Here is a 111,321-nt window from a genome sequence, read left to right on the forward strand (position 1 = left end):
GGACACGCCTTCGATTTCTTCCAGGGCGACACCGGCGTCCTGGGCCAGTCGCGCACCGCGCACCACTTCGGTGGTGGTCTGCTCCATGGAAATCACCGCCTCGTTGGTATCGGCCTGGATCGCCCGCACCAGGGTCTCGATTTGCCGGGTCGCCGCCGAAGAGCGCTCGGCCAGGCGCTGCACTTCATCGGCCACCACCGCGAACCCGCGCCCGGCATCACCGGCCATGGACGCCTGGATGGCGGCGTTGAGGGCCAGGATGTTGGTCTGGTCGGCGATGTCGTCGATCAGGCTGACAATATCGCCGATTTCCTGGGATGACTCACCCAGGCGCTTGATGCGTTTGGCGGTGTCCTGGATCTGCTCGCGAATATTGTCCATGCCATGAATGGTGTTGTGCACCACCTCATTACCCTTGTTGGCAATCTCCACCGACCGCTCGGCTACCGCCGACGACTCGGCGGCATTGGCCGAGACCTGGTCGATGGACTGGGCCATTTCATTAATTGAAGTCGAAGCTTCGGAGATTTGCTGGGCCTGGTGCTCGGAAGCCTGGGCCAGGTGCATCGCCGTGGCCTGGGTTTCCTGCACAGCGGCGGCGACCTGGCCGGCGGTGAGGTTGATGGTCGCCACCAGATCGCGCAACTGGTCCACCGAGTAGTTGATGGAGTCGGCGATGGTGCCGGTGAAGTCTTCGGTGACCGAAGCGGTGACGGTCAGGTCGCCATCGGCCAGGTCTTCGATTTCATCCAGCAACCGCATGATCGCGTTCTGGTTGCGTTCGTTCTTTTGTGCGGTTTCGTGCAACTGGCGATTGGTTTCGCGGACCATCACCAGGCCAATCAGGATGATCGACATCAGCGCCAGCAAACCCAGCACATAGCCGCCAATGGTGTTGATGGAACGCCCGCCGGCGAGGTTTTCGAAGGCCGTGGCCAGGTGCGAAGCCTCGTCGAGCAGGGTCTGCGACAGGTTGAAGATGTTGCCGGCCGATTCGCGGACCTTGAACAGTTCCGGGGAGGTCTCGAGGATTTCGTCCACCGAGCCGGAGACGAACTCGAAGAGCTCGCTGATTTCGCTCAGGCGTGCCCGGGCATCGCGGTCCTGGACCTGGGATATCTTCAGGGCCGGGTCACCTTGCAACATGCCATTGAGCACCTGGCCAAAACGCGCGGCGTCGCGACCGAAGGTGTCGGCGGCCTGGCTGGCGTTTTCGTCCCCCGCCAGCACGGTATTCACCGCGCCGAGAATCCGCTCGGCCAGCAACGACTGGCGCTGGGCCATGGCCACCTGGGCGGCCGGCGCGCCGCGTTGCAGCAGGATCTCGACGACTTTTTCGTACTCGACCTGCAACTGCGGCACGGTTTCGGCCAGGGTCGCCGCCACCTGGTGCAGCGACAGCACGGTCTGTTCGCTGGAGAGGATGGCATCGGTGTTCTTGAGCAGGCGCTCCCAATCCAGCTGCACGGCGCGCATCTGCGGGCGCAGGGTGGCCGGCGCAGGTGGCAGGCCGGTTACCGGGTCGCCCTGTTTCAGGGAGCCCCAGCGCTGGGCGAAGTCATTGCGCGCATCGCTCAGCAGCTTGAACGCCGCGGGCTTGCCGGCGGCGGCCTCGGTGGCGTTCTTGGCGATGCGCTGGGACAGCACCCGCAGCTCACCGGCGTGGCCGATGTACTGTTTGTCGTAGGTGGATTGGGTGTTGAGGTAAGCGAAGTTGGCGAACAGCAGCATGATGAAGATGATCAGCGCGACGAACAGCACGATGATCTGCGAACGACTGCGCGACGCTTCCAGTGGCTTGCCTGTTTTTGCTTTGATCATCGGTTCTCGCCTGTACTGCCCAATCCAACTTACAGCTATTAACTGTAAGCAAGCCTTTGTCGTGCAGCCTGCTCAACCAGTGCGGCTCTGTGGGAGCAAGGCTTGCCCGCGATGAGAACGACAGAGTTTTCTCGCCAACCGAGGCACCGCCATCGCGAGCAAGCTTTGCTCCCACCGGCTCGCTCCCATAAGGGGCCTGCGCTGCATCTCGTTAAATCGCCACATCCATGAACCCCGGCGACCGCGCCAGGGCAAACGGGCTGAACACTTGCCACTCGCGCTCGCCGCCAAACCGGCCCTTGACGAAGGCCGCTTCCGGGCCGTCGAGGTCGTCCACCAGCGTCGGTTCCAGGCTGTCCTGGGCAAAATGCTGCAGCCCGAGGACCTCGTCCACCAACAACCCGGCGAACACCTCGTCGTGATCCACCACCAACACGCGCCGCTGCTTGCGAACGCTCGACAGCTCGTGGCCAAAGAACCCGCACAAGTCCATCAACGGCAACAAGCGCCCGCGCAGGTTAGCCACTCCACGCACCCACGGCTTGACCCCGGGCAAATGCGTGTGACGTGGTTCGTGCAGCACTTCGCTGACTTCGCCCATCGGCGCCACGTACCAGTGCTCGCCCAAGCGAAAGCCGATGCCGCTCCAACCGGCGCGATGGGTCGGCTGGGAGGGCAGGTCCGCCCCCAGCAACCGGCAGCGCCGGTCGATCTGCAGCAGCAGTTCGAATGCGGTCAGGGATTGGCTCATGGCCGCGCCGTCAGCCCGCCAATACTTTGTTCAGGGTCGCGATCAGGGTTTCTTCGTCCACCGGTTTGGTCAGGTAGTCCTTCGCCCCTTGGCGCGTCCCCCAGACCTTGTCGGTGTCCTGGTCCTTGGTGGTGATGATGATCACGGGGATGTGGCCGGTGTCCGGGTCCTTGGTCAACTGGCGCGTGGCCTGGAAACCGTTGAGGCCGGGCATGACGATGTCCATCAGCACCGCATCGGGTTTTTCCTGGCGGGCCAGGGCCACGCCATCGGCGCCATTCTCGGCCTTCAGGACCTGATGGCCGTGCTTTTCCAGCATGCCGGTCAGTTTGTACATTTCAGTCGGCGAATCATCGACGATCAGAACTCGTGCCATGGTGTTCCCCATTTTCTTGTTGACCCCAGGCCCGTTGGCCAAGTGTCATTAATGTGCCTGGTGCGGCTGGACAGCGGCAAAGCCCGGGACATGGGCCTGTATCGCCCCCAGCAGTTCTTCCTTGCTGAACGGCTTGGTCAAAAACTGATCGGAACCGACGATGCGTCCCTTGGCCTTGTCGAACAACCCGTCGCGGGACGACAGCATGATCACCGGCGTGGCCTTGAACGCGCTGTTGTTCTTGATCAGGGCACAGGTCTGGTAGCCATCCAGGCGCGGCATCATGATGTCGACAAAAATGATGCCCGGATGATGGTCGGCGATCTTGGCCAGGGCATCGAAGCCATCGACGGCCGTGATCACCTCGCAGCCCACGTTGCGCAGCAAGGTTTCGGCGGTGCGGCGGATGGTCTTCGAGTCGTCGATGACCATGACTTTCAAGGCGCTGGGTTGCTGCTGCGTGAGATGCTCTGCCATTGCCACTGCGAACCGGTTTTTAACGCGTAAGTGTGATCGACAGCGCAAACCCTTGATGTTCAAGGCCCGCACGTCACATGGCAGCCTTTTTAGCACAGTCTCCATCGCCGATCTATCGGCCGCTCGGCGCGGTGGTTTTTCCTTGACCGCCAATCTTCCGGGCGCCACTCTGACGCCACTTTTTCGCACCAATATGTGCCCATCACATTTCGAGGAACCAAGCCATGAGCGTACGCGTCGGCATTGTCATGGACCCTATCGCCAGCATTTCCTATAAAAAGGATAGCTCGCTGGCCATGCTGCTGGCCGCTCAGAAGCGCGGCTGGGAGCTGTTCTACATGGAGCAGCGCGACCTCTACCAGGCCGAAGGCCAGGCTCGGGCGCGGATGAAACCGCTGAAAGTCTTCGCCAACCCCGAGAAGTGGTTTGAGCTGGGCACCGAGAGCGACGCGCTGCTCAGCGACCTGGACGTGATCCTGATGCGCAAGGATCCGCCATTCGACATGGAGTTCGTGTACTCCACCTACCTGCTGGAACAGGCTGAAAACGCCGGTGTGCTGGTGGTCAACAAGCCCCAGAGCCTGCGCGACTGCAACGAAAAGCTGTTCGCCACGCTGTTCCCGCAGTGCACGCCGCCGACCATCGTCAGCCGTCGCCCGGACGTGTTGCGCGAGTTTGCCGACCATCACGGCGACGTGATCCTCAAGCCCCTGGACGGCATGGGCGGCTCCTCGATCTTCCGGCACACCGCCGGCCACCCGAACCTGTCGGTGATCCTGGAAACCCTGACCTTGCACGGCAAGCAGCAGATCATGATCCAGGGTTACCTGCCGGCCATCGTCGATGGCGACAAACGCATCCTGATGATCGACGGCGAACCAGTGGACTATTGCCTGGCACGCATCCCGGCAGCCGGCGAAACCCGCGGCAACCTGGCGGCTGGCGGGCGTGGCGAGGCGCGTCCGTTGACCGACAAGGATCGCTGGATCGCCGCCCAGGTCGGCCCGACCCTGCGCGAAAAAGGCCTGCTGTTCGTAGGCCTGGACGTAATCGGCGAGCACCTGACGGAAATCAACGTCACCAGCCCGACCTGCATCCGCGAGATCGACAATGCCTTTGGCACCGACATCGGTGGCATGCTGATGGATGCCATCGATCAGAAGCTCAAGGCTCGTTGATCCAGATCTGCTGAAGGAAACCCACATTGCGTTATCATGCCCGGCCTGAAAAAAACGCGATGTTGGTTTCCTTGTCATGACACTCCCGTCCGATCTGCCCCAAGAGCTCGCCCATCGTGGCGTGCGCCCGGCTGATCGCCTCGGTTTTACCCTGTTCCTGGCGGCGTTGATCCACCTGGCCCTGCTGCTGGGCGTCGGTTTTGCCACGGTCGAGCCCAAGCAGATCAGCCAGACCCTGGAAATCACCCTGGCCACCTTCAAGAGCGAGACCAAGCCCAAGAAGGCCGACTTCCTCGCCCAGGAAAACCAGCAAGGCAGCGGCACCCTGGAAAAAAAGGCGATCCCCAAGACCACCGAGATCGCGCCGTTCCAGGATACCAAGGTACAAAAAGTCACCCCGCCGCCAGCCGCCAAGCCCGAAGTGCAGGAGACGGCGCCCAAGGCAGCCGTGACCACCGTGGCGCCGAAGCCGAAAAAGGCCCCGGTCAAGGAGGAGGTCAAGCCTGATCCCAAACCCAAGGCCCCCGAACCCACCTTCGACAGCTCGCAGTTGTCCAGCGACATCGCCAGCCTGGAAGCCGAACTGGCCCAGGAGCAACAGCTCTATGCCAAGCGCCCGCGTATCCACCGCCTGAGCGCCGCCTCGACCATGCGCGACAAGGGTGCCTGGTACAAGGATGAATGGCGCAAGAAGGTCGAGCGCATCGGCAATCTCAACTATCCCGACGAAGCGCGGCGCAAACAGATCTACGGCAACCTGCGGCTAATGGTCTCGATCAACCGTGACGGCTCGCTGTATGAAGTGCTGGTGCTCGAATCCTCCGGCCAGCCGCTTTTGGACCAGGCCGCCCAACGGATCGTGCGCCTGGCCGCACCGTTCGCGCCGTTTACCGGGGACTTGTCGGACATCGACCGGCTGGAGATCATCCGCACCTGGAAGTTCGCCCGGGGTGATCGGCTTTCCAGTAACTGAGCCGCATCAATGATGGCAGGGACTTGTGGGAGCGGGCTGTGTGGGAGCAAGGCTTGCCCGCGATGAAAACGCCGCGGTCTCTTGAGGACCGCAGCGCCTGGATCGCGAGCAAGCTTTGCTCCCACAAAGCTCGCTCCCACAGGGGATTGGTGACAGTCTCAGGTATTTCCTGGCTTGTCAGTTCGGCCCTGCGCCGCCACACTAGCGCCTATGAAAAACGTCAGCCCCACCTACCTCAAGCATCACTTCCTGATTGCCATGCCGCACATGGCCGATCCGAACTTTGCCCATACCTTGACCTACATCGTCGAGCACACGGCCAATGGGGCCATGGGGCTGGTGATCAATCGCCCGCAGGAGCTGAACCTGGCGGACATCCTGGAGCAGTTGCGCCCCGATGTAGAACCGCCACTCTTGTGCCAGCACGTGCCGATTTTCATTGGCGGCCCGGTGCAGACCGACCGCGGCTTCGTGCTCCACCCGTCGGGCCCTAAATACCAGGCCACCGTGGATCTGGAGGGTGTGTCGCTGTCCACCTCCCAAGACGTGCTGTTCGCCATCGCCGACGGCGTCGGCCCGCAAAAGAGCCTGATCGCCCTCGGCTATGCCGGTTGGGAACCCGGGCAACTGGAAGCCGAACTGGCCGACAACGCCTGGCTGACCTGCCCGTTCGACGCCGACATCCTGTTCAACACCAGCAGCGAATTGCGCCTGGAAGCAGCGGCCAGCCGGTTGGGGGTCAACCTCAGCCTGCTCACCAGCCAGGCAGGACACGCCTGATGGCCCTGCGCTTGCTGCTGGGCTTCGATTACGGCACCAAACAGATCGGCGTAGCGGTCGGCCAGGTCATTACCGGCCAGGCCCGCGAGTTGTGCACCCTGAAGGCGCAGAATGGCGTTCCGGACTGGAACCAGGTCGAAGCGCTGATCAAGGAGTGGAAACCCGATGCCGTGGTGGTCGGCCTGCCGCTGAACATGGACGGCACGCCCAGTGACATGTGCCTGCGCGCCGAAAAATTCGCCCGCCGGCTCAATGGCCGCTACAACCTGCCCTTCTATACCCATGACGAGCGCCTGACCACCTTCGAGGCCAAGGGCGAGCGCCTGGTGCGCGGCGGGCAGAAAGGCAGTTACCGCGACAACCCGGTGGACGCCATCGCTGCCGCCCTGCTGCTGCAAGGCTGGCTCGACGCCAACGCCGCCCTGTTCGAAACCTGATTTTTTGAAAGCGCCGCCAAGGCGCTTTCTCTTAGCGATAGACCGCGCCATTCACCACCGGCCCGGGAACCTGAAGGAGCCAGCATGAGCCTGCCCAATCCTGCCGAACTGATCAGCCAGATGGCGATTCGTCTCAAGGCACACCTGGAACACCGCGGCATCAGCGAGCCGCGCTACATCGGTATTCGCACCGGTGGCGTCTGGGTCGCCCAGGCCTTGCTCGAAGCACTGGGCAGCCAATCGCCACTGGGCACCCTGGACGTGTCCTTCTACCGCGACGACTTCAGCCAGAACGGCCTGCACCCGCAAGTGCGCCCCTCGGCCCTGCCATTCGAGATCGAAGGCCAGCACCTGGTGCTGATCGACGACGTGCTGATGAGTGGCCGGACCATCCGCGCCGCCATGAACGAACTGTTCGACTACGGCCGCCCGGCCAGCGTGACGCTGGTGTGCCTGCTGGACCTGGACGCCGCCGAGCTGCCGATCCGGCCGAACGTGGTCGGTGCGACGCTGACGCTGGCTGCCCACGAGCGGGTCAAGCTCTCCGGCCCGTCGCCGCTGCAACTCGAACTGCAAGACCTTGCCCTTTAACTGCCCTTGTAAGAGTCCATCGCGATGACGCCTCTCGAAACCAAGCGCCCGCTGCAGCTCAACGATCAGGGCCAGCTGCGGCACTTCCTGTCCCTCGACGGCCTGCGCCGCGAGCTGCTGACGGAAATCCTCGACACTGCCGACTCGTTCCTCGAAGTCGGTGCCCGGGCGGTGAAGAAAGTCCCGTTGCTGCGCGGCAAGACCGTGTGCAACGTGTTCTTCGAAAACTCCACTCGCACCCGCACCACCTTCGAACTCGCGGCCCAGCGGCTGTCGGCGGACGTGATCACCCTCAACGTGTCCACGTCCTCGGCGAGCAAGGGTGAAACCCTGCTCGACACCCTGCGCAACCTCGAAGCCATGGCCGCCGACATGTTCGTCGTGCGCCACGGCGACTCCGGCGCGGCGCACTTCATTGCCGAACACGTCTGCCCGCAAGTGGCGATCATCAACGGCGGCGACGGCCGTCACGCCCACCCGACCCAGGGCATGCTGGACATGCTGACCATCCGTCGGCACAAGGGCAGCTTCGAAAACCTGTCGGTGGCCATCGTCGGCGACATCCTGCACTCGCGGGTGGCGCGCTCCAACATGCTGGCCCTCAAGACCCTCGGCTGCCCGGACATTCGCGTGATCGCACCGAAAACCCTGCTGCCCATCGGCGTCGAGCAATACGGCGTGAAGGTCTACACCGACATGACCGAAGGCCTCAAGGATGTGGACGTGGTGATCATGCTGCGCCTGCAACGCGAGCGCATGACCGGCGGCCTGCTGCCCAGCGAGGGCGAGTTCTACCGACTGTTCGGCCTGACCACCGCACGCCTGGCCGGGGCCAAGCCGGACGCCATCGTCATGCACCCGGGGCCGATCAACCGCGGCGTGGAGATCGAGTCGGCGGTGGCCGACGGGCCGCACTCGGTGATTCTCAACCAGGTGACCTACGGCATCGCCATCCGCATGGCCGTGCTGTCCATGGCCATGAGCGGGCAAACGGCCCAGCGCCAATTCGACCAGGAGAACGCCCAGTGAAGCTCAGCATTCTCGGCGCACGCGTTATCGATCCAGCCAGTGGCCTGGATCAAGTGACTGATATCCATATCGATGCCTGCAAGATCGTCGCCCTTGGCGCGGCACCAGCGGGTTTCGTCGCGGTCGAGACCCTCGACGCCCAAGGCCTGGTGGCCGCTCCCGGCCTGGTGGACCTGAACGTCGCCCTGCGCGAACCGGGCTACAGCCGCAAAGGCAGCATCGTCAGCGAAACCCGGGCCGCCGCTGCCGGTGGCGTGACCAGCCTGTGCTGCCCGCCGCAGACCAAACCGGTGCTGGACACCTCGGCCGTGGCCGAACTGATCCTCGACCGCGCCCGCGAGGCCGGCAATACCAAGGTCTTCCCGATTGGCGCACTGAGCAAGGGCCTGGACGGCGAGCAACTGGCCGAACTCATCGCCCTGCGTGACGCCGGTTGCGTGGCGTTCGGCAACGGCCTGAACAGTTTCCGCAACACCCGCACCCTGTGCCGTGCCCTGGAATACGCGGCGACCTTCGGCCTGACGGTGATCTTCAACTCCCAGGACCACGACCTGGCCGAAGGTGGCCTGGCCCACGAAGGCCCGACCGCCAGTTTCCTCGGTCTGCCGGGCATCCCGGAAACCGCCGAGACCGTGGCCCTGGCCCGGGACCTGCTGTTGGTGGAACAAAGCGGCGTACGCGCCCACTTCAGCCAGTTGACCAGTGCTCGCGGTGCGGCACTGATCGCCCAGGCCCAGGCCCGCGGCTTGCCGGTGACCGCCGATGTGGCGCTGTACCAGTTGATCCTCACCGACGAAGCCCTGATCGATTTCAACAGCGTCTATCACGTCCAGCCGCCGCTGCGCACCCGCGCCGACCGCGATGGCCTGCGTGAGGCGGTGAGGTCCGGGGTGATCTCGGCCATCTCCAGCCATCACCAACCCCATGAGCGCGATGCCAAGCTGGCACCGTTCGGCGCCACCGAGCCGGGCATCAGCAGCGTCGAACTGCTGCTGCCGCTGGCCTTGACGCTGGTGGAAGACAGCTTGCTGGACCTGCCAACCCTGCTGGCGCGCCTGAGCGCCGGCCCGGCCCAGGCGCTGCAACTGCCGGCGGGAAAACTCTCGGTTGGCGCCGCGGCGGACCTGGTGCTGTTCGACCCTGCCGCCTCCACCGTGGCCGGTGAAGCCTGGCGTTCCAAGGGTGACAACTGCCCGTTCCTCGGCCATAGCCTGCCGGGGGTGGTGCGCTACACCTTGATGGATGGGCGGATTACCCACCAGGCCTGAAAAACTGCGTCGCCTGCTTCGCGAGCAGGCTCGCTCCCACATTGGATTGGAGGTGTTCACAAAATAATGTGTTCACTGAAGATCCCTGTGGGAGCGAGCCTGCTCGCGAATGCAGGCAACTCGGTCTGACTGATTAATGAAAAGCCCCACGCTTCTGCGCATTACGAATCGAGACCTGATCATTCAGCGTCCAGAAGTCATACAGCACCCCCAGGAAAAACAACCCGCCGGTCAGCAGGTAGAGAATCCCGCTGAGCCATTTGCCCTGGTACATGCGGTGTACGCCCAGCACCCCGAGAAACGTCAGCAGAATCCACGCCACGCTGTATTCGATAGGCCCCGGAGTGAAACGCAGGTCCGCTTCACGATCCATGGCCGGAATCAGGAACAGGTCGATCAGCCAACCAATGCCCAGCAGGCCGAAGGTGAAGAACCAGATCGTGCCCGTGACCGGCTTGCCGTAATAGAAACGATGGGCACCGGTGAAACCGAAAATCCACAGCAGATACCCAATGACCTTGCTGTGGGTATCGCGGATTGCATCCTGCTGATAGCTGTTCATGAATGGCCTCTTTTGCCTCGATAGATAAATTTTTTCTGAGTTTTTGTGACTTTTTCGTGTCTGCCCGACAAGCGGTCCTTGGCGCCACGAACCGGCGAAAGCCCCGTGGTATAGGGGTTCTGTCGGACAATCAGGTCAATTTGTCGCATTTTGCAGGGTTTTGCGCTGCGTTTCGAATCGACAAACGGCCTCTGGAACGCAAAAAAAGCTGTTATAAAGTTGCGCGCTAACCTTTAAGAGCCTTGCCTAATGCGTCCATTTTTCAAGACATGGCTAACCATCTGCCTATTATTGCCACTGGCCGCCCACGCCACCAATCGTGAGCAACGTCTTCCCAACGTCAACGGCTATACCCCGAAATCCCATGTTTCTGCTCCCTTGAGCAAGAACAAGCCAAGTGCCCAGCGCGTGAGCACCGCCAACAGCAAGCTGGTCCCGCCGATGGCGACCAAAGCGAGCAGCAATGTGTTGAGTCGCGCCGTGAATGTACTTGGCACACCTTATCGTTGGGGCGGCAGTAGCCCAAGTAAAGGTTTCGATTGCAGCGGGTTGGTGAAATACGCCTTCAACGACGCCACCTTCGACCTGCCGCGCACCTCCAACGCCATGGCCGCCGGTCATGGCGAGAAAGTCGAGCGCAAGGACCTCAAGCCCGGCGACCTGATCTTCTTCAAGCTCAAGAGCCGCCGGGTCAACCACGTGGCCATCTACCTGGGCAACGACCGCTTCATCCACGCCCCGCGCCGTGGCAAGTCGGTGAGCATCGACACCTTGAACAAACCGTACTGGAACAGTCACTACGTGGTCGCCAAGCGCGTGCTGCCGAAAGAGCCGGGCACGATGCGCGTGGTTCAGCGCTGATTCCGGCACTTTTGCTGTAGCTGATGACCTCATCGCGAGCAAGCTCGCTCCCACACTGGATTTCCATTCGCTGAAAGTCCTGTGGGAGCGAGCTTGCTCGCGATGAGGCCTGCAAAAGCACCACCCCTCTAGAAGTTATCCGGCGTACGCGCCCGCTCCCGCGCATGCTCGCGGCTGATCAGCCCCTTGCTCACCAAGTCCTTCAGGCACATGTCCAGCGTCTGCATCCCCAGCGAACCGCCGGTCTGGATCGCCGAGTACATCTGCGCCACCTTGTCTTCACGGATCAGGTTCCGAATAGCCGAGGTGCCCAGCATGATTTCATGCGCCGCGATCCGGCCGCCGCCGATTTTCTTGACCAGCGTCTGGGAAATCACCGCCTGCAACGACTCCGACAACATCGAGCGAACCATGGACTTCTCATCCCCGGGGAACACGTCCACCACCCGGTCAATGGTCTTGGCCGCCGACGTGGTGTGCAGGGTGCCGAACACCAGGTGCCCGGTTTCCGCAGCGGTCAGCGCCAGGCGAATGGTTTCCAGGTCGCGCATCTCCCCCACCAGGATCACGTCCGGGTCTTCCCGCAGGGCCGAACGCAGGGCCGTGGAGAAACCCTGGGTGTCGCGGTGCACCTCACGCTGGTTGATCAGGCATTTGCGCGGTTCGTGAACGAATTCGATAGGGTCTTCGATGGTGAGGATGTGATGGTGCTTGTGGCTGTTCAAGTAGTCGATCATGGCCGCCAGGGTGGTGGACTTGCCTGAACCGGTCGGCCCGGTCACCAACACCAGCCCGCGCGGCGATTCGGTCACCTTGCGAAACACCTCGCCCATCCCCAGGTCTTCCATGGTCAGGACTTTCGACGGAATGGTGCGGAACACCGCCCCTGCGCCGCGATTCTGGTTGAAGGCGTTGACCCGGAACCGCGCCACGCCCGGCACGTCGAAGGAAAAATCGGTCTCCAGAAACTTTTCGTAATCTACTCGTTGCCGGTCGTTCATGATGTCGTAGATCAGTTCATGAACCTGCTTGTGGTCCAGTGCCGGCAGGTTGATGCGCCTGACATCGCCATCGACGCGGATCATCGGTGGCAGCCCGGCGGACAGGTGCAGGTCCGACGCGCCCTGCTTGGCGCTGAACGCCAGTAACTCAGTGATATCCATAGCGCTCCTCAATTCCAGTAGAATGCCGCGAACCTCACCGCTGGCGCTTCTTTATGTCCACGATAGCAGACAACATCGCTCAGGTTAGTTCGCGCATCCGCGCTGCGGAGCAGGCCGCCCAGCGTGCCGAACACAGTGTCAAACTGCTGGCCGTGAGCAAGACCAAACCCGTCCAGGCCCTGCGCGAAGCCTATGCCGCCGGCCTGCGGGACTTCGGCGAGAACTACCTGCAAGAAGCCTTGGGCAAACAGCTCGAACTGACCGACCTGCCCTTGATCTGGCACTTCATCGGCCCCATTCAATCGAACAAGACGCGCGCTATCGCCGAACATTTCGACTGGGTGCATTCCGTGGATCGCTTGAAAATTGCACAGCGCCTGTCCGAGCAGCGTCCGGCCGAGTTACCGCCGCTGAACATCTGCATCCAGGTCAACGTCAGCGGTGAAGCCAGCAAATCCGGCTGCACCCCGGCGGACCTGCCCGCCCTGGCCAACGCCATCAGCGCGCTACCCCGCCTGAAACTGCGCGGGTTGATGGCGATTCCCGAACCCACCGAAGACCGCGCCGCCCAGGACGCTGCCTTCGCCGCGGTCCAACGCTTGCAAGCCAGCCTCGCACTACCGTTGGACACCCTTTCCATGGGCATGAGCCACGACCTTGAGTCAGCCATCGCCCAAGGCGCCACTTGGGTGCGCATCGGTACGGCCCTGTTTGGCGCCCGCGACTACGGTCAATCCTGAAACATGGCCGACTCATCTCTTTATAAGGACCTGTCATGAGCAACACGCGTATTGCCTTCATCGGCGCCGGCAACATGGCCGCCAGCCTGATCGGCGGCCTGCGGGCCAAGGGCCTGGACGCTTCTTTGATCCGCGCCAGCGATCCGGGTGAAGAGACCCGCACCCGGGTGAGCAGCGAACACGGCATCGAAACCTTCGCCGATAACGCCCAGGCCATCGACGGCGCGGACGTCATCGTGCTGGCAGTCAAGCCGCAGGCGATGAAAACCGTCTGCGAAGCCCTGCGCCCAAGTCTCAAGCCTCATCAACTGGTGGTGTCGATTGCCGCCGGCATCACGTGCGCCAGCATGAACAACTGGCTCGGCGAGCAGCCGATCGTACGCTGCATGCCCAATACCCCGGCACTGCTGCGCCAGGGCGTCAGCGGCCTGTTCGCCACTTCCCAAGTGTCCGCCCCACAACGCCAGCAGGCCGAGGAGCTGCTGTCGGCTGTCGGGCTGGCACTGTGGCTGGACACCGAACAGCAACTGGACGCCGTCACCGCCGTCTCCGGCTCGGGCCCGGCGTACTTCTTCCTGCTGATCGAAGCCATGACCGCCGCCGGCGAGAAACTCGGCCTGCCCCGGGAAACCGCCGCCAGGCTGACCTTGCAGACCGCCCTCGGTGCCGCGCACATGGCGGTGTCCAGCGATGTCGATGCGGCCGAGCTGCGTCGCCGCGTCACCTCGCCGGCCGGCACCACCGAAGCGGCCATCAAATCGTTCCAGGCCGGGGGCTTCGAAGCCCTGGTGGAAAAAGCACTCGGCGCCGCCGCGCACCGCTCGGCCGAAATGGCCGAACAACTGGGCCAATAAGGAGCCATTCATGATTGGATTGAACACTGCAGCGGTCTACGTGCTGCAAACCCTCGGCAGCCTGTACCTGCTGATCGTGCTGCTGCGCTTCGTGCTGCAACTGGTGCGTGCCAACTTCTACAACCCACTGTGCCAGTTCATCGTCAAGGCCACCCAGCCGCTGCTCAAGCCGCTGCGCCGGATCATCCCGAGCCTGTTCGGCCTGGACATGTCGTCGCTGGTCCTGGCGATCCTCGTGCAACTGGCGCTGATGGCCCTGACCCTGCTGCTGACCTACGGCACCACCGGCAACCCGCTGCAACTGCTGATCTGGTCGCTCATTGGCGTGACCGCGCTGTTCCTGAAGATTTTCTTCTTCGCCATGATCATCAGCGTGATCCTGTCGTGGGTCGCGCCGGGCAGCCATAACCCGGGCGCCGAGCTGGTGAACCAGATCTGCGAGCCGGCCCTGGCGCCGTTCCGCCGCATCCTGCCGAACCTTGGCGGCCTGGATATTTCGCCGATCCTGGCGTTCATGGTGCTCAAGCTGATCGACATGCTGGTGATCAACAACCTGGCGGCGATGACCATGATGCCGGAAATCCTGCGTCTGCTGATCTGACCCAGTGAGCTACTTTCGCTGGGATGGCGACGACCTGATCCTGGAGTGTCACCTGCAACCGGCAGCCCGCAGCGATGATTTCGCCGGGCTGCACGGTGACCGCCTGAAGATCCGCCTCACCGCCCCGCCGGTCGAGGGCAAGGCCAACGCGTACCTGTTGGCGTTCCTGGCCAAGGCGTTTGGCGTGTCCAAGAGCCAGGTCAGCCTGGTCAGCGGCGAATTGAACCGGCAGAAACGGGTGCGCATCCATTCGCCGAAGAAACTGCCGGAGCTGCCGGGCCTCGTCAGGCCAACCTGATCCGGCTTGGATCGGGGCATGGTTTTCCCTGTGGCGAGGGAGCTTGCTCCCGCTGGGCTGCAGCCCCAAAACAGGCAACGCACAATGGCTGGCAGGCCCGCCCCCCGCTTTCAGGGCCGCTTCGCGCCCCAGCGGGAGCAAGCTCCCTCGCCACAAAAACAATGGCGGACAATCAACGGCGCCTTTGCTTGCCGCCTGCCACAGCGGTCTTTAGACTTACGCCTCATTTCAACGCGAGCAGGGTCGATGCCAGCTGCCTTTCCCCCCGATTCCGTTGGTCTGGTGACGCCGCAAACGGCGCATTTCAGCGAGCCCCTGGCCCTGGCCTGCGGCCGTTCGTTGCCAGCCTATGACCTGATCTACGAAACCTACGGCACCCTCAATGCCACGGCGAGCAACGCCGTGCTGATTTGCCACGCCTTGTCGGGGCATCACCACGCCGCCGGCTACCACAGCGTCGACGACCGCAAGCCCGGCTGGTGGGACAGCTGCATCGGCCCGGGCAAGCCCATCGACACCAGCAAGTTCTTCGTGGTCAGCCTGAACAACCTGGGCGGCTGCAACGGCTCCACCGGCCCCAGCAGCCTCAACCCGGACACCGGCAAACCTTTCGGCGCCGATTTCCCGGTGCTGACCGTGGAGGACTGGGTCCACAGCCAGGCGCGCCTGGCCGACCGCCTCGGTATCGGCCAGTGGGCCGCCGTGATCGGCGGCAGCCTGGGCGGCATGCAGGCCCTGCAATGGACCATCACCTACCCGGACCGCGTGCGCCACTGCCTGGCAATCGCCTCGGCCCCCAAGCTGTCGGCGCAGAACATCGCCTTCAACGAAGTGGCGCGCCAGGCGATCCTCACCGACCCGGAGTTCCACGGCGGCTCGTTCCAGGAACACGGCGTGATCCCCAAACGCGGGCTGATGCTGGCGCGGATGGTCGGGCACATCACCTACCTGTCCGACGACTCCATGGGCGAGAAATTCGGCCGTGGCCTCAAGAGCGAAAAGCTCAACTACGACTTCCACAGCGTCGAGTTCCAGGTCGAGAGCTACCTGCGTTATCAGGGTGAAGAGTTCTCCGGGCGTTTCGACGCCAACACGTACCTGCTGATGACCAAGGCACTGGACTACTTCGATCCGGCAGCGAACTTCGACGATAACCTGGCGAAAACCTTCGCCAACGCCACCGCCAAGTTCTGCGTGATGTCGTTCACCACCGACTGGCGCTTCTCCCCGGCGCGCTCGCGGGAGCTGGTGGACGCGCTGATGGCCGCGCGCAAGGACGTCTGCTACCTGGAAATCGACGCGCCCCAGGGCCACGACGCCTTTTTGATCCCGATCCCGCGCTACCTGCAGGCGTTCGGCAACTACATGAACCGTATAACGCTGTGAGGACGCCATGAGAGCCGATCTGGACATCATCCAGGAATGGATCCCCGCCGGCAGCCGCGTGCTCGACCTGGGCTGCGGCAACGGCGAACTGCTGACCTGGCTGCGGGACAACAAGCAAGTCAGCGGCTACGGCCTGGAAAACGACCCGGACAACATCGCCGAGTGCGTCGCCAAGGGCATCAACGTCATCGAGCAGGACCTGGACAAGGGCCTGGGCAACTTCGCCAGCAACAGCTTCGACGTCGTGGTCATGACCCAGGCCCTGCAAGCGGTGCACTACCCGGACAAGATCCTCGACGAAATGCTGCGGGTCGGTCGCCAGTGCATCATCACCTTCCCCAACTTCGGCCACTGGCGTTGCCGCTGGTACCTGGCGAGCAAGGGCCGCATGCCGGTCTCGGATTTCCTGCCCTACACCTGGTACAACACGCCGAACATCCACTTCTGCACCTTCGAGGATTTCGAAGCGCTGTGCCGCGAACGCGAAGCCAAGGTCATCGATCGCCTGGCCGTCGACCAGCAGCACCGCCACGGGTGGGCCAGCAAGCTATGGCCTAATCTGTTAGGTGAGATAGGCATCTATCGGGTCAGCAGCCCAGGCCTTACCGATCATCAGGTCGCGGTGTGAGCCCCGACCTCACCAGGAGCACGACATGAACCGTCTAGCGTTGTTTCTCATCACCGCTTGCCTGAGCGTTGGCGCCATGGCCGCCGACGCTATCAAGGGCGAGCGCAAGGAAGTGTTCGGTGATATCACCGTGCACTACAACACCTTCAACTCCACCTTCCTGACACCGGACATCGCCAAGGGCGCCGAGCTGATTCGCAGCAAGCAACAAGGTGTGATCAACGTCTCGGTGCTCAAGGATGGCAAACCCTTGATGGCCCAGGTCAGCGGCACGGTGAAAGACCTCACCAGCCAGAGCGTCCCGCTGCAATTCAAGCAGGTGACCGAGCAAGGCGCGATCTACTACATCGCCCAGTACCCGGTACCCCAGCAGGAAACCCGCACCTTCGAGATCAAGGTGCAGACCGGCGACAAGATCAACACCATCAACTTCAACCAAGAACTGTTCCCGGGCCAATGATCAATTTCACCCAACTCGTACTGGCCAGCCACAACGCCGGCAAACTCAAGGAACTGCAAGCCATGCTCGGCGGGTCGGTGCAGTTGCGCTCGATTGGCGAGTTCAGCCAGGTGGAACCGGAAGAGACCGGCCTGTCGTTCGTCGAGAACGCCATCCTCAAGGCCCGCAATGCCGCACGCATCTCGGGCCTGCCAGCGCTGGCCGACGATTCCGGGCTGGCCGTGGACTTCCTGGGCGGCGCGCCGGGCATTTACTCGGCCCGCTACGCCGACGGCAAAGGTGACGCAGCGAACAACGCCAAGCTGCTCGACGCCCTCAAGGACGTGCCCGAAGCCGAGCGCGGCGCGCAGTTCGTGTGTGTGCTGGCCCTGGTCCGCCATGCCGATGACCCATTGCCGATCCTCTGCGAAGGCCTGTGGCACGGGCGCATCCTCACCGAAGCCAGCGGCGAGCACGGTTTCGGCTATGACCCGTTGTTCTGGGTGCCGGAGCGCAATTGCTCCAGCGCCGAACTGGGGCCGGTGGAAAAGAACCAACTGAGCCACCGCGCCCGCGCCATGGCCCTGCTGCGTCAACGCCTGGGCCTGCAATGATCGATGACGCTCCCACACCGCTGATTCATGGCGGTGTACAAACGCCTCGGGCACCGCTGCCGGTGCTGCCGCCCCTGGCGTTGTACGTCCACATCCCGTGGTGCGTGCGCAAATGCCCGTATTGCGACTTCAACTCCCACACCGCCAGCCCGCAGTTGCCGGAAGAGGAATATGTCGACGCCTTGCTGGCCGACCTCGACCAGGACTTGCACGCGGTTTATGGTCGCCCGTTGAGCTCGATCTTTTTCGGCGGCGGCACCCCGAGCCTGTTCAGCGCCCAAGCCCTGGGGCGATTGCTCGAGGGTGTGGAAGCGCGGATACCGTTCGCCCAGGACATTGAAATCACCCTGGAAGCCAACCCCGGCACCTTCGAGCAAGAAAAGTTCGTCGCTTACCGGGCCTTGGGCATCAATCGCCTGTCCATCGGTATCCAGAGTTTCCAGCAGGCCAAGCTCGAAGCCCTGGGCCGGATCCACAACGGCGACGAGGCGGTGCGCGCCGCTGGCATGGCCCGTCAGGCCGGTTTCGACAATTTCAACCTGGACCTGATGCATGGGCTGCCCGACCAGTCCCTGGAAGACGCCTTGAGCGACCTGCGCCAGGCCATCGCCTTGAAGCCGACCCATTTGTCCTGGTACCAGCTGACGCTGGAGCCGAACACGGTGTTCTGGAACCAGCCGCCGACATTGCCCGAAGACGACACGCTGTGGGACATCCAGGAAGCCGGGCAAGCCTTGCTGGCCGAACACGGCTACGCCCAATACGAGGTTTCGGCCTACGCCCAACCCGGTCGGGCGGCGCGGCATAACCTCAATTACTGGAGCTTCGGCGATTTCATCGGCATCGGCGCCGGCGCCCACGGCAAGCTCAGCCATCCGGACGGGCGCATCGTGCGCACCTGGAAGACCCGCCTGCCCAAGGACTACCTCAACCCGGCCAAAAGCTTCCAGGCTGGCGAGAAAACCCTGGCCAACGAAGAGCTGCCGTTCGAGTTCCTGATGAACGCCCTGCGCCTGACCGCGGGCGTGGAAGCGCGGCTGTACCCGGAGCGCACCGGGCTGTCCTTGCAAAGCCTGGCCGAAGGCAGGCGCGAGGCCGAACAAAGCGGGTTGTTGCAGGTCGAACCGACACGTCTGGCGGCCACCGAGCGCGGACAGCTGTTTCTCAACGACTTGCTGCAGACATTTCTGAGCTGATCAAAACAAGGAAATCGAATGGATCTGGTACTCGACCTGCTGGCCACCGTGTCCCGCTGGAGCCGCAGCAACCTGTCGGAAATCTCCCTGGCATTGGTAGGCTGCCTGCTGGTGCTGTTTGGTGCCGATATCAAGGGCTGGGTCGAACAACGCCTGGGCAGCATCGCCGGCGCCTTGCGCGTCCCGCTGATCGCCCTGCTGTGCATGATCGGCAGCGGTGCGGCACTGATTTACGCCACGCCGTGGATCGTCAGGGGCTTGAGCCAGTTCAACAACTACAGCCTGGCGCCGGTGTTGTTGGTGGTGCTGGTGTTGATAGGTGTGGTCGCGGATCGACGCTGACCCGGTCACCTAAAACAACTGTGGGAGCGAGCTTGCTCGCGATGAGGCCATAACATCCAACATCAAGGTTGACTGTTATGCCGCTATCGCGAGCAAGCTCGCTCCCACAGGGGATCCCCTTTCAGCAGGGACTTCTGGTGTTTAAGCCACCTTCTCGAATTTCAAATCCCAAACCCCATGCCCAAGCCGTTCGCCTCGGCGTTCGAACTTGGTGATCGGCCGTTCAGCCGGGCGTGGCACGCACTTGCCGTCTTCGGCCAGGTTGCGATAGCCCGGGGCGACGTTCATCACTTCCAGCATGTATTCAGCGTAGGGTTCCCAGTCGGTGGCCATGTGCAGCACACCGCCGACCTTCAACTTGCTGCGCACCAGTTCAGCGAACGACGCCTGGACGATACGGCGCTTGTGGTGCCGGCTTTTGTGCCAAGGGTCCGGGAAGAACAGCATCAGCCGGTCGAGGCTGTTGTCGGCCACGCAGCGGTTGAGCACTTCGATGGCGTCGCAATCGTAGACCCGCAAGTTGGTCAGCCCTTGGGTCAGCACGCCGTTGAGCAGCGCACCGACGCCGGGACGATGGACTTCCACACCGATGAAATCCTGCTCCGGCGAAGCGGCGGCCATTTCCAGCAACGAATGGCCCATGCCGAAGCCGATTTCCAGCGAGCGCGGGGCCGAGCGGCCGAAGACCTGGTCAAAATCCACCGGCGCATCGGCCAGCGGCAGGACAAACAGCGGCGCGCCCTGCTCCAGGCCGCGCTGCTGGCCTTCAGTCATGCGCCCGGCGCGCATCACGAAACTCTTGATGCGGCGGTGCTGGCGCTCTTCGCCTTCTTCCGGCAGGACCGGCGTGTCGTTCGATTCAGTCATCAATGGCTCTTACTTGATCAGACCATCCAGCGGCGAGGAGGCGCTGGCGTAAAGTTTTTTCGGCATGCGGCCAGCCAGATACGCCAGGCGACCAGCGACGATGGCGTGCTTCATGGCTTCGGCCATCAGGATCGGTTGCTGGGCGTGGGCGATGGCCGAGTTCATCAGCACCGCTTCGCAACCCAGTTCCATGGCGATGGTGGCGTCGGAAGCGGTACCGACACCGGCATCCACCAACACCGGGATCTTGGCTTCTTCCAGGATGATCTGCAGGTTGTACGGGTTGCAGATCCCCAGGCCTGTGCCGATCAGGCCGGCCAGCGGCATGACCGCGATGCAGCCGATTTCCGCCAATTGACGGGCGATGATCGGGTCATCGCTGGTGTAGACCATCACGTCGAAGCCTTCCTTGACCAAGGTTTCAGCGGCCTTGAGGGTTTCGATCACGTTGGGGAACAGGGTTTTCTGGTCCGCCAGCACTTCCAGCTTCACCAGGTTGTGGCCGTCGAGCAGCTCACGGGCCAGGCGGCAGGTGCGCACGGCCTCAATAGCGTCGAAGCAACCGGCGGTGTTCGGCAGGATGGTGTAGCGGTCCGGCGGCAGGATATCCAGCAGGTTCGGTTCGCCCGGGTTCTGGCCGATGTTGGTCCGGCGCACGGCGACGGTCACGATTTCGGCGCCCGAGGCCTCGATGGCCAGGCGGGTTTCTTCCATGTCGCGATATTTGCCGGTGCCTACCAGCAAACGCGACTGGTAGGTACGACCGGCCAGGACGAAGGGCTTGTCGCTACGAACGATGCTCATGGGAAATCCTCTGTTGGGGTGAGGTTCTTGCGAAATGCTGCGAAACCGAGGCGACTAGCCGCCGCCGATGGCGTGGACCACTTCAACGCTGTCGCCATCGTTCAACGTGGTTTCGGCGTGCTGGCTGCGCGGGACGATATCCAGATTGAGCTCCACCGCGACGCGGCGTCCGGTGAGTTCCAGACGGGTCAACAGGGCCGCAACGGTTTCACCGTCGGGCAGATCAAGGGGTTCGCCGTTCAACTGAATGCGCATGCCGGATGCCGCCATCATTTTTAGGGGCTGGCATTCTAGCCCGATCAGTCTGGGTGACCCAAGCCATTCGTCATGAAATGGACCGCCCGGTCAGCCCAGCCGCCAGGCGGCAAGCCCCAGGCACACCCAACCGATCAGGAACGCCACGCCGCCCACCGGTGTGATGATGCCCAGCTTGCTGATGCCCGTGAGGGTCAGCAGGTACAGGCTGCCGGAGAACAACAGGATGCCAACCACAAATGAAACCCCGGCCCAGGTGACGATGCGACCGGGAATGTGCGTGGCCAGCAGCGCAACGCCCAGCAACGCCAGGGTGTGCACCAGTTGGTAGGTGACGCCGGTGTGGAAAATCGCCAGGTATTCGGCGCTCAGGCGGCCTTTCAGGCCATGGGCGGCAAACGCCCCCAGTGCCACGCCCGTGAAGCCGAAAAAAGCAGCCAGCATCAGAAAGCTACGCAGCATGAGAACTCCAGTCAGACTCGGTGGACAGGGTCTGTATAATGGCCCGCTCGACGGGTTCGGCCAAGCCATCTCTATGCTGCGTTTATTATTTCGACGATTCCTTAAAGCCCTGCTCTGGTTCGCCGTTGGCAGCGTTGTGCTCGTGCTGTTGTTTCGGGTGGTACCGCCGCCGTTCACGGCGCTGATGATCGAGCGCAAGGTTGAATCCTGGTTCGGCGGCGAACCCATCGACCTGCAACGCACCTGGCAGCCTTGGGACCAGATCTCCGACAGCCTGAAAGTCGCGGTGATTGCTGGCGAAGACCAGAAATTCCCCGAGCACTGGGGCTTCGACATCGGCGCGATCCAGGCCGCGTTCGCCCACAATGGGCGTGGCGGTTCGATTCGCGGCGCCAGCACCCTCAGCCAGCAAGTGTCCAAGAACCTGTTCCTGTGGTCGGGCCGCAGTTGGCTGCGCAAGGGGCTGGAGGCCTGGTTCACGGCACTGATCGAGGTGTTCTGGCCCAAACAGCGGATCCTCGAGGTGTACCTCAACAGTGTCGAGTGGGATGACGGTGTATTCGGGGCCGAAGCCGCCGCGCGACATCATTTCCGCGTCAGCGCCGACGCCTTGTCCCGGCAACAGGCAAGCCTGCTGGCGGCGGTATTGCCCAACCCGCGCAAATGGAGCGCCAGCCGGCCGAGCCCCTATGTGCTAAGGCGGGCGGGCTGGATTCGCCAGCAGATGAGCCAGTTGGGGGGCGACAGCTATTTGCTGGAACTCAATAATTCGCGGCGAGCGCCTTGGGCCCAGTAGCAGCAACACCGAAGCCCCCCCTGTGGGAGCGAGCTTGCTCGCGATGGCGGTGTATCAGTCAACATCAATGTGGCTGACCTGCCGCTATCGCGAGCAAGCTCGCTCCCACAGGGGATTGCATCGCACAAACAAAAACGCCCCGATCATCTCTGATCGGAGCGTTTTTTATGGTCGTTACCGCAGTCAGGCGGCGATCGACACCTTGAGCTTGTTCATCGCGCTCTTCTCAAGCTGGCGAATCCGCTCGGCCGACACGTTGTACTTCTGCGCCAGGTCGTGCAGCGTGGCTTTTTCCTCGGCCAGCCAGCGCTGGTAGAGGATGTCGCGGCTGCGCTCGTCCAGAACTTCCAGGGCTTCGTGCAGGTTGGTGTTGGAGTTGTCGCTCCAGTCGGCGTCTTCCAGTTGACGCGCCGGGTCGTACCGGTGGTCTTCAAGGTAGTTGGCCGGCGATTGGAAAGCGCTGTCGTCGTCCGCTTCGGCGGCCGGGTCGAAGGCCATGTCATGGCCGGTCAGGCGGCTTTCCATCTCGCGCACTTCCCGAGGCTCTACGCCCAGGCTTTCGGCGACACGATGGACTTCTTCGTTGTTCAGCCAGGCCAGGCGTTTCTTCTGGCTGCGCAGGTTGAAGAACAACTTGCGCTGGGCCTTGGTGGTCGCGACTTTCACGATGCGCCAGTTGCGCAGGATGAACTCGTGGATTTCCGCCTTGATCCAGTGCACCGCAAACGACACCAGGCGCACGCCCATTTCCGGGTTGAAACGCTTGACCGCCTTCATCAGGCCGACGTTGCCTTCCTGGATCAGGTCGGCCTGGGCCAGCCCGTAGCCGGAATAGCTGCGGGCGATATGTACGACAAAACGCAGGTGGGCGAGCACCATCTGCCGAGCCGCCTCAAGATCCTGCTCATAATAGAGACTCTCGGCCAGTTCACGCTCCTGCTCGGGGGTCAGCAATGGAATGCTGTTCACCGTGTGCACATAGGCCTCCAGGTTCGCACCCGGGACCAGAGCATAAGCAGGTTGCAAAGAAGTGGTCATACGAAAAAACCTCCGACTCACATAACTCGTGCAGTTCAGCACTGCGAAAATTGACCGGGAACCCTAGGACAAGTTCCCACAAAAATTGAAAGGTCAATACACGCAAAAAAACACTTATTTTGGCGCAAGCTCACGCAAGTGGCGTGCGACCGCAATCCATGCACCGATATAACCCAACAGCACCGCGCCAAGCAAGAGCGACAGACCGTCGGCGGCTGGCACACCGGCCAGCGAGAAATCACTGCCGTACAAACCGGCCAGCGCTGTTACCGCATCGTTCAGCCAATCCAGGCCGAACGCCAATACACCCCAGGACAGAATCCCGGCACCGAAGCCATACAGCGCGCCCATATAAAGGAAGGGCCTGCGTACATAACTGTCCGTACCGCCGACGAGTTTAATCACTTCTATCTCGGTGCGGCGGTTTTCAATATGAAGACGAATGGTATTGCCTATCACCAAAAGTAATGCAGAAACCAGCAGCACCGTCAGACCGAAGACAAAACGGTCGCCGAGCTTGAGGATGGCCGCAAGACGCTCGACCCAGACTAGATCAAGTTGCGCCTGTTGTACCTTCGGCAACTCGGAAAGTCTTTGTCTTAATGCTTCAAGGGTCGGCTTGTCGACCTCGTTCGGCGTCACCAGCACCACCCCGGGCAGCGGGTTCTCCGGCAGCTCCTTGAGGGCTTCGCCCAGGCCGGACTGCTGCTGGAATTCTTCAAGCGCCTGCTCGCGCCCGATGTATTCGGCATCGGCCACGCCCGGCATGGCTTTGATCTGCTCGCGCAACGCCTGGCCTTCGCCGGGGCTCGCGTCCATCTGCAAGTACAGGGAAATCTGCGCCGCGCGCTGCCAGGAACCGCCCAGGCGCTCCACATTACTTAACAATAATGACAGGCCCATGGGCAGACTCAGGGCAACCGCCATCACCATGCAGGTAAAGAAGCTGCCGATGGGTTGCTTGCCCAGGCGCCGCAGGCTGTCCAGCAGGCTGGCGCGATGGCTTTCGATCCATGCGCGCAGCAGCGTGGAGAAGTCCGGGCCGTCGTCATCGTCGCGTTTTTTCTTTTGCGGCTGCGGATCGGAGGCCTTCGGGGCCACGCGTTCGGCCACTTTCGGGCTGCGAGTAGCACTCATACGCCAGCCTCCCCGTCACCAATCAGGCGTCCGCGCTGCAACGTGAGCATGCGGTGACGCATGCGCGCGATCAACGCCAGGTCGTGACTGGCAATCAGCACGCTGGTGCCCAGGCGGTTGATGTCTTCGAATACGCCCATGATCTCCGCCGCCAGGCGCGGGTCGAGGTTACCGGTGGGTTCGTCCGCCAGCAGCAAGGCCGGGCGATGGACGATGGCGCGGGCGATGCCGACGCGCTGCTGTTGGCCGGTGGACAGGTCGCCCGGGTACAGGTCGGTCTTGTCCGACAGGGCCACACGCTCCAGGGCCGAGTCCACGCGCTTGATGATCTCGGCCTTGGACAGGCCCAGGATCTGCAACGGCAACGCCACGTTGTTGAACACCGTGCGATCGAACAGCAACTGGTGATTCTGGAACACCACGCCGATCTGCCGCCGCAGGTAGGGAATCTGGGCATTGCTGATGGTGCTCAGGTCCTGGCCGGCCAGCAGCAGTTTGCCGGTGGAGGGTCGCTCCATCGCCAGCAGCAGGCGCAGCAAGGTACTTTTACCGGCGCCGGAATGGCCGGTGACAAACAGAAACTCGCCCCGACGGACCCGAAAGCTCAGCTCATGCAAGCCGACGTGACCGTTCGGATAGCGTTTACCGACCTGTTCGAAACGAATCATGAATGCTCCCGTTCGGCAAACAGTGCCTGGACAAAGGGCTCAGCTTCAAAGGTGCGCAAGTCGTCGATGCCTTCACCCACGCCGATATAGCGGATAGGGAGGCCGAACTGCTTGGCCAGGGCGAAAATCACCCCGCCCTTGGCGGTGCCGTCGAGCTTGGTCAGGGCCAGCCCGGTCAGTTCGACGGTCTGGTTGAACTGCTTGGCCTGGTTGATGGCGTTCTGGCCGGTACCGGCGTCCAGCACCAGCAGCACTTCGTGGGGTGCGTCGGCGTCGAGCTTGCCGATCACCCGGCGCACCTTCTTCAATTCTTCCATCAGGTTGTCTTTGGTGTGCAGGCGACCGGCCGTGTCGGCGATCAACACATCGATGCCACGGGCCTTGGCGGCCTGCACGGCGTCGAAGATCACCGAAGCGGAATCGGCGCCGGTGTGCTGGGCAATCACTGGGATCTTGTTACGCTCGCCCCACACTTGCAGCTGTTCGACCGCGGCGGCGCGGAAGGTGTCGCCTGCCGCCAGCATGACTTTCTTGCCTTCGAGCTGCAGCTTCTTGGCCAGCTTGCCAATGGTGGTGGTCTTGCCAGCACCGTTGACACCGACGACCAGGATCACGAACGGCTTGTTCTGCGAGGCGATCACCAGCGGTTTTTCCACCGGCTTGAGCAGGCTGGTCAGCTCGCCTTGCAGGGATTTGTACAGTGCATCGGCGTCGGTCAGCTGTTTACGCGCGACCTTCTGGGTCAGGCTCTGGATGATCACCGAGGTGGCCTCGACACCGACGTCGGCGGTCAGCAGGCGGGTCTCGATGTCTTCCAGCAATTCGTCGTCGATGACTTTCTTGCCCAGGAACAGGCTGGCCATGCCTTCGCCGATGCTGGCGCTGGTCTTGGACAGGCCCTGCTTGAGGCGGGCGAAGAAGCCGACCTTGTTTTCCTCGGCGCTACGGACCGGCTCGACGGGGGCAATGGTTTCCAACAGGGCAGGTGCCGGTTCGGGCGCGGCTTGCGCAACCACGGGCGCAACGACGGCGACCGGCGGCTCAATGACAGCGTCGACGACTGGCGCCTCGACAACCTGCGTCGGCGCTGGAATTGGCGGGGTGATATGGGGCGCCGTTTCCTCGACCAGCGCGACCGGCTCTTCCGCCACCGGCAAGGTCAGCCAGGGGGTTTGCTCGGCGGGCGGGGTCAGCGGCTGCTCGGCCACCAACTCAACAACGGTCTCAGCCTCGACCGGTTGCAGCACCGGCTCGGCAATCGGCAGGACGATGGGCGCGGTTTCTTCGGCCACTGCCTCGGCGGCGGGCTCAGGCAGCGGTTGTGGCTGTTCGACGACGGTTTCCTGCGGCTTCTTGCGCAGCCATCCGAACAGGCCTTTTTTCTCGCCAGCCTCAGCTGGGGTCTTCTTGTCGTCGTTGGAACCAAACATGGAGGACGGCTATCTCACGGTAGCGACGCGCCACGAGGGCGCCTCGGTGATAAATATTCAATGCTGAACAGACTGCGTTTCATCCAGCTTGTTCACGCGCAACATTTTGTCGAGGCGTCCCGAGGACACCTCAACGTCGATTTTTTCGAAGGACTGGTACGGCATCATCGGCGAAAACGCCGGGATCAACGAACAAACCCGACGTTTCTCCGGGGAACCCAGACAACCCCGGGTCGATAAAAGGCCCGATAGGCGTGGCCGCCAGTAAAACGGATCAGTATCCTAGCACCCTCTCGCCTGCCGACGCTAAGACCTAGCAGGCAACCCAACAGGTTTAAACACGAATGAATGCTCTTGCCCGCCGCGCCGCAGGCCTGCTGCTCAGCACAGTTTGTCTGCCCTTTTCAGCCTTGGCTGCCGACCCACAACCCACCCACGAATTTACCCTCGACAACGGCCTGAAGGTCGTCGTGCGCGAAGATCATCGTGCGCCGGTCGTGGTCTCCCAGGTCTGGTACAAGGTTGGCTCCAGCTACGAAACGCCAGGCCAGACCGGTTTGTCCCACGCCCTTGAGCACATGATGTTCAAGGGCAGTGAAAAAGTCGGTCCCGGCGAAGCGTCGCTGATCCTGCGCGACCTCGGTGCCGAAGAGAACGCCTTCACCAGCGATGACTTCACCGCCTATTACCAGGTACTGGCCCGCGACCGCCTGGGCGTGGCTTTCGAGCTGGAAGCCGACCGCATGGCCAGCCTGCGCCTGCCGCCGGAGGAGTTCAGCCGCGAGATCGAGGTGATCAAGGAAGAGCGCCGCATGCGCACCGACGACAAGCCCATGTCCAAGGCCTACGAGCGCTTCAAGGCCATGGCTTACCCGGCCAGCGGCTACCACACGCCGACCATCGGCTGGATGGCCGACCTGGACCGGATGACCGTCGAGGAGCTGCGTCACTGGTACGAATCCTGGTACACCCCGAACAACGCGACCCTGGTGGTGGTCGGCGACGTGACGCCGGACGAGGTCAAGTCCCTGGCCCAGCGCTATTTCGGCCCGATTGCCCGGCGCGCGGTGCCGGTGGCGAAAATTCCCCTGGAGCTGGCCGAACCCGGCGAGCGCCAGATCACCCTGCATGTGCAGACCCAACTGCCCAGCGTGATGCTGGCCTTCAATGTGCCGAGCATCGCCACCGCGACGGACAAGGGCTCAGTCAACGCGCTGCGGCTGATCTCGGCCCTGCTGGACGGCGGCTACAGCGGGCGGATCCCGACCCAGCTGGAGCGCGGCGAAGAGCTGGTGTCCGGCGGTTCGTCGAGCTACGACGCCTTCACCCGCGGCGACACACTGTTCACCTTGTCGGCGACGCCCAACACGCAGAAAAACAAAACCATCGCCCAGGCCGAAGCCGGTCTGTGGCGCTTGCTCGAACAGTTGAAAACTACCGCGCCGACCGCCGAAGAGCTGGAGCGTGTGCGCGCCCAGGTCATCGCTGGCCTGGTCTATGAGCGCGACTCGATCACCAGCCAGGCCACCGCCATCGGCCAGTTGGAGACCGTCGGTTTGTCCTGGAAGCTGATGGACACCGAACTCGCCGAACTGCAAAGCGTGACCCCGCAAGATATCCAGAAGGCAGCCCAGCTGTATTTCACCCGCTCGCGCCTGAGCGTTGCGCATGTCCTGCCCGAGGAGAAAGCTCATGAGTGAGCGCAAATCACGGCGCCCGGTACTGATCGGCCTGGCGCTCATCGCCCTGGCCGGCTCCCTGGCGTTCTATCTGTCGCCGACCACCGACGTCACCGCCAGCCAGGCATTGGATAACGCCAAGTCCGGCAACAAGCTGCAATCATTGGCGGAACTGGATGGTAAAGCCCCCAGCCACCGCCAACTCGACGTGCAAACCTGGAAAACCGCCGACGGCGCCAAGGTGCTGTTCGTCGAAGCCCGGGAATTGCCGATGTTCGACCTGCGCCTGACCTTCGCCGCCGGCAGCAGCCAGGATGGCGACGCCCCCGGCCTCGCCCTGCTGACCAACGCCATGCTCAACGAGGGCGTGGCCGGCAAGGACGTCAGCGCCATTGCCCAAGGCTTCGAGAGCCTCGGTGCAGACTTCGGCAACGGCGCCTACCGGGACATGGCCATGGCGTCCCTGCGCAGCCTCAGCGCAGCCGACAAGCGTGAGCCGGCATTGAAGCTGTTCGCCGAGGTCGTCGGCAAACCGACCTTCCCTGCCGACTCCTTCGCCCGCATCAAGAACCAGATGCTCGCCGGTTTCGAATACCAGAAACAGAACCCAGGCAAACTGGCCGGCCTGGAACTGATGAAGCGCCTGTACGGCGATCATCCCTATGCCCACTCCAGCGATGGCACCGCCGACAGCATTCCACCGATCACCCTGGCCCAGGCCCGGGCTTTCCACGCCAAGGCCTACGCCGCCGGCAACGCCGTGATCGCGCTGGTGGGGGATTTGTCCCGCGCCGAAGCCGAAGCAGTGGCCAACCAGGTGTCCGCCGCTCTACCCAAAGGTCCGGCCCTGGCGAAAACCCCGCCACCGGTGGAGCCCAAGGCGAGTATCGGCCACATCGAATTCCCATCCAAGCAGACCAACCTGATGCTCGCGCAACTAGGCATTGACCGCGACGATCCGGACTATGCCGCCGTGTCCCTGGGCAACCAGATCCTCGGCGGTGGCGGCTTCGGCACTCGGCTGATGACCGAGGTGCGGGAAAAGCGCGGCCTGACCTACGGCGTGTACTCCGGCTTCACGGCGATGCAAGCCCGCGGCCCGTTCATGATCAACCTGCAGACCCGTGCGGAGATGAGCGAAGGCACCTTGAAACTGGTGCAGGACGTGTTCGCCGACTACCTCAAGAACGGTCCCACCCAGAAAGAACTCGATGACGCCAAGCGTGAGTTGGCCGGCAGCTTCCCGCTGTCCACCGCCAGCAATGCGGACATCGTCGGCCAACTCGGCGCCATGGGTTTCTATGACTTGCCGCTGAGCTACCTGGAGGACTTCATGCGTCAGTCCCAGGGACTGACGGTCGAGCAAGTCAAGGCCGCGCTGAACAAGCACCTGAGCACCGACAAAATGGTCATCGTCACCGCCGGCCCGAGCGTGCCGCAAAAGCCGCTGCCGCCCCCCACTGAAAAACCTGCCGAGCAGCCGCTCGGGGTTCCGGAGCACTAATGGCCCGTCCATCGAATTCCAGCAAGAAACCCGTGCACAACGGTGTGAACCAGTTGCGCATCATCGGCGGCGAATGGCGCAGCCGGCGCCTGAGCTTCCCGGATGCCCCGGGCCTGCGCCCCACTCCCGACCGCGTGCGCGAAACCCTGTTCAACTGGCTCGCCCCCTATGTGGCAGGTGCCCGGGTGCTCGACCCGTTCGCCGGTAGCGGCGCGCTGTTTCTCGAGGCCCTGTCCCGTGGCGCCGCCATGGGCCAGGCGCTGGATGCCAGCAACCTGGCGGTCTCCAGCCTGAAAGAACACCTGGGCACGCTGCGCTGCACCGTCGGCCAGGTGCAGACCGCCGACGCCCTGCGTTACCTGGACAGCCAACCGGCGACGCCTTTCGACCTGGTGTTCCTCGACCCGCCTTTCAACCAGAACCTGTTGCCGACGGTCTGCGCGTTACTTGAGGACCGTCAGTGGTTGGCCGAGGATTCCTGGGTCTACACTGAAAGCGAGACCGCCCCGTCCACCCTGGGCTTGCCGGGCAATTGGCGCTTGCATCGCGAGCAGAAATCCGGACGGGTGTATTACGCGTTGTGGCAGCGTTCGGCAAAGGACATTGGCTGAACGGCTGACCAGTGCATCGAGAATAATAATGATGTCCGCCGCATCCGAACGTTTCGTCCCTGCCCCGGGCCTTGGCAACCCGCATTTGCAAACGCTATGGGGCCCGTTGTGGCGCCAGACCACCCACATCGATCGCCAACGCGAGCGCCTGTGGCTGCAAGACGGTGATTTCCTCGACCTTGACTGGCACGGCCCCCACAGCGCCGAGGCACCGCTGGTGCTGGTGCTACACGGGCTGACCGGATCTTCCAACTCGCCTTACGTGGCGGGGCTGCAACAAGCCCTTGGTCGCCAGGGTTGGGCCAGTGCGGCCTTGAACTGGCGTGGCTGCTCGGGTGAGCCGAACCTGTTGCCCCGCAGCTACCACTCGGGCGTCAGCGAAGACCTGGCCGCCGCCATCACCCACTTGCGCGCCCGACGGCCCTTGGCGCCGCTGTTTGCGGTGGGTTATTCACTGGGCGGCAATGTGCTGCTCAAGCACCTGGGGGAAACTGGCCGTGACAGCCAGTTGCAAGGGGCGGTGGCGGTCTCGGTGCCGTTTCGCCTCGACCAGTGTGCCGATCGCATCGGCCAGGGATTCTCCAGGTTCTACCAGGCGCATTTCATGCGCCAGCTCGTGGCCTATGTGCGCAACAAGCAACGCCAGTTCCAGCACGACGGACGCCACGAAGGCCTGGCGACCCTGGCGGCGCTTGGCCCGTTGGAAAACATGCGCACCTTCTGGGACTTTGACGGCCGGGTGACGGCGCCGCTGCACGGGTTCTCCGATGCCGCGGATTACTACCGCCGCGCCTCCAGCCGTTATTTCATGGAGGGCATCAGCACGCCGACCCTGGTCATCCAAGCCGCCGACGATCCTTTTGTGTTCCCTCACAGCCTGCCCGAACCGCGCGAATTATCCGCTTCGACCCGGATTGAACTGCACGCCCGGGGCGGGCATGTGGGGTTTGTCGACGGAACCCTGCGGCGCCCGGGGTACTACCTGGAGCGGCGAATTCCCGATTGGCTGGCCAGCCTGGGGCGCGGCTGAGCGCGATGGTTCCTGACCAACACACATCCCCTGTGGGAGCGGGCTTGCTCGCGAAAGCGGTATGGCAGTCAGTGAAGATGTTGAATGTCAGGCCGCCATCGCGAGCAAGCTTTGCTCCCACAGGGTATCTGGGTTGCCTATAAATCTGCGGTCAAGCCCGCTCCCACATTGGTTCCGGGTGTTTGTTATTCGCCCGTCGCCACGCCCCGCTGGGGATCATTGATCCACTCACTCCACGAGCCAGCGTACAGCCTCCCCAGCGGATACCCTGCCAGGCACAAGGCAAACAGGTTATGACACGCCGTCACACCGGAGCCGCAATAGGCCACCAGGTCGGTGGGCGAGCGCTCGCCCAGTTTTTCGGCGAAGCGCTGCTTGAGCTGGTCGGCCGGCAGGAAGCGGCCATCGGCACCCAGGTTGTCGGTGAACGCCGCGCACTGGGCACCCGGGATATGCCCGGCTATCGGGTCGATGGGCTCGACTTCCCCTTTGAATCGCGGCAACGCCCGGGCGTCCAGCAGGGTCATGTCTGTTTGACCGAGGCGCTGTTGCAGCGCTTGGGCACTGAGCACCACGCTCGCATCCGACGCCCCGCTGAAGGTCCCGCGACTGTTCTGCGGCGGATCAAGACTCAGGGGCAAGCCAGCGGCATGCCAGGCCTTGAGCCCACCGTCGAGGATGTACACGCCCTCGCGCTTGCCCAGCCAGGCCAGCAACCACCAGGCCCGCGCGGCATAGGCGCCGGGACCGTCGTCGTACAGCACGACATCGCTGTCGTTATCGATCCCCCAGGCCTTGAGGCGCTCGATCAACGCCTCGGGCTCCGGCAGCGGATGACGCCCGGTCACGCCTTTGGTCACCGGCCCACTCAGATCGCGTTCAAGGTCCGCGAACGATGCACCGGCGATGTGGCCCTCGGCATAACTGCGCTGGCCATAATCCGGGTCTTCCAGGGCAAAACGGCAATCGAGGATGACCAGCCCGGGCTGTGATCGCCGCTGTTCGAGGGCTTGAGGGCTGATGAGTTGCGCAATGGGCATGGTGAACTCCTGTGGCTAAGTCGGGGGTCGGTCCTACTGCCCTTCCTCCAGGGTCTGGGCCAGAGGGACGTAATACTCTTTGAACAGTGCATCCACCTCTTCGCGGGCTTGATCGGTCACGAAACCGGCCTCCAACACCAGTACCTGATACACGCCTCGCTTGATGGCCTGCTCGCTCAAGTGGCTGAAGTTTTCCCGCGTGGTGCACAGGAACCGCACCCAGGACGTGAGAATGATCCAGGCATTGAGGGTCAGGGACTCGATCTGCACCCGGTCCATCTTCAGGATGCCGGCGGAGACAAAACCTTCATAGATGGCGGTACCGTGGATCAGGCAACGCTGGGAAAACCGACGATAGCGGGCCGCAAGGTCCGGATCGCTGTCGAGCAGATGCTCCAGGTCCCGGTGCAGGAAGCGGTAGCGCCACATGGCCGCCAGCAACTCCTGCAGGTAGAAGCGCTTGTCATCCACCGTGGCCGCACGGCCCTGGGGCGGGCGCAAGAAACTGTCCACCAGGTTCTCGTACTCACTGAACAACACGGCGATGATCGCCTGCTTGTTGGGGAAGTGGTAATAGAGGTTGCCCGGGGACATGTCCATGTGGGCGGCAATGTGGTTGGTGCTGACGCTGCGCTCGCCTTGCTGGTTGAACAGCTCGAGGCTGTTTTGCACGATGCGCTCGCTGGTTTTCATTCGTGGGGCCATGGTTTGGGCTTTAATTCGACGAAGGCATTGATCGGCATCTTACGACCTATCGGTCACAGGAAAAACCCATCGCCGCTACGGATGCCATTGACTTTTTAGAGTATAAGCTCTAGAAAACACCCACTCCAATAATATCCGGTGCCTGACGATGCCTGCCGACGTTGCCTACCTGCACGAGTCTCAACAACAACTGGACGAGCTGCGGTCGCTCTTCGATGCCCAGCGCCAGGCCTACGCGGCCCATCCGATGCCACCGGCCGAACAGCGCCGACAATGGCTCAAGGCACTGCGCGAGGTATTGAGCAACGAACGCCAAGCCTTGATCGACGCCATCAGCCAGGACTTCAGCCACCGCAGCGCCGACGAAACACTGCTGGCCGAGTTGATGCCGAGCCTGCACGGTATCCATTACGCCAGCCGGCACCTCCAGGGTTGGATGAAACCCTCCCGACGCACGGTGGGCATGGCCTTTCAACCGGCATCAGCCAAAGTGATCTATCAGCCGCTGGGCGTGGTCGGCGTCATCGTGCCGTGGAACTACCCGCTGTTCCTGGCCATCGGGCCGCTGGTCGGGGCATTGGCCGCGGGCAACCGGGTGATGCTCAAGCTCAGCGAATCGACACCGGCAACCGGCTTGCTGCTCAAGCAATTGCTGGCCCGGGTCTTCCCCCAGGACCTGGTCTGCGTGGTGCTTGGCGAGGCGGAAATCGGCATGGCGTTTTCCAAGCTGCCCTTCGATCACCTGTTGTTCACCGGCGCCACCAGCATCGGCAAGCATGTCATGCGTGCCGCTGCCGAAAACCTGACCCCTGTCACCCTGGAGCTGGGTGGAAAGTCGCCGGCCATCGTGTCGACCGATGTGCCGCTCAAGGACGCCGCCGAACGCATCGCTTTCGGCAAGACCCTGAATGCCGGGCAAACCTGTGTCGCCCCGGACTACGTGCTGGTGCCGCAGAACCGTGTCGGCGAGTTCGTCGAGGCGTATCGCGAGGCGATTCGCGGGTTCTATCCGACCCTGGCGGACAACCCGGACTACACCGCCGTCATCAACGAACGACAGCTGGCGCGGCTCAACGGCTACATCAGCGACGCCACCAGCAAAGGCGCGTTGCTGATCGAGTTGTTCGAGCAAGGCCAGGGCCGTCGCATGGCCCACAGCCTGCTGCTCAACGTCAGCGATGAGATGACCGTGATGCAGGACGAGATTTTCGGCCCGCTGCTGCCCATCGTGCCCTATGACAATCTGGACCAGGCGTTTGCCTACATCAATCAGCGACCCCGCCCGCTGGCGCTCTACTACTTCGGCTACAACAAGGCCGAACAGAATCGCGTACTCCACGAAACCCATTCCGGTGGCGTCTGCTTGAACGACACGCTGCTGCATGTCGCCCAGGACGACTTGCCATTCGGCGGCATCGGCCCCTCGGGAATGGGGCATTACCACGGGCACGAGGGTTTCCTGACCTTCAGCAAGGCCAAGGGCGTGCTGACCAAACAGCGATTCAACGCCGCGAAGCTGATTTATCCCCCTTACGGCAAGCCTTTGCAGAAACTGATCCAGAAGCTGTTTGTCCGCTGACGCGTCTCTTCCCGGGTAATCACAATAATGAACCCAAGCCTCACCGATACACCCGCGCTGTCACGGCGCGGCCTGCTGAAGTTCAGTCTCGGCGCCAGCGCCTTCCTGGCCACCGTCGGTGTAGGCGCCAGCCTGAGCGGTTGCTCGCCAAGCCAACCGGCCAACGGCCTAGGGGCCCTGCGCGACAGCGACCTGCCATTTTTACGCAGCGTCATCCCCGTGATGCTGGATGGCGCAGTGGCCGTCGGACAGATTACTGCCGCCACTGACGCAACCCTGCGAAGCATGGACAGCAGCCTGGCCCACCTGTCCCCGGCCATGCTCAAGCTCACGCGCCAGCTGTTCGACGTGCTCACGCTGGGCATTACCCGCGGGCCGCTGACCGGGGTCTGGGGCCCGTGGGAAAACGCCAGCGCCGATGACGTCCACCAGTTCCTCGAACGGTGGGAAAACAGCTCGCTGGACCTGCTGCGACAAGGCCACAGCTCGTTGCTGCAACTGGTGATGATGGCCTGGTATACCCAATCCGAAGCCTGGGCGCATTGCGGATATCCAGGACCGCCAACGGTCTGAAAACCAAGTTAACCCCTGTGGGAGCGAGCTTGCTCGCGATTGCGGTGCGTCAGTCAATACAGTTGCTGCTGATCCGACGCCATCGCGAGCAAGCTCGCTCCCACAGGGGTACCGCAAACTCATAACAATAAGAGAGCCCTGAACATGCCCGTACCCGATCCCTTCCGCGAAGGCCTGGCCCGTGGCTGGACCACCTACAACGGCGCGCAGTTGCCCCAGGACCTGACCCTGGAAGCGGACGTGGCCATCGTCGGCAGCGGTGCTGGTGGCGGCACCACGGCAGAAATTCTCAGCGCCGCCGGCTACCGCGTGTTGCTGATCGAGGAAGGTCCGCTCAAGACCAGTCATGACTTCACACTGCTCGAAGACCAGGCCTACAGCAGCCTGTATCAGGAAGGCCTCGGGCGCATGAGCAAGGACGGCGCCATCACCATTCTCCAGGGCCGGGCCGTCGGTGGCACGACGCTGATCAATTGGACCTCCAGCTTCCGCACGCCCGACCAGACCCTCGACCACTGGGCCGCCGAGCACAACGTAAAAGGCCACGGCCGCGCTGAAATGGCGCCCTGGTTTGCGCAGATGGAACAACGCCTGGGCGTGGCTCCGTGGCTGGTTCCACCCAATGCCAACAACGACGTGATCCGCAAAGGCTGTGAACAATTGGGTTACGCCTGGCACGTCATCCCGCGCAACGTACGCGGCTGCTGGAACCTGGGCTACTGCGGCATGGGCTGCCCGACCAACGCCAAGCAGTCGATGCTGGTCACCACCATCCCGGCCACGCTGGACAAGGGCGGCGCGTTGCTTTACCTGGCGCGGGCCGAGCGTCTGACGATCAAGAACGATGCCGTCATCGGCCTCGATTGCCAAGCCATGGACGAACGTTGCGTGGCGCCGACCGGGCGGCGCATTACCGTCAAGGCGCGGCATTACGTGCTGGCGGGCGGCGGCATCAATAGTCCCGGATTGCTGCTGCGCTCCGATGCGCCAGACCCGCATGAACGTGTGGGCAAGCGCACCTTCCTGCACTTGGTGAACATGTCCGCCGGGCAATTCGACGAGGTCATCAACCCGTTCTACGGCGCGCCGCAATCGATTTATTCGGATCATTTCCAATGGCAGGACGGCACCACCGGCAAAATGTCCTACAAGCTTGAAGTCCCGCCCTTGCACCCGGCCCTGGCCGCCACGCTATTGGGCGGGTTCGGCCCCGAGAACGCTTTGCACATGTCCCGACTGCCCCATACCCACGCCATGCTGGCGCTGTTGCGCGACGGTTTTCATCCGGACAGCCCCGGCGGCAGCGTCGAGTTGCGCAGCGACGGCACGCCCGTGCTCGATTATCCCGTTACGCCGTATGCCTGGGATGGCTTGCGCCGGGCCTTCCACAGCATGGCCGAGATCCAGTTTGCCGGCGGCGCCAAGGCAGTCATGCCTTTGCACAGCGATGCCCGCTACGTAACGACCCTGGCCGAAGCCCGCACACTGATCGACGGACTCGACCTGGCTTTGTACCGCACACGCCTGGGCAGCGCCCACGTAATGGGCGGTTGCGCCATGGGTGAGGACCCGAAAACCGCGGTCGCCGACAGCCTTGGCCGCCATCACCAACTGGGCAACCTGTCGATCCATGACGGCTCGCTGTTCCCCACCAGCATCGGCGCCAACCCGCAATTATCGGTGTACGGACTGACCGCGCAATTGGCGACGGCCCTGGCCGAGCGCCTGAAAAATCCATGAATAGCCGGATTATTCGCACCGTCTATAGTGCTTTCTTACGCAACAGCCGACTTGGCCGACCGAGAAGGCTGCGATACCATCCGACTCCCCAACGGACTCCCGCCAGGACGACGCGATGAACCGAGTGTTGTACCCAGGTACCTTCGACCCTATTACCAAGGGCCATGGCGATCTGGTCGAACGCGCCGCGCGCCTGTTCGACCATGTGATCATTGCCGTCGCCGCCAGCCCGAAGAAAAACCCGCTGTTCCCGCTGGAACAACGTGTGGAACTGGCCCGCGAGGTCACCAAGCACCTGCCCAACGTGGAAGTGGTCGGTTTCTCGACGCTTTTGGCGCACTTTGCCAAGGAAAAGAATGCCAATGTGTTCCTGCGCGGCCTGCGGGCGGTCTCGGACTTCGAGTACGAGTTCCAACTGGCCAACATGAACCGCCAACTGGCACCGGACGTCGAGAGCCTGTTCCTGACGCCGTCGGAGCGCTACTCCTTCATTTCCTCGACGCTGGTCCGGGAAATCGCGGCGTTGGGCGGAGATATCACCAAGTTCGTCCACCCGGCCGTGGCCGATGCGCTGACCCTGCGCTTCAAGAAATAACCCGCGGGCTGTGACCCACTTCGCGGCCCAGCACAGCGCAGTCCATCGCGCCCGCGTGCACTGCGCTCGCCAATGCGGCACAATTGCGCCCATACGTTTTTCATATGCCCGGGCCCAACGCCCCGGCAGGAGCCTGCATGTCCCTGATCATCACCGACGACTGCATCAATTGCGACGTCTGCGAACCCGAATGCCCGAACGAGGCCATTTCCCAAGGCGAAGAGATCTACGTCATCGACCCGAACTTGTGCACCCAGTGCGTCGGCCATTACGACGAACCCCAGTGCCAGCAGGTCTGCCCGGTGGATTGCATCCCCCTGGACGAGGCTCATCCGGAAACTGAAGAACAGTTGATGGCTAAGTATCGCAAGATTACTGGCAAGGTTTGAGCCTTTGGGCGGCCCTGCAGACCCCATCGCGAGCAAGCTCGCTCCCACAAGGGATTTGCGTCAGGCAAAAATGGTGTAGGCACCGCAGATCCCTGTGGGAGCGAGCTTGCTCGCGATGAAGCCATCAGCCGCACCGAACGCGTCACTCCTGCCGCTCAAACCCCTCCCCAATACACCCCAGGCACCGCACAAACGTGGCCTTAGCCGGGTCCACCACCAGCGCCTTGCCCGCATCGCCGACTCCGCCGCCCAGCGCGGTAAAGGGCAACGACACCACGAATGCCCCGGCGCCAATCACCGTGGCGGCGAGCAGCAGCGGACGGGCGATCAGCAGGTCGCCGAGCATGGCGAAGGCCGGCGGGTTCTGGATGGTGTAGCGCGGGTCGCCGCTGCCGTCGCTTGCCAGGGCAGGCAAACCGACACTCAGCAGCAGCGCTAGAACGACAGGTCGAAGCAGTTTCATGGGCGATCCTTCGGCTAAATACTACTGACTATAGACCGTAGGACAAATCAGCTCTGGCAGCGTGGGCACCAGACGCTCGCACGCTGGCCGAGGCGGATTTCCCGCAGCCCCGTACCACACACCTTGCACAACTCCCCACCCCGGCCATAGACGAATAGCTCCTGCTGAAAATAGCCGGGCTGGCCGTCCCCACCGATAAAGTCCCGCAACGTGGTGCCACCGCGCTCGATGGCATGGGCGAGGATGCGCTTGATCTCGATGGCCAGCTTCAGGTAACGCGCCCGGGAAATGCCTCCGGCGGCCCGGCGTGGGTCGATCCCGGCGGCGAACAGCGCCTCGGTCGCGTAGATATTGCCCACGCCCACCACCACCGCGTTGTCCATGATGAACGGCTTGACCGCCATGGACCGCCCCCGCGAAAGCTGGAACAAGCGTTCGCCATCGAACAGGTCGGTCAACGGCTCGGGACCGAGGCGAATCAACAGCTCGTGATTGAGCGGGTCGAGGCTCCAGAGCATCGCGCCAAAGCGTCGAGGATCGGTGTAGCGCAGGGCCAGGCCGGACTCCAGCTCGATGTCCACGTGCTCGTGCTTGGCGGCGGGCATACCAACTTCCACCAAGCGCAGGTTGCCGGACATGCCCAGGTGGCTGATCAACGTGCCGACCTCGGCATTGATCAACAGGTACTTGGCCCGCCGCTCCACCTGCACGATGCGCTGGCCCGAGAGCCGCACGTCGAGATCTTCCGGGATCGGCCAGCGCAGGCGACGGTCGCGGACCACCACGCGGCTGACCCGCTGGCCTTCAAGATGGGGCGCGATTCCGCGGCGGGTGGTTTCGACTTCCGGCAGTTCTGGCATGAGGCTCTCGAGTCAGGCGAAGCACCGCACTCAACGAGTGGCGAGGTCGCGAATTTCCTGTTTCTGGGTCTGGAAGTCGTATTCCGACAACCCGATGTAATCGAGCACAAGGCTCCCGACGCTATCCCACTCGTGGTCTTCGGCCTGATTGCCGAGCACCCGGTAGGACGCACAGATGTTCTCGGACATCTTCAGGATCGCCAGCAGGTTCTTCAACTGGCTGTTGTTGCGTGAAGACTCGTCGCTGAAGATCGCCAGGGCGTTGTGGTGGTTGGCGATGGCTTGGCTGACGTGATCCGGCAGGCGCCAGGATTTGGAGGTGTAGTAACCGACCACCGCATGGTTGGTGTTGAACACGCGGTTCTCGGTGTCCACCACCCGGCACTCGGCGCTGGCATTGGCGTAGGCCTCTTCCAGCACGCCCATGTAGCTGGGGAACTGCTTGAGCATCAACGGCACGCCGCAATCGTGGAACAACCCCAAGGCATAGGCTTCGTCACCGTTTTCCAGGCCGACGCGCTTGGCCAGGGTCAGGCTGGTCATCGCCACGTCCTGGGCGGTATCCCAGAAGCGGTTCAGGGTCACGATGGCGTCGTCGTGCAGCTCGCCCTTGATCGACTGCGCATTGATCAGGTTGATGATCGAACGGCTGCCCAACAGGTTCACCGCGCGCTGGATCGAGGTGATCTTGTTGCGCAGGCCGTAGTACGGCGAGTTGACGATCTTGAGCAAGGCCCCCGAGAGGCCCGGGTCCTGGGAGATCAACTTGGCGATGGTCTCCAGGTCCGGGTCGGGCATGTACTGTTCCATCTGCAGATCCACCATGATCTGCGGCTGGGGCGGCACGCTGATGCCTTGCAAGGACTGTTGGATCTGTTCGGCGGAAAGTTCTTTGGACATGCGTACACACTCCGGGTCAGGCGGGGATTCTAACCCTTAAAGATGGATCCGATACACCGTCGGGCCACCGATCGTCCTTCAAGCCCGCCAACCCCTGCAACACGGTATACTCCCGCTCTTTTTTCCGGAGCGACGTCATGTCCCTGCCTAGCCTGCGCCTCAAAGCCAACGCCGACCGTCGCCTGCGCGCCGGCCACCTGTGGGTCTACAGCAACGAAATCGATGTAGCCGCCACCCCGCTGCACGGCTTCAAGGCCGGCGACCAGGCCATCCTCGAAGCCGCCGGCGGCAAGCCGCTGGGCATCGTTGCGATGAGCCCCAACAACCTGATCTGCGCCCGGCTGCTGTCCCGTGACGTGAAGCTGCCGCTGGACAAGTCCCTGCTGGTGCATCGCCTCAACGTGGCGTTGTCCCTGCGCGAGCGGCTGTTCGACAAGCCGTTCTATCGCCTGGTCTACGGTGACTCCGACCTGTTGCCAGGCCTGGTGGTCGACCGTTTCGGCGACATCCTGGTGGTGCAGATCGCCTCGGCCACCATGGAAGCCCACAAGGACGACGTGATCGCCGCCCTTACCCAGGTGCTCAAGCCCAGCGGCATCCTGTTCAAGAACGACTCCGCGGCCCGTGACGCCGAAGGCCTGAATCGCTACGTCGAGACCGTGTTCGGCCTGGTGCCGGAATGGGTCGCCCTGGAAGAGAACGGCGTGAAGTTCGAAGCGCCGGTCATGGAAGGCCAGAAAACCGGCTGGTTCTACGACCACCGCATGAACCGCGCACGCCTGGCCCCGTACGCCAAGGGCAAGCGCGTCCTGGACCTGTTCAGCTACATTGGCGGCTGGGGCGTGCAAGCCGCGGCGTTCGGTGCCAGTGAAGTGTTCTGCGTCGATGCCTCGGCCTTCGCCCTCGACGGTGTCGAGCGCAACGCCGCGTTGAACGGCTTCGCCGAGAAACTGACCTGCATCGAAGGCGACGTGTTCGAAGCCCTGAAGGAACTCAAGGCCAGCGAAGAACGTTTCGACGTGATCGTGGCCGACCCGCCCGCTTTCATCAAGCGCAAGAAAGACCTGAAAAACGGTGAAGGCGCCTATCGTCGCCTCAACGAACAAGCCATGCGCCTGCTCAGCAAGGACGGCATCCTGGTCAGCGCGTCGTGCTCGATGCACCTGCCCGAAGACGATCTGCAAAACATCCTGCTGACCAGCGCCCGTCATCTGGACCGCAACATCCAACTGCTCGAGCGCGGCGGCCAGGGGCCAGACCATCCGGTACACCCGGCCATTGCCGAAACCCGCTACATCAAGAGCATCACCTGCCGGTTGTTGCCCAACAGCTGAGGCCGGACGGGGCCAGGGCCGTAGCGCTGTGCCCCGCACACTCCAATTGCATTCTGATCGCAGCCTTGGCTGCGATTTTTTTTGCGCACCTGAATAAGTCTGTAGGAGTCCCCCCACACAATTACCAGAGCCTTCCTACTCAATCTCCCCCTCGTCTGGCAGGCATGACGCATTAGGATTGAAAGCGACCCTCAGGTACGTCTTGGAACTGTTCGATGACTGATCCGCAAAACCACCTGGCCGCCCGCAAACCTGCCACCATCGCCCTGTTGCTGACCCTGACATTGCTCGGTGTCTTTCCGATCGATGTGGTGCTGCCCTCGTTTCCTGCACTTTCCGAGCACTTTGAACGTCCATCGTCGGACATTGCCCTGTCTGTCAGCCTGTACGCGGTAGGTATCGCCCTTTCACAACTGCTGATCGGTCCGCTTTCCGACGTAATGGGACGAAAAAATCTGCTGCTGATCGGGATCACCGTTGCAGCCATCGGCGCAACAGGTTGCGTGCTCGCCGACAATTACTGGTCCTTTCTGTTCTTGCGTATCGTTCAAGCCTTGGGGTGCGGTTGTTTCGTGCTGTCCCAGGCGCTGATCCAAGACCTGTTCACTGGCCAGGAACAACAGCGACTGCGGATCTTCCTGGTCACCTGCGGGGGTATTTTCATTTCCGTTTCCCCCCTGGCCGGCACCGGGCTGCAAAGCTGGATGGGCTGGCGTGGCAGTTTCCTGGTGTTCATTGCCCTGGCAATCGGCGCATTCATCGGTGCCAGTCGTCTACTTCAACACTCCGCGGCAGGCAGCCAACCCAGGCGCCTGGATTTCATCGCAGCCTATCGAACGGTCTGCGCGGACTTCAGTTTCATGGCCTATTGGCTAACCTCGGCACTGGCTTTTTCCTGCCACTTTTCGTTCATCGTCATTTCACCGTTGGTCCTGATCGACCAGTTGCACCTCTCTCCCGAGGCTTTTTCGTTGGCGCTACTGGGCTATGGACTGGCCTATATCGGTGGCGGAGCCGTCGCGACCTTGCTGAGCAATCGAATCGATCCACAGGCACAAATCATCACGGGCCTGGGCCTGATCCTCGTCGCAGGACTGCTGATGCTGGGGCTCGCCAATCACCTGGGCTTGTCAGTCACCACCCTGTTACTGCCCATGATCGTGTGCACCGCCGGAACGACCATTGCCCGCGCAGCCGCCCACACCCAAGCCATGAATAGATTTCCCGGGCAGGCCGGTACGTCCGCCTCGGCCGGTAGCGTGCTGATCTTCATCGTCGGCGGGCTGACCAGTGCCGCGATCAGCCTCGCACCGCTGGACTTGCAAGTCACCCTGGCTCTCTGCCTGGTCCTGCTCAGCCTGCTGGGGCTGGCACTCAATGCCCTGGTCCGGTATCGCTACCGGGGGTTGTTGGCCGACTGAAGCCTGCCAGTCGTCATCCCGCGCACGACATTGGCGCCCGATCAGCGCTTTGCGTCATTTCATCCTGGCGCCAGCGGTGTAGAATCGCGTCATTCATCGCCATTCATCCCCGGCGGGTTTATGAGCTCATGCTGAGGCGCGCAGTGATCCTGCAAAGTCATCAGCCACTTGCGGACACACGGCCAAACCCGGGTGCTCCAGACGTCGACAGAAGCTCACTTCCCCATTGATACCTGATAAGTACCTGATTAGCCGCCCGGAGTGCTCCATGCCTGATTACCGCTCGAAAACATCCACCCATGGCCGCAACATGGCCGGCGCCCGTGCCTTGTGGCGCGCCACGGGGATGAAGGATGACGACTTCAAGAAGCCGATCATCGCCATTGCCAACTCCTTCACCCAGTTCGTACCGGGCCACGTCCACCTCAAGGACCTCGGCCAACTGGTTGCCCGGGAAATCGAACGTGTCGGCGGCGTAGCGAAAGAATTCAATACCATCGCCGTGGACGACGGCATCGCCATGGGCCACGACGGCATGCTCTATTCGCTGCCGAGCCGCGAGATCATCGCCGACTCCGTCGAATACATGGTCAACGCCCATTGCGCCGACGCCATCGTGTGCATTTCCAACTGCGACAAGATCACCCCGGGCATGCTCATGGCCGCCCTGCGCCTGAACATCCCGGTGATCTTCGTCTCCGGCGGCCCGATGGAAGCCGGCAAGACCAAGCTCGCCAGCCACGGCCTCGACCTGGTCGATGCCATGGTGATCGCCGCCGACTCCAGCGCCTCTGACGAGAAGGTTGCCGAGTACGAGCGCAGCGCCTGCCCGACCTGCGGTTCGTGCTCCGGCATGTTCACCGCCAACTCGATGAACTGCCTGACCGAAGCCCTGGGCCTGGCCCTGCCGGGCAACGGTTCGACCCTGGCCACCCACAGCGATCGCGAACAGCTGTTCCTGCAGGCCGGCCGGACCATCGTCGAGCTGTGCAAGCGCTACTACGGCGAGAACGACGAGTCGGTGCTGCCGCGCAACATCGCCAACTTCAAGGCGTTCGAAAACGCCATGACCCTGGACATCGCCATGGGCGGTTCCACCAACACCATCCTGCACTTGCTGGCCGCTGCCCAGGAAGCCGAGATCGATTTCGACCTGCGCGACATCGACCGCCTGTCCCGTCACGTGCCGCAACTGTGCAAGGTCGCGCCGAACATCCAGAAGTACCACATGGAAGACGTGCACCGTGCCGGCGGGATCTTCAGCATCCTCGGTTCCCTGGCCCGTGGCGGCCTGTTGCACACCGACCTGCCGACCGTGCACAGCAAGACCATGGCCGAAGGCATCGCCAAGTGGGACATCACCCAGACCACCGACGAGGCCGTGCATCACTTCTTCAAGGCCGGCCCGGCGGGCATCCCGACGCAAACCGCGTTCAGCCAGTCGACCCGTTGGGAAAGCCTGGACGACGACCGTGAAAACGGCTGCATCCGCAGCGTCGAGCACGCGTACTCCAAGGAAGGTGGCCTGGCCGTGCTATACGGCAACATCGCCCTGGATGGCTGCGTGGTGAAAACCGCCGGCGTCGACGAGTCGATCCATGTGTTCGAAGGCAACGCGAAGATTTTCGAAAGCCAGGACAGCGCCGTGCGCGGCATCCTCGCTGACGAAGTGAAGGCCGGCGACATCGTGATCATTCGCTACGAAGGTCCGAAAGGCGGCCCAGGCATGCAGGAAATGCTCTACCCAACCTCCTACCTGAAGTCCAAGGGCCTGGGCAAAGCCTGCGCCTTGCTGACCGATGGCCGGTTCTCCGGCGGTACCTCGGGCCTGTCCATCGGCCACGCTTCGCCGGAGGCTGCAGCGGGCGGCGCCATCGGTCTGGTACGGGACGGTGACAAGGTCCTGATCGACATTCCGAACCGCTCGATCAACCTGTTGATCAGCGACGAAGAACTGGCCGGGCGCCGTGTCGAACAGGACAACAAGGGCTGGAAACCAGTGGAAGTGCGTCCACGCAAAGTCACTACAGCCCTCAAGGCCTACGCCCTGCTCGCCACCAGCGCCGACAAGGGCGCGGTGCGTAACAAGGCGATGCTTGACGGCTTGTAAGCGTCTACAGCAGCCATAAAAATGCCCCGCCAAGTGCGGGGCATTTTTTGGCTCCTGTTCGGCCCTTGGAGCCAAGTGATCTTTTGTGGCGAGGGAGCTTGCTCCCGCTGGGTCGCGAAGCGGCCCCAAAATTCGCCCTCACCTCAATGTGTGAGCTGACGACCTTGGGGCTGCTGCGCAGCCCAGCGGGAGCAAGCTCCCTCGCCACAGGGTTCCTTGGTATCCCTGTGGTGGGGGTTACTGGATATCTTCCGGTTTGACGATCACCCAGTTCTTGTCCGCCGTCACCGGCAGTCCTTCCTTGGCTTGGGCCGCGGCGTGTTTAGCCATCATGCCGTTAATCTGGGTCATGTATTTGTCCTTGCGGTTGACCCACAGGTGGATACCGCCCTTGGCCACGTCCACATCGTGGAACAGCATGTAGCCGTCACTGCTCGGCGTGTCACCCGCCACCAACACCGGTTTTTTCCATTCGTCGATGTACGTCAGGATCGCCGCGTGCTTGCCGGCCATCCAGGTCGCCGGGGTCCACAGGTAAGGCGTGTACTCCAGGCCAAGGTTGGCCTTCTCGTCATATTTGCCGTTGGTGATCTGCTTGCGGGCGGTGGTCAGTTCGCCGGTCTTGCGGTCCTTGAGCAGCGTGGTCACACCGATCACGTTCTGCGGCTTGAGGTTGTAGCCGTACTTCGGATCGGAGGCGACCATGCGCACCAGCTCTTCGGAAGCGGCGGTCATGACATAGACCTCGATGCCGTTTTCCATCAGCTTGTTGTACAGCTCGGCCTGGCCGGTGAAGATTTTCGGCGGGTTGACGTTGTACTGGACCACCTTGTCGCCATCGTAATAGGTGGTCGGCACCGGCTTGCCGGACGCCATCAGCTCGTCGACATAGCCCTTGAGCTCCTTGAGGGTAAAGCCGGAAAACACCTGGGCCACCCATGGGTAGCAAACCATGTCATCGACTTCGCACAGGCGGTAGTAGTAGCTGAACAGGCTTTCCTTGTGGTCGGCGGTGTCCTTGAACGGCATCAGCTTCAAGGACGGGTCCAGGGTTTCCCGGGTGATGAGGCCCTTGTTCTCCATGAACGGCAGCAACGACTCTTCCAGATCGTAGCGGTAACTGGTGTTGTCCATGTCGAACACCGCGTAGTTACCCTTGTTGGCGTTGGCCGCGATCATCGCCTCCAGGGCCTTGGCTTGTTCCGCCGGCCAGTGTTTGAGATCGGTGGCGAGTGCCTGGCCAGCGAGACCAAGACTCAAGGCGACAGCGAGAAAACGAGGTGCGAGCTTCATCGGCATTTCTCCCGGGTTCAAAGAACTCGACGCTAACAAATGCTTGTGACAGTCCTCGCCTGCCCGCGACCGCTTGCGTCTTGATAGCGCCAGCGACATATCCGTAAACGCCACCGCCTTATTCCATAAACGACAATCTACATGCGTTTTTAGTATTAATTCATTAGTTATCAGACTGTTAGGCTTCCCGGCTCACAGTCGCAGCTTCGGGCGACTGGCACGTCTTAACGGAGTCTTTTTTGATGAATCTGCCGCTGATCCTCAACCTGCTGGTGTTCCTCGCCTTGCTGTTCGGCCTGGCACAAACCCGTCACCGCACTTGGAGCCTGGCGAAAAAAGTGCTGCTGGCACTGGTGCTGGGCGTGGTGTTCGGCATTGCGCTGCACACGATTTACGGCGCCGGCAACCCGGTACTCAAGGCCTCGATCGGCTGGTTCGACCTGGTGGGTAACGGCTACGTACAACTGCTGCAAATGATCGTGATCCCGCTGGTCTTCGCCTCGATTCTCAGCGCCGTGGCCCGCCTGCATAACGCCTCGTCCCTGGGCAAGATCAGCTTCCTGACCATCGGCACGCTGCTGTTCACCACCGCCATCGCCGCGCTGATCGGCATTGGCCTGACCAACCTGTTCGGCCTCACCGCCGAAGGCCTGGTGGCAGGCACCCAGGAACTGGCGCGCCTGCAAGTGATCCAGAGCGACTACGCCGGCAAGGTCGCCGACCTGAACATCCCGCAATTACTGCTTTCGTTCATCCCACAGAACCCCTTTGCCGACCTGGCCCGGGCCAAGCCGACCTCGATCATCAGCGTGGTGATCTTCGCCGCGTTCCTCGGGGTCGCGGCGTTGCAGTTGCTCAAGGACGACGTGGAGAAAGGCCAGAAAGTGATCAACGCCATCGACACTCTGCAAAGCTGGGTGACGCGCCTGGTGCGCCTGGTGATGAAGCTGACGCCGTACGGTGTGCTAGCGCTGATGACCAAGGTGGTGGCCGGTTCCAACCTGCAGGACATCATCAAGCTCGGCAGTTTTGTCGTGGTGTCGTACCTGGGGCTGGGCCTGATGTTCGTGGTCCATGGCCTGCTGGTGTCCGCTGCCGGGATCAACCCGTTGCGCTTTTTCCGCAAGATCTGGCCGGTGCTGACCTTCGCCTTCACCAGCCGCTCCAGCGCGGCCACCATCCCGTTGAGCATTGAAGCCCAGACCAGCCGCCTCGGCATTCCACGGGCGATTGCCAGCTTCAGCGCCTCGTTCGGCGCCACCATCGGCCAGAACGGTTGTGCCGGCCTTTATCCGGCCATGCTGGCGGTGATGGTCGCGCCGACCGTGGGCATCAACCCGTTGGATCCGGTGTGGATCGCGACGCTGGTGGCGATCGTGACATTAAGTTCGGCCGGAGTGGCCGGGGTCGGTGGCGGCGCGACATTCGCCGCGCTGATCGTGCTGCCGGCCATGGGCTTGCCGGTCTCGCTGGTGGCGTTGCTGATTTCCGTCGAGCCGCTGATCGACATGGGTCGTACAGCGTTGAACGTCAGCGGCTCGATCACCGCCGGGGCGATTACCAGCCAGGTGATGCAGCAGACTGACAAGGCATTGCTCGATGCCGAGGAGCATGGGGAGCTGGTGCACGCTTGATTGCTCCCACAGGCATTGCTCACACAGGGCTTACAGCTTTTCCCACACCTCAAAGCTGTAGGCCGGCTTGTCCCCTTCAGCCGGGTTCGGCTGGTTCGAAACCAGCGTCCACTGGCTCGAATCGAACTCAGGAAACCACGCGTCACCCTCAGGGCTCAGCGCCACGCGGGTCAGGTACAGTCGATCCGCCTGCCCCAGGGCCTGGGCGTACAGTTGGGCGCCGCCGATCAACATCAACTCGTCGACGCCCTGCTCCAGTGCCCACGCCTCGGCCCGCGCCACCGCAGCCTCCAGGGTGGAGAACACTTGCGCGCCTTCCAGCACCAGGCCCGACTGGCGGCTGACCACGATGTTCAGGCGTCCAGGCAGCGGTCGACCGAGGGAATCCCAGGTCTTGCGCCCCATGATGATCGGCTTGCCCAGGGTGGTGGCCTTGAAGTATTTGAAATCCCCCGGCAGGTGCCAGGGCATGCTGTTGTCGACGCCGATCACACGGTTTTCACCGAGGGCTGCGATCAGGCTTAAGGGGAGAGTTTTGTTCATGGCCGCGAGGATACCAGAGGCTCGGCGTACCCCGACAGGCATCACAGCGGTTATGCTCAACCCTCATTCGAGCAACGGAAGCACTCGTGACAGTACTGCAGAACCTCTGGTTGACCGAGACGATACGCCTGCGTGAAGAACACGCCGGCCCGCTCGAGGACCAGGAAGCCAATCGCCTGGCCCGTGGGGCCGGCGGCGACTTAGCCACGCGCATCCGCCACCGCGCCCGCTGGCTGGCCGAACGCGATGGCCTCACCGAAGCCCTGCGCCATTGGCTGCAAGGCGCGCGCCTGGCGCTGATCGCATTGGCGCTGCTCGCCGTCATCAGCGGCGCCGGCCTGGGCTTTGCCGCACTTGGCAACGGGCAGGCACCGGTCAATGTGTTCTGGGCCTTGGGCAGCCTGTTGGGGCTGAACCTGATCCTGCTCAGCGGCTGGGCCCTGGGCCTGATATTCGCAGGCGAGCAAGGTGCCACGCTGGGACGCCTGTGGCTGTGGCTCAGCGAAAAACTCGCCCGCGACGCCAAGGCCGCCCAACTGGCGCCGGCCCTGCTGCTGTTGCTGCAACGGCACAAACTCAATCGCTGGGCCCTCGGCGTGTTGGTCAATGGCCTGTGGCTGCTGGCGATGCTCAGCGCGCTGGTCATCGTCCTGCTGCTGATGGCGACCCGGCGCTATGGCTTTGTCTGGGAAACCACCATCCTCGGCGGCGAGACCTTCGTCGCCATGACCCAGGCCCTCGGCGCGCTGCCAGCCCTGCTGGGCTTCAGCGTGCCGACGGTGGAAATGATCCGCGCCAGTGGCGATGCCGCGCTGAACATCGAGAGCGCCCGCCAGGCCTGGGCTGGCTGGCTGGTCGGTGTGCTGCTGGTCTATGGCCTGTTGCCGCGCTTGTGCCTGGCACTGCTGTGCCTGTGGCGCTGGCGGCGCGGCCGCGCCACCCTGCGCCTGGACTTGAACCTGCCGGGCTACGCCCAATTGCGTGAACGGCTGATGCCCAGCAGCGAGCGACTGGGCGTCAACGACGCCGCCCCCGCGCAACTGCATCCCATCGAAAGTGCTGTCAGCGCCATGAACAGCGACGGCGCGCTGCTGGTGGCAATCGAGTTGGACGACCGGCCCTGGCCGCCCAAGCTGCCCGAAACCGTAAAAAGCGCCGGCATTCTCGATAGCCGCGAGTCGCGCCACAAACTCCTCGAACAACTGTCACGCTTTCCGCCGGCACGCCTGGCAATTGCCTGCGACCCACGCCGTTCACCGGACCGCGGCAGCCTGGCGCTGATCGCCGAGCTGGCCCGCAGCGCCAGCGCCACCCGCGTCTGGTTGTTGCAGGCGCCGCCCGGCGAGGCGCTGGACGCCGAGCGCCTGGGCGACTGGCACGCCGCGCTGCAACAGTTGCAGTTGCCCTTCGCCGACTGCATGCCCTTGAACTGGCTGGAGACCGGCCATGACTGAGCTCATCAAGCCGCTGAAGCTGGCGGTGGTCGGCCACACCAATGTCGGCAAGACCTCGCTGCTGCGCACCTTGACCCGCGACGTCGGCTTCGGCGAAGTGTCCCATCGCCCGAGCACCACCCGGCATGTCGAGGGGGCGCGCCTGTCGGTGGATGGCGAAGCGCTGCTGGAGCTGTACGACACGCCGGGCCTGGAAGACGCCATCGCCCTGCTCGATTACCTCGAGCGCCTGGAGCGTCCGGGCGAACGCCTGGACGGCCCGGCGCGCCTGGCCCGTTTCCTTGAGGGCAGCGAGGCGCGGCAACGCTTCGAACAAGAAGCCAAAGTGCTGCGGCAACTGCTCGCCAGCGACGCCGGGCTGTATGTGATCGATGCCCGGGAGCCGGTGCTGGCCAAGTACCGCGATGAATTGGAAGTCCTCGCCAGTTGTGGCAAGCCGCTGCTGCCGGTGTTGAATTTCGTCAGCAGCGCCCACCATCGCGAGCCCGACTGGCGCGAAGCCCTGGCGCGATTGGGGCTGCACGCCCTGGTACGTTTTGACAGCGTGGCTCCGCCCGAGGACGGCGAGCGACGTCTGTATGAGAGCCTCGCGCTGTTGCTGGAAAGCGCCCGTGGGCAACTGGAACGCCTGGTCGCCGACCAACAGGCCCAACGCCTGGCCCGCCAGCAGAGCGCAGCGCGCTTGATCGCCGAACTGCTGATCGACTGTGCCGCCTGCCGACGCAGCGTCGCCAGCGACGCCGAGCTGGAACGCGAGGCCATCAGTGAACTGCGCAGCGCGGTGCGTCAGCGCGAACAGCGTTGTGTCGAGGCCCTGCTCAAGCTCTACGCGTTCCGTCCCCTGGACGCCGCCGCCAGCGATCTGCCGCTGCTCGACGGGCGTTGGGGCGATGACCTGTTCAACCCCGAGACCCTCAAGCAACTGGGCGTACGCGTCGGTGGCGGGATCGCGGCGGGCGCAGCAGCCGGGGCCGGCGTGGATTTGCTGGTGGGCGGCCTGACCCTTGGCGCCGCCGCCCTGGCCGGGGCCATTGTCGGCGGCACCCTGCAAACCGCCCGCAGCTATGGCAACCGGCTGATGGGCAAGCTCAAGGGGCAACGGGAATTGACGGTGGACGACAGCGTGCTGCGCCTGTTGGCCCTGCGCCAACGCCAACTGCTGCAAGCCCTCAACCAGCGCGGCCATGCGGCGATGGACAGCATCCGCATCGCCACACCCCAGGACAAGACCTGGCGCGAGGGCAAGCTGCCCGAAGCCTTGAACAAGGCGCGGGCGCATCCGCAATGGTCATCCCTGAACACTCAACCGCGATTGAGCCAGGCAGAACGCCAGGAGCTGATTGAGCAGTTGGCTGAGCAGCTCTAAGCGACACAGAACCTTGTGCCAAGTACACAAAACCCTGTGGCGAGGGAGCTTGCTCCCGCTGGGTTGCGAAGCAACCCCAAAACCTGACACCTCGGTGTGTCAGGCCTACCGCGCTTCAGCATTTCGGGGCCACTTCGTGGCCCAGCGGGAGCAAGCTCCCTCGCCACAAAAGCCATCCATCAATCGCTGTTCAGGGCCTTGAGGACCGCCGCCGCTTCAGGCAACTCCAACTCACTGAACACCTTCACGCCATGCCGCTTGAGCACCGCCGCCGTCACGCCTTCGCCGCTGACCTTCACACCGCTGAACGTTCCGTCATAGGTCAACAGGTTGCCGCACGACGGGCTGTTGGCCTTGAGCACGGCGATGCGGATGCCGTGTTCACGCACCCGTTCCAGCGCTTGATACGCGCCTGACAGGAACTGCGCACTCACGTCTTCGCCATCGGTGGTGATGACCGCTGCCTGGCCGTCGAGCACTTGCCCGCCCTGCCCGCCAGGAATCTCCGCCGCCGCCCGAGGCGTAGGCAAGCCGCCGGCGACTTCCGGGCACAGCGGCACGATCCGGCCTTCGTCGAGCCACTGCTGAAGTTGATCGAACGGCCCGCTGGCACCGCCGTCGTAGCGCACGCGATGCCCGAGCAGGCAGCGACTGACCAGGATCTTTTCCATCGTCAGAAAAACTCGTTGCCGCGACGGCGGAACCAACCGGTCAAGGACAGGCGATCACGCGTGGCCGGCAGTACTTCGTGGGGAATGTCCCCCGACAGGAACACCACCAGGCAACCACCAATGGGCACCACGTCCTGCTCCAGGTTTTCGTCGAGGTACATGCGTAACTGGCCGCCGTGTTCCGGCAACCAGTCGTCATTGAGGTAGAGCACCGCCGACACCATGCGGCGGTCGTCATCGCGGAAGCGGTCGACGTGCCTGAGGTAAAACGCGCCGGGTGGGTAGAGGGCAAAGTGGCTTTCGAAGTCTTCCAGGCCCAGGAACAACCCGCGGTTCATCGCCTCGCGCAGGCTGTCCATCAGCCCCAGGTAATGGTCGCAGGCTTGCGCCTGGCCGGCTTCGATCCACTGGATGTGATCACCCCGGATCCCTTCGCGGATCTCCGAGAACGGCCCACGCCCGACCGCTGCCGGGGCCAGTTCGCCCTCGGCGGCGCGCTGGCGGCATTCGGCCGCCAAGGCGCGGGTCAGCGCCTCCGGCAGGAAGAGGTTCTGCTGCGACCAGCCGCGCTCGGCCAGGTCGTCGACGATACGTAACAGCAGCGGGTGATCAGAAGGTATTTGCATGGCGCGCATAGTATGCCTGTGCCTGCAAAACCGACAGCGCCACGCAGCGGGTTCGCTGTGTCGGTTCGCTGCGTCAAATTGCACCGCCGTACGAACTTGATACGAATTCTCGACAAGACCCCACACCCCACGGAGAATAGTCGGCTGCTGACAGGAGTCCCTATGCGCCGTTTGCTTTTCTCACTGTTGATGTTCTGCGTTTTGCCCGCCTGGGCAGACAGCTACGACCAGTTGTACAAGGTCGCCGGCTGGCCGGAACAGCGGGCGCATTTCAGTGATGCCTTGAGCGCCGCCCAGCAGCGCTATCAGAGCAGCCTGCCGCCGGCGGTGTTCCAGGCGCTGGTGAACAACAGCAATCAACGTTTCGCCCCCCAGGCCATGGACCAGCGGGCCGAGGCGCAAATGCGCAAGAATCTTCATGACCCTCAGCCGGCCTTGAGCTTCTTCCAATCGCCTTTGGGCCGCAAAGTCGTGGCAGCTGAGTTGCTGGCGACCCGGCGTGATCAATTGGCGAAAAACGCCAAGGGCCTGCCGAAGATGCCAGCCAGCGACAACCGCCTGTTGATCATCGGCCACCTGGCCCAGGCCCTGCCCGCCCGCGAGGCCGGCGCCGAAGTCAGCCTGGCGATCGCTGGCGTGGCGGCCGACAGCCTGAGCTCAATGATCCCGGGACTCTTGGGGGCCGGCCAGGCCCAGGGCATGTTGAATGGACAACGCCAACGGTTAATGGAACAGATCGGCACGGACCTGAACAACACGCTGTTGTACGTCTACCGTGACCTCACGGATACCGAGCTGGAAGAATTCGCCACCTTCGCCGAATCGACCGAGGGCCAGGCTTATTATCAAGCGGCCCTGGCGGCGATTCGGGCGGGGTTGGCGGTGGGGCAGAATCTCGGGCAGTAGTTCAGCGCCGCCATCGCGAGCAAGCTCGCTCCCACATTGGATCTCGCTGTTCAATACCCTGTGGGAGCGAGCTTGCTCGCGATAGCAATAGTCCTGTCACCGCCGAACCCGGCTCATCCGCTTGGTCAAGAACCCAAACATCTCCTGCCGCATCGCCAGCGCCTCATTCGCCAGGTGATGCCGCCCTTCAGGCAACATCAACACCTGCGGCCGGTCGAACTTGCTGCGCAACACTTGCAGGTTGTGCGCCCAATCCACCGTCATGTCCGCCTGTCCCTGCACGATCAATGGCTGGCGCGGGCTGCTCGGGGCGGCTTCGATACGCTTGATCCATTGCCCCAGCGCGCCCACCCACGCGGTGGGCAGGCGCAGCGGTTGCAACGGATCGGCTTGCAGGAATGGCAGGAATTGCGGGTCGGTAGAGTTCTCGCTGAAGCGCCGGGCAATACCGCTCACGAAGGGCTTGAGCAGGTAATAACTCAAGCGCGACCAGCCCCAGGCCCGCGGCCGCACCAGGGGCGACAGCAGGATGACCTGGCCCTGGGCCGGGCTCTGCGCGCCCTGGTTGAGCACGTGATCGACGACGATCGCCCCGCCAGTGCTTTGCCCGCACAGATGCCAGGGTTGCGGCAGGTCCAGCGTCCCGGCCTCGGCCAACAGGCCTTGCAGCGCGGCCTGGTATTCGGCGAAATCCTCGATGCTGGCGCGTTCGCCGCTGGACAGGCCATGGCCCGGCAGGTCACAGGCGATCACCGCGAATTTCTGCTCCAGGGCCCATTCGATCAAGTGCCGGTACAGCCCCATGTGATCGTAGTAGCCGTGGAACACAAACAAGGTCGCCACGGCTTTTTCCGGCCACCAGACCTGGCTGACCAACTCATACCCACCCACCTCGAAACGCCCCAATCCCTTGCGCACGCTGCGCTGGGGAAAGTCCAGGCCATAGAACCGCTGGTAGGCCTGGGCTTGCTCGGACAGGGCTTGCCACTGGGCCAGCGGCTGCAGGCTCGCACGCAGGAGATCGGGGTCGAAAGTGGCAGGCATCAAGGTTTCCAGGCATAGGCGCATTGCGCGAAACTGACTTTCCAGGCCTGCGATATTCATCTGTCGCGGCAAGCATGGCAAGCTACGCGACCTCAGAGGATCGACTCCATGCGCCCGTCTCACCGCACGACCTTGCTCGCCAGCCTGCTTGCCCTCGGATGTGCCGTCGTATTGTGGGCGGCCTATGACTGGTTCCAGGGCCGTTTCCTGCGGGCTTTCAGCCAACACACCGCGGTGTTTTCCGGTGACCCGCTGCGCCTGCCTGCCAATCTGGCCGGCCCTGGCGCGATACGCCTGGTGCATTTCTGGGACCCAGCGTGCCCGTGCAACGTCGGCAACCAGCAACACCTTGCCGAGCTGGTCGATAAATATGTGCCGCAAGGCGTCGAGTTTTATGCGGTACAAAAAGCCGGTAGCCAAGGTCAGCTGCCGGCCACGTTGAGCCACTTGAAAACCCTCCCGGCGCTTCCCGGATCGAACCAGATTCCTGCAAGCCCGGCCGTGGCGATCTGGGATCGCAGCGGCAAACTGGCGTACTTCGGCCCCTACAGCGAAGGTCTGACCTGTAACTCGAGCAACAGCTTCATCGAGCCGATTCTCGAGGCGTTGAGTGTCGGCCGGGAAGTTAGTGCGACCCACACGTTGGCGGTGGGCTGTTATTGCCCATGGTCGGTTTCAAACTGACGAATTAACTACAACACGTATTGCCAGCCCCTCTTCTTGGGCGGCGACACAAAGTTGACACTAGTGCTTGCCTCTAGAGCTCTTGCTCAAACTAAGGGTCTGAGCTGAACCGTTTGTCGGATCCAATTTTTCCAACGGACACCATCATCGCTCCTTTTCGGCCTGTGCCCCGTGCCAGGCGGGTTGTGCAAGGCATTTGAGCGCTGCTGACCGTTTAGCTGAATCGATTAACAGTGGCCGTGCCGGCATGAACTTTTTTTTAATCTCTTCTCTAAACCTCGTGACCAGCAAAATGTTCATTACCAATGCAGTCGCGCGGCGGCGCTAACTAGAGGAAGTTTCACACGCCTTTTCATCGTTCAACTTGTCGACCCTCCTAACCAAACAAGAAATGGAATCGTCAGTGATGCAAAAGCTGCTATGCGCTGCACTTTCCAATCCCCATAAAGAAGATGCCCTCAACCTCGAGGCGTTTGTCCAATGCGTCGCTCCGCTGATGATCGACGTGTTGCTGCGCGGCGAGACGGGTACCGGTAAAGACACGCTGGCAGAAAAGATCCATCGCATGTCCGGCTGCTCCGGCAAGTTCGTTGCCATCAACTGCGCGGCCATTCCCGAAACCCTCGCCGAGAGCCAACTCTTCGGGGCCAACACCGGCGCGTTTACCGGGGCCAGCCAAAATCGCGCGGGGTTCGTCGAAGCCGCCCATAACGGCACGCTGTACCTGGATGAAATCGACAGCATGCCGTTGGGCCTGCAAGCCAAGCTGCTGCGCGTCCTGGAGTCCAGGACGGTCCAGCGCCTGGGCTCGACCCAGAACATCCCGGTGAACATGCGGGTGATTGCCTCCGCCCAGTGCCCGCTGGGGGAAATGGTCGAACGGGGCGAGTTTCGCAGGGACCTCTATTTTCGCCTTAACATCATCAGCCTCAAGCTGCCCCCACTGCGCAGCCGCAAGGAGCGCATCGTGCCGCTGTTCCAGTCGCTGGTGCACCGGGAGGCCCAGGCACTTGACCGGCCCTACGTCGCACCGTCGCCAGCACTGTTGCGCCAACTGCTCGGCTACGCCTGGCCAGGAAACATCCGCGAGCTGCAATCCGCCGCCAAGCGATACGTGCTCGGCTTGCCGGCACTGCCCCGCGCCGAACAACTGGAACACAACAGCTCGACGCTCAAGTTGAAAGAGCACCTGCAGCAGTTCGAAAAAATCCTCATCGAGGACTGCATGCGCCGCCACCATCATTGCATCGACAAGGTCATCGCCGAACTGGGTATCGCCCGGCGCACGCTGTATTACCGGATGAAGTGCCTGCAAATATCGACGAGTTGAGTGGGATCGGTGGAACCGTTTACGCAACGGTCGCCACTTAACCAGCGAGACGTTCACGATCGTCTCGCCATTCCACAACCCGGAGATACGACTATGAGTTTTGGTGGAGCTTCTCTCGCGGCGTCCACGGCTGCCATGCAGCAGATGGACGCGACCTCGGCTGCAATGACAACCATGAAATCCCAATTCGACCAGAAAAAACTGGTCGCCGACACCATGAACGCAATCGCGGCAGGGTCGATGGACACCGCAACCAAAGCCATTACCGCCATGGGGGAAGCCTCGAAAAACATACGATTCTGACCTCTCGCTGCAGCCCCGCTCCGGCGGGGTAACCTCAAGCGCGATGCGAGGAGGCCCTATGCACATCGACTTGCCAGACAGCCTTCGAGCTCTCAGCGACCAGTCCCATGACGAGCCCACGCTGCGTCCTGCACCGACTCCACCAGGCCTGCACTTGGCGCTGCATGGAGCCGGCGACCGGTTGAGGGAGTCGCTCGTCCAGTGGGGCAACGAAAAGGGTTCGGCGGGCGGACAGTCTCGGTTCGGCTGGCCGAGTCCCCAGGACAGATTCGCCGCAGAGACCGAAGACCCTTTGCGCCTGGTACTGGAAGACATCCTGGAAGAGATCAACAGCGGCACCGGCTCCAATCTCGACGTCGACATCGATGACGCCTATTCCAATGAAGACCTGTTCAACGATCTGGCCCAGATGTTCGCCCATCGCCGGCAGCCCATCGGTGACAACGATGTCGACAGCCAAAGCGATTTCGGCAGTGCCAACAACCCCTTCTGTGGCGCGCTGTTCGGCGCCTGGGAGAGGGAGGGCGATCACGCCACGCGGCGCAGCCGCCATGACGCGAGCCTGTCGCTGCTGCTCAAGATCATCGCGGTCCTGGGCCGAAGGAAGCTGTTGACGCTGCTGGACCTCGACGAAGGTGACGGCCAGGCGCGGTATGAACCGGACGACCAGGACCTGTTGTTGGAGATCGCCGCCTTCATGGACCAGCACCCGTCGCGCTATCCCCCACCGGCGACCCTCGACGCAGAACGGTGGACATGGACCGAACGCATTGCCCGCGGCACAGCGCTGGATGCTCGCGAAACGCGGTTGTTCCAGCTTGCCCTGGAAGAGCTGGATTTCGCCCTCGCCCGCTTGGCCGGCCAGCAGGCCCCGCTGCGCCAACGCATCCGACGCAACCGGGAGGAGATCGAGTTTCACCTGAGCGTCACTGGTAGCGCTCGCAACGTCTTGAGGCTGATGTGCGCCTGAAGGCGCCCGCCCTTTGAGTTTTCAAACCGACCATTGAAACAGGAGACATTCCGTGGACATACACGCCATCGACCCCAGCAACCTTGCCTCCACGTCCGCCAAAACGAACGCCAGGCCACAAGCAAGCGCCGAGACCAGCGATGTCAGTTGGTTCAACGCACAAATGCGCGAAAAAGCCCCCGCCCCGAACAGCGAAAACAACGTCGCGGCACGCATCATTGACTCGCTGTCGAGCCGCTCCGGTGAACTGCAGCGCCTGGATGATCGCGCCAACCGAGACATGCTCAAGGCCATCCGCACCGCCGACCCACAGGACATGTTGCAGTCGAACCGCTCGTTGTCGTCCTTCCACCTGGAAAGCCTGATGACCGCGAAAATCGTCAGCAAAGGTTCCCAGGCCATCGAGAAACTCACCAATCTTCAGTAAAGGGAAGGCCGGTCATGTCCATGCGCGCGTTCTCAACACTGTTGCTGTGCCTGCTGCTAACCGGTTGCGACGAACGGACGGCGTTGCACAGCCATCTTTCCGAGCAGGATGCCAACGAAGTGATCGCCGAGCTGGCGAACAAGAACGTGGAGGCGAGCAAGCAAGTCGACAAAGACGGACTGACCGTACTGGTCGAGCCTGTCGACATGAACAGCGCCGTCCAGGTACTCGAAGCCGCCGGCCTGCCGCGTCGCTCACGCTCCAGCCTGGGGGAGATCTTCCGCAAGGAAGGGGTCATTTCCACGCCGATGGAAGAGCGTGCCCGCTACATCTATGCGCTGTCCCAGGAGCTCGAATCGACGCTTTCACAAATCGATGGAGTGGTGCTCGCCCGGGTCCATGTGGTCCTGCCGGAGCGGGTGGCCCCGGGTGAGCCGGTCCAACCCGCATCGGCCTCGGTGTTTATCAAGCACACCAATGCCCTGGACCCCGACAGCATTACCCCGCGCGTGCGCAACCTGGTCGCCAGCGGGATTCCTGGCATGGCCGATGCCACCCAGAACCCGACCAAGTTATCGGTGGTCTTCGTTCCCGCCGCACCGTATCAGGAGCGGCGCAAGATGGCGTATTTCGGCCCCTTCCTCATGCAGGCCGACGACATCGGCTATTGGCGGGCGGTGACCGTGACGACGAGCATCGCCTTGCTCGCCATCCTGATGGGCGTCTTGTATGGCCTCTACCGGCTATGGCACCAAGGCGTGTTGGTGCTGCCACGATTTCTCGATCGCAAGCTCACGAAACCAGCCGGGACGCCGGCCGCCCCCCAAAGCAGCACGACACCTGGGCTGTTCGCCGTGAAAAACCCAGGGACCAAACCCGACAGTAACGGGACCGCCGCATGACGGCGGAGATTGCATGGGTTCGCTGGTGGACCCTCGCGTGGCGCGAAGCGGACCGGAACTGGTATTCGTCGGCGCTTTGCCTGCTGACCGCGCCACAGATCGACGCCCTCGCCCGAGGGCAGCATGCCGCGCTTGCGCGCAGCTTCGGGATGACGCCGTGCACACCACCACAACCCAGCCCGACGCTGCAATCGCTGTTCTGCGGTACGCCCCGGACCTTGCCCCTTGCCTGCGAATTGGTGGCGAGCACTTGCGCGCCGTTAACGGCAACACAGGCACTCTCGGCGCAGGACCGGGCCTGGTGCGAGCGCACCGCCAAAGCCCTGCGCCCAGGGCACTGGCTCGAACAAGACCAGGATCCACTCGCGCTGCTGCGCGCCTGGCTGGGCGAACGGGCTTGGGAACGGGCGCGCCTGGCGTTCCCACGCGACAGAATCATCGCCATCGAATCGGCACCCGCCCCTCAACCGCCAGCCGCCAAGCTGAACACGCTTTGGCAGTCTGCATGCTGGAAAGCCGAGCAAAGCCTGGCACCCTCGGCCCCAATCCAAATGGAGAAACACGATGCTCGCTCGGCGTTCGCTTGAACTGCGCCCCGATGGCCAAGGCCTGTTGCAGCCCTACATCGCGCGCGAAACCCTGGTTGATTGTGCCCGCGCACAGGTCATCCTCGAACAGGCCCGGACGCAGGCGGCGCAATTGCTTGAACGCGCCAGCGCAGAGGCGGACGCGACCGTGCTCGAGGCTCAAGCACAATTCTGGGAAAAGGCCGAAACCTTGCTCGCCGTGTGGGAAACCCAGCGTCAAGCCATGTGGGAGCGCATCGAGACGAGTGCTGCACACGTGGTCAACGAGGCCTTGGGGACGCTGTTGAACGATATTCCGGAGCAGGCACGCATCGATGCACTCGTCCGCCAACTGGCGTCGCGTCAGGACGACCCGGTCAGCGCTACCCTTCGCTGTCATCCTGAAGACCTGGCAAACCTGACCCAGAGCCTGGGCACCGACAGCCGACGCCCCTGGACACCGGTGGCCGATGCCGACATGGAACGACATCAACTGAAGCTGGAAACGCCAGGCGGCACATACCTGCTCGACTGGCCCACCGCCGTCGAAACCCTACGCCTGCCCGAACCACAACACATCACCGCAAACTGACCCACCGATATCGCGAGCAAGCTCGCTCCCACAATGGGATCTGAGTACGACCGGGAGAGCCAGGTCGGCTACTAGGCCGCCTCGCGGCGGACGTTGATCTCGGCGCCCCGTTAACCACGATGGCCGAACGCAGGCATTGCGTAGTGGGCACCTCGGCATGGATGCCGAGGTAGCCGCGCTGGGCCATGGATGGCCCTTCGCGGCGGGCCCACGGAGCAATGCCTTCGTTCGGGCATGCCGAGCCTAGGCGAGGCACCGAGTGGTGGGCAAAGCCTTTTTGGTTACTTTTTGGCGTCTGAAAAAAGTGACCCGCCGTAAGGGCGGAACCCTAAGCAGCCGTTACCGCAGCAACGGATATGTACCCGGTCAAAGAAATCCTGTCCGGATACTAAGGCCACCATCACCCCGTCAGTTTTTTTCCTCATCCGCGCGGAACCGCCAATGGCATAACCACCACTCACACCGTGAACATGCCCAGCCCAGAGGAACCGCCCATGTCTTCCACCGATGCCGTCCAGCGCCGCCTCGACACCTACTTCCAACGCGCAACCGACAACGTCAACAACGCTGCGATGAACGCAGCAGAAAGTCAGTCACTCGACGACATGCACTCCTTCGTGACCAGCATGAACGGCATGTCCGTCGCGGTGAACGCCGCCACTCAACAGACCACGGTCCATCACAACCTCGCCAAGGCGATCATCGATGCAATGCCATGAGCTGCGCACACAGCTCACCCGCTGGAGCGCCAGCGTCGATGGCCCGGAGCACTTCACCGTTGTCATCGACGATGGCGAAGCAACGTTCAGCAAGCTCGACGAAGGCCTGCTGGTATCGGTCGAGCTGACGGTTCCGGTGACCCATGAGGTGGCCCTGGAAGAACTGCTTCGGCTGGCGCACCCAAGCCTCTCGCGATTTCCCGGTGCGCTGGCCCGTTCGCCACAAGACGGGCGGTTGTGGCTGCTGGCGCAACTGCCGCTGGACGGGCACATCGACGACTTGATCGAGGTGCTCGAAGCACTGCTCAACCAGCGTGACACCTGGCAATCCATTCTCAATAAAGACCAACGTGCCGTTGCCGCTCCCGTGGCGCGACGCCTCTCGCACTCTCACTTGCTCGGAACAGGAATCCGTCATGCCTAACAGGTGGCTAACACCGTACCGCTTGATGACCGCAGGCAAGGTACACCTTCGCCAGTGGATCCCACGCCGCTGGGCGAAACCTTCGCTGGTCGTACTGGCATTGGCCGGCGCGCTTGGCGCAGGCATGCCGGCACAGGCGGCCATACCGACCGACTGGAAGAATACGCCTTACGCCTACGACGCCCAGAGCACACCGCTGGCCAAGGTACTCGGCGACTTTGCCAATACCTTTGCGGTGCAGCTGGTGATCGACGGTACGGTGAAAGGCACCGTCGACGGGCGGATGCGCGCCGAAAGTCCCCAGGCGTTCCTCGACAGGCTCGGTCTGGAAAATCGCTTCCAGTGGTTCATGTACGGCAACACCTTGTACGTCAGCCCCTTGCAGAACCAGGACTCCACGCGCCTGGAAGTGTCCGCCGATGCCGTGCCGGACATGAAGCAGGCCTTGACCGACATCGGCCTGCTGGATCCGCGTTTCGGCTGGGGCGAGTTACCCGACGAAGGCGTGGTCCTGGTCTCCGGTCCGGAGCGCTACGTGCGCCTGGTGGCGCAGTTTGCCGAGGTGCGCAAGACACCCGAAGAGAAGCAGGAGGTGATCAGTTTCCCGCTGCGCTATGCCACCGCCGCCGACCGCAACGTCAAGTACCGCGGCGAAACGTTGGTCATTCCCGGGGTCGCCAGCATCCTGAAAGGTTTGCTGGAAAGCCGCAGCGCCGTGTCCGGGGGCATGCAAACGGCCTCGCCCCAGGCATCGTTCCAGAACATGCAGAACCAGCAATCCATGACCATGGGTAACATCGAACAGTTGGCACTCAACGGCATGGGTCGGCCGAACATCAGCCGTGTACCGTCCGGCGCGAACAGCGGTGCAGGCGGTCGGGGCAAGATCCGCGTCGAAGCCGACGTGCGCAACAACGCGGTGCTCATCTACGACGCGCCCAAGCGGCGGGAAATCTACACGCCGCTGATTCGCGATGTGGACGTACCGCGCAAGCTGGTGGAGATCGATGCGATCATCCTCGACATCGACCGCACGCAACTGGCCGAGCTGGCTTCGAACTGGAACGTCGAGAGCGGCGATCTGATCGGTGGGGCGTCGATGATTCGCCCCGGCGCCAGCTCGACGGTATTCATTCAGGACTACGGTGATTTTTCCGCACAACTGCGGGCCTTGGAGGGCCGAGGCCTGGCCTCGGTGGTGGCGAACCCATCGGTCCTGACCCTGGAGAACCAACCGGCGGTCATCGACTTCAGCCGGACCGAGTACATCTCCGCCATCGGCGAGCGCGTGGCCAACATCGAGCCCATCACGGCAGGCACCAGCTTGCAGGTCGTGCCCCATGCCATCGAGACCGGGGGTCGCAATCAGATCCAGATGTCCCTGGACATTGAAGACGGCCGCATCGAACCCTCAGAGGTCGGCCAGCAGACGCCCAGCGTGCGCCGGGGCGTGGTCAGCACTCAGGCCGTCGTGGGGGAAAGCCGGTCGTTGGTGGTAGGCGGTTTTCATACCGAAGAGACCGGCGATAACCTCGAACGGGTGCCGTGGCTGGGTCGCATCCCGCTGATCGGGCCGCTGCTGTTTTCCTCGACCACGCGCGAGACCAGCCGCCGCGAACGGGTCTTCATCCTGACGCCCCGCCTGATCGGCGACCAGGTTGACCCGGCCCGCTATATCTCCGCCCTTGACCGCGAACAGGTCGACAGCGCCATGGCACGCCTGGAAGAGCGTCGCAACGGCACCCGCCCCGTCGGTCGTATCGAGGTCAGCGACGTGCTCGCCCAACTCGCCGACGGCAACATTCCGGCCACGTTCAAGCAAGCGGCGTCGATTCCTTATTCGCCCGACACATTGTGCGCGTTGCAACCCGGGCTATCGCTGGACGCTGCCCGGGCCCAATGGTTCGCCGGTCCCGATTACGGCATCGCCGTGGGCGTGGTACGCAACGATGGCCAGCAAAGGTTGCGCTTCGACGAAGCGAGCTGCGGCAGCCGCTGGGCCCTGGCCACCTCCGCCTGGCCGAAGGTGTGGCTTGAGCCCGGCGAAGAAACGGAAGTGTTCGTGGTCATGAAACAACCCACACGCACGCCAGGCGGCGAGCGCCCTTCTCTTCTGCAAACCAGCGCGAGGACCCTGCCATGAGTCGCACGCCACTGCTGCTCGTTTTATTGCTGAGCCTGCCGGTGTTCGCCGGTTGCGCGAACCGCTTCGGCTGCCAGGGCGATGCCTGCAGCCGCGCCGAACCGGACAACGGTCGGCTGGTGATCTGGTGGTCACCCGGTATGCGCGGCGGCCTTGGCTCCCCCGAACACCCACTGGACCATACGGTCGTCCCATTGGAGAACTGAAACGCTATGTCTTTTTCGGTACACAGCGTAAGCACTCGCCAGGCCTTCCAGAAGAACATCATCGCCGGCATCGCGACGTATTGGGAAATAGCCCCAGGCATCGAGTTCTGTCTGCGACGCGAGCCTCACAGCGTGGGGCTCGCCTTACAAATACAAAGCCAGGCGCTGCGTGCAAACCAGATCCAGCATGCCCTCGAACGGCGTTTCGCCCAGCCGACCGACTACGCGCAGTTGTTCGTGTTTCTCGATCCGCAGCGAGCACTCGTGGTCTGGCAGGCGCTGCCCGACCCGCCGCTATCCACTGAACTGCTCGATGAAATCCAGTCCCGTCAGCTGTCGCTGCTGGGCCTGGAAGACCTCGACGATTACTCAGCCACGTATTGAGGGCAATGCTGTTCACTCAGGAGCAACGCTGAGCCCGTGGCGAGGGAGCTTGCTCCCGCTCGGCTGCGCAGCAGTCGTAAAAACTGCTGCAGACGGTTTCTCCCGGTGCACCGCGTTGAAGGGTTTTGGGGCCGCTGCGCAGCCCAGCGGGAGCAAGCTCCCTCGCCACAGTGATTCATCCAGAGACTTTATTAGGGAGGTTTTCATGACCGTCGCACCGCTCGCCCAACGCTTGATCTCGGCCCTCTCGGAACATCTGCATGCGCACTTGCAGTTGGAAGGTGGCGTGTGCGCGCTGTATGACGCGAGCAACCGCGAGGCCGTGGTCATTGAGCTGCCCGATCACGGTGATGTCGCCATCCTCCATTGCTTGATCGATGTGCCTGCCCACGCGCCCGGCCTGCACAAGCGCTTGCTGGAACTCAACTTTCGATTGGATCTGCTCGGCGGCAGTTGGCTGGCCCTGGATGACAAAAGCAGTGTTCGCTTGTGTGCCCATTGCCCACTGGCGATGCTCGATGAGGTGCAGTTCTGCCATTGGGTCGTGGGCTTCATCGCCCAGGTCGCAGAGGTGCGTACACGCTTGGCGGTGCCTGCAACGCCGGGCGGTCCGCGTCCGGCGTCGCTCAGCACAAGCCGCACCCGACTGGGATAGACGGCCACGGTGCAGATGCACATCGGCCCCATTGGACAATACCCCCGGGGGCCGACATACACTCTCCCACCTTATCGAAGCTTCATCGCCTCGCCACCCTCCTGCATGACTTTCCTTGCGCTGTCCATGAAGCCCTTGGTGACCTCCGTCACCGTATCGCTCATCAGCTTGGCCATGTCGGCGGAGCTTTTGACGAGCAACATGGCGCTCTGGCGTTCCTCCATGCCCATCTGCAGCTGGAACTGCTTTTCCATCAATTGCTTCTGACGGGTTTCCATCTCGCTCATGAAAGAGTCCGGCGTGCGGCTGGGCGTTTGCGCGTCATCCAGCGGTTGCGTGTCATTCGGTGCCGCCGTGTGGTTGGTGTCTCGCGTTCGGGTGCGGCCGCGCTGATGCACCGTCGGTGGTGTCGAGGAAGAGCGTCCCCGATCATGCAGGCTCTGGGTGCCTTGGCGCTGCTGCGCCTCGCGGGGTCGTTGGCTCAGCGAGGGTGAGCGCGACGGCGATAAGCTGTCGGTGCCGTGCAGGGCACCTGAGCCCCCTAAGGGGCTCGTCAGGGGTCTGGGTTCGGGCATGGGAATCCTCCACGAGTCGATGTCTGAGTGGTGGGCACTGTCGGCAGGCCGGGATCCTCCGGACGAGCCTGGCTCACTTGCTGAGTGGCAAGCGCGTGTGCATCGGTTCCATCGACCTCAACGCAGGTTCAATTCCGGAATCTCGATCACCTCGCCCTTGGCCTCGTCATCCAGTTCGCGCAACACCCGATAAATATGGGCAACCGCCTGGAGCGTTTCCCGGGGGATATAACCGCCGACGTCTTCACGGTAGATGGTGCGCGCCAGCCAGACACACTGGATGACCGGGACCCGCGCCGCCTTGGCCCGCTCGATCAGCGCCCGGGCCTCGGCATCGACGCCTTTGACGATCAACTGCGGCAGCGGCGTTTCCTCGGGGCGATACAACAGCGCGACGGCAAAGTGGGTGGGGTTGACCACCAGCATGTCGGCGTCTTCCACCGGCTTGGTCTCTTTGTTGACGGGCTGGTCGACCAATTGCCGGGCCAGGCTGCGGCGATGCATTTTTACGTGGGGGTCGCCTTCCATTTCCTTGAACTCCTTGCGCACCTCCTCCTCGCTCATGCGCAGGCGCTTGGCAAAGAAATATTTCTGCAGGCCGAAATCGAGAATTGCCAGCACCAGCAATACGCCCAGGCAAATGTGCATGATGTGCCGAAACAGGCTGGCCAAGCCGCGCCAATAGCTGTGCAGGTCGCCGTTGACCAGATTGATCAACGAGCCGAGTGCCGGCAGGGTCACCAGATAGATCACGGTGCCGATAAAAACGGCCTTGACCAGCCCCATGAACAGGTTGATCAGCGCCTGGCCGGAGAACATCTGCTTGGCCTGGTTCATCGGGTTCAGGCGGTTCGGGTCCGGCTGCAGGGCCTCGGGGGCGAACAGGAAACCGAACTGTATCCAGCCGGCCACCAGGCGCGTGACGATCGCCAGCCCCACGGTCATCAAGGTGAAATTGAGCAGCACGCCACCGGCATGGGCCAAGGTTTCCTCAAAGGCACGCACGAAGTCGACATCCAGCCGACGCAGCGGGAATGTCACCATGTCTCCCAAGGCCTGCATGCTGTCGTCGGCCTGGGTCAACGCCACTTCGGTGATCGCCGCAAGCACCAGCAGGCTGCTCAAGTCCTGGCTCTGGCCGACCTGGCCTTTGTTGCGCGCGTCGCGAATCTTCTTCGGCGTCGCCCGCTTGGTCTTTTCGCCACTGTCTTCGCTCATGGGCGAAGCCCTCCTTCAGGGCGCCTGCAACAACAGGTGCAGCAGATGCCGGATTTCGCCATAGCGACCCAGACGGCCGGTCATCGCGTCCCACAGCGTGGGCAGGTAGAACAGCAGGAAGCCCAGGCCAATCAGGCTCTTGGCCGGCATGGCGAGGACGAATACCTGCAATTGCGGGCTATACAGGCTGAGCAGCGCCAGGCTGAATTCGACCAGCAACAGCAAGCCGATAAAAGGCGCCGCGTAGAGCATCATGTGCATGAACATTTCGCCGAGCAGCCCGAGAAACACGCCGAAGCCATCCGCGCCAGGCAATGGAAACCAAACAGTGGGCGACCACACCAGGTAACTGTCCCAGATCACCTGGGTCAACGTGCCAATGCCCAGGGTGGTGACCAGCAGCAAGATCGTCATCTCCTTGAACAGCAGACCCAGCGGCGTGGTGTCGGTGCCGAGCGCCGGGTTCAACTGACCACCGATGAGCGCACCGCGCTGGTTGTCCAGCAAGGCGCCCACCGACTCGTACAACCAGAACGGCATCGCCAGCAGCACCCCGAGCAAAAAGCCCAGCACCAGCTCCTTGAACATCAACCCGGCCAGCGACAGCCAATTGACCTGGGCGTCGATCAGCGCCTGGCGAATACCGGGCGCCGGCAACATGCCCAGGGCAAACACCACGGCATGGCGCGGCAGGCCTCGCAGATGCTGGAAGCAGAACACCGGGACCAGGTAGGCGACCGGGTAGATACGCGCCATACCGAGCGCGATCGACAGCAGCAAGTCGAAATAGGGAATGAACGCCTGGGCCGTCATCAGGTGTTGGCCATCATTTCGAATGCCCGGCGCAGCAGACCCAGCAATTCCACGCCGATCCAGCGGCCCGTGACCAGCAAAGTCAGCCCGACCGCCACCAGCTTGATGCCGAAGGGCAAGGTCTGGTCCTGGATCTGCATCAAGGCCTGCACCAGGGAGGTCAGCACACCGACGACCACCGCCACGATCAAGGGCGGCGCGGAGAGCAGGACCACCAGCAACATGCCTTCCTTAAATAACGTCAGCGCGTCCATCGCACATCCTCAAAGATAGGAATAGAAGAGGCTGTCGAGCAATTGCGTCCAGCCCTGCACGAGGACAAAAATCAGCAGCTTGAGCGGCAACGAAATGGTCATGGGCGCGACCATCTGCATGCCGAGTGCCAGCAGCAGGTTGGACACGATCAGGTCGATGACAATGAACGGGATATAGATCAAAAAACCCATCTGGAAGCCGGCCTCAAGCTCCGACAGCATGAAGGCCGGGATGAGCAGCATCAGGTCGTCGCGACTGGCCTGCTCGGCGCGTTCCTTGGGCCACATCCGCTGGGTGTTTTCCAGCAAGTGGGCGAGGATGTCCGGGTTGGTATTGCGCGACATGAAAGCCTGCAACGGTTTTATCGCGTTCAGAGCAGAACCTTGCAACGCCTCGGTGTTGCTGAAATCCAGCGGCCGCTCTTTCAGCTCTTCGGCGATGTTGTGGCCCACCGGCGCCATGATGAACAGCGTCGCGGCCAGGGCAATGGCATACAGGGCCATATTGGGTGGCACCTGCTGCACGCCGATGGCGTTACGGGTGATGGTCAACACGATGGTTATCTTGAGAAAGGCGCTGCAGATGATCAGCAGCAGGGGGACCAACGAAATCCCGCCGATGAACAGCGCCAGCAGAAAGGGGTCGACCCCCTGGAAGCTCATCCAGCCACATCCACGTGAGCGATTTGCAGGCCCAACCGGCCATCGACCTCGACCAGCTCGCCATGGGCCAGGGCCCGTTCGCCATAGAACAGCGCTGCTGTCCCCGGTGCCACGCCCTGCACTTGCAGCACGGCGCCGGGCGCCAGGTTGCGCAGCTCGCCCAAGGTCAGGTGCAAATGACCGCAGCGTATCGTCAGCGCCAGCGGCAGGTCGTCGAAGCGCTCGGGGATTTCGGCCGCGACCGGCTCAGTCATCGGCGCTTCCTCGGTTTCAGCGGCGGCATAGGCCGACTCCGGGTGCTCGGCCGCCTCGCCGGCTTGGGCGTCAGGTTCGTAGCCAGTGGTGTCGTCCCAGTCCGGCATCAGAATGTCGGTGTCGGCGGTGGTGCTCATAACGGTCTCCTCCAGAGCGAGCAAAGTCAGGCGCAACGGCGCGGCACGGCTGTGTACCCGCACCTGCAAACAATGCCGGCCCAGGCGAATCAGCCCTTGGCCGGATGAATCGAACAGAGCGGTTTGCGGCACCAACACATCACCGGGGCGCAACGTCGCCAATTGCCCGGCGGCCAGCGCCAGTTGCCCCAGTTCCAACGGAACATGCAGCACGAAGCCAGCGATCCCCGGCGCTGCTGGCCGTTGCCAGGGCGCGGCGCGAAGCAGCCCCAGCAAGGTCCCACCGGTCATTTCCAGATGGCTCGTGACGCGGGCCGCACCCAGCCTCACGTCGAGCCGGCAGACAATGCCCTGCACCGCGGGCTCGACCGTAGGCTTGAGAAAACCGAATGCCTGGCGTAGGGGCTCGCTCAAGGTTTGCTGGAACAGCGACCAGAACCACGCGTCATCCGGTCCGGGTTCGGCAGGCAAGACCACCGGGCACTCACCGAACAGGCTGAGCACCGCGCCGGGCTCGTCCAGGGCAAAGACACCATGGGCACACGCCAGCACACACGGCGTGCTCCCAGCCGCAGCGCCGCCTGGGGTCAGTTCCAGCAGGCCCGCCTCGCCCGCCACCTCGAAGGGCAACCGGACGCCAACTCCCAATAGTCGCCGGGCGGTGGCGTCCTCGCTGCCCACGGCCGGCAGCACCAATGCATGGACGGTCATGTCGCGCTAACCTCTTCTTCCCGCGCTACGCGCACGCTCACCGGCTGGCCCAGGCTTTGGGTCAGCGCCTCTTCGAGACGGCCGGATCGACTCGACAGCCGCGCCTGTACGTCTGCACTTTCGCTGCTCAGGCCGATGTCCCACCCGCACGCTCCGTCTAGCCGCCGGGCGGATACCTTGATGCGGCCCAGGTTAGGAAGGTGCAGCAAGAGGTCCAATTGCGAATCGAGCGTGGCGCGCAAGCGTGGCGTGAGCTGGTCGACAAACGCCTCCTCTTCGCCGCTCGAAAGATTCACCAGGCCCGACAGCGAACCGGTGCCGGCGCTGTCATCCTGCGCACCGCCCCGTGGTGCATCGACCCACTGGCGGAACCAGTAACCGTCACTGCTTCCTGCCGTCATGTCCGGATCGCGCCCGGTGACAGGGGCAGACTCGCGTGCCGCCGGACGACTTGCCCGACTCACCTGGGCAGGCGCTTGCTCATACGCTCGAGGCGGGTGCCGAACCGGGGCCGCCGAGGGATTGCTGTGCGATGTCGGCCCACCGCGCACGCTGCGTTCATTCATCGCTGGAGGTCTCCACCAGGTACTCCATCATTGCGCTGAGCTTTTCCAGATCTCGCCGGCGCCCTTGTAGCCGCTGCTGGGCAGCAGCCGTGTGCTGTGCCTGTTGCGCCTGTTCATCGTCCAGTGCCTGCACTGCCCGCGCTTGCTCGGCCAGCTCGCCGATCAAACGACGTTCCTGGGTACTCCAGGCATTCAGTTCGCACACGCTCAAAGCCCGGCCACGGTGCTCGCCGTACAACGCTTCGCGCTGCACCGCCTGTTGCTCACGGGTCGCCTGCATCTGCGCGCGCGCGGCGGCAACCGCGGCTTCGCGCTCACGCAAAAGCTCGCGCTGCTGGCGCCACGCCCGCTCGGCTTGCGCTTCGCGGTGGCGGCGTATCGGCGCCAGGGCGTCCAGATCAACCCGGGACATAGGCGGTCAACTGCTGCAGGTGGGCGAGCGTGGACGCAAACGGCTCCGGCTCACGCAGATCCTGGCGCAGAAAGGCGTCCAGGGCACCACGCGACTCCACCGCCAGGTCGGTCAAGGGGTCGGCGCCGGCCTGGTATTCGCCCAAGCGCAACATCAGTTCGATTTGCTCATAGGCCGAGAGCAATCGACGCAGATTGATGCCCGCCCGCAGGTGCTCCGCCTCGGCCACGTTGGCCAAGGTTCGCGACAGGCTGGCCAGCACATCGATTGCCGGGTAGTGGCCGCGCTCCGCGAGCTTGCGTGACAGCACGATGTGACCGTCGAGCAACGAACGCACTTCATCCGCCACGGGATCGTTCATGGAATCCTGCTCGATGAGCACCGTATAAAACGCGGTGATAGCGCCCTCGTTGGTCAGCCCGGCCCGTTCGACCAGGCGCGGCAGCAGGCTGTAGACCGACGGCGGCAGGCCTCCACGCCCCAACGGCTCGCCGGCGGCCAGGCCGATCTCACGCTGGGCCCGGGCGAAGCGGGTCAGCGAGTCAATGAGCAGCAGAACGCGCAGGCCCCGGGCACGAAACCCCTCGGCCAATGCCGTCGCGGTGAACGCCGCACGGGCGCGTTCCATGCTGGAGCGGTCGGAGGTGGCGCACACCAGCACCGCACGGGCACGCAGTTCATCATCCAGCTCATGGTCGAGGAATTCGCGCAGTTCGCGCCCACGCTCGCCGATCAGGCCGAACACGATGACATCGCAGTCAACGTTCCGGGCAATCTCCGCCAGCAGCGTGGTCTTGCCACAACCGGCGCCGGCGAACAGCCCCACACGCTGGCCTTCGCCGAGCGTCAGCGGGCCGTCGATGGCCCGGACGCCGGTCATCAAGGGCCGTTGGATGCGCGGTCGAGCGGTGGGCGCCGGGGCCTCGCCAATCACCTGCGATGCTTGCTGCACGTGCGAACCGGCGAACGCTCCCACCCCGCCGTCCACCAGTGGCCGGCCGAAACCATCCAGCACCTGGCCCAGCAACTGCGGCCCCACGCACACCCGATGCGGCATGCCCAGCGGCTCCACTGCCGCACCGACCCGGACGCCCTCCAGGCCGCCCAGGGCGCTGAGCAAGGCATCGTGCTGGTCGAAACCGACAATTTCGGCGAGCAGCGACTCGCGTGCATTGCGCTCGACCCGGCAGAGATCGCCGATCTGCGCCCCCGGCAGTCGGCACTGCAACAGGATGCCGCTGACCCGCTGCACCCGTCCGCGCACCATGACCGGCGCGAAGCGACGCAAATGCGCCAGTTGCCCGGCCTCCCAGGCCTCCAGTCGCGCGATGGCCGCCTGCGTCATCACCACGTGACCTCGTAGCGTTGATCGCCCTCGAAGGTGACTTTGCCGCTGTCGATGGCAGTCAAGCGCAGGCCATCGATCTGGTCGCCCAGGAACAACCGACGTCCATCGGCGGTGACCACGTGGCCATGCTTGCCGCCGACGATCTGGGCGATCTGGAACGGCAGCTTCGTCAGCCGTTCGTTGACGTTGGCGGTGATCCCGACCGGCGTTTCGTAGCGGTCGTGGAAGCGCTCGATCAGCCGTTCGACCACCGCCAGGCGTTGGCGCGGCAACTCGCCCACCAGGACCAGGCGGTCGCCCTGGCTCTCGACCCGCACACCGGCGCCCAGATCACGCTCCTGCAGCATGCGATCAAGCTCCAGGCGGACCGCCTCGACATTGTCCAAGGCCACCTTGGTCTGCTTGAGCTGCTGGGCCGGGCTGCGTGCCACGGGCTGCGCCGGTTGGCTGGTAAAGGCCCAGGCGCTGGAGGCGACGGTGATCACCGCCGCGGCAATGGCCAGGCGCTTGGGCCACGACGGCCGCATGGCGGGCTTCGGGGTTTCCCGCTCCGGCGTCAGATGCGCGGCATCATCCAGCGCCGCCTCTTCGGGCCAGGGTTGATCGGCCGGTGCCAGACACAACCAGACGCCTGCCACGGCAAACGGGACATTGCTCTGCAAGGGCTCGGCCGGTGTCCAGGCTTGGCCTTGTCCATCGCAAACCGCGCCATCCAACAGCTCCAGCAGCCATTGGCCCTGCACCTGCCGCAGGCCTACGTGACGCCCACAGATGCCCGGATCGTAAAGCGCCAGGTCGGCCTCCTCCGCCGCCCCGACCACCCATTGCTCGCCCACCAGCGGCAACGCCGCACCTCGGTGCAGACCACTCAAGACTCGCAGTTCGAACATGGTCAATTCCTCAAGGGGCGACAGATGCTCGCCCACGGTCCGGTTGTACGACGGGGCACCGGCGGCCCCCGTCCTCTGTCACAGCCAGGCCATCGAACGCACCTGGATTTGCATCGTTACGTGGAGGCACCGCTGCTGGCGTGCCAAGACAAACCCGTCATGCGGCATCCTCCATCCGTAGTTTTTCCTGCTCGAGGTCAAAGCGCCCCAGCACGGTGACCTGGGCGTTGCTGTGCAACTCGCTGAAGGCGAGCACGGGCACGTGATTGAATTCATCGCGCAACAAATCGCGCAGCGGAGCCCGCAGGTCTTGCGCCACCAGCAGCACGGCCACGCGCTTGGCGCGCAACGGGAAACCTTCGCGCAACTGCATCACCAAGGCGCGGGTATGCAGGCTTTCCAGGGCAAAAAAGGTTTCCGTCTGGGTCTGGCGCAGCGCATCGCGCAACAGACCTTCGGTTTCCGGCGTCAACAGCCACACGTGCAGGCCGTCTTCGTCGCGGTACTGGTGATAGATCTGCGACTTCAGGGCGATGCGCGCGTAGTCGGTCAGCGCACCGACGTCACGCTCATGCTGCCCATGCTCGATCAAGGACTCGGCGATCAGCCGCACCGCGCGCAGCGGCACACCTTCGCCGGCCAGGCGCTGGAGCACGGCGGCGAAACGGGCCAATGGCATGGTCCGCTGCAGCTCTTGCACCAGCTCTGGCTGGCCCGCTTCGAGCCAACTGAGAATCGACTTGCTCTCCTGAAGCCCCAAGAATTGCGGGCCCGTGGCAAACATCGCGCGGCTCATCCGCTCCACCAGCAACTCGGCGGCCGACACCGCCTCCACGCGTTCGTCCGCCAGCAGCGGATCGTCAGGCGTCAGCCAGAGCCACTGCTGCTCGTCACGCACCTCGCTGCCGACCTGCCCGTCGCGCGGCTCCAACGGCAGCGGCCCGCGTGCCACGGCCACGCGCTCTCCGAAAGTGGCCCGCAACATCGGCACCTCGTGCACGCAGAAGCGGAACTCGTCGTCTTCCAGCAGCGCGCTGTATTCGATCTCGAAAGGCGGCAGGGTCAGGCCAAAGCCGGCCACCAGCGCGTTACGCTTCTTGCGAATCGCCTGGATGGCTTCTTCGGCGGCCGCGTTGCCTTCCATGGCTTTGGAAAACTGCAATAGATAGGCACGGGTCGGGTCGAAACTGCGCAGGTCTTCAGCGCCGTTCTGTGCAGGGGCGACGACCTCCGCTGGCTGGTCGCCCTGGCGTGCCTGCCGGGCACGCGAGTACAGCTGAACGATGCCAGCGGTGCCTGTGATCAAGGCGATGACGATGAACACCAGCGTGGGCATGCCGGGCAAGGCCGCGAAGCCGAGCATGCCCACCGAAGCGATCACCCAGGCCTTGGGTTCGGCGGTCAACTGCTGGGCGATTTCCTTGCCGACGCTACTGCCCGCTGGCTGCCCTTCCGGCGACACCCGAGTGATGATCATGCCCGCGGTGAGGGAAATCAGCAGGGCCGGAATCTGCGCGATCAGACCGTCACCGATGGTCAACACGGCGTACAGGTGCATCGATTCGGACGCGCCCATGTCGTGCTGCATCATGCCAACCGAAAAGCCGCCGATGAGGTTGATCACCACGATCACCAAACCCGCGATGGCATCGCCCTTGACGAACTTCATCGCCCCGTCCATCGCACCGAACAGCTGGCTTTCCTTGTTCAATTCCTCGCGACGCCGCCGGGCTTCGCTGACATCGATCAGGTTGGCGCGCAGATCGCTGTCGATGGACATCTGCTTGCCCGGCAATGCATCCAGGGTGAAGCGCGCCGCCACTTCGGCGACCCGCTCCGAGCCCTTGGTGATCACCAGGAAGTTGACCACCGTCAGAATGAGGAAGATGACCAACCCGACCGCCAGGTTGCCCCCCACCACAAAATCGCCGAACGCCTGGACGATATGACCGGCGTCGCCCTGGAGCAGGATCAACCGGGTGGTCGCCACCGACAATGCCAATCGAAACAGCGTGGTCAGCAGCAGCACCGCGGGAAACGAGGAAAACGCCAGCGGCCGTGGCAAGTACAGCGAGAGCACGATCAGCAGGCAGGAGATGCAGATGTTGATCGCGATCAGCGCATCGACCACCGAGGTCGGCAAGGGCAGGATCAGCATGAACACGATGCCGAGCACCACGAACGCTCCGACCACCTCGATGCGCCGCACCGCTTCGTTGGCGACTTTGTTCAACAGGGCGATCATGAGCGCGCCCCAATCACCGGGGCAGCGGTCTGGCTTCGGGGCTCGCCACGGGAACGCTCATCGAGCAGCACCAACAGGTTCTTCAGCGCGGACTGTCGGCTTTTGCTATCCCGCCAGAGGGGCAGCGGCAAACGCTTGAGCAGGGGGTACAGGCCGTTCAGGGAGACCAGTTGGTCCCGTTCTTCTTCTCCGCCCAATTCACGCCCAATGCGCCGTACTTCCGCTGCCGACAGGCCACTGCTGACAAACCCCAGCATGCGCTGGAGCAACAGCACGGCCGTGAGCTGGCTGGCCGGGCAACTGTAGGCCAGTTGCTCCAGTAAACGGCGGCAACTGTGCAGGACACTGCCCAGTTGCGTCGAGGCCGCCAGGCCGATCAACAACGTGCGCAACAAGGCAGTAGGACGTGATGGTGTGTGCGCAGCGATGTCGTCAGCCAGTGCCCGGCGCATCATGTCCAGCCCCGGCACGAATGCCGCCTCGCCGAACAGGCCAAGCAGCGCCTGCATCATGGTGGGTAATGACTGTTTGAGCACCACGGTGTCGTAGTAGAGCCGCCGTACCGCCTGGCGCAGCTCGGGATCGCCGCCCGCAGCGCGCAAGGCCTCGGCGATGTTCATGCCCGCCTGGATCTGCGCGCCATAACGCTCGCGCAACAGCTGCAGGTAGTCGCGAGCACGCTGGGCTTCAACGAGACGACCTTGCACTTCGGCCTCGCGCAACGCGCGCTGCAGGATCAGGTCGGTACGGGCCGGGTCACCACCGGTGGACTGCACCACCTCTTCAAGCACCGGCTCGCCACACAACAACAAACCCGCCTGAGCGGCCATTGCCCCCAGACTCTGCTTGCCTGGGTGGCCAAGTTGGTCGTACCACTCCTCCAACTGCTCACGCGTCTCGACCCGCACCTGGCCCACCTCGCTACGAGCATTGCGGATACGCCGCTGGCTCAGCGCCTTGGTATTGCGCTCCACGTGATGGCTGAAGGTCATGCCGACCTCCTCCATCGAATTGGACTGCACGGCCTGGAACGATTCGACAGGCTTGCCCATGCCCACGACGGCCGAAGCGGCCTGGGCAAGGTTGACGGCAATACGCGCATTTGTCGGGGATTCTACTTTCATGATGGCCGTGAGCGTGGTTTCGGACGCTCAGTGGGTGGCGACGATCCAGCATTCAGTTCCATCTGCGGTCGTGGCCTCTTCTGACCGGTTCGGGAGGGTTTCCTGCCCGAGCGTTCGCTCGGTGCAATTTCATGCAGTGGCGCTCGGGGCATCTGTGCACGCCCTTGCACAAATAGAGCAACAGCTCTATATAAAATTATTTGTTTATCAAATAGATAAGCCATAAATCCGGCTTGGCACAGGTCCTGCTGACAGGGGAACCGTCGACATTTTTTATCGACGCTATGGAACCTACTCAGAGGGATTTATTGATGAACAGCCTGAATCTCATGCCCCCCCCGAAAACCTCCCCGGCACCCGCAGGTGCGCCAGGCATCTGCTTCGGCGAGGCGCGCAAACTGCGTCTGTTTGTGCAAAAACGTGTACTCAATCAAGACGACGCCGACGACATCATCCAGCTCACGTACCTGGAAGCCTGGCGCAACCAGCAGAAGTTCAAAGGGCTGGCAAAGCAGGACACTTGGTTGTGCGGCATCGCCCTCAACCTGATCCGCAACCACTTCCGCCGCTTCTATGCGCAGCCACCGCTGAGCACTTTCGATGAAAGCGAGTTCAACGAGTCCAGTGACGACATTGATCTGAGTGAACTGTGCGACAACCGTCGGCTGTTGGACCGTACGCTGATAGCCATGGACGCGCTGCCCAAGGACATGCGCGACACCCTGTGGACCGCCGTGGACACCGAGAGCAGCTACCGCGATGCCGCCGAACGTCTGGGCGTTCCCATTGGCACCGTGCGCTCAAGGTTGTTTCGTGCGCGTGAACAACTCAAACGAAGCGTCTATGGAGAAGCCCGACCATGACCAATAATCGCTTGAACAGTCGGCCCGACCTGCCACGTGGCGTGCGCCGCTACACCCCCGACGACTTGCCGGTGATGACAGATATCTTCAACGAAAGCGCTCTGGGAGGTACCAGCTCCCCCGTGCTCAGAGCGTTTTCCCTGAAGGAAATGACGTTTTTCGTCGACTGTTTCGTCAAGGAGGGTGATCCGATCTACGTGCTCGAACGCGCTGGCGAAGTCGTCGCCTGGTTGATCGTCAACCGCTTCTGTTGGGGGGCCCAGGCCTGCCGATTGACCGGCGAAGTGTCGATCTACGTACGCGGCGACCACATCGGCAGCGGCGTCGGCATCCGCCTTGGCCAAGCCGCGGTGGTGTTGGCCAGGCAGTATGGTTTCGAGACGCTGGTGGCCTGGATCATCGAGCACAACGAGGCCAGCAAACGCGGCGTACAAGGGCTCGGCGCGACCCAATGGGGACGCTTTCCAGGGATCGCCCGGTTCGCTGATAACCGTGCGGACGTCGTGCTCTATGGACTGCACCTGACGCCAGGCGACACGGCACCCACCACCCTTTCAGCGCCAGCCCAAAACGAGGAGGCCAGCCTGGCGTGAGTCCACGGCTCGTCCGGCTGGACGTCGGATGAGCCGCCTCTTTCTCAGGCATGGGCCTGCGCTCATTCGAGCCGATGCCATTTTTTGCACAAGCCCCCGCAGCCCCTGCTGTTCAGTCGATAAACCCGTGGCGAGGGAGCTTGCTCCCGCTGGGCTGCGCAGCAGCCCCTTTTTCATGAACACCTCAATCCACCGACCAGCGCACCGGCAACGCCTCCGGCCCCCTGAAGTTGGGCACATAACGCCAGCGTACCGCGCCGGGATCGACCGCCAATTGCAGTCCGGGGCAGCAGCGAAGAAGTGTGTTCAATGCAATTTCCAATTCCTGCCGGGCCAACGAGGCGCCCAGGCAATAGTGCGTGCCTTTGCCGAACGACATGTGCGGGCAGGCCGGGCGAGTGATGTCGAGCGTGTCAGGATTTGCACACAGCGCTTCGTCACGATTGGCCGAGCCCACCACCGCAATCACCAGTTGCCCGCGTTGCAAGCGTTGCCCGGCCAGTTCGGTATCCCGGGTGACGAAGCGGACCATGGCCCGCTCCACCGAGGAGTCATAGCGCAGAAGTTCCTCGACCGCGCCAGGCATCAATGCCGGCTCGTCACGCAATCGCGCCAGCGCCTTCGGGTGCTGCACGAGCATGTGCACCGCATTGCCGATCATCGACGCCGAGGTTTCGTGCCCGGCGATGATCAGCAGCGCGATCATGCTGCACAGCTCACTTTGGCTGAGCATGCTGCCCTCTTCCTCGACCTGAGCCAGCGCCGAAACCAGGTCATCGCCCGGCTGTGCTCGACGCTGGTCGATCAACGCGAGCATGTAACCCGCGAATTCGTTGTAGCAACGCTGCAACTCGCTCAGGTCGTGCCCCACCTGCTGGACGATCATGTGGGACCAGCGGCGAAAATCGTCACGATCTTGTGCGGGGACGCCAAGCAGTTCGGCGATGACGGTGATCGACAGCGGGAATGCATATTGGCTCACCACTTCCATTCGCCCGCTCGACCGCACGGGTTCCAGCAACGTCTCGGCGATCTGTTCGATGCGCGGCCGCAGGGCGTTCACCGCCTTCAACGTGAAGGCCTTGTTGACCAGGCGACGCAAGCGACGATGACTGTCGCCATCGCGGTTGAGCATGTGGTCGTTGAGAAACGCGATGGATTGCTCGCCACCGAGCATCGCGGCGAACTGCGCATCGATCCGCGACGGGTCACGGGCGAAGCGCTCGTTGTCCAGCAGCACCTCCTCGACTTCCCGCGCACCGGTGACGTACCACATCGGTAACTGCCCTTCGGCCTGACTGAAGAACACCGGAGACGCCTGGCGCAGCGCCGCATAATGCCGGTAAGCCTCGCCGCGAAACGCGTCGCTATTCAAATCAAGGGTACGCTCGTAAGCCATGAACACTCTCCAGAGGCATCAATCGTTGCTCCTGAGTGGCAGGGCGCGCCAAAAAAGATCCCTGTGGGAGCGAGCTTGCTCGCAATGGCGGTGTATCAGTCACTTCAATGTTGGCTGAACCACCGCCATTGCGAGCAAACTCGCTCCCACAGTGGGTCTACCTGCCGATGAACCGTTTGCACGGCCAGCGTCACTCAAAGGGAATACACCAACCCTTGCGTGGAGCTGACATGACCCGTGCACTTGTTATCCATGGTCAATGCGACACCCGTTTCGAACCGGTCAAAGAGGCGTTTATCCGGCTGATGCAGAGCCCTTTCGAACGCGGCGCCGCCCTGTGCATCCAGATTGACGGCGAAACCGTTATCGACCTGTGGGCCGGCATTGCCGGGCCGGAGCCGGACAGCCATTGGCAGCGCGACACGCTGCTCAATCTGTTTTCCTGCACCAAGCCCTTCACGGCGGTGGCGATCATGCAACTGGTCGGCGAAGGACGCCTGGACCTGGACGCGCCGGTCTGCCGCTACTGGCCCGAATTCGCCAACGCCGGCAAAGCGTCGATCACCCTGCGCCAGGTGCTTTGCCACCGTGCCGGGTTGCCGGCGCTGCGCACGTCCCTGGCCCCGGAAACCCTCTACGACTGGAACACCATGACGGACCTGATCGCCGAGGAGCATCCCTGGGTCCCGGCCGGAGAGCAGCAGACCTATTCGCCCTTGCTGTTCGGCTGGATCCTCGGCGAACTGCTACGCCGGGTGGATGGCCTGACGCCGGCGCAAAGCATTCACCAACGCGTGGCGGTGCCGCTCGGGCTGGACTTCCACCTCGGCCTGGACGACGCGACCATCGCCCGCTGCGCCTATATGGCGCGCACCAAAGACGAGATCGACGATGATGCTTTTGCCCGGGTGCTGAAGGACGTGCTCAACGAGCCGACCGCCATGAGCACACTGGCCTTCGCCAACCCGCCCATGGTGCTGGGGCGCAGCAACGAAGCCGGCTGGAAGCGCATGACCCAACCGGCGGCTAACGGGCACGGCAATGCCCGCAGCCTGGCGGCGTTCTACGCCGGTCTGCTCGACGGGCAACTGCTGGAGTCGCCGCTGCTCAACGAAATGTTGCGCGAGCACAGCGCCGAATACGACCCGACCATCCAGACCCCCACGCGTTTCGGCCTGGGCATCATGCTCAACCAGCCGGACGTGGCGAACGGCAGTTATGGCATGGGCAACAAGGCGTTCGGCCACATGGGCGCCGGTGGCACCATCGGGTTTGCCGACCCTGAACGCGGCGTGGCGTTCGGCTTCGCCTGCAACACCATTGGCTCCTACGTCTTGATGGACCCACGTGCACGCGGCCTGGCCAATGTCGCGATGGGCTGCCTGTAGGCCCTGGATAATCGGCTCACACCCCTGGCGGCACGACCACCTCTGCCACCTGCGGCTCGGCCACGCCGGTATCGGGTGAGGCAACCACTTGTTCTTCGCTACCGGCCACGCGGGGCAGCGCCGCCTTGACGATCATGTCCGGTTGGGCCTGCAACCTGCGCGACGCTTCCATGGGCATCAGCAAGCGCCCCCTGGCCCGGCCGCGCGCGGCAGGGTTGAGCATGCGCAACTCTCGCTCATGCACACCGGACAACAGCGCCAGGTGCGCCAGGTCCACGGGCTGCGCCAAGGCGACCATCTGGAAGTACGGCTGGTCGGCGATGGGCGCCAGGCTCACGCCATAGTCGGCGGGCGCATTCACCAGTTGCGACAGCGCCAGCAGTCGCGGCACATAGTTCTGGGTCTCACCGGGCAACGACAGGTTCCAATAGTTGGTTGCCAGGCCGCGGGCGCGATTGCGCGTGATAGCGTCGCGTACCCGCCCTTCCCCGGCGTTGTAGGCGGCCAGCGCCAGTAGCCAGTCGCCGTCGAAGTAATCGTGCAAGTAGGACAAATAATCCAGGGCGGCCCGCGTCGATGACGGAATGTCCCGGCGCTCGTCATAGTCGCCCCGCTGCTGCAATTGGTACCGGCGCCCCGTGGCGGGAATGAATTGCCAGAGGCCCAGGGCTTGGGCCGGCGATTGGGCGTTCGGATTGAACCCGCTCTCGATGGCCGGCAACAGCGCCAGTTCCAGCGGCATGTTGCGCTTGTTCAGTTCGCCCACGATGAAGTGCAAGTAACGGCTGCCGGCACGCCCGGTCTGGGTGAGAAAAGCCGGACGATCCATCAGCCATCGGCGTTGCTCATCGATGCGCGCCACCCCCTGGGTCTTGGCCTGCAAGGAAAACCCCTGGCGCATGCGCGTCCACAGGCTACCGCCGCTTTGCGGGGCCAACTCGCTGATCTGGATGATGGTGTCCGTAGGCGCCGGCTCAAGCCAGCGCAGTTGCGAGCGGTAAGGCTCGTTGGCGGAAGGATTGCCAATGGTCAGCTGCGGTTCGAGGTGCTGGCAACCATACAGCAAGGTCGCCACGGCCAGCATGGACAACCCTTTGGGGACGATTCGAAGGGCCGGCAAAGGTGCAAGTGATCGGGACATGGGCGGTCAACCTTGAGTGAGGTGGCGCCATTGGGTGGCAGATCACAGGGCTGCGGTTCCACGCAGCTCGCCCGGCGCGTCGGCATCGGCCCGCAGCGGCGGCCGGTTGGAACCGAAATGCCGCAGGTGTCACTCACCATGGGCAGCAGGCGCTCGTCGGCGCCTGGATGACAATGCGAGGTCACTCATGGCGTCACCCATCTATTGCAAGCTGATCGATCAGCTCTGCGCACTCACGATGATTCCTACCCCGTCAGCGTTCTACGAACAGGCGAACCTGTCGGTCAAGGATGTCGACTTTTCCCTGAAGCACACCCCTGGCGTGGGTGAAGGAGACGTCTTTATCTACTGCAGCTTCGGGCCATTGCCGGTGGCGAATCGGGAAGCGGTCCTGCAACGGCTGCTGGAAACCAACCTGTACCTGCTGAGCGGCGCGTTCTGCCCTTCCCTGTCTTACAACCGCGACAGCGAACAGGTGATCCTGATCGGCCACGTCCCCCTGGAAACCCTCACGGCCGAGCGCCTGCTCGGGCTGATGGGCGGTGCCGCCGACATGGCGCTGATTTGGCGCGATGGCTACTTCTTCGACAGTGCCAACCCAAACGACACCGCCAAGACCACCCAGCACAAACCCACCCCCCGTAGCACCGGGCTCAACAGCGCCCTGTCAATCTAGGAGAGCACGACATGCCAGATTTATCAGTAGGACGAAGCACAAGCTCGGCGGCGTTGCACCAGCAGGACGATCGGATCACGCCGGTGGGAACCAGCCTGTCCGGGCAGGTCCGGCCCTCCACCAATCCTCTGGTGCCTTATCACTTCGAAGGACAGGCGTCCGACAAGACCCAGCAAACACTCAGGACCCGGCAACAGCGCCTGACCGGGCTGGTCACCAGCCTCGGCAAGAAAAACCCTGAGAGCGATCCCATCGGCTATGCGCGTGAGCATATGAGCCTGGAAGGCAAAGTATTGGGCTACGCGCCAGGCACAAGTTATCAAGATATACAGAAGCATCTCGCCGAACTCGGCGGCACGCCGCACCCGATGTTGTCGGGCCACGAAGAAACCGAAGCATTCGTCAAGGACTTCAACGAATACCTGGGCAAGAACGAGGACGACAGGAAAGAGGACGGCGGTTTCAAGGCGGTCTGGGACAAACACTGCGAGCGCATGGGTAATACCCTTGGCGCCTATCATTCGTTGTGCCAGGAAGTCATCGATAAAACCCCGGAAGGGAACGATCGCCAGCTGCTGCAAAATAGCCATGAAGCCTTCCGCGGTTATGCCAAAGGTGTCATGCAAGCCATGACGCAAGACATGCCCACGCGCTTGAATACCTTCATGGAAAGCCGAATCGAGCATGCGCAACAAGCGGCGAACAACGAGAGCCTTCCGCCGGCCGCACGCGACCAGGCGAAAGATCAACTGGGCCAGTTGCGCGAGGTCCAGGGGGAGCTTGGCGAGTTGTTGAAGACCGATGATGACAAACCGAACACGCCAAGCGAACTGGCAACCGCGACGAAGAAAAACGAGGTATTGGACACCGCGCTGAAGAACGTCGCACGCCAGGACTATGTCGCCGACCTCAAGACCAAGAGCGGCTTTGTAACCGGCCTGGCGGTGTTCGCCGGGGCGGGAATCCCGCAGGGCGTGGCGTCTGCGGGCCACTTTGGCGCCATTACTGCTTCGATTGATGAAAAAATGGCGGACGCCTCCTATGGCAAACATGTAGCGGCCACCTCGACTGTCCTGGGCGCCGCCCACAAGGTGATCAGCGACGGCATCCGCCCATTCATCCAGGTCCTCGTCGACAAGACCATCGGCGCAGGCCTGGAAAAAGTCGATCCGATGTCGGTCTATCCCAAGGCCCTGCAAGTCGTCACGCAGGACGGACGTCGGATCGACAACACTGGACGCGATGCCCTCAACCTCACACAGGAACAAAAGCGCAACGACTTCAAGCTCAAACAGAACGCCAACAACTTTGGCACCATGAGTGGTGACTTCACCGGCTACCTCGCCTTCGGTGCCGCCCATGCTGTGCGCGACACCATTGATCAATTCACCTCGACAAATGCCAGCGGCATCCTCGCCCGCTCGGCGGCATCCGCAGTGGGTGGCACCTTCATGGCGGGAGGCCAGGCAGCGGCGAAATATGCGCAAACCCACGGTGACGAGGAGATTCCCACCTACCGGGTGACAACGGAAAACCGCAACTGGAGCGAACTGTTACCCAAGGCTCTTTCCGAAGCGACCGGAAAACTCAACCCAATCAGCATGGCCAACGTCAGCGACTACGCCAACCGGATCGTTGGCGTAGGCGAAGGGATAGCCATGCGTACTGCCGTGGGCGACGCATCCACGGTGGGTGACGACCCGCAAGTGCGGGAACAAATGGAGCAGATTGTCAAAACCTTCTTCTCCTCCGGCCTGACGCTGCTTCCGTTCTTTGCCAACAGTGTGGCGGCACCACTCGAAAACAAAGCGCTGAGCGGCAAAGACGACCTGACCACACGAGCAAACGTACCGTTGCAGAACGTTACCAGTCCAAACCGAGACGGCCTGCCCCACACCCAGCCTGAAGGCTGGCGGCGCGACCTGGAAAATACCTACCACGTGACACGCGGCCTTACCCAGGTCGTTCCGCAAACCGCTATCGCGGGGCTTAACCTGGGTACCGAATGGGCCCAGAGCCTGGCAACGAGGCCTAAAAAAGCCTCTGGCGATGACATTCAACTGGCAGAGCGAGGCGAAGCGCGGACCCAGGGCGGGCCGTCCAACGAAACAGCACCCACCACCCGGCCAAGCTGATGAAACCGCCGGGCCATCCTTCGCTGGCTTGACGATCACCGGTTGAAACCGTCCCTCTACGCCGGCCGCAGGAACCTCCTGTGGCCGGCCCTCGCGACACACGCTGACTCACATCCCTTTGCGCTTGGACGATGGCAGACGAGATTGCTGTGCCGATCAACGATAGCCTTCCGATTCTCGGCGTCGGCATCCAAAGCCCCGCCGCTGCCTGAAACCTTCCACCGCCTATACTCCCGCCCGCGAGGCGACTGGGAGAAAATCCCTCCGACGGACGATGCACCGGGAAGCAGCCATATGCTAAACAGGGAATCAACAGCGAGACCATGGGACCGCTGTCACCAGAATAAGGACTCACCATGAAACGCACCCTCATCGCCTTCCTGTCATTGATCGTCACCGCGATCATCGTCGCGGGCGGCTACCTCTACAGCAAGCAGCCCACCCGCCAAGGCACGGTGCAGTTGCAAGGGCTGCATGGCTCGGTGACGGTGCGCTACGACGAACGCGGTGTGCCGCATATCCGCGCCGAGAACGAAACCGACCTGTACCGCGCCCTCGGTTATGTCCATGCCCAGGATCGGCTGTTCCAGATGGAGATCATGCGCCGCCTCGCCCGTGGTGAACTGGCCGAGGTGCTGGGGCCGAAACTGCTCGACACCGATAAGCTGATGCGCAGCCTGCGCATCCGTGAGCGCGCCGCGGCCTATGTGACCGAACAAGACCCGCAATCCCCGGCATGGGTCGCCATGCAGGCTTACCTGGACGGGATCAACGCCTACCAGGACAGCCACACCCGGCCCGTGGAGTTCGATGTGCTGGGCATTCCCAAGCGCCCCTTCACCGCCGAAGACACCGTGAGCGTTACCGGCTACATGGCCTACAGCTTCGCCGCGGCCTTTCGCACCGAACCGCTGCTGACCTACGTGCGTGATGTACTGGGTGCCAACTACCTGAACATTTTCGACCTCGACTGGCAGCCTCAGGGCGTGCTGGCCGAAGGTCGCAAGGGCGGGCTGCCGCTGGCTGCCGCCGACTGGAAAGACCTCAACGCCCTGGCCCGCCTGAGCGAGCAGGCCCTGGCTGATAACGGCCTGCCGCAGTTCGAGGGCAGCAATGCCTGGGCGGTCTCCGGCAGCCGCACCCACAGCGGCAAGCCGTTGCTGGCGGGTGACCCGCACATCCGTTTTTCCACGCCTTCGGTGTGGTACGAGGCGCACTTGTCGGCCCCGGGGTTCGAACTCTACGGGCAATACCAGGCGCTGCTCCCCTTCGCGACGCTGGGTATGAACCGGGATTTCGGCTGGAGCGTCACCATGTTCCAGAACGACGACCTTGACCTGATCGCCGAGAAGGTCAACCCGGACAATCCCGAACAGGTCTGGTATCGAGACCAATGGGTGGACATGACCCGCAGCGAGCAGCAGATCGCGGTCAAGGGCCAGGCACCGGTGACGCTGGTGCTGCGCCAGTCGCCCCACGGTCCGATCGTCAACGATGCCCTCGGCGCAAACGCCGGCAAGACCCCGGTCGCCATGTGGTGGGGATTCCTGGAAAGCCGCAACCCGATCCTCGAGGCCTTTTACCAGCTCAACCGCGCCGACACCCTCACCAAGGCTCGCGGCGCTTCGGCCAAGATCCACGCACCGGGGCTGAACGTGGTGTGGGCCAACGCCAAGGGGGACATCGGCTGGTGGGCCGCCGCGCAACTGCCCAAACGGCCAGCCGGTGTGAAGCCTGGCTTCATCCTCGACGGCAGCAGCCCGGAGGCGGAAAAGGAAGGTTTCTATCCGTTCAGCAGCAATCCGCAGGAAGAGAACCCGGCGCGGGGCTACATCGTCTCGGCCAACTTCCAGCCGGTGCCGGCCAGCGGCATCGAGATCCCCGGTTACTACAACCTCGCCGACCGTGGCCAGCAACTCAACCGTCAGCTCAGCGACAAGCAGGCGAAGTGGGACATCGAAACCACCCAGAAACTGCAACTGGGCACCACCACCGCCTACGGCCCTCGCCTGCTCGCGCCTTTGCTGCCGGTACTGCGTGAAGTGGTGAGCGACCCACAGGAACGCAAATGGGTGGAACAACTGGCTCAATGGCCGGGCGATTATCCCCTGGATTCCATCAGCGCCACGCTGTTCAACCAGTTCCTGTTCAACCTGGCCGACGCCGCCCTGCACGATGAACTGGGCAACGACTTCTTCGAAACCGCGCTGTCGACCCGGGTGATCGACGCAGCCCTGCCACGCTTGGCGGCCTCCGGAGATTCACCGTGGTGGGATGACCGCACGACCCTCGGCACGGAAACCCGTGCCGACACCGTGAAAAAGGCCTGGGACAAGAGCCTGACGCACCTGAAGGTCACCCTCGGCGACGATGCCACGCAATGGCAATGGGGCAAGGCCCACACCCTCTCCCATGGCCACCCGCTGGGCCTGCAAAAGCCGCTGGACCGGATCTTCAACGTCGGCCCCTTCGCGGCACCGGGTACCCACGAGGTGCCCAACAACCTCTCCGCCAAAATCGGTCCGGCGCCGTGGCCGGTGACCTATGGGCCTTCGACGCGGCGCATCATCGACTTCGCCGACCCGACCCACAGCGTTACCATCAACCCCGTTGGCCAGAGCGGCGTGCCGTTCGACAAGCATTACGAAGACCAGGCCGAGGCCTACATAGAGGGCCTGTATCACCAGGCGCACCTGGCCGAGGAGGAAGTGATGGCCAATACCCGTGCAACCCTGAAGCTATTGCCGGCCAGGGCCGCGCCCTGAGTTTGCCGGCTACTTTTTCATCGCCAACAGGCTTGATCGTCAGGGATGGTCAAGACTACAAGGGTTCAACACCCCGTCCCCTCCACAGGAGTCAACGCAATGTTCAACAACTGGTCCGAGTTGCTGCCTACCATCAAAAGTGCCTTTGGCGCCCTGGGCAAAAGCAATCCGAAGATGGTCAAGGCCTATATGGCCCTGGACGAAGCCGCGGCTGAAAACAATGTGCTCGATGCCAAGACCCGTGAGCTGATCTCCATCGCCGTCGCCATCACCACGCGCTGTGACGGTTGCATCGGCGTACACACCGACGCCGCCATCAAGGCCGGCGCCACCCGCGAAGAAATCGCCGCCACCCTGGCCACCGCGGTGTCCCTCAACGCAGGCGCGGCGTACATCTACTCCCTGCGAGCGCTGGAGGCCCATGACGCGTTGAAAAAGTGAACGGTCAATAACCTGCCGGCCGCTTTCGCGGGCAGGCTCGCTCCACAATGGAGTCTGCATTTGACCGCGGATTTATTGGCAACCCAAAAAAACTGTGGGAGCAAAGCTTGCTCGCGATGACGGCCTGACATTCAGCCTCTTCGCTGACTGACACACCGCTTTCGCGAGCAAGCCCGCTCCCACAGGTTTAGACCGGTGCGGTCTCGGGCCGGCGTACTTCCGGTTGTTTCCAGGAGTCGGCGGCGCTTTCTTCGATGGCTTGCTGGATCGCGCGCTTGCGATTTTCTTCGGCGCGACGGCTGAAGTACCAGACCAGGAAGGTCACCAGCGACACCGCCAGCAGGATCAGGCTCGCCACGGCGTTGATTTCCGGTTTTACCCCCAGGCGCACCGCCGAGAAGACTTCCATCGGCAAGGTCGTCGAGCCGGGACCGGAGACGAAGCTCGCCAGCACCAGGTCATCCAGGGACAGCGCGAACGACATCATGCCCCCCGCCGCCAATGACGGCGCGATCATCGGGATGGTGATCAAAAAGAACACCTTCCACGGCCGCGCACCGAGGTCCATGGCCGCCTCTTCGATGGACAGGTCCAGCTCACGCAGGCGTGCCGAGACCACCACCGCCACATAGGCCGCGCAGAACGTCGTGTGGGCAATCCAGATCGTGACGATGCCACGCTCCTGGGGCCAGCCGATCATCTGGGCCATGGCCACGAACAGCAGCAACAGCGACAGGCCAGTGATGACTTCCGGCATCACCAACGGCGCGGTGACCAGGCCGCCGAACAGCGTGCGGCCCTTGAAGTGGGTGATGCGGGTCAACACGAAAGCCGCCAGCGTACCCAGGGCCACCGCGGCAATCGCCGTGTAGCAGGCGATTTCCAGCGAGCGCACCACCGACCCCATCAACTGGCTATTGTCCAGCAGGCCGACGTACCACTTGATCGACCAGCCGCCCCACACCGTCACCAGTTTCGAGGCGTTGAACGAGTAGATCACCAGGATCAACATCGGCGCGTAGATGAACAGAAAACCCAGCACCAGCATCAGGCTTGAAAAACTGAAGCGCTTCATTCCTTGCCCTCCATTTCTTTGGCCTGACTGCGGTTGAACAGGATGATGGGCACGATCAGGATCGCCAGCATCACCACCGCCAGGGCGGAAGCCACCGGCCAGTCTCGGTTATTGAAGAATTCCTGCCACAGCACTTTGCCGATCATCAGGGTTTCCGGGCCGCCCAGCAGTTCCGGGATCACGAACTCGCCCACCACGGGGATGAACACCAGCATGCAGCCGGCGACGATGCCGTTCTTGGACAGCGGCACGGTGATTTTCCAGAAGCTGTTGAAGGTGCTCGAACCCAGGTCCGACGCGGCCTCCAACAGGCTGGCGTCATGTTTCACCAGGTTGGCGTACAACGGCAGGATCATGAACGGCAGATAGGAGTAGACCACCCCGATATACACCGCCAGGTTGGTGTTGAGTATCTGCAGCGGTTCGCTGATCCAACCCATGCTCAGTAAAAAACCGTTGAGCAAGCCGTTGTTGCTGAGGATGCCCATCCACGCGTAGACGCGGATCAGGATCGCGGTCCAGGTCGGCATCATGATCAGCAGCACCAGCACCGTCTGCATCTCTTTGCGGGCATTGGCGATGCCATAGGCCATCGGATAACCGATCAGCAAGCACAAGACAGTGCTGATCAGCGCCATCTTCAGCGAGCCTAGGTAGGCGGCGATGTACAGATCGTCCTCGCTCAGCATCGCGTAGTTGGCGAGGTTGAGCAGCACCTGCAGCTTCTGGTCGACGTAGCTGTAGATCTCGGTGTACGGCGGAATGGCTACGTCGGCTTCGGCGAAGCTGATCTTCAGGACGATGAAGAACGGCAGCATGAAGAACAGGAACAGCCAGATGAAGGGCACCCCGATGACCAGTTGGCGGCCACCGGGCGTTATTCGATCGAGTCGGCGTTTGAGTTTGCGCATGTTCATGAGCGAAGTACCACGCCGCTGTCGTCTTCCCACCAGACGAACACCTGGTCGCCCCAAGTCGGTCGCTGGCCGCGGCGTTCGGCGTTGGCGACGAAAGACTGCACCAGCTTGCCGCTCGGCAACTCGACGTAGAACACCGAGTGGCCGCCCAGGTAGGCGATGTCATGGACCTTGCCGCTGGACCAGTTGTGCTCACAGGTCGGCTGCTCGGACGTGACCAGCAGCTTTTCCGGGCGAATGGCGTAGGTCACAGACTTGTCCTGCACCGAGGTGCTGATGCCGTGGCCCACGTAGATGTTGCGGTCCAGGTCCTTGCAGGTCAGCACCGCGTGGCCTTCGGCGTCGTCCACCACTTCGGTCTCGAAAATGTTGACGTTGCCGATGAACTCGCAGACCAGCCGGCTGGTCGGGGTTTCGTAGATGTCGATCGGGCTGCCGATCTGGGCGATCCAGCCCAGGTGCATGATCGCGATGCGTTCGGCCATGGTCATGGCCTCTTCCTGGTCGTGGGTCACCATGACGCAGGTCACGCCGACCCGCTCGATGATCTCCACCAGCTCAAGCTGCATTTGCGAGCGCAGCTTCTTGTCCAGGGCGCCCATTGGCTCGTCGAGCAGCAACAGCTTCGGGCGCTTGGCCAGGGAACGGGCCAGGGCCACACGCTGGCGCTGGCCGCCGGAAAGCTGGTGCGGCTTGCGCTTGGCGTACTGGCTCATCTGCACCAGCTTGAGCATTTCAGCCACGCGGGCATCGACCTCGGCTTTCGGGATCTTGTCCTGTTGCAAGCCAAAGGCGATGTTCTGCGCCACAGTCATGTGGGGGAACAAAGCGTAGGACTGGAACATCATGTTGATCGGCCGCTCGTAAGGCGGCATGTCGGTGATGTCCACGCCATCGAGGAAAATCCGTCCCTCGGTGGGCCGCTCGAAACCGGCCAGCATGCGCAGCAAGGTGGATTTGCCCGATCCCGAACCGCCGAGCAAGGCGAAGATCTCGCCTTTCTTGATTTCCAGGGACACATCGTCCACGGCAATCGTCTCGTCGAACTTTTTCGTGACCCGGTCGATTTTGACCAACACCTGCTTGGGTGTCTGGTCGCCCTCGAGGGCTTTCTTATAGGCGCCGGAGGCAACTGCCATTTACGAAACTCCCACAGAATTTGCAGTTCGCCCCACGCGGACGAACCTAAGAGTGTTGACGTTATTTACCCGACTTGACCTTGGTCCAGCTGCGGGTCATGAGTCGTTGGATCTTGGGCGGCAACTCGGAGTTGACGTAGAGCTTGTCGACGACTGCTTGCGGTGGGTAAACCGCTTCGTCGGTGCGTACTTTCTGGTCCATCAGTTCGCCAGCCTTGGGGTTCGGGTTGGCATAACCGACGACATCGCTGACCTGGGCGATCACCTCAGGCTTGAGCAGATAGTTGATGAAGGCGTGCGCTTGCTTGACGTTGGTGGCGTCGCGCGGGATCGCCAGCATGTCAAACCACAGATTGCCGCCTTCCTTGGGAATCACGTAGGCGATATCGACGCCCTTGCCGGCTTCGCTGGCACGTTCGCGGGCCTGGAAGATGTCGCCGGAGAAACCGGCGGCCACGCAGATCTCGCCATTGGCCAGGTCGGAGATGTACTTGGAGGAATTGAAGTAGGTCACGTAAGGCCGGATCTTGAGGAGCTGGGCCTCGGCTTTCTTGTAGTCTTCAGGGTCTTCGCTGTTAGGGTTCAGGCCCAGGTAATTGAGCATCGCCGGGATCATCTCGTCGCCCGAATCGAGGAACGAAACACCGCAGCTAGACAGCTTCTTGATGTTTTCCGGCTCGAACAGCATGGCCCACGAATCGATCTTCTCGACGCCCAGGACCGCCTTGATCTTCTCGACGTTGTAGCCGATGCCGTTGGTGCCCCACAGGTAAGGCACGGCGTACTGGTTGCCCGGATCGTTCTTTTCCAGGCGCTTGAGCAGCACAGGGTCGAGGTTGGCGTAGTTGGGCAACTGCGCCTTGTCGAGCTTCTGGAACGCCCCGGCCTTGATCTGCTTGCCCAGGAAGTGGTTGGACGGCACCACCACGTCGTAACCGGTACGCCCGGCCAGCAACTTGCCTTCCAGGGTTTCGTTGGAATCGAACACGTCATACACCGGCTTGATGCCAGTGGCTTTTTCGAAATCCGCCAGGGTGGTCTCGCCGATGTAGTCCGACCAATTATAAATATGCACGGTGGAGGCAGCCTGGACGCTGACGGCGAGCGTCAGGCCGGCGCCGACCAGCAAGGCGTTACGTAACAAAGAAAAGACTGGCACGTGGAGGTCCTCTTAAATAGTTGGGCCCAAGTTGCCCCCGTTACTTGGCCAAGAGAGGCCCTGCAACAAAACCGGCGCGCAACTTACCCTCGATAAACCGATCCAGCAAAACTTTTAGTTATTTAATTGCTCCTGTTGCCGCCGCCGCGATGGCAGCGACAACAGAAGGATGCTTCAGTCCGGCTTATTTACCGGATTTGATCTTGGTCCAGCTGCGGGTCATGATCCGCTGGGTCGCGGCGGGCAGGTCGGCAATCGCGTAGAGCTTGGCTTGCACGTCTGCCGGCGGGTAGATGCCCGGGTCGCTGGTGATTTCCTTGCTGACCAGCGGCGTGGACGCCGCGTTGCCATTCGGGAAGCTCACGGTGTCGGTGATTTCAGCCATGATTTCCGGTTTTTGCAGGAAGGTCATGAACTTGTAGGCACCCTCGACGTTCTCGGCATCCTTGGGGATGGCGACCATGTCGAAGAAGCTGCCAGCACCTTCCTTCGGAATGTTGTAGCTGACGTTGACCTTGCCGCCGGCTTCGGCTGCACGGGACTTGGCCTGGTAGATGTCGCCCGAGTAGCCGACCGCTACGCAGATGTTGCCGTTGGCCAGGTCGGAGATGTACTTGGAGGAGTGGAAGTAGCCGATCGAAGGACGGATCTTGAGGAACAGCGCCTCGGCTTCAGCCAGTTGTTTCTTGTCCTGGCTGTCGGTCGGATAGCCCAGGTAGTGCAGCGCCACCGGGATCATCTCGGTCGGCGAGTCGAGGAAGCTGATGCCGCAGGCTTTCAGCTTGGCGGCGTTTTCCGGCTTGAACAGCAGGTCCCACGAGTTGGTCGGCGCGTCGGCACCCAAGGCCGCCTTGACCTTCTCGGCGTTGAAGCCGATGCCGATCGAACCCCACATATACGGGAAGGCGTGCTCGTTGCCCGGGTCGCTCACCGAAACGGCCTTGAGCAGGTCGGTGTTCAGGTTTTTCCAGTTGGGCAACTTGGACTTGTCGAGTTTCTGGTAGACCCCGGCCTTGATCTGCTTGGCCAGGAAGTTGTTCGACGGCACCACGATGTCATAACCGGATTTGCCGGCCAGCAACTTGGCTTCCAGGGTTTCGTTGCTGTCGAACACGTCGTAGACGACTTTGATCCCCGATTCTTTCTCGAACTTGGCGACGGTGTCCGGCGCAATGTAGTCGGACCAGTTATAGACGTGCAGCACTTTGTCGTCCGCCTGAACAGCACCCGCCATCACGCCCATCAGGGACATGGCGAGGAGGGTCTTGCCAGCTATCTTCATACCTAATGCCTTCATGAAAAAATGCTCCAGTTATTCTTTTTAGCCACAGTTCAGTAGCCGGCTCGCGGACAACTTGAACGGTCGGTAGTCTGGCAAGTTACAGGCCAGGCTTTCAACACAAGCCCAGCCTTTTATTCTCGCTGGGCGAGGCCCTTGCAGGCACCTCGCTCAGAGCCTAGCACTTAGCCTTGCAACGCACTGAGCGTCAGGTCCAGGCACTGCCGCGCCTTGGTCACCAATTCATCGATCTCGGCCTTGCTGATCACCAGCGGCGGCGCAATGATCATGGTGTCACCCACCGCGCGCATGATCAGCCCGTTATCGAAACAGAACTGCCGGCAGATCATGCCCACACCCTTGCCTTCGTAGCGCTTGCGCGTGGCCTTGTCCTGGACCAGCTCGATCGCCCCCAGCAAACCGACACCGCGCACTTCACCCACCAGCGGATGATCGTTCAGTTCCCGCAAACGCTTCTGCAAATAGGGTGCCGTTTCAGCATGGACGCGCTCGATGATCTTTTCGTCGCGCAGGATACGGATGTTTTCCAGGGCCACTGCCGCGGCCACCGGGTGACCGGAATAGGTAAACCCGTGGTTGAAGTCGCCACCTTCGTTGAGCACCGCGACCACGTCGTCACGCACGATCAGCCCGCCCATGGGGATATAGCCGGAGGTCAGGCCCTTGGCGATGGTCATCATGTGCGGTTTCAACCCGTAATGGTCGGTACCGAACCACTCACCGGTACGGCCGAAGCCACAGATCACTTCGTCGGCCACGAACAGGATGTCGTACTTGGCGAGGATTTCCTTCATGCGCGGCCAGTAGCTGTCCGGCGGCACGATCACGCCGCCGGCGCCCTGGATCGGCTCGGCGATGAAGGCGCCGACGTTGTCCACGCCGAGCTCCAGGATCTTTTCTTCCAACTGGTTGGCCGCCCACACACCGAACTCTTCGGGGCTCATGTCGCCGCCTTCACCGAACCAGTATGGCTGGGCGATGTGGACAATGCCCGGGATCGGCAAGTCGCCCTGTTCATGCATATAGGTCATGCCGCCCAGGCTCGCGCCGGCCACGGTCGAACCGTGATAACCGTTCTTGCGGCTGATGATGACTTTCTTGTTCGGCTGGCCCTTGATCGCCCAATAGTGGCGGACCATCCGCAGCATGGTGTCGTTGCCCTCGGAGCCGGAGCCGGTGAAGAACACGTGGTTCATGCCTTCAGGGGCGATGTCGGCGATGGCTTTGGACAATTCCAGCACCGGCGGGTGGGCCGTCTGGAAGAACAGGTTGTAGTACGGCAGCTCGCGCATCTGCTGGCTGGCGGCGTCGGCCAGTTCCTCGCGGCCATAACCGACGGCCACGCACCAGAGGCCGGCCATGCCGTCGAGGATCTTGTTGCCTTCACTGTCCCAGAGGTAGACGCCCTTGGCGTGGGTGATGATGCGCGGGCCTTTCTCTTTGAGCTGCTTGAAGTCGCTGAACGGCGCCAGGTGGTGATCGTTGCTCAGGGCCTGCCATTCACGGGTTTGCGGGTTATTGCGGGTCATGCCAATTCTCCTGTTATCGGTGAGGGCGAAGCTGCCTGAAGCAGCCCCGCCCGGCGCTTCAGACGGCAAAGAGCAGGAATTCCCGCTCCCACGAACTGATCACGCGCTTGAAGTTTTCATGCTCGGCCCGCTTGACCGCGACGTAGCCTGTGATGAATTTCTTGCCCAGGTATTTCTCGATGGTGGTGCTGTTTTCCATGCGTTCCAGGGCGTCTTCGATGGTCAGCGGCAAACGCAGGTTGCGGCGTTCGTAGCCTCGGCCCACCACCGGCGCACTCGGGTTGATGCCTTCGACCATGCCGATGAAGCCACACAGCAGGCTGGCGGCAATCGCCAGGTACGGGTTGGCATCGGCGCCCGGCAAGCGGTTTTCCACCCGACGGTTCTGCGGCCCGGCATCCGGCACGCGCAGACCCACGGTGCGGTTCTCTTCGCCCCACTCCACGTTCACCGGCGCCGACGTATCCGGCAGGAAGCGGCGGAACGAGTTGACGTTGGGGGCGAACAGCGGCAACAACTCGGGGATGAATTTCTGCAGGCCGCCGATGTGGTGCAGGAACAGCTCGCTCATGGTCCCGTCTTCATTGGAGAAGACGTTCTTGCCGGTTTCCTTGTCGATGATGCTCTGGTGCAAGTGCATCGCACTGCCCGGCTCGCCGGTCATGGGCTTGGCCATGAAGGTGGCAGCCACGTCGTGCTTGAGTGCCGCTTCGCGCATGGTGCGCTTGAACACCAGGATCTGGTCGGCCAGGGACAGGGCATCGCCATGACGGAAATTGATTTCCATCTGCGCCGTGCCGTCCTCGTGGATCAGGGTATCGAGGTCCAGCTCCTGCAGTTCGCACCAGTCGTAGACGTCTTCGAACAGCGGGTCGAATTCGTTGGCCGCTTCGATCGAAAAGGACTGGCGGCCGGTTTCCGGACGGCCGGAGCGGCCAACGGGCGGTTGCAGCGGAAAGTCCGGGTCATCGCTGCGCTTGGTCAGGTAGAACTCCATTTCCGGCGCGACGATCGGCTGCCAACCCTTGTCGGCGTAGAGCTTGAGTACTTTCTTGAGCACGTTGCGCGGCGACAGCTCGATGGGGTTGCCCTGCTTGTCGTAGGCGTCGTGGATGACCTGGGCTGTGGGCTCGATGGCCCAGGGCACAAGGAATACTGCGTTCTCGTCCGGGCGGCAGATCATGTCGATGTCGGCAGGGTCGAGCAGTTCGTAATAGATGTCGTCTTCGACATAGTCGCCCGTAACGGTCTGGAGCAGAACGCTCTCGGGCAGGCGCATGCCTTTCTCGGCGATGAACTTGTTGGTCGGCGAGATCTTGCCCCGGGTGATACCGGTGAGGTCGCCAATCATGCATTCGACTTCTGTGATCTTGTGGTCTTTCAACCAATCGGTGAGCTGGTCGAGGTTGTTACTCATAAATGCCTCTAGGCGTGAGTTTCCTGACTGCTATTAGTCGTCAGGCGTTGTTTGACGCATCGGCGTCGCGTTGTGTTGCCCTTGCTCGGCAGGCATCGCCAAATGCCTGGAAAATCGCAAGGTAATGCGGGTTAGAGCTTACCTCCCATTCGGGGTGCCATTGCACACCTAAAGCAAAAGCCTTGCCTCCTGGCACCGAAACCGCCTCGATCAGGCCATCGGGGGCCACCGCTTCGGCTCGTAACCCAGGCGCCAGACGCTCGATACCCTGGCTGTGGATCGAATTGACCGCTATCTGCTCAGGCAGCCCCAGGCCTGACAGTACGCCGCCAGGCTGGATATGCACGGCGTGGGCAGGACCGTATTGGACATCCACCGCTTGAGTATCGTCTTCACGATGATCGATGAACGTTCCGACTTCATGAACTTTCTGATGCAGGCTGCCGCCAAAGGCTACGTTCATCTCCTGGAAACCTCGGCAAATGCCCAGCACCGGGATGCCCGCCTCGACAGCGGCGCGGATCAGCGGCAAGGTGGTGGCGTCCCGTGCAGGATCATGAGCAGTGCCCGGCGAACTGGCCGGGCCTTGGTAATGAAAAGGTTCTACATTGGAAGGAGAGCCGGTAAAGAGAATACCGTCCAGGGCGTCCAGAATATCGGACGGCGGGAACAGATCCGCCAGGGACGGAAGCAGCACTGGCAGGCCCTTGGCGGCTGTCGCGACAGCCCGGGAATATTTATCGCCACTGATGTGATAAGCATGCAGACCAATCTGCCTGGAGCAGGTGGTGACGCCGATTAACGGCAGGCGAGACATGAAGCACCCCGGTATTATTGCTGTTATGGGTTTGAATCGAGCTTAGCCTTGTTCATTTTTTTACACAACACCCCCGTAAAAAATACAACACGGCCCGCTCAAGCCTGCGGGCGCCAAGCCCCGTAAAGGGAAAAAAACGCCCTAAATTGCCTCAAAAAAGCCCTGCAGGTGCTTTTTTAGGGCAAAAAAGGCCCTGCTTGACTTCGGCATGCCGTTCGGGTTGACTGGCTTTCGAAGAGATCAATGATTGATATTTTTAACAACAAAGGTGTTGCATCATGTCGGTACCCCCGCGTGCCGTTCAGCTTAACGAAGCGAACGCGTTCCTTAAGGAACATCCTGAGGTTCTGTACGTTGACCTTCTGATTGCGGATATGAATGGTGTGGTGCGCGGCAAGCGCATAGAACGCACCAGCCTCCACAAGGTTTACGAGAAAGGCATCAACCTGCCGGCCTCTTTATTTGCCCTGGATATCAATGGCTCTACGGTGGAAAGCACCGGCCTGGGTCTGGACATCGGCGATGCCGACCGGATCTGCTATCCAATCCCTGACACCCTGTGCAACGAACCTTGGCAGAAGCGCCCCACTGCGCAACTGTTGATGACCATGCACGAACTCGAAGGCGAACCTTTCTTCGCCGACCCGCGTGAAGTCCTGCGCCAAGTCGTGACCAAGTTCGATGAACTGGGCCTGACCATCTGCGCCGCATTCGAGCTGGAGTTCTACCTGATCGACCAGGAGAACGTGAATGGACGCCCACAACCGCCTCGCTCGCCGATCTCCGGCAAACGCCCGCACTCGACCCAGGTCTACCTGATCGATGACCTCGACGAATACGTCGATTGCCTCCAGGACATTCTGGAAGGGGCCAAGGAGCAAGGCATTCCCGCCGACGCCATCGTCAAGGAAAGTGCCCCGGCGCAGTTCGAAGTGAACCTGCACCACGTGGCCGATCCGATCAAGGCCTGCGACTATGCGGTCCTGCTCAAGCGTCTGATCAAGAACATCGCCTACGACCATGAAATGGACACCACCTTCATGGCCAAGCCTTATCCGGGCCAGGCGGGCAATGGTCTGCACGTCCACATCTCGATTCTTGATAAAGATGGCAAGAATATTTTTGCCAGCGAGGATCCCGAGCAGAACGCCGCACTGCGTCACGCGATCGGCGGTGTGCTCGAGACCCTGCCCGCGCAGATGGCTTTCCTCTGCCCGAACGTCAACTCCTACCGTCGTTTCGGCGCACAGTTCTACGTGCCGAACTCGCCGACCTGGGGCCTGGACAACCGCACCGTGGCCTTGCGCGTCCCTACCGGCTCGGCCGATGCCGTGCGCCTGGAGCACCGCGTCGCCGGTGCCGATGCCAACCCCTACCTGCTGATGGCCGCCGTGCTGGCGGGCGTACACCATGGCCTGACCAACAAGATCGAGCCCGGTGCGCCGGTGGAAGGCAACAGCTACGAGCAGAACGAGCAAAGCCTGCCGAACAACTTGCGCGATGCCCTGCGCGAGCTGGACGACAGCGAAGTCATGGCCAAGTACATCGACCCGAAATACATCGATATCTTCGTGGCCTGCAAGGAAAGCGAGCTGGAGGAGTTCGAACACTCCATCTCCGACCTCGAGTACAACTGGTACCTGCATACCGTGTAAGCGGTTGTGGTAAACAAGAAACGCCGCAGGCCTTATGGCCTGCGGCGTTTTTTTGTATCTGGGGGGATGGCCGCCTTCGGCGGATCGCGAGCAAGCTCAGCTCCCACAGGGGTTCTTCGTGATCATTTGGTCTGATTCACAATGTATTGCTCTGTGGGAGCAAGGCTTGCCCGCGATGAGGGCCTGGCAGACAACACAGAAATCGACTCGTACAATGCCCGGCAGCCCCGCAGGAGACGTCCATGACGCGCATCGCCACCCCCCGCAAACCCCGCGCACGCAGCCAGGCCCGGATCGACACCATTCTTGATGCCGCCCGTACGCTGCTTGCCGCCGAAGGCGTGGCCAGCCTGTCGATCTACAGCGTCGCCGAGCGCGCCGGGATCCCGCCCTCTTCCGTATACCACTTCTTCGCCAGCGTCCCGGCCCTGCTCGAAGCCCTGACCGCCGACGTCCATGCCGCCTTTCGCGCCTGCCTGCAAGCACCGATCGATCATGGGGCGTTGAACCATTGGCACGACCTGTCACGGCTGGTGGAACAGCGCATGCTCGCCATCTACAGCCAGGACGCTGCCGCCCGCCAGCTGATCCTGGCCCAGCACGGCCTGACCGAAGTCACCCAGGCCGACCGCCAGCACGACCTCGAGCTGGGCGACCTGATGCATAAGGTGTTCGACCACCATTTCGAGCTGCCGAGCTTGCCCAAAGACGTCGACGTGTTCGCCCTGGCCATGGAACTGGGCGACCGCGTCTACGCCCGCTCGGTACAACAACACGACCAGATCACCCCGCGCATGGCCGAAGAAGGCATGCGGGTGTTCGACGCGTACCTGGGGCTGTATCTACCGCCGTATCTGCCCAAGCGTGAAGCCCCCTGATCCATGTGGCGAGGGAGCTTGCTCCCGCTGGGTCGTGAAGCGGCCCCCTTCCAACCTCACTAAGCGTATTCACCGGCCATCCAAAAGCCCCGAAGGGCTCACGCCGTCCGGGGCTGTGGGTGACGCATCGCTCACAACTTGGCGATAGACACCTCGGTGGATTTGACGAAGGCAATCACTTCGCTGCCGATCGCCAGTTCCAACTCCTTGACCGAGCGGGTGGTGATGACCGACGTGACAATGCCCGAAGCGGTCTGCACGTCGATTTCCGACAGCACGTCGCCTTCGACGATTTCCTTGATGGTGCCTTTGAACTGGTTGCGTACGTTGATGGCTTTGATAGTCATGGTGTCGATTCCTGTCTGGATGAAGTTATTGCGCCCAACGCAGTTGCGTGGGCAAGGGTGAAACGGGTTCCGGTTCCGGCGGTTGGCCGGGCAAGGACAGCACACGGTTGAGGACTTCGGTTTCCAGGCTCGCCAAGCGATGAGAGCCGCGAACCCGTGGGCGTGGCAGGTCGATGGGCAGGTCAAGGCCGATCTGGCCGTCCTCGATCAGGATCACCCGATCGGCAATCGCTACCGCCTCGCTGACGTCGTGGGTCACCAGCAACACCGTGAAGCCGTGCTGCTGCCAGAGGTGTTCGATCAGTTGCTGCATCTCGATGCGGGTCAGTGCGTCCAGCGCCCCCAAGGGTTCATCGAGCAGCAACAGGCGTGGCTGATGAATCAGCGCGCGGGCCAGGGCCACCCGTTGCTTCTGTCCGCCGGACAGCGCCGCCGGCCACTCATGGGCGCGGTCGGCCAAACCGACGGCTTCCAGTGCCTGCAGCGCCTGCGGGCGCCAGTTGCCCTTGAGCCCGAGGCCGACGTTGTCGATGATTTTTTTCCAGGGCAGCAAACGCGCTTCCTGGAACATCAACCGCGTGTCCTGTTGCGCGGCACTCAGCGGCGCCGAGCCCGCCAACAGTTGGCCATCGGTGGGTTGATCGAGCCCGGCCAGCAACCGCAGCAAGGTACTTTTGCCACAGCCACTGCGACCGACCACGGCCACGAACTGCCCGGCCGGGATATGCAGGTCGATATCACGCAATACCTGGCGCGTGCCGAAGGTTTTTTGCAGCTTGCGCACCGCCAGCGGTATGCCCCGCAGCAGGCGCGGAGGTTGTTGAGCGGTCATGCGGCACCTCCCTTGTTCACTTGGTACGCCGGGTGCCAGCGCAGCCAGACCCGCTCAAGCCCACGGGCGGCAAGGTCGGCCAATTTGCCCAGCACGGCGTACAAAAGGATCGCCAGCACCACCACATCGGTTTGCAGGAACTCCCGGGCATTCATCGCCAGATAGCCAATGCCGGCGCTGGCCGAGATGGTTTCCGCCACGATCAGCGTCAGCCACATGAAACCCAGGGCAAAGCGCACGCCCACCAGGATCGAAGGCAGGGCGCCAGGCAGGATCACCTGGCGAAACAGCCTGAAGCCGGACAAGCCGTAGCTGCGGGACATTTCCACCAGCGCCGGGTCGACGTTGCGAATGCCGTGGTAGGTGTTGAGGTAGATCGGGAACAACGTGCCCAGGGCCACCAGGAAAATCTTCGCCGACTCATCAATGCCAAACCACAGGATCACCAACGGAATCAGCGCCAGGTGCGGGATGTTCCGGACCATTTGCACGGAACTGTCCAACAGACGTTCGCCCCATTTCGACAAACCGGTGATGAAGCCCAGGGTCAGGCCGATGCCACCGCCGATCAGAAAGCCCACCGCTGCGCGCCAACCGCTGATTGCCAGGTGCGTCCAGATCTCGCCGCTGCGCACCAGGTTGACCCCGGCCTCGATCACGGCCACGGGTGCTGGCAGGATCCGCGTGGACAACCAACCGGCCGACACCGACAGTTGCCATACCGCCAGCAACAGCAGAGGCACCGCCCAGGGCGCGAGGGTGTGGATGATTTTCTTCATGGCCGCCTCAGCTCTGGGACGCGGCTTTGGGAAGAATATCGTTGGCGACCATTTCACCGAACGGGCTCACATAGCCCTGGCTTTTCGGTAATTCCGGGCGCTCGACGTCCAGGTGTGGGAACAACAGTTCCGCCACACGATAGGACTCTTCCAGGTGTGGATAACCGGAGAAGATAAAGGTGTCGATGCCAAGGTCAGCGTATTCCTTGACCCGTGCCGCCACGGTCGGACCATCGCCCACCAGCGCCGTACCGGCCCCGCCGCGAACCAGGCCGACGCCGGCCCAGAGGTTGGGGCTGACTTCCAGCTTGTCGCGACGGCCACCGTGCAGGGCGGCCATGCGTTGCTGGCCCACCGAATCGAAGCGCGCCAGGGACGCCTGGGCACGGGCGATGGTGTCGTCGTCCAGGTGAGAGATCAGCCGGTCGGCCGCTTGCCAGGCCTCGGCATTGGTTTCCCGCACGATCACATGCAGGCGGATGCCGAAGCGTACCGTGCGCCCCAATTTTGCAGCCTTGGCCCGTACTTGTTCGATCTTTTCCGCCACGGCAGCAGGCGGCTCGCCCCAGGTCAGCACCATTTCCACCTGCTCGGCTGCCAAATCCTGGGCGGCTTCCGACGAGCCACCGAAATACAGCGGTGGACGCGGTTGCTGGATCGGCGGATAGAGCAGCTTGGCGCCCTTCACACTGATGTGCTCACCGTCGTAATCCACGGTTTCGCCTTCCAGCACCCGGCGCCAGATGCGGGTGAATTCCACCGACGCCTGGTAGCGTTGTTCGTGGTCGAGGAACAGGCCGTCGCCGGCCAACTCATCCGGGTCGCCACCAGTCACCAGGTTGAACAACGCACGCCCGCCGGACAACCGGTCGAGCGTCGCGGCCTGACGCGCGGCCACTGTCGGGGAGATGATCCCGGGGCGCAGGGCAACGAGGAATTTCAGGCGCTGGGTCACCGGAATCAACGAAGCGGCCACCAGCCAGGAGTCCTCGCAGGAACGCCCGGTGGGGATCAGCACGCCGCCGAAACCCAGTCGATCCGCCGCCTGGGCGACTTGTTGCAGGTAACCGTGATCGACGGCGCGGGCGCCTTCGGCAGTGCCAAGGTAATGGCCGTCGCCGTGGGTAGGCAGGAACCAGAAAATATTGAGGCTCATGGAGTGGTCTCCTAAGGGATCGAATTACTGCGCGTTCGCAACGGCCGCCGGCGGCGTCCAGATCACGTCCTTGATGCTCAAGGGCTTGGGAATCAATTTGAGCTGATAGAAGCTGTCGGCGATTTTCTGCTGCGCCGCCACCACCTCCGGCGTGAGGAACAACGCCCCGTAGCCTTGGCGTTTCACCGCCGTCAGGGTGATGTCCGCCGGTAGGCCAAGCAGCGGCGATACTTGCTTGGTCACGTCTTCAGGGTTGGCCTTGGACCACTCCCCCACTGCCCGCACCTCTTCCACCAGCGTCGTAATGACCTGAGGATTTTTTTGCGCATAGGGTTTGGTGGCGAGGTAGAACTGGTGGTTGTCGACGATGCCTTTGCCGTCACGCAGGGTGCGTGCCTGCAACTGCTGTTCAGCGGCCGCCTGATACGGATCCCAGATCACCCAGGCGTCCACGCTGCCACGTTCGAACGCGGCGCGGGCGTCGGCCGGCGGCAGGAAAACGGTCTGGATATCGGAATATTTCAGACCGGCATCCTCCAACGCCCGCACCAGCAGGTAGTGGACATTGGAGCCTTTGTTCAGCACGACTTTCTTGCCCTTGAGATCTTGCACCGACTGGATGGCCGACCCCTTGGGCACCAGGATGGCCTCGCTGGTGGGCGCCGGTGGCTCGTAAGCGACGTAGAGCAGGTCGGCGCCTGCGGCCTGGGCGAACACCGGTGGGGTTTCACCGGTCACGCCAAAGTCGATGGAGCCGACGTTCAAGCCTTCAAGCAGCTGCGGGCCGCCGGGGAACTCGGTCCATTGCACATCCACGCCTTGGGCTGCGAGGCGTTTTTCCAATGTTCCCTTGGCTTTGAGCAGCACTAGGGTGCCGTACTTCTGATAACCGATCCGCAAGGTCTCGGCTTGAGCTTGAGTAATGACGCCGAGGGACACAGCCGCAGCAAACAGAGCGACCAGCCCGCGACGCAAAATGACAGTGCGCATGGCGCCTCTCCTTTTTGCTGTGGGGTTTTGGCTGCACCTGCTGGGCCGTTGGCGGCTGAGTAAGGTGAAGTTGAATCAGGGAGTAATCGGGTCAGATGCTCCAGCGAGCACTCAGCAAACGTTCGTTCAGTACACGAGGGTCCAGCGGCTTGGGCCGACGGGCCATGGCGCTGAAAAACTGTTCCAGCGCCTCGTCCAGACGCTGTTGCAATGCTGGCGTCAATTGCGCCTGGGCACTGCCTTCGCCATAAGCGATCTGGCTGTCCTCGGCAAAGATCCCATGGAGCATTTCCTGGGCCTTGAGCGCGGACAACACCGGCTTGAGGGCGTAATCCACCGCCAGCATGTGGGCGATGCTGCCGCCGGTTGCCATCGGCAACACCACTTTATGGGCCAGGGCGCGCTCAGGCAGCAGATCCAGCACAGTCTTCAGCGCACCGGAAAAAGACGCCTTGTACACCGGCGTGGCAATCAACAGGCCGTCGGCATTTTCGATCTGGGCCAGCAGGTCGACTACCTTGGGGCTATCGAAGCGGGCATGGAGCAAATCCTCGGCGGGGAAATCGCGCACCTGATAGCTCACCACTTCCACACCTTGCTGCTGCAACCAGCGTTGCGAGCGCTCCAGCAGCACCCCGGAGCGGGAGCGTTGGCTGGGACTGCCACCGAGTAAGACGACCAACATGCCTGCTATTCCTTAACTGTCACGTGCGATTCGCGGTGGGCGATCTCGCTGCATGGGTCAAACCATAACAGGGGATTAATATATCTTTAAATCATATTTATTCATTTGGTTATGCGATTTTGAGATATGCAATTCACTTTCCTTGGCGCAATAAAAAAGGCCGTCGAAACGGCCAAAACCCTTGGTGCACAGTGATCTCCCTGTGGGAGCGAGCTTGCTCGCGATGGCGGTGTATCAGTCGACATCGACGTTGGCAGATCCGATGCCATCGCGAGCAAGCTCGCTCCCACAGGTTCAGGTGTTGCGTCAGCGATTGGGCTGCGGGGTGAGGCGCAGGTAAGGCTTCACGGCGCGGTAGCCCTTGGGAAAGCGCTGCTTGAGTTCCTCTTCGTCCTTGAGCGACGGCACGATCACCACTTCATCACCGTCCTGCCAGTTGGCCGGGGTGGCGACTTTATAGTTGTCGGTCAATTGGAGCGAGTCGATCACCCGCAGGATCTCATTGAAATTGCGCCCGGTGCTGGCTGGGTAAGTAATGGTCAGGCGGATTTTCTTGTTCGGGTCTATCACGAACAAGGAGCGCACGGTCAGCGTGTCGCTGGCATTGGGATGAATCAGGTCGTACAGGTCGGACACCTTGCGGTCGGCGTCGGCCAGGATCGGAAAGTTGACCACGGCGTTCTGGGTCTCGTTGATGTCCTCGATCCACTTGTGGTGCGAGTCCACCGGGTCCACCGAGAGGGCAATGGCCTTGACCCCACGCTGGGCGAACTCGTCCTTGAGCTTGGCGGTGAGGCCCAACTCGGTGGTGCACACCGGGGTGAAGTCCGCCGGGTGGGAAAACAGCACGCCCCAGCTGTCGCCGAGCCATTCGTGGAAGCGAATCTTGCCGGCGCTGGAATCCTGTTCGAAGTCGGGGGCGATGTCGCCGAGTCTGAGGCTCATGGTGCGGCTCCTGGATGGTTGTTGTGGGACCAACTGTGCACCGGTTTTCATTGCTTTAAAAAGAATGAATACCCATTTATTTAGATCATTAGTGAATATAAAAAACTGTTCACTGGCGCCCTGGCGCATAGCGGCCCAAGATCATTTCCGAGGTTCGAGAAGGCCTCGAGTTGCTGAAAAGAGGAGAAGGTTCGGGGAAGGCTACAGGGGTGGGCCAGACCCGAAACGCAAAAGCCCCACCCGGCGTGATGCCGGGTGGGGCTTTTTTTGCCTGCGTTTTTGGAGGTAATACCCCAGGGGAGCGAGTTTGCTCGCGATGAGTGGCTTACGCTCCATCGTCTGAGTCTATGGGCGTCGACTTTCAACTGGATCCGGGGAGCTACGCACTCGCAGATAACGGTATGTAACCAGTGCAAACAGCACAATCAAACCAGTCATAAGAGCACTTGTCATCATGACCCCCTCCCTGAACGCGCCATCGGCTATTTCCAGAATCTGCGTTGCAACATGGGAAGACTGGGTTTGACTGATGGCGTGTGCCCCTCCCAGGGTTGATGCTGCAGCAACTACTTCCTCGGCCACTCCCTCGGGTATCGCCAACGACAACCGATACAAAGCCGCTACGCCCCCGCCAATCAATGTGGTACCCAACACCACGCCAACCTCATAAGCCGTCTCACTGACGGACGAAGCGCTACCGGCGCTGTCTGCCGGAACCGCGCCTAACACAAGGTCATTTGACACTGTAGTGATTGCAGCAATGCTGACATTGAGTAACACGAAAGCCAGCCCCACCGTCAGAGCAGTGGCGGCAAACAGCGCCATCACCGCAAAGGCTGCCGCGGCAACCAGCAGGCACCCGGTAATGACCTTGTTCGGTGCGTTTTTTTGAACCACAGGCACGACGGCGAGGCCGGCGATGATCGCCAGTATTTGCCCCGGCACGAGTATCAAGCTAGCCAACAACGGGGATAGCCCAAAGACCAGTTGCAACAATTGAGTGGCAAAGAAGATGAACCCGATGAGCAAGCCCAGGCTCACAAGGTTCGTCGCAATGGACACGCTGAAGACAGGAGAAGCGAACAACCTAAGATCCAACAGCGGCTGTTCCAACCGTAGCTGGCGCCGAACAAAAGCCACGCCCAACAAGACTCCCGACAGCATCCAGAACAATACTTGGCCACCAAAGCCAACCGTGGCCAGATGCTTGAGAGCCAACATCACACCCGTCATGGCGCCCAGGCTCAGTACGATACTCAGGTAATCGGTCGATCTGCCCGGTTGCCTTGGCGACTCGGTGATCATCGGCGCCAAGAGCAACACTGGCAGCAGGAATGGCAAAGCAACCAGGAAAACTGACTGCCAATTGAAATACTGCAACAGTACGCCACCCAGCAACGGCCCCAATGCCGAGCCGATGGTCAGACAAGTTGCCCAGACAGCCACCGCCAAGCGCCGCTCCTCACGATCCTCGAATGCGGTGCGAATCAGCGCAAGGGTCGCAGGCAGAATCATTGCGCCGAAACACCCCAACAGCGCCCGTCCCGCGATCAAGTGCCAGGCTTGCTGTGAAAACACTACGCCAACCGACACCAAAGCGAACCCGGCACAGCCTAGGCAAAGCATGCGCCGATGACCGAAGCGATCACCAGAACTGCCCATGGTCACCAGTAACCCCGCCAGCACCAAAGAATAGGCATCGATCATCCACAGCTGCTCGGCAGCAGACGGATTCAGCGCGGCGGTGATTCGAGGCAAGGCGAAATTGAGGATTGTGTTATCGATAGTCACCAAAAGAACCGGAAGCATGATTACCAGCAAAGCTGCGCCCTTCGAGCGGTCCTTGATAATGGAAGCAAGGGGGGTTGCCGCTCCGTGCATCAGTCGTTTCTCCTTGAAGAACTCAGTACGTTGAAGAGCGTTTCGCAGGTTTTGCCATAGACGTCGACATACGCACCCAGCTGTCGCTGCACGGCATTCAACTCGTCGGCAAAGGCCGACGGCGTGTCACTCCTGCATAGATGATCAAGGAAAGCCAGGCTGGCCGACAGTTGATCACGCTGCTGCTGTCCTGCACTGTTGTGTTTCTGGATATCCCAATAGATGACAGGGGCGTTGTGCAGGATTCTGGCCGCCAGGCTAAGCATGGTTTTCATAGGCGGCGGCGCCACTGCATGGAGCGTATCCATGTCGCATCCTGATCGCTCCAAAGCAAAGGCAAACGCCAGAATCGCCGCGTGAGGCAGAGCTTGGCATACGGCCATCACTTGATCATGTTCATCGGGGGACAACCGTGTAACCCGCATTGCATTCGCCTGTAAAAGTGTTGCCAGCCGCCCCCCTGCTTCACTTTCTTGCCGCTCGCACAGCACTACTGGACGACCCGTGCAATCAAGCGTCGGTGCGAACATCGGATTGATACCAACCGAAGCCACCCCGGGAAACAACTCGGCAGCCCTACTCTGGAACGGTGCCTGCACAGAGCATGTGTTGACTATGACGTTCACGGACGGTATCTGTTCGACGAAGCACTCCAGCCCCCGTATTGCGACGTCCTCAGGTAGCGCGAAAATGATGACGGTGGCGGCCTCAAGTAGCTCGGGCACTCGCTCGGGCATGTTGAGCACATCTATCACACAGTGGTCGAGCGGAGCTCGCGGAGGGACGACATCAACCACCGTGAGCGTGTTCTCAGTTTTGCTCAAAATCCCGGCGATGAAGCTACCGACCATACCCGCTCCGCCCAGGATCAGTACGTTATCCAATGGTTATCCCCTTACCTCTAATGCTGTGAAACGGCACGCTAGCCTTGACTAGAGTCTCGTGCATTTCCTCTTCCGGATCCGAGGCAGCAACAATGGCTCCACCAATGCCGAAACGGGCAATGCCATCCTTAATTACTGCGGTCCGGATCACGATACTTAGGTCTGTGTAGCCATCAAACCCGATCCAGCCCAAAGCCCCCGAATAGACTCCGCGGGCCGAAGACTCAAGTTTGTCGATGATTTCCATGGTGCGTACTTTCGGCGCACCGGTCATGGAACCACCGGGGAAACAGGCTCGGATCGCCGTGAATGATCTGACCCCAGCACGCAACTGCCCTTCAACAGTCGAAACCAGCTGATGTACCGAGGAGTAGCTTTCAATATCAAAGGCCTTAGGTACCTTCACCGATCCCGGCACGCAGATACTGTTCAGATCGTGGCGCACCAGATCGACAATCATCAGATTCTCTGCCCGGTCCTTTGAAGAGCGCGCCAGATCTCGCTTGAGCGCTAGGTCTAGCTCAGGGTCATCGCCTCTGGGTCGTGTACCCTTTATTGGCCGGGAAGTAATGCGACCTGTCGCATCAATCGTAAGGAAAGTTTCGGGAGACGCACTGAGAATCGAAAACGTCCCAGTGTTTACATAGGCCCCATAAGGCACCGGGCTGATACGACGCATACGCAGATAGATACTGAGAGGATCATCCATACAGTGCAGACTAGCTCGGTTTGTAAGGCAGATTTCGTAGGATTCACCATCAACAATCTGCCGCAGACACGCACCTACCTTTGCCATATAAGTGCTTGAGCAATCAGCCAACCCCAGCGAAGACTCAGCCACAGGGCCAGGGGTGAAGAGTGTGTTGTCGGCTTGTATGTCATCACTCGCAGGCTGCAAAGCGAGACGCTCGCCCCATAGATGACACAGATAGGTTATTTCGCTTGAGTGGTCGAGGACCAGCATATTCTGTGGCAGGTAGAACAGGGCATCGGGTAATTCCGACACGTGTGCGTTGCGTACGCCTACCAAAGCCTTCAACTCGTAACCTAGGTAACCAACCAAGCCGCCCTTGAAGGGGAACGGAGCTTCCTGCTGTTGTCCTGCTCCCAACAGGTCGACAATCTCCTCCATCAAACGGAAGAAATCCCCTTCGATAGTTGCGCGCCCTACGGGCCCCTCGATTGACAACAATCGGCGATTGACGTCATAGGCAAACACCAACGCAGAATCGCGATCACAGGAACCCATCAGCGAATACCTTGCCTGCGGCCGATCAGAAAGTTCGCTGTCAAGCCAGAACGCAGCCGGCTTACCAGCGAAATTCGCGCCGAAGAGCTGAGCCGGAGTGGGTGAATGTCCCAAGCGCTCGAACTCGAATGACAACCGCGTCGGTCCGCCTGCCGTCTGAAGTGCCTGGAGCACCGGGCTACGCGTGGCAAAACTTCGGCAGCTCTGAGCCTCGCCAACCAGCCGAACGAAGTTGCGGATGATCTGCAAACCGAATTCCGAATCGATTGACTCCGGGTGAAACTGCACGCCCCAAATTGCCCGCTCACGATGTGCCAGGCCCATGACTAGGCCGCAGTCCGAACGTGCTGTCACTTCTAGACAAGGAGGCATCTCAGTGCATACCAGAGAATGGTAACGCACGACTTCAAAGCCTTGCGGGATGCCCTCAAAGAGATCGGTACCGGCATGACTGATACAGGTCCGATAACCATGCACTGGTCTGGGTGCATGTTCGACCGTACCGCCAAAAAAACAGTTGATGCCCTGATGCCCCAGACATACACCAAGGATTGGAACCGTCGCGCACTCCAATACATCGCGGCATACGCCGAAATCAGCGTTACGGGCAGGATGTCCCGGCCCCGGCGATAGTATCACCGCGTCATAGTTCGTCAGATCGAGCAACTCGAACGGCGTGGTGTTTGGTACGACTTTCGGCTGCTTACCTGACGCCTCATAGACATATTGGGCAATATTGTTCGTAAAGGAGTCGAAGTTATCGACAATCAAGGCGCGCATGCCTCATTCCTCCACACCTGGCTGGTCGAGAGCATCCATGAGACGCTGCTCCTCGTTGCAGGTTTCTTTGATGATTAAGGCGAACAGGTCCCCGAGATAATCCGGCCGCAATTTACATGAGGGTGCCAGCGATCTGACCGTATCCAGAGTGGAAGTCACTCGATGCGGCTGCATCATTGGAATTTTTTTCGCAGATTTGATGCGGGCAATCACCCGACAGATTTCCATGCGTTGGGCCAGTAGGTCGACGAGCGCATTATTTATCTGGTCCAGTTGCTGACGATAGGGCTGGAGATCCTGCCCACCAAGCGCAATATTTCTTTCTGAGTTCGATGACATAACTATTCCTCGCGAGCAGTCGTCAGGCAGATGCCTGGTTCAACTGGACGTTGAGTTGACGTGCCAAGGTATCGACCTGCTCCGGTGTGTGAACCGCTGACAATGCGCATCGCAACATGGCTTTGCCGGTTTCAACGATCGGATAGAACACTGGAAACACTACGATGCCCGCAGCTCGTAACGCACTGGCAGCCGCCGTACCTTGCTGTTCGGTCTGAAACAAAGCACCGCGAATAGGCGCTCGCAGCGACGCGTTCATCATCTGCTGGTCAACCTGCTCATCGAGACGGCGCACGTTCTGCCACAGCGCGTTCTGCAGAGAGGCGATATTGGAGGAAAGATGGAGCTGTGCTGACGCAACGTTGGCCGCCTGTAACGGCACGGATATGGAGTGCCCAAACACCAGGGGATTGGCAAGAGCGCGCAGTTGCTCCGCGTGGTAGTCGGATTTCAGCACAATGAACCCACCAGCACCGCCGAACGCCTTGCTCAATGAACCGGCAATGAGCGTATTTTCCGGAAGCCGATGACCTAAACTCTCGAAGGCATAACCAGCGCCATGTCTCCCGGTAATCGATATGCCATGAGCATCGTCGATATAGAGATAACCACCCCAAGCTTGTAGCAGTTCACTCAGCTCACATGTAGGTAACAACCCCGACATGGAACCAACGCCATCGATCAAGAGAACGGGCGTGATTTGCTCCTTGGCGCACCGCATCAGTGTCTGCTTGAGCCCGTCCATATCTTGAGTATCGA

At 62.2% G+C, this 111,321-nt stretch carries 116 protein-coding genes (2 of these 116 only partly in view); 58 read left to right on the plus strand and 58 right to left on the minus strand.

Features of this window, described 5'->3' with window-relative positions; genetic code table 11:
• From HU749_RS28055 to HU749_RS28070, 4 genes are all read right to left on the minus strand, one after another.
• Positions 1-1,821: the 5' portion of a methyl-accepting chemotaxis protein gene (locus HU749_RS28055; protein WP_079302961.1), read on the minus strand. 243 nt of this gene lie to the left of the window's left edge; only the first 1,821 of its 2,064 coding nucleotides appear in the window; it begins with the start codon at positions 1,819-1,821; its stop codon lies beyond the left edge, outside the window.
• A gap of 211 nt (positions 1,822-2,032) precedes the next feature.
• Complete coding sequence (locus HU749_RS28060) at positions 2,033-2,572, minus strand: chemotaxis protein CheW (RefSeq protein WP_014340665.1); 540 nt, start codon at positions 2,570-2,572, stop codon at positions 2,033-2,035.
• Between the two features lie 10 nt (positions 2,573-2,582).
• On the minus strand, positions 2,583-2,948 hold the full coding sequence (pilH, locus tag HU749_RS28065; protein ID WP_003206465.1) for a twitching motility response regulator PilH: 366 nt from the start codon (positions 2,946-2,948) through the stop codon (positions 2,583-2,585).
• Between the two features lie 48 nt (positions 2,949-2,996).
• Positions 2,997-3,425, minus strand: a complete 429-nt coding sequence (locus HU749_RS28070) for a response regulator (protein WP_003206467.1) — start codon at positions 3,423-3,425, stop codon at positions 2,997-2,999.
• Positions 3,426-3,649: 224 nt separating this feature from the next.
• Between HU749_RS28070 and gshB the strand changes: the two genes are divergently transcribed.
• The 7 genes from gshB (at position 3,650) to HU749_RS28105 (ending at position 9,681) form a co-directional block, all read left to right on the plus strand.
• Positions 3,650-4,603 carry a glutathione synthase gene (gshB, locus tag HU749_RS28075; protein ID WP_003206468.1) on the plus strand — a complete coding sequence of 318 codons (954 nt, stop codon included), beginning with the start codon at positions 3,650-3,652 and terminating at the stop codon, positions 4,601-4,603.
• Between the two features lie 76 nt (positions 4,604-4,679).
• Positions 4,680-5,576 carry an energy transducer TonB gene (locus HU749_RS28080; protein WP_057449546.1) on the plus strand — a complete coding sequence of 299 codons (897 nt, stop codon included), beginning with the start codon at positions 4,680-4,682 and terminating at the stop codon, positions 5,574-5,576.
• Positions 5,577-5,786: 210 nt separating this feature from the next.
• Positions 5,787-6,356 (plus strand): YqgE/AlgH family protein, encoded by a 570-nt coding sequence (locus HU749_RS28085; protein ID WP_014340668.1) that lies wholly within the window; start codon positions 5,787-5,789, stop codon positions 6,354-6,356.
• The gene (gene ruvX, locus HU749_RS28090) at positions 6,356-6,793 is read left to right on the plus strand and encodes a Holliday junction resolvase RuvX (RefSeq protein WP_003177497.1); all 438 of its coding nucleotides are present in this window, start codon (positions 6,356-6,358) and stop codon (positions 6,791-6,793) included. The genes HU749_RS28085 and ruvX overlap by 1 nt, the downstream gene beginning before the upstream one ends.
• 84 nt (positions 6,794-6,877) lie before the next feature.
• Entirely contained in the window at positions 6,878-7,384 is a 507-nt protein-coding gene (gene pyrR / locus HU749_RS28095; protein ID WP_014340669.1) for a bifunctional pyr operon transcriptional regulator/uracil phosphoribosyltransferase PyrR, read from the plus strand.
• 24 nt (positions 7,385-7,408) lie between these two features.
• Positions 7,409-8,413, plus strand: coding sequence for an aspartate carbamoyltransferase catalytic subunit (locus HU749_RS28100; RefSeq protein WP_003177495.1), 1,005 nt, complete (start codon positions 7,409-7,411; stop codon positions 8,411-8,413).
• Positions 8,410-9,681 (plus strand): dihydroorotase, encoded by a 1,272-nt coding sequence (locus HU749_RS28105; RefSeq protein ID WP_186649261.1) that lies wholly within the window; start codon positions 8,410-8,412, stop codon positions 9,679-9,681. Before HU749_RS28100 ends, HU749_RS28105 begins: the two co-directional genes overlap by 4 nt.
• A 133-nt stretch (positions 9,682-9,814) precedes the next feature.
• Here the strand turns inward: HU749_RS28105 and HU749_RS28110 are convergent, their stop codons facing one another.
• A complete protein-coding gene (locus HU749_RS28110) occupies positions 9,815-10,243 on the minus strand; it encodes an NINE protein (RefSeq protein WP_186649263.1) in 429 nt (142 codons plus the stop codon).
• Between the two features lie 249 nt (positions 10,244-10,492).
• Between HU749_RS28110 and HU749_RS28115 the strand changes: the two genes are divergently transcribed.
• Positions 10,493-11,104: a C40 family peptidase gene (locus HU749_RS28115; protein ID WP_186649264.1), complete on the plus strand. Its 612-nt coding sequence runs from the start codon at positions 10,493-10,495 to the stop codon at positions 11,102-11,104.
• A 128-nt stretch (positions 11,105-11,232) separates the two neighbouring features.
• Here HU749_RS28115 and HU749_RS28120 read toward each other — a convergent pair whose 3' ends face one another.
• Positions 11,233-12,267, minus strand: coding sequence for a type IV pilus twitching motility protein PilT (locus tag HU749_RS28120; protein WP_014340671.1), 1,035 nt, complete (start codon positions 12,265-12,267; stop codon positions 11,233-11,235).
• 53 nt (positions 12,268-12,320) lie between these two features.
• Between HU749_RS28120 and HU749_RS28125 the strand changes: the two genes are divergently transcribed.
• From HU749_RS28125 to HU749_RS28170, 10 genes are all read left to right on the plus strand, one after another.
• Positions 12,321-13,007: a YggS family pyridoxal phosphate-dependent enzyme gene (locus tag HU749_RS28125; RefSeq protein ID WP_046063240.1), complete on the plus strand. Its 687-nt coding sequence runs from the start codon at positions 12,321-12,323 to the stop codon at positions 13,005-13,007.
• Positions 13,008-13,042: 35 nt separating this feature from the next.
• On the plus strand, positions 13,043-13,861 hold the full coding sequence (proC, locus tag HU749_RS28130) for a pyrroline-5-carboxylate reductase (RefSeq protein WP_186649266.1): 819 nt from the start codon (positions 13,043-13,045) through the stop codon (positions 13,859-13,861).
• Between the two features lie 10 nt (positions 13,862-13,871).
• Positions 13,872-14,462: a YggT family protein gene (locus tag HU749_RS28135; RefSeq protein WP_014340674.1), complete on the plus strand. Its 591-nt coding sequence runs from the start codon at positions 13,872-13,874 to the stop codon at positions 14,460-14,462.
• Between the two features lie 4 nt (positions 14,463-14,466).
• Positions 14,467-14,760 carry a DUF167 domain-containing protein gene (locus HU749_RS28140; protein ID WP_046063238.1) on the plus strand — a complete coding sequence of 98 codons (294 nt, stop codon included), beginning with the start codon at positions 14,467-14,469 and terminating at the stop codon, positions 14,758-14,760.
• A gap of 246 nt (positions 14,761-15,006) precedes the next feature.
• The gene (gene metX / locus HU749_RS28145) at positions 15,007-16,146 is read left to right on the plus strand and encodes a homoserine O-succinyltransferase MetX (RefSeq protein ID WP_095962437.1); all 1,140 of its coding nucleotides are present in this window, start codon (positions 15,007-15,009) and stop codon (positions 16,144-16,146) included.
• 7 nt (positions 16,147-16,153) lie between these two features.
• Positions 16,154-16,774, plus strand: coding sequence for a methionine biosynthesis protein MetW (metW, locus tag HU749_RS28150; RefSeq protein ID WP_014340677.1), 621 nt, complete (start codon positions 16,154-16,156; stop codon positions 16,772-16,774).
• Positions 16,775-16,799: 25 nt separating this feature from the next.
• A complete protein-coding gene (locus HU749_RS28155; RefSeq protein WP_014340678.1) occupies positions 16,800-17,234 on the plus strand; it encodes a DUF4426 domain-containing protein in 435 nt (144 codons plus the stop codon).
• Positions 17,231-17,827 (plus strand): RdgB/HAM1 family non-canonical purine NTP pyrophosphatase, encoded by a 597-nt coding sequence (gene rdgB / locus HU749_RS28160; protein ID WP_013694468.1) that lies wholly within the window; start codon positions 17,231-17,233, stop codon positions 17,825-17,827. The genes HU749_RS28155 and rdgB overlap by 4 nt, the downstream gene beginning before the upstream one ends.
• Complete coding sequence (gene hemW, locus HU749_RS28165) at positions 17,824-19,023, plus strand: radical SAM family heme chaperone HemW (protein ID WP_079302967.1); 1,200 nt, start codon at positions 17,824-17,826, stop codon at positions 19,021-19,023. Before rdgB ends, hemW begins: the two co-directional genes overlap by 4 nt.
• Positions 19,024-19,041: 18 nt before the next feature.
• Complete coding sequence (locus HU749_RS28170) at positions 19,042-19,365, plus strand: DUF3392 domain-containing protein (RefSeq protein WP_014340681.1); 324 nt, start codon at positions 19,042-19,044, stop codon at positions 19,363-19,365.
• A gap of 141 nt (positions 19,366-19,506) precedes the next feature.
• Here the strand turns inward: HU749_RS28170 and trmB are convergent, their stop codons facing one another.
• The 4 genes from trmB to HU749_RS28190 all read right to left on the minus strand — a co-directional run bounded on the left by trmB (position 19,507) and on the right by HU749_RS28190 (position 21,753).
• Positions 19,507-20,232: a tRNA (guanosine(46)-N7)-methyltransferase TrmB gene (trmB, locus tag HU749_RS28175; RefSeq protein WP_014340682.1), complete on the minus strand. Its 726-nt coding sequence runs from the start codon at positions 20,230-20,232 to the stop codon at positions 19,507-19,509.
• Between the two features lie 9 nt (positions 20,233-20,241).
• Complete coding sequence (locus HU749_RS28180) at positions 20,242-21,036, minus strand: thiazole synthase (RefSeq protein WP_003177480.1); 795 nt, start codon at positions 21,034-21,036, stop codon at positions 20,242-20,244.
• 54 nt (positions 21,037-21,090) lie between these two features.
• Positions 21,091-21,291, minus strand: a complete 201-nt coding sequence (thiS, locus tag HU749_RS28185) for a sulfur carrier protein ThiS (RefSeq protein ID WP_018609493.1) — start codon at positions 21,289-21,291, stop codon at positions 21,091-21,093.
• Positions 21,292-21,381: 90 nt separating this feature from the next.
• Complete coding sequence (locus HU749_RS28190) at positions 21,382-21,753, minus strand: DUF423 domain-containing protein (protein ID WP_186649267.1); 372 nt, start codon at positions 21,751-21,753, stop codon at positions 21,382-21,384.
• A 73-nt stretch (positions 21,754-21,826) separates the two neighbouring features.
• Here HU749_RS28190 and mtgA point away from each other — a divergent pair, with 73 nt between their 5' ends.
• Positions 21,827-22,549, plus strand: coding sequence for a monofunctional biosynthetic peptidoglycan transglycosylase (gene mtgA, locus HU749_RS28195; protein WP_079302969.1), 723 nt, complete (start codon positions 21,827-21,829; stop codon positions 22,547-22,549).
• A gap of 183 nt (positions 22,550-22,732) precedes the next feature.
• Here mtgA and rpoH read toward each other — a convergent pair whose 3' ends face one another.
• From rpoH to ftsY, 4 genes are all read right to left on the minus strand, one after another.
• Positions 22,733-23,587, minus strand: a complete 855-nt coding sequence (gene rpoH / locus HU749_RS28200) for an RNA polymerase sigma factor RpoH (RefSeq protein ID WP_003177476.1) — start codon at positions 23,585-23,587, stop codon at positions 22,733-22,735.
• Positions 23,588-23,701: 114 nt separating this feature from the next.
• Positions 23,702-24,724 (minus strand): permease-like cell division protein FtsX, encoded by a 1,023-nt coding sequence (gene ftsX, locus HU749_RS28205; protein ID WP_186649268.1) that lies wholly within the window; start codon positions 24,722-24,724, stop codon positions 23,702-23,704.
• Positions 24,721-25,392 (minus strand): cell division ATP-binding protein FtsE, encoded by a 672-nt coding sequence (gene ftsE, locus HU749_RS28210; RefSeq protein WP_003177474.1) that lies wholly within the window; start codon positions 25,390-25,392, stop codon positions 24,721-24,723. The genes ftsX and ftsE overlap by 4 nt, the downstream gene beginning before the upstream one ends.
• Positions 25,389-26,822, minus strand: coding sequence for a signal recognition particle-docking protein FtsY (gene ftsY / locus HU749_RS28215; protein ID WP_079302970.1), 1,434 nt, complete (start codon positions 26,820-26,822; stop codon positions 25,389-25,391). Before ftsY ends, ftsE begins: the two co-directional genes overlap by 4 nt.
• A gap of 344 nt (positions 26,823-27,166) precedes the next feature.
• Between ftsY and HU749_RS28220 the strand changes: the two genes are divergently transcribed.
• From HU749_RS28220 to HU749_RS28235, 4 genes are read left to right on the plus strand one after another with little or no spacing between them, the layout of a single operon-like run.
• Entirely contained in the window at positions 27,167-28,522 is a 1,356-nt protein-coding gene (locus HU749_RS28220) for a M16 family metallopeptidase (protein ID WP_014340687.1), read from the plus strand.
• Positions 28,515-30,005, plus strand: coding sequence for a M16 family metallopeptidase (locus tag HU749_RS28225; RefSeq protein WP_095962431.1), 1,491 nt, complete (start codon positions 28,515-28,517; stop codon positions 30,003-30,005). Before HU749_RS28220 ends, HU749_RS28225 begins: the two co-directional genes overlap by 8 nt.
• Positions 30,005-30,616, plus strand: a complete 612-nt coding sequence (rsmD, locus tag HU749_RS28230) for a 16S rRNA (guanine(966)-N(2))-methyltransferase RsmD (RefSeq protein WP_014340689.1) — start codon at positions 30,005-30,007, stop codon at positions 30,614-30,616. The genes HU749_RS28225 and rsmD overlap by 1 nt, the downstream gene beginning before the upstream one ends.
• 31 nt (positions 30,617-30,647) lie before the next feature.
• Positions 30,648-31,646, plus strand: coding sequence for a hydrolase (locus HU749_RS28235; RefSeq protein ID WP_079303452.1), 999 nt, complete (start codon positions 30,648-30,650; stop codon positions 31,644-31,646).
• A gap of 185 nt (positions 31,647-31,831) precedes the next feature.
• Here HU749_RS28235 and HU749_RS28240 read toward each other — a convergent pair whose 3' ends face one another.
• Both HU749_RS28240 and HU749_RS28245 read right to left on the minus strand, forming a co-directional pair.
• Positions 31,832-32,686 carry a sulfurtransferase gene (locus HU749_RS28240; RefSeq protein WP_079302972.1) on the minus strand — a complete coding sequence of 285 codons (855 nt, stop codon included), beginning with the start codon at positions 32,684-32,686 and terminating at the stop codon, positions 31,832-31,834.
• A 33-nt stretch (positions 32,687-32,719) separates the two neighbouring features.
• Positions 32,720-33,391, minus strand: coding sequence for a TetR/AcrR family transcriptional regulator (locus tag HU749_RS28245; RefSeq protein ID WP_095962429.1), 672 nt, complete (start codon positions 33,389-33,391; stop codon positions 32,720-32,722).
• A 148-nt stretch (positions 33,392-33,539) separates the two neighbouring features.
• On the opposite strand from HU749_RS28245, the gene HU749_RS28250 reads away from it, so the two are divergent.
• The 5 genes from HU749_RS28250 to HU749_RS28270 all read left to right on the plus strand — a co-directional run bounded on the left by HU749_RS28250 (position 33,540) and on the right by HU749_RS28270 (position 38,267).
• Positions 33,540-34,970, plus strand: a complete 1,431-nt coding sequence (locus HU749_RS28250) for a coniferyl aldehyde dehydrogenase (protein ID WP_079302973.1) — start codon at positions 33,540-33,542, stop codon at positions 34,968-34,970.
• A 27-nt stretch (positions 34,971-34,997) separates the two neighbouring features.
• Positions 34,998-35,543, plus strand: coding sequence for a twin-arginine translocation pathway signal protein (locus HU749_RS28255; RefSeq protein WP_095962428.1), 546 nt, complete (start codon positions 34,998-35,000; stop codon positions 35,541-35,543).
• A 144-nt stretch (positions 35,544-35,687) separates the two neighbouring features.
• Positions 35,688-37,283, plus strand: a complete 1,596-nt coding sequence (locus HU749_RS28260) for a GMC family oxidoreductase (RefSeq protein WP_095962427.1) — start codon at positions 35,688-35,690, stop codon at positions 37,281-37,283.
• A gap of 115 nt (positions 37,284-37,398) precedes the next feature.
• A complete protein-coding gene (coaD, locus tag HU749_RS28265) occupies positions 37,399-37,878 on the plus strand; it encodes a pantetheine-phosphate adenylyltransferase (RefSeq protein ID WP_003177462.1) in 480 nt (159 codons plus the stop codon).
• 137 nt (positions 37,879-38,015) lie between these two features.
• The gene (locus HU749_RS28270; RefSeq protein ID WP_047226031.1) at positions 38,016-38,267 is read left to right on the plus strand and encodes a YfhL family 4Fe-4S dicluster ferredoxin; all 252 of its coding nucleotides are present in this window, start codon (positions 38,016-38,018) and stop codon (positions 38,265-38,267) included.
• A 142-nt stretch (positions 38,268-38,409) separates the two neighbouring features.
• Here the strand turns inward: HU749_RS28270 and HU749_RS28275 are convergent, their stop codons facing one another.
• The 3 genes from HU749_RS28275 to HU749_RS28285 are packed head-to-tail and all read right to left on the minus strand — an operon-like array spanning position 38,410 to position 40,436.
• Entirely contained in the window at positions 38,410-38,730 is a 321-nt protein-coding gene (locus HU749_RS28275; RefSeq protein ID WP_014340695.1) for a hypothetical protein, read from the minus strand.
• Between the two features lie 47 nt (positions 38,731-38,777).
• On the minus strand, positions 38,778-39,590 hold the full coding sequence (mutM, locus tag HU749_RS28280) for a bifunctional DNA-formamidopyrimidine glycosylase/DNA-(apurinic or apyrimidinic site) lyase (RefSeq protein ID WP_046063223.1): 813 nt from the start codon (positions 39,588-39,590) through the stop codon (positions 38,778-38,780).
• 30 nt (positions 39,591-39,620) lie between these two features.
• A complete protein-coding gene (locus HU749_RS28285) occupies positions 39,621-40,436 on the minus strand; it encodes an HDOD domain-containing protein (protein WP_161798356.1) in 816 nt (271 codons plus the stop codon).
• 191 nt (positions 40,437-40,627) lie between these two features.
• On the opposite strand from HU749_RS28285, the gene HU749_RS28290 reads away from it, so the two are divergent.
• The 3 genes from HU749_RS28290 (at position 40,628) to ilvD (ending at position 45,355) form a co-directional block, all read left to right on the plus strand.
• On the plus strand, positions 40,628-41,824 hold the full coding sequence (locus HU749_RS28290; protein ID WP_003206543.1) for a class I SAM-dependent rRNA methyltransferase: 1,197 nt from the start codon (positions 40,628-40,630) through the stop codon (positions 41,822-41,824).
• A gap of 215 nt (positions 41,825-42,039) precedes the next feature.
• Positions 42,040-43,245, plus strand: coding sequence for an MFS transporter (locus tag HU749_RS28295; protein WP_079302976.1), 1,206 nt, complete (start codon positions 42,040-42,042; stop codon positions 43,243-43,245).
• A 268-nt stretch (positions 43,246-43,513) separates the two neighbouring features.
• The gene (gene ilvD, locus HU749_RS28300) at positions 43,514-45,355 is read left to right on the plus strand and encodes a dihydroxy-acid dehydratase (RefSeq protein WP_014340697.1); all 1,842 of its coding nucleotides are present in this window, start codon (positions 43,514-43,516) and stop codon (positions 45,353-45,355) included.
• Between the two features lie 237 nt (positions 45,356-45,592).
• Here the strand turns inward: ilvD and HU749_RS28305 are convergent, their stop codons facing one another.
• Complete coding sequence (locus tag HU749_RS28305; protein WP_079302978.1) at positions 45,593-46,648, minus strand: HAD family hydrolase; 1,056 nt, start codon at positions 46,646-46,648, stop codon at positions 45,593-45,595.
• Between the two features lie 242 nt (positions 46,649-46,890).
• Here HU749_RS28305 and HU749_RS28310 point away from each other — a divergent pair, with 242 nt between their 5' ends.
• The gene (locus HU749_RS28310) at positions 46,891-48,282 is read left to right on the plus strand and encodes an L-cystine transporter (RefSeq protein WP_186649269.1); all 1,392 of its coding nucleotides are present in this window, start codon (positions 46,891-46,893) and stop codon (positions 48,280-48,282) included.
• 30 nt (positions 48,283-48,312) lie between these two features.
• Here HU749_RS28310 and HU749_RS28315 read toward each other — a convergent pair whose 3' ends face one another.
• Positions 48,313-48,825, minus strand: a complete 513-nt coding sequence (locus HU749_RS28315) for a dihydrofolate reductase (protein WP_079302980.1) — start codon at positions 48,823-48,825, stop codon at positions 48,313-48,315.
• An 86-nt stretch (positions 48,826-48,911) separates the two neighbouring features.
• Between HU749_RS28315 and HU749_RS28320 the strand changes: the two genes are divergently transcribed.
• Both HU749_RS28320 and HU749_RS28325 read left to right on the plus strand, forming a co-directional pair.
• Complete coding sequence (locus HU749_RS28320) at positions 48,912-50,279, plus strand: DUF2868 domain-containing protein (protein ID WP_079302981.1); 1,368 nt, start codon at positions 48,912-48,914, stop codon at positions 50,277-50,279.
• Positions 50,272-51,645, plus strand: a complete 1,374-nt coding sequence (locus tag HU749_RS28325) for a GTPase/DUF3482 domain-containing protein (protein ID WP_079302982.1) — start codon at positions 50,272-50,274, stop codon at positions 51,643-51,645. Before HU749_RS28320 ends, HU749_RS28325 begins: the two co-directional genes overlap by 8 nt.
• 179 nt (positions 51,646-51,824) lie before the next feature.
• Here the strand turns inward: HU749_RS28325 and HU749_RS28330 are convergent, their stop codons facing one another.
• Both HU749_RS28330 and HU749_RS28335 read right to left on the minus strand, forming a co-directional pair.
• Positions 51,825-52,316, minus strand: a complete 492-nt coding sequence (locus HU749_RS28330; RefSeq protein ID WP_186649270.1) for a 2-thiouracil desulfurase family protein — start codon at positions 52,314-52,316, stop codon at positions 51,825-51,827.
• A gap of 2 nt (positions 52,317-52,318) precedes the next feature.
• Positions 52,319-52,951, minus strand: coding sequence for a 2OG-Fe(II) oxygenase (locus HU749_RS28335; RefSeq protein ID WP_079305738.1), 633 nt, complete (start codon positions 52,949-52,951; stop codon positions 52,319-52,321).
• A gap of 153 nt (positions 52,952-53,104) precedes the next feature.
• Between HU749_RS28335 and HU749_RS28340 the strand changes: the two genes are divergently transcribed.
• A complete protein-coding gene (locus HU749_RS28340) occupies positions 53,105-53,848 on the plus strand; it encodes a DUF2059 domain-containing protein (RefSeq protein ID WP_186649272.1) in 744 nt (247 codons plus the stop codon).
• A 96-nt stretch (positions 53,849-53,944) separates the two neighbouring features.
• On the opposite strand, the gene bipL is transcribed toward HU749_RS28340, so the two are convergent.
• A complete protein-coding gene (gene bipL / locus HU749_RS28345; protein WP_186649274.1) occupies positions 53,945-54,892 on the minus strand; it encodes a phospholipase BipL in 948 nt (315 codons plus the stop codon).
• A gap of 108 nt (positions 54,893-55,000) precedes the next feature.
• Between bipL and HU749_RS28350 the strand changes: the two genes are divergently transcribed.
• The 14 genes from HU749_RS28350 (at position 55,001) to HU749_RS28415 (ending at position 65,197) form a co-directional block, all read left to right on the plus strand.
• On the plus strand, positions 55,001-55,576 hold the full coding sequence (locus HU749_RS28350; protein WP_079305740.1) for a DUF6436 domain-containing protein: 576 nt from the start codon (positions 55,001-55,003) through the stop codon (positions 55,574-55,576).
• 406 nt (positions 55,577-55,982) lie between these two features.
• Positions 55,983-56,906, plus strand: coding sequence for a sigma 54-interacting transcriptional regulator (locus HU749_RS28355; protein ID WP_079305742.1), 924 nt, complete (start codon positions 55,983-55,985; stop codon positions 56,904-56,906).
• A 93-nt stretch (positions 56,907-56,999) separates the two neighbouring features.
• The gene (locus HU749_RS28360; RefSeq protein ID WP_003206573.1) at positions 57,000-57,209 is read left to right on the plus strand and encodes a type III secretion system major pilin HrpA; all 210 of its coding nucleotides are present in this window, start codon (positions 57,000-57,002) and stop codon (positions 57,207-57,209) included.
• A 58-nt stretch (positions 57,210-57,267) separates the two neighbouring features.
• Complete coding sequence (locus HU749_RS28365; protein ID WP_186649277.1) at positions 57,268-58,179, plus strand: type III secretion protein; 912 nt, start codon at positions 57,268-57,270, stop codon at positions 58,177-58,179.
• 52 nt (positions 58,180-58,231) lie between these two features.
• The gene (sctI, locus tag HU749_RS28370) at positions 58,232-58,606 is read left to right on the plus strand and encodes a type III secretion system inner rod subunit SctI (protein ID WP_186649280.1); all 375 of its coding nucleotides are present in this window, start codon (positions 58,232-58,234) and stop codon (positions 58,604-58,606) included.
• 14 nt (positions 58,607-58,620) lie between these two features.
• Positions 58,621-59,508, plus strand: a complete 888-nt coding sequence (gene sctJ, locus HU749_RS28375; RefSeq protein ID WP_095962421.1) for a type III secretion system inner membrane ring lipoprotein SctJ — start codon at positions 58,621-58,623, stop codon at positions 59,506-59,508.
• Positions 59,505-60,095: a type III secretion protein gene (locus HU749_RS28380; protein ID WP_095962420.1), complete on the plus strand. Its 591-nt coding sequence runs from the start codon at positions 59,505-59,507 to the stop codon at positions 60,093-60,095. The genes sctJ and HU749_RS28380 overlap by 4 nt, the downstream gene beginning before the upstream one ends.
• The gene (sctL, locus tag HU749_RS28385; RefSeq protein ID WP_079305748.1) at positions 60,073-60,666 is read left to right on the plus strand and encodes a type III secretion system stator protein SctL; all 594 of its coding nucleotides are present in this window, start codon (positions 60,073-60,075) and stop codon (positions 60,664-60,666) included. The genes HU749_RS28380 and sctL overlap by 23 nt, the downstream gene beginning before the upstream one ends.
• A 494-nt stretch (positions 60,667-61,160) precedes the next feature.
• Entirely contained in the window at positions 61,161-61,385 is a 225-nt protein-coding gene (locus HU749_RS28390) for a serine kinase (RefSeq protein ID WP_186649283.1), read from the plus strand.
• Entirely contained in the window at positions 61,372-61,809 is a 438-nt protein-coding gene (locus HU749_RS28395; protein ID WP_186649285.1) for a type III secretion system chaperone, read from the plus strand. The genes HU749_RS28390 and HU749_RS28395 overlap by 14 nt, the downstream gene beginning before the upstream one ends.
• The gene (gene sctC / locus HU749_RS28400) at positions 61,802-63,952 is read left to right on the plus strand and encodes a type III secretion system outer membrane ring subunit SctC (protein WP_079302984.1); all 2,151 of its coding nucleotides are present in this window, start codon (positions 61,802-61,804) and stop codon (positions 63,950-63,952) included. The genes HU749_RS28395 and sctC overlap by 8 nt, the downstream gene beginning before the upstream one ends.
• Entirely contained in the window at positions 63,949-64,158 is a 210-nt protein-coding gene (hrpT, locus tag HU749_RS28405; RefSeq protein WP_014340717.1) for an HrpT family type III secretion system protein, read from the plus strand. Before sctC ends, hrpT begins: the two co-directional genes overlap by 4 nt.
• A gap of 6 nt (positions 64,159-64,164) precedes the next feature.
• Positions 64,165-64,542, plus strand: a complete 378-nt coding sequence (locus tag HU749_RS28410) for a transcriptional regulator (RefSeq protein WP_079302985.1) — start codon at positions 64,165-64,167, stop codon at positions 64,540-64,542.
• Positions 64,543-64,747: 205 nt separating this feature from the next.
• Positions 64,748-65,197 (plus strand): type III secretion system chaperone, encoded by a 450-nt coding sequence (locus HU749_RS28415; protein WP_079302986.1) that lies wholly within the window; start codon positions 64,748-64,750, stop codon positions 65,195-65,197.
• A 71-nt stretch (positions 65,198-65,268) separates the two neighbouring features.
• Here the strand turns inward: HU749_RS28415 and HU749_RS28420 are convergent, their stop codons facing one another.
• The 12 genes from HU749_RS28420 to HU749_RS28475 form a co-directional block, all read right to left on the minus strand.
• Complete coding sequence (locus HU749_RS28420; RefSeq protein ID WP_172898771.1) at positions 65,269-65,772, minus strand: type III effector; 504 nt, start codon at positions 65,770-65,772, stop codon at positions 65,269-65,271.
• 117 nt (positions 65,773-65,889) lie between these two features.
• On the minus strand, positions 65,890-66,990 hold the full coding sequence (gene sctU / locus HU749_RS28425; protein WP_079302987.1) for a type III secretion system export apparatus subunit SctU: 1,101 nt from the start codon (positions 66,988-66,990) through the stop codon (positions 65,890-65,892).
• Positions 66,991-67,005: 15 nt separating this feature from the next.
• Positions 67,006-67,803 carry a type III secretion system export apparatus subunit SctT gene (sctT, locus tag HU749_RS28430; RefSeq protein ID WP_079302988.1) on the minus strand — a complete coding sequence of 266 codons (798 nt, stop codon included), beginning with the start codon at positions 67,801-67,803 and terminating at the stop codon, positions 67,006-67,008.
• The gene (sctS, locus tag HU749_RS28435; protein ID WP_079302989.1) at positions 67,803-68,057 is read right to left on the minus strand and encodes a type III secretion system export apparatus subunit SctS; all 255 of its coding nucleotides are present in this window, start codon (positions 68,055-68,057) and stop codon (positions 67,803-67,805) included. The genes sctT and sctS overlap by 1 nt, the downstream gene beginning before the upstream one ends.
• A 9-nt stretch (positions 68,058-68,066) precedes the next feature.
• Entirely contained in the window at positions 68,067-68,720 is a 654-nt protein-coding gene (sctR, locus tag HU749_RS28440) for a type III secretion system export apparatus subunit SctR (protein WP_024618602.1), read from the minus strand.
• Positions 68,717-69,823: a type III secretion system cytoplasmic ring protein SctQ gene (sctQ, locus tag HU749_RS28445; protein WP_079302990.1), complete on the minus strand. Its 1,107-nt coding sequence runs from the start codon at positions 69,821-69,823 to the stop codon at positions 68,717-68,719. The genes sctR and sctQ overlap by 4 nt, the downstream gene beginning before the upstream one ends.
• Complete coding sequence (locus tag HU749_RS28450; protein WP_225919118.1) at positions 69,820-70,389, minus strand: type III secretion protein; 570 nt, start codon at positions 70,387-70,389, stop codon at positions 69,820-69,822. The genes sctQ and HU749_RS28450 overlap by 4 nt, the downstream gene beginning before the upstream one ends.
• Positions 70,382-70,801, minus strand: coding sequence for a YscO family type III secretion system apparatus protein (locus HU749_RS28455; RefSeq protein ID WP_079302992.1), 420 nt, complete (start codon positions 70,799-70,801; stop codon positions 70,382-70,384). Before HU749_RS28455 ends, HU749_RS28450 begins: the two co-directional genes overlap by 8 nt.
• The gene (locus HU749_RS28460; protein ID WP_186649580.1) at positions 70,788-72,146 is read right to left on the minus strand and encodes a FliI/YscN family ATPase; all 1,359 of its coding nucleotides are present in this window, start codon (positions 72,144-72,146) and stop codon (positions 70,788-70,790) included. The genes HU749_RS28455 and HU749_RS28460 overlap by 14 nt, the downstream gene beginning before the upstream one ends.
• Positions 72,146-73,039 carry an FHA domain-containing protein gene (locus HU749_RS28465; RefSeq protein WP_079302994.1) on the minus strand — a complete coding sequence of 298 codons (894 nt, stop codon included), beginning with the start codon at positions 73,037-73,039 and terminating at the stop codon, positions 72,146-72,148. The genes HU749_RS28460 and HU749_RS28465 overlap by 1 nt, the downstream gene beginning before the upstream one ends.
• Before the next feature lie 157 nt (positions 73,040-73,196).
• On the minus strand, positions 73,197-75,284 hold the full coding sequence (gene sctV, locus HU749_RS28470; protein ID WP_095974018.1) for a type III secretion system export apparatus subunit SctV: 2,088 nt from the start codon (positions 75,282-75,284) through the stop codon (positions 73,197-73,199).
• A complete protein-coding gene (locus HU749_RS28475; protein ID WP_225919119.1) occupies positions 75,281-76,408 on the minus strand; it encodes a TyeA family type III secretion system gatekeeper subunit in 1,128 nt (375 codons plus the stop codon). The genes sctV and HU749_RS28475 overlap by 4 nt, the downstream gene beginning before the upstream one ends.
• 311 nt (positions 76,409-76,719) lie before the next feature.
• Here HU749_RS28475 and HU749_RS28480 point away from each other — a divergent pair, with 311 nt between their 5' ends.
• Entirely contained in the window at positions 76,720-77,271 is a 552-nt protein-coding gene (locus tag HU749_RS28480) for an RNA polymerase sigma factor (RefSeq protein ID WP_186649288.1), read from the plus strand.
• The gene (locus tag HU749_RS28485; protein ID WP_079302998.1) at positions 77,268-77,864 is read left to right on the plus strand and encodes a GNAT family N-acetyltransferase; all 597 of its coding nucleotides are present in this window, start codon (positions 77,268-77,270) and stop codon (positions 77,862-77,864) included. Before HU749_RS28480 ends, HU749_RS28485 begins: the two co-directional genes overlap by 4 nt.
• Before the next feature lie 184 nt (positions 77,865-78,048).
• Here HU749_RS28485 and HU749_RS28490 read toward each other — a convergent pair whose 3' ends face one another.
• Positions 78,049-79,263, minus strand: a complete 1,215-nt coding sequence (locus HU749_RS28490) for a cytochrome P450 family protein (RefSeq protein ID WP_186649291.1) — start codon at positions 79,261-79,263, stop codon at positions 78,049-78,051.
• A gap of 230 nt (positions 79,264-79,493) precedes the next feature.
• On the opposite strand from HU749_RS28490, the gene HU749_RS28495 reads away from it, so the two are divergent.
• The gene (locus HU749_RS28495; RefSeq protein WP_186649294.1) at positions 79,494-80,651 is read left to right on the plus strand and encodes a serine hydrolase domain-containing protein; all 1,158 of its coding nucleotides are present in this window, start codon (positions 79,494-79,496) and stop codon (positions 80,649-80,651) included.
• A gap of 16 nt (positions 80,652-80,667) precedes the next feature.
• Here the strand turns inward: HU749_RS28495 and HU749_RS28500 are convergent, their stop codons facing one another.
• On the minus strand, positions 80,668-81,792 hold the full coding sequence (locus tag HU749_RS28500; protein ID WP_079303001.1) for a transglycosylase SLT domain-containing protein: 1,125 nt from the start codon (positions 81,790-81,792) through the stop codon (positions 80,668-80,670).
• A gap of 187 nt (positions 81,793-81,979) precedes the next feature.
• Between HU749_RS28500 and HU749_RS28505 the strand changes: the two genes are divergently transcribed.
• The 4 genes from HU749_RS28505 to HU749_RS28520 all read left to right on the plus strand — a co-directional run bounded on the left by HU749_RS28505 (position 81,980) and on the right by HU749_RS28520 (position 87,809).
• Positions 81,980-82,468 (plus strand): type III secretion system chaperone family protein, encoded by a 489-nt coding sequence (locus tag HU749_RS28505; protein ID WP_095962412.1) that lies wholly within the window; start codon positions 81,980-81,982, stop codon positions 82,466-82,468.
• 11 nt (positions 82,469-82,479) lie between these two features.
• Positions 82,480-84,603 (plus strand): type III effector, encoded by a 2,124-nt coding sequence (locus tag HU749_RS28510; protein WP_079303003.1) that lies wholly within the window; start codon positions 82,480-82,482, stop codon positions 84,601-84,603.
• Between the two features lie 356 nt (positions 84,604-84,959).
• On the plus strand, positions 84,960-87,368 hold the full coding sequence (locus HU749_RS28515) for a penicillin acylase family protein (protein ID WP_079303004.1): 2,409 nt from the start codon (positions 84,960-84,962) through the stop codon (positions 87,366-87,368).
• A gap of 99 nt (positions 87,369-87,467) precedes the next feature.
• Positions 87,468-87,809: a carboxymuconolactone decarboxylase family protein gene (locus HU749_RS28520; protein WP_014340738.1), complete on the plus strand. Its 342-nt coding sequence runs from the start codon at positions 87,468-87,470 to the stop codon at positions 87,807-87,809.
• Positions 87,810-87,996: 187 nt separating this feature from the next.
• On the opposite strand, the gene HU749_RS28525 is transcribed toward HU749_RS28520, so the two are convergent.
• The 8 genes from HU749_RS28525 to HU749_RS28560 form a co-directional block, all read right to left on the minus strand.
• Entirely contained in the window at positions 87,997-88,884 is an 888-nt protein-coding gene (locus HU749_RS28525; protein ID WP_095962411.1) for an ABC transporter permease subunit, read from the minus strand.
• The gene (locus HU749_RS28530) at positions 88,881-89,801 is read right to left on the minus strand and encodes an ABC transporter permease subunit (protein ID WP_095962410.1); all 921 of its coding nucleotides are present in this window, start codon (positions 89,799-89,801) and stop codon (positions 88,881-88,883) included. Before HU749_RS28530 ends, HU749_RS28525 begins: the two co-directional genes overlap by 4 nt.
• Positions 89,798-90,940, minus strand: a complete 1,143-nt coding sequence (locus tag HU749_RS28535) for an ABC transporter ATP-binding protein (protein ID WP_014340741.1) — start codon at positions 90,938-90,940, stop codon at positions 89,798-89,800. Before HU749_RS28535 ends, HU749_RS28530 begins: the two co-directional genes overlap by 4 nt.
• Positions 90,941-91,001: 61 nt before the next feature.
• Positions 91,002-92,099, minus strand: a complete 1,098-nt coding sequence (locus tag HU749_RS28540) for a polyamine ABC transporter substrate-binding protein (RefSeq protein ID WP_079303006.1) — start codon at positions 92,097-92,099, stop codon at positions 91,002-91,004.
• Between the two features lie 184 nt (positions 92,100-92,283).
• A complete protein-coding gene (locus tag HU749_RS28545; protein WP_041476191.1) occupies positions 92,284-93,381 on the minus strand; it encodes a polyamine ABC transporter substrate-binding protein in 1,098 nt (365 codons plus the stop codon).
• 182 nt (positions 93,382-93,563) lie between these two features.
• Positions 93,564-94,928 (minus strand): aspartate aminotransferase family protein, encoded by a 1,365-nt coding sequence (locus HU749_RS28550; protein ID WP_024617270.1) that lies wholly within the window; start codon positions 94,926-94,928, stop codon positions 93,564-93,566.
• Between the two features lie 58 nt (positions 94,929-94,986).
• The gene (locus HU749_RS28555; protein ID WP_014340745.1) at positions 94,987-96,345 is read right to left on the minus strand and encodes a glutamine synthetase family protein; all 1,359 of its coding nucleotides are present in this window, start codon (positions 96,343-96,345) and stop codon (positions 94,987-94,989) included.
• 40 nt (positions 96,346-96,385) lie between these two features.
• Positions 96,386-97,162: a gamma-glutamyl-gamma-aminobutyrate hydrolase family protein gene (locus tag HU749_RS28560; protein ID WP_079303007.1), complete on the minus strand. Its 777-nt coding sequence runs from the start codon at positions 97,160-97,162 to the stop codon at positions 96,386-96,388.
• Between the two features lie 278 nt (positions 97,163-97,440).
• Between HU749_RS28560 and HU749_RS28565 the strand changes: the two genes are divergently transcribed.
• Both HU749_RS28565 and HU749_RS28570 read left to right on the plus strand, forming a co-directional pair.
• Positions 97,441-98,817, plus strand: a complete 1,377-nt coding sequence (locus HU749_RS28565) for a glutamine synthetase family protein (RefSeq protein ID WP_003177396.1) — start codon at positions 97,441-97,443, stop codon at positions 98,815-98,817.
• Positions 98,818-99,059: 242 nt separating this feature from the next.
• The gene (locus HU749_RS28570; RefSeq protein WP_079303008.1) at positions 99,060-99,695 is read left to right on the plus strand and encodes a TetR/AcrR family transcriptional regulator; all 636 of its coding nucleotides are present in this window, start codon (positions 99,060-99,062) and stop codon (positions 99,693-99,695) included.
• A 131-nt stretch (positions 99,696-99,826) separates the two neighbouring features.
• Here the strand turns inward: HU749_RS28570 and HU749_RS28575 are convergent, their stop codons facing one another.
• From HU749_RS28575 to HU749_RS28630, 12 genes are all read right to left on the minus strand, one after another.
• Positions 99,827-100,042, minus strand: a complete 216-nt coding sequence (locus tag HU749_RS28575; protein ID WP_003177394.1) for a TOBE domain-containing protein — start codon at positions 100,040-100,042, stop codon at positions 99,827-99,829.
• Between the two features lie 25 nt (positions 100,043-100,067).
• Complete coding sequence (gene ssuB, locus HU749_RS28580) at positions 100,068-100,874, minus strand: aliphatic sulfonates ABC transporter ATP-binding protein (RefSeq protein WP_095963621.1); 807 nt, start codon at positions 100,872-100,874, stop codon at positions 100,068-100,070.
• A complete protein-coding gene (gene ssuC / locus HU749_RS28585; RefSeq protein WP_014340750.1) occupies positions 100,871-101,653 on the minus strand; it encodes an aliphatic sulfonate ABC transporter permease SsuC in 783 nt (260 codons plus the stop codon). The genes ssuB and ssuC overlap by 4 nt, the downstream gene beginning before the upstream one ends.
• 7 nt (positions 101,654-101,660) lie before the next feature.
• Positions 101,661-102,809 carry an FMNH2-dependent alkanesulfonate monooxygenase gene (gene ssuD, locus HU749_RS28590; protein ID WP_003206647.1) on the minus strand — a complete coding sequence of 383 codons (1,149 nt, stop codon included), beginning with the start codon at positions 102,807-102,809 and terminating at the stop codon, positions 101,661-101,663.
• Between the two features lie 24 nt (positions 102,810-102,833).
• Positions 102,834-103,799, minus strand: coding sequence for a sulfonate ABC transporter substrate-binding protein (locus tag HU749_RS28595; RefSeq protein WP_014340751.1), 966 nt, complete (start codon positions 103,797-103,799; stop codon positions 102,834-102,836).
• Positions 103,800-103,890: 91 nt separating this feature from the next.
• Positions 103,891-104,484: an NADPH-dependent FMN reductase gene (gene ssuE, locus HU749_RS28600; protein ID WP_046063207.1), complete on the minus strand. Its 594-nt coding sequence runs from the start codon at positions 104,482-104,484 to the stop codon at positions 103,891-103,893.
• A 306-nt stretch (positions 104,485-104,790) separates the two neighbouring features.
• Complete coding sequence (locus HU749_RS28605) at positions 104,791-105,429, minus strand: peroxiredoxin (protein WP_024617266.1); 639 nt, start codon at positions 105,427-105,429, stop codon at positions 104,791-104,793.
• Positions 105,430-105,774: 345 nt separating this feature from the next.
• Entirely contained in the window at positions 105,775-107,310 is a 1,536-nt protein-coding gene (locus tag HU749_RS28610) for an MFS transporter (RefSeq protein WP_186649296.1), read from the minus strand.
• Positions 107,310-108,194: a prephenate dehydrogenase dimerization domain-containing protein gene (locus HU749_RS28615; protein WP_186649299.1), complete on the minus strand. Its 885-nt coding sequence runs from the start codon at positions 108,192-108,194 to the stop codon at positions 107,310-107,312. The genes HU749_RS28610 and HU749_RS28615 overlap by 1 nt, the downstream gene beginning before the upstream one ends.
• The gene (gene pabB, locus HU749_RS28620; protein WP_186649302.1) at positions 108,187-110,223 is read right to left on the minus strand and encodes an aminodeoxychorismate synthase component I; all 2,037 of its coding nucleotides are present in this window, start codon (positions 110,221-110,223) and stop codon (positions 108,187-108,189) included. The genes HU749_RS28615 and pabB overlap by 8 nt, the downstream gene beginning before the upstream one ends.
• A 3-nt stretch (positions 110,224-110,226) precedes the next feature.
• On the minus strand, positions 110,227-110,562 hold the full coding sequence (locus tag HU749_RS28625) for a chorismate mutase (protein WP_186649306.1): 336 nt from the start codon (positions 110,560-110,562) through the stop codon (positions 110,227-110,229).
• Positions 110,563-110,584: 22 nt separating this feature from the next.
• Positions 110,585-111,321: the 3' portion of an aminotransferase class I/II-fold pyridoxal phosphate-dependent enzyme gene (locus HU749_RS28630; protein ID WP_014340757.1), read on the minus strand. It continues 511 nt past the right edge of the window; only the last 737 of its 1,248 coding nucleotides appear in the window; its start codon lies beyond the right edge, outside the window — the gene reads right to left on this strand; the stop codon is at positions 110,585-110,587.

Source organism: Pseudomonas ogarae, from assembly GCF_014268695.2.
Lineage (GTDB): Bacteria > Pseudomonadota > Gammaproteobacteria > Pseudomonadales > Pseudomonadaceae > Aquipseudomonas > Aquipseudomonas kilonensis.

Bases quoted from the DNA above. Each gene is read 5' to 3' on its own strand.
- HU749_RS28485 (WP_079302998.1), top strand. From the start codon at position 77,268: ATGACCAATAATCGCTTGAACAGTCGGCCCGACCTGCCACGTGGCGTG.
- HU749_RS28610 (WP_186649296.1), bottom strand. From the start codon at position 107,310: ATGCACGGAGCGGCAACCCCCCTTGCTTCCATTATCAAGGACCGCTCG.
- HU749_RS28475 (WP_225919119.1), bottom strand. From the start codon at position 76,408: ATGAAAGTAGAATCCCCGACAAATGCGCGTATTGCCGTCAACCTTGCC.
- HU749_RS28415 (WP_079302986.1), top strand. From the start codon at position 64,748: ATGACCGTCGCACCGCTCGCCCAACGCTTGATCTCGGCCCTCTCGGAA.
- HU749_RS28085 (WP_014340668.1), top strand. From the start codon at position 5,787: ATGAAAAACGTCAGCCCCACCTACCTCAAGCATCACTTCCTGATTGCC.
- HU749_RS28220 (WP_014340687.1), top strand. From the start codon at position 27,167: ATGAATGCTCTTGCCCGCCGCGCCGCAGGCCTGCTGCTCAGCACAGTT.
- HU749_RS28110 (WP_186649263.1), bottom strand. From the start codon at position 10,243: ATGAACAGCTATCAGCAGGATGCAATCCGCGATACCCACAGCAAGGTC.
- HU749_RS28625 (WP_186649306.1), bottom strand. From the start codon at position 110,562: ATGTCATCGAACTCAGAAAGAAATATTGCGCTTGGTGGGCAGGATCTC.
- HU749_RS28510 (WP_079303003.1), top strand. From the start codon at position 82,480: ATGCCAGATTTATCAGTAGGACGAAGCACAAGCTCGGCGGCGTTGCAC.
- HU749_RS28190 (WP_186649267.1), bottom strand. From the start codon at position 21,753: ATGCTGCGTAGCTTTCTGATGCTGGCTGCTTTTTTCGGCTTCACGGGC.
- ilvD (WP_014340697.1), top strand. From the start codon at position 43,514: ATGCCTGATTACCGCTCGAAAACATCCACCCATGGCCGCAACATGGCC.
- HU749_RS28295 (WP_079302976.1), top strand. From the start codon at position 42,040: ATGACTGATCCGCAAAACCACCTGGCCGCCCGCAAACCTGCCACCATC.
- HU749_RS28550 (WP_024617270.1), bottom strand. From the start codon at position 94,928: ATGACCCGCAATAACCCGCAAACCCGTGAATGGCAGGCCCTGAGCAAC.
- HU749_RS28155 (WP_014340678.1), top strand. From the start codon at position 16,800: ATGAACCGTCTAGCGTTGTTTCTCATCACCGCTTGCCTGAGCGTTGGC.
- HU749_RS28340 (WP_186649272.1), top strand. From the start codon at position 53,105: ATGCGCCGTTTGCTTTTCTCACTGTTGATGTTCTGCGTTTTGCCCGCC.
- HU749_RS28360 (WP_003206573.1), top strand. From the start codon at position 57,000: ATGAGTTTTGGTGGAGCTTCTCTCGCGGCGTCCACGGCTGCCATGCAG.
- hemW (WP_079302967.1), top strand. From the start codon at position 17,824: ATGATCGATGACGCTCCCACACCGCTGATTCATGGCGGTGTACAAACG.
- HU749_RS28115 (WP_186649264.1), top strand. From the start codon at position 10,493: ATGCGTCCATTTTTCAAGACATGGCTAACCATCTGCCTATTATTGCCA.
- proC (WP_186649266.1), top strand. From the start codon at position 13,043: ATGAGCAACACGCGTATTGCCTTCATCGGCGCCGGCAACATGGCCGCC.
- HU749_RS28355 (WP_079305742.1), top strand. From the start codon at position 55,983: ATGCAAAAGCTGCTATGCGCTGCACTTTCCAATCCCCATAAAGAAGAT.
- HU749_RS28380 (WP_095962420.1), top strand. From the start codon at position 59,505: ATGACGGCGGAGATTGCATGGGTTCGCTGGTGGACCCTCGCGTGGCGC.
- HU749_RS28120 (WP_014340671.1), bottom strand. From the start codon at position 12,267: ATGGATATCACTGAGTTACTGGCGTTCAGCGCCAAGCAGGGCGCGTCG.
- HU749_RS28315 (WP_079302980.1), bottom strand. From the start codon at position 48,825: ATGAACAAAACTCTCCCCTTAAGCCTGATCGCAGCCCTCGGTGAAAAC.
- HU749_RS28245 (WP_095962429.1), bottom strand. From the start codon at position 33,391: ATGGCCCCACGAATGAAAACCAGCGAGCGCATCGTGCAAAACAGCCTC.
- rdgB (WP_013694468.1), top strand. From the start codon at position 17,231: ATGATCAATTTCACCCAACTCGTACTGGCCAGCCACAACGCCGGCAAA.
- sctU (WP_079302987.1), bottom strand. From the start codon at position 66,990: ATGAGCGAAGACAGTGGCGAAAAGACCAAGCGGGCGACGCCGAAGAAG.
- sctT (WP_079302988.1), bottom strand. From the start codon at position 67,803: ATGACGGCCCAGGCGTTCATTCCCTATTTCGACTTGCTGCTGTCGATC.
- coaD (WP_003177462.1), top strand. From the start codon at position 37,399: ATGAACCGAGTGTTGTACCCAGGTACCTTCGACCCTATTACCAAGGGC.
- sctV (WP_095974018.1), bottom strand. From the start codon at position 75,284: ATGATCGCCCTGTTGAACAAAGTCGCCAACGAAGCGGTGCGGCGCATC.
- HU749_RS28555 (WP_014340745.1), bottom strand. From the start codon at position 96,345: ATGAGTAACAACCTCGACCAGCTCACCGATTGGTTGAAAGACCACAAG.
- HU749_RS28570 (WP_079303008.1), top strand. From the start codon at position 99,060: ATGACGCGCATCGCCACCCCCCGCAAACCCCGCGCACGCAGCCAGGCC.
- trmB (WP_014340682.1), bottom strand. From the start codon at position 20,232: ATGACTGAATCGAACGACACGCCGGTCCTGCCGGAAGAAGGCGAAGAG.
- HU749_RS28545 (WP_041476191.1), bottom strand. From the start codon at position 93,381: ATGAAGATAGCTGGCAAGACCCTCCTCGCCATGTCCCTGATGGGCGTG.
- HU749_RS28490 (WP_186649291.1), bottom strand. From the start codon at position 79,263: ATGGCTTACGAGCGTACCCTTGATTTGAATAGCGACGCGTTTCGCGGC.
- ssuC (WP_014340750.1), bottom strand. From the start codon at position 101,653: ATGAAGAAAATCATCCACACCCTCGCGCCCTGGGCGGTGCCTCTGCTG.
- HU749_RS28395 (WP_186649285.1), top strand. From the start codon at position 61,372: ATGCAATGCCATGAGCTGCGCACACAGCTCACCCGCTGGAGCGCCAGC.
- HU749_RS28595 (WP_014340751.1), bottom strand. From the start codon at position 103,799: ATGCGCACTGTCATTTTGCGTCGCGGGCTGGTCGCTCTGTTTGCTGCG.
- HU749_RS28410 (WP_079302985.1), top strand. From the start codon at position 64,165: ATGTCTTTTTCGGTACACAGCGTAAGCACTCGCCAGGCCTTCCAGAAG.
- HU749_RS28270 (WP_047226031.1), top strand. From the start codon at position 38,016: ATGTCCCTGATCATCACCGACGACTGCATCAATTGCGACGTCTGCGAA.
- HU749_RS28260 (WP_095962427.1), top strand. From the start codon at position 35,688: ATGCCCGTACCCGATCCCTTCCGCGAAGGCCTGGCCCGTGGCTGGACC.
- HU749_RS28565 (WP_003177396.1), top strand. From the start codon at position 97,441: ATGTCGGTACCCCCGCGTGCCGTTCAGCTTAACGAAGCGAACGCGTTC.
- ssuE (WP_046063207.1), bottom strand. From the start codon at position 104,484: ATGTTGGTCGTCTTACTCGGTGGCAGTCCCAGCCAACGCTCCCGCTCC.
- bipL (WP_186649274.1), bottom strand. From the start codon at position 54,892: ATGCCTGCCACTTTCGACCCCGATCTCCTGCGTGCGAGCCTGCAGCCG.
- thiS (WP_018609493.1), bottom strand. From the start codon at position 21,291: ATGCGCATTCAGTTGAACGGCGAACCCCTTGATCTGCCCGACGGTGAA.
- HU749_RS28125 (WP_046063240.1), top strand. From the start codon at position 12,321: ATGTCCACGATAGCAGACAACATCGCTCAGGTTAGTTCGCGCATCCGC.
- pilH (WP_003206465.1), bottom strand. From the start codon at position 2,948: ATGGCACGAGTTCTGATCGTCGATGATTCGCCGACTGAAATGTACAAA.
- HU749_RS28530 (WP_095962410.1), bottom strand. From the start codon at position 89,801: ATGAACATGCGCAAACTCAAACGCCGACTCGATCGAATAACGCCCGGT.
- metW (WP_014340677.1), top strand. From the start codon at position 16,154: ATGAGAGCCGATCTGGACATCATCCAGGAATGGATCCCCGCCGGCAGC.
- sctJ (WP_095962421.1), top strand. From the start codon at position 58,621: ATGTCCATGCGCGCGTTCTCAACACTGTTGCTGTGCCTGCTGCTAACC.
- HU749_RS28420 (WP_172898771.1), bottom strand. From the start codon at position 65,772: ATGCCCGAACCCAGACCCCTGACGAGCCCCTTAGGGGGCTCAGGTGCC.
- rpoH (WP_003177476.1), bottom strand. From the start codon at position 23,587: ATGACCACTTCTTTGCAACCTGCTTATGCTCTGGTCCCGGGTGCGAAC.
- HU749_RS28525 (WP_095962411.1), bottom strand. From the start codon at position 88,884: ATGAAGCGCTTCAGTTTTTCAAGCCTGATGCTGGTGCTGGGTTTTCTG.
- HU749_RS28240 (WP_079302972.1), bottom strand. From the start codon at position 32,686: ATGCCCATTGCGCAACTCATCAGCCCTCAAGCCCTCGAACAGCGGCGA.
- HU749_RS28465 (WP_079302994.1), bottom strand. From the start codon at position 73,039: ATGTTCGAACTGCGAGTCTTGAGTGGTCTGCACCGAGGTGCGGCGTTG.
- mutM (WP_046063223.1), bottom strand. From the start codon at position 39,590: ATGCCAGAACTGCCGGAAGTCGAAACCACCCGCCGCGGAATCGCGCCC.
- mtgA (WP_079302969.1), top strand. From the start codon at position 21,827: ATGCTGCGTTTATTATTTCGACGATTCCTTAAAGCCCTGCTCTGGTTC.
- ssuB (WP_095963621.1), bottom strand. From the start codon at position 100,874: ATGACCGCTCAACAACCTCCGCGCCTGCTGCGGGGCATACCGCTGGCG.
- HU749_RS28100 (WP_003177495.1), top strand. From the start codon at position 7,409: ATGACGCCTCTCGAAACCAAGCGCCCGCTGCAGCTCAACGATCAGGGC.
- ruvX (WP_003177497.1), top strand. From the start codon at position 6,356: ATGGCCCTGCGCTTGCTGCTGGGCTTCGATTACGGCACCAAACAGATC.
- pabB (WP_186649302.1), bottom strand. From the start codon at position 110,223: ATGCGCGCCTTGATTGTCGATAACTTCGACTCCTTTACGAACAATATT.
- HU749_RS28365 (WP_186649277.1), top strand. From the start codon at position 57,268: ATGCACATCGACTTGCCAGACAGCCTTCGAGCTCTCAGCGACCAGTCC.
- HU749_RS28505 (WP_095962412.1), top strand. From the start codon at position 81,980: ATGGCGTCACCCATCTATTGCAAGCTGATCGATCAGCTCTGCGCACTC.
- sctL (WP_079305748.1), top strand. From the start codon at position 60,073: ATGCTCGCTCGGCGTTCGCTTGAACTGCGCCCCGATGGCCAAGGCCTG.
- HU749_RS28330 (WP_186649270.1), bottom strand. From the start codon at position 52,316: ATGGAAAAGATCCTGGTCAGTCGCTGCCTGCTCGGGCATCGCGTGCGC.
- ssuD (WP_003206647.1), bottom strand. From the start codon at position 102,809: ATGAGCCTCAATATTTTCTGGTTCCTGCCTACCCACGGCGACGGCCAT.
- HU749_RS28450 (WP_225919118.1), bottom strand. From the start codon at position 70,389: ATGAATGAACGCAGCGTGCGCGGTGGGCCGACATCGCACAGCAATCCC.
- HU749_RS28070 (WP_003206467.1), bottom strand. From the start codon at position 3,425: ATGGCAGAGCATCTCACGCAGCAGCAACCCAGCGCCTTGAAAGTCATG.
- HU749_RS28225 (WP_095962431.1), top strand. From the start codon at position 28,515: ATGAGTGAGCGCAAATCACGGCGCCCGGTACTGATCGGCCTGGCGCTC.
- HU749_RS28255 (WP_095962428.1), top strand. From the start codon at position 34,998: ATGAACCCAAGCCTCACCGATACACCCGCGCTGTCACGGCGCGGCCTG.
- HU749_RS28060 (WP_014340665.1), bottom strand. From the start codon at position 2,572: ATGAGCCAATCCCTGACCGCATTCGAACTGCTGCTGCAGATCGACCGG.
- hrpT (WP_014340717.1), top strand. From the start codon at position 63,949: ATGAGTCGCACGCCACTGCTGCTCGTTTTATTGCTGAGCCTGCCGGTG.
- HU749_RS28520 (WP_014340738.1), top strand. From the start codon at position 87,468: ATGTTCAACAACTGGTCCGAGTTGCTGCCTACCATCAAAAGTGCCTTT.
- sctR (WP_024618602.1), bottom strand. From the start codon at position 68,720: ATGAGCTTCCAGGGGGTCGACCCCTTTCTGCTGGCGCTGTTCATCGGC.
- ftsX (WP_186649268.1), bottom strand. From the start codon at position 24,724: ATGAGTGCTACTCGCAGCCCGAAAGTGGCCGAACGCGTGGCCCCGAAG.
- HU749_RS28310 (WP_186649269.1), top strand. From the start codon at position 46,891: ATGAATCTGCCGCTGATCCTCAACCTGCTGGTGTTCCTCGCCTTGCTG.
- HU749_RS28535 (WP_014340741.1), bottom strand. From the start codon at position 90,940: ATGGCAGTTGCCTCCGGCGCCTATAAGAAAGCCCTCGAGGGCGACCAG.
- metX (WP_095962437.1), top strand. From the start codon at position 15,007: ATGCCAGCTGCCTTTCCCCCCGATTCCGTTGGTCTGGTGACGCCGCAA.
- HU749_RS28575 (WP_003177394.1), bottom strand. From the start codon at position 100,042: ATGACTATCAAAGCCATCAACGTACGCAACCAGTTCAAAGGCACCATC.
- gshB (WP_003206468.1), top strand. From the start codon at position 3,650: ATGAGCGTACGCGTCGGCATTGTCATGGACCCTATCGCCAGCATTTCC.
- HU749_RS28135 (WP_014340674.1), top strand. From the start codon at position 13,872: ATGATTGGATTGAACACTGCAGCGGTCTACGTGCTGCAAACCCTCGGC.
- ftsE (WP_003177474.1), bottom strand. From the start codon at position 25,392: ATGATTCGTTTCGAACAGGTCGGTAAACGCTATCCGAACGGTCACGTC.
- HU749_RS28560 (WP_079303007.1), bottom strand. From the start codon at position 97,162: ATGTCTCGCCTGCCGTTAATCGGCGTCACCACCTGCTCCAGGCAGATT.
- HU749_RS28325 (WP_079302982.1), top strand. From the start codon at position 50,272: ATGACTGAGCTCATCAAGCCGCTGAAGCTGGCGGTGGTCGGCCACACC.
- rsmD (WP_014340689.1), top strand. From the start codon at position 30,005: ATGGCCCGTCCATCGAATTCCAGCAAGAAACCCGTGCACAACGGTGTG.
- pyrR (WP_014340669.1), top strand. From the start codon at position 6,878: ATGAGCCTGCCCAATCCTGCCGAACTGATCAGCCAGATGGCGATTCGT.
- HU749_RS28515 (WP_079303004.1), top strand. From the start codon at position 84,960: ATGAAACGCACCCTCATCGCCTTCCTGTCATTGATCGTCACCGCGATC.
- HU749_RS28170 (WP_014340681.1), top strand. From the start codon at position 19,042: ATGGATCTGGTACTCGACCTGCTGGCCACCGTGTCCCGCTGGAGCCGC.
- HU749_RS28275 (WP_014340695.1), bottom strand. From the start codon at position 38,730: ATGAAACTGCTTCGACCTGTCGTTCTAGCGCTGCTGCTGAGTGTCGGT.
- HU749_RS28390 (WP_186649283.1), top strand. From the start codon at position 61,161: ATGTCTTCCACCGATGCCGTCCAGCGCCGCCTCGACACCTACTTCCAA.
- sctQ (WP_079302990.1), bottom strand. From the start codon at position 69,823: ATGACCGTCCATGCATTGGTGCTGCCGGCCGTGGGCAGCGAGGACGCC.
- HU749_RS28495 (WP_186649294.1), top strand. From the start codon at position 79,494: ATGACCCGTGCACTTGTTATCCATGGTCAATGCGACACCCGTTTCGAA.
- HU749_RS28605 (WP_024617266.1), bottom strand. From the start codon at position 105,429: ATGAGCCTCAGACTCGGCGACATCGCCCCCGACTTCGAACAGGATTCC.
- HU749_RS28305 (WP_079302978.1), bottom strand. From the start codon at position 46,648: ATGAAGCTCGCACCTCGTTTTCTCGCTGTCGCCTTGAGTCTTGGTCTC.
- HU749_RS28460 (WP_186649580.1), bottom strand. From the start codon at position 72,146: ATGACGCAGGCGGCCATCGCGCGACTGGAGGCCTGGGAGGCCGGGCAA.
- ftsY (WP_079302970.1), bottom strand. From the start codon at position 26,822: ATGTTTGGTTCCAACGACGACAAGAAGACCCCAGCTGAGGCTGGCGAG.
- HU749_RS28350 (WP_079305740.1), top strand. From the start codon at position 55,001: ATGCGCCCGTCTCACCGCACGACCTTGCTCGCCAGCCTGCTTGCCCTC.
- sctC (WP_079302984.1), top strand. From the start codon at position 61,802: ATGCCTAACAGGTGGCTAACACCGTACCGCTTGATGACCGCAGGCAAG.
- HU749_RS28290 (WP_003206543.1), top strand. From the start codon at position 40,628: ATGTCCCTGCCTAGCCTGCGCCTCAAAGCCAACGCCGACCGTCGCCTG.
- HU749_RS28080 (WP_057449546.1), top strand. From the start codon at position 4,680: ATGACACTCCCGTCCGATCTGCCCCAAGAGCTCGCCCATCGTGGCGTG.
- HU749_RS28455 (WP_079302992.1), bottom strand. From the start codon at position 70,801: ATGTCCCGGGTTGATCTGGACGCCCTGGCGCCGATACGCCGCCACCGC.
- HU749_RS28180 (WP_003177480.1), bottom strand. From the start codon at position 21,036: ATGAGCATCGTTCGTAGCGACAAGCCCTTCGTCCTGGCCGGTCGTACC.
- HU749_RS28480 (WP_186649288.1), top strand. From the start codon at position 76,720: ATGAACAGCCTGAATCTCATGCCCCCCCCGAAAACCTCCCCGGCACCC.
- HU749_RS28235 (WP_079303452.1), top strand. From the start codon at position 30,648: ATGTCCGCCGCATCCGAACGTTTCGTCCCTGCCCCGGGCCTTGGCAAC.
- HU749_RS28250 (WP_079302973.1), top strand. From the start codon at position 33,540: ATGCCTGCCGACGTTGCCTACCTGCACGAGTCTCAACAACAACTGGAC.
- HU749_RS28335 (WP_079305738.1), bottom strand. From the start codon at position 52,951: ATGCGCGCCATGCAAATACCTTCTGATCACCCGCTGCTGTTACGTATC.
- HU749_RS28500 (WP_079303001.1), bottom strand. From the start codon at position 81,792: ATGTCCCGATCACTTGCACCTTTGCCGGCCCTTCGAATCGTCCCCAAA.
- sctS (WP_079302989.1), bottom strand. From the start codon at position 68,057: ATGGACGCGCTGACGTTATTTAAGGAAGGCATGTTGCTGGTGGTCCTG.